This window comes from Streptomyces sp. Wb2n-11, assembly GCF_001049855.1.
In the GTDB taxonomy this organism is placed as follows: Bacteria; Actinomycetota; Actinomycetes; order Streptomycetales; family Streptomycetaceae; genus Streptomyces; species Streptomyces altiplanensis.
Window position 1 is genome coordinate 4,097,825 of record NZ_CVPB01000001.1, and the last position, 115,343, is coordinate 4,213,167.

Genomic DNA, 115,343 nt, shown 5'->3' on the forward strand with positions numbered 1-115,343 from the left:
CGGCCCCGGCGTCCAGGTCCGTCACCAGCGTCAGCGACGTGTAGCAGAGCCCCAGCTCCCTGGCGAGGACGGCCTCCGGGTGCCCGGTCATGCCGACCACCGACCAGCCCGCCGCCGCGTGCCACCGCGACTCCGCCCGCGTCGAGAACCGCGGCCCCTCTATGACGACCAGCGTCCCGCCGTCCACCGGCTCCCACTCGCGCCCGCGCGCCGCCGCGAGCGCCGCCGCGCGTCCCTCGGGGCAGTACGGGTCGGCGAACGTCACGTGAACGACCTTCGGCAGCTTCCCGTCCACCGGCGTCCGACCGTCGTAGAACGTCTGCGTGCGCGCCTTCGTACGGTCCACCAGCTGGTCCGGTACGAGCAGGGTCCCCGGCCCGTACTCGGCCCGCAGCCCGCCCACCGCGCACGGCCCGAGCACCTGGCGCGCACCGACGGACCGCAGCGCCCACAGGTTGGCGCGGTAGTTGATGAGGTGCGGCGGCAGGTGGTGACCCCGTCCGTGGCGGGGGAGGAAGGCCACCCGCCGCCCCGCTATCTCACCGAGGAAGAGCGAGTCGCTCGGCTTCCCGTAGGGCGTGTCCACCTCGATCTCGGTGACGTCCTCCAGGAAGGAGTAGAAGCCCGAGCCGCCAATCACGCCGATCTCTGCGTTCGCCATGGCGGTCACAGTAGCCGGGCGTGAAAACGCCGAGGGCCCCGCCGTCGGAAACGGCGGGGCCCTCGCGCGCACTGCGCAGAAACAGGCGGCCTAGGCGGCCGAGGTGCTGCTGGAAGAGCTGGACGAGCTGGACGAACCGGCGGAACCCGACGAGCCGCTGGAGCCCGGGGACGAGCTCGTCGACGACGCGGCCGGCTTCGAGTCGGAGCCCGAGGACGACGACGAGGATCCGGCCTTCGAGGGCGACGTGGCCGGCGTGCTGCTCGACGAGGAGCCGCGGCTGTCGTTCCGGTAGAACCCGGAGCCCTTGAAGACGATGCCGACCGCGGAGAACACCTTCTTGAGGCGTCCCTCACAGCTCGGGCACACGGTCAGTGCGTCATCGGTGAACTTCTGCACCGCCTCGAGGCCTTCGCCGCATTCGGTGCACTGGTACTGGTAGGTCGGCACTTGCTCCTCCTGGCACTCTCACTCAATGAGTGCTAACGACGTTCCATACTGACGTATTCCGAGAGATCAGTCCACTGTCACCGGCACTCGGTGACTCACGCCACGTGCGGCGACCCGTCCCGGAGCCTCCGGCGCGAGCCGCGAGCGCAGCGCCACCAGGATGGCGAGGGCGAGCGCGGTGCCCACCAGCGGCACCAGGAATCCGGCGCTCGCACCGTTCGCGTCCGCCAGCCGTCCCGCGACCGTGACACCCGCGGCCTGCCCCAGAGCCACCGCTCCGGTCAGCCAGGTGAACGCCTCGGTACGGACCGAAGCGGGCACCAGGGTCTCGACCATCGTGTAACCGGTGATCAGCGCGGGCGCGATGCACAGGCCGACCAGCAGCCCCAGGCCCGCGAGCAGCGGCACGGAGTGCACCGCCCACAGCCCGGACGCGGCCAGCGTCAGAGCGGCGTACCCGACCATGAGACGGCGCCGGGGCCCGGACTTCCAGGCGATGGCGCCGCACGCGATACCGGCGAGCATGTTGCCCGCTGCGAACGTTCCGTAGAGCAGCCCGTTCACGCCGGGGTTGCCGATCTCCTCCGAGAACGCCGTCAGGGAGACCTGCATTCCCCCGAAGACCGAGCCGATGCCGAGGAAGGCCACCGCGAGCACCCGCACGCCGGGCACGGAGAGCGCGGAGACGCGCGGCCCCTCGGACGCGGACAGGCGCCCGGCCCGCGGCTGCGTACGCCGCTGCAGCGCGAAGAACAGACCGCCGACCAGGGTCAGGACGGCCTCGGCGACCAGGCCGGCCGCCGGGTGCACACCGGTGCACAGCGCGGTCGCGAGCACCGGTCCCACGACGAAGGTGAACTCGTCGGTGACGGACTCGAAGGCCGCGGCGGTGGACATCAGCGGCGAGCCCTCCAGCTTGGCGGCCCAGCGGGCCCGCACCATCGGACCGATCTGCGGAACGGACGCGCCCGTGGGAACGGCCGCGACGAACAGCGCCCACAGGGGCGCGTCCGCGAGCGCGAGCACCGTCAGGGTGACGACGGAGGCGGTGTGCACGAGAACGCCCGGAACCAGAACGGCGCTCTGTCCGAAACGGTCGGCCAGCTTGCCGCTCTGCGGCGCGAACAGCGCCATGGAGACGCCGGTGACGGCGGCGACGGCGCCCGCGCTTCCGTACGACCCTGTGGTGTGCTGCACCAGCAGCACGATGCCGATCGTCAGCATCGCGAAGGGCTGCCGTGCCAGGAACCCGGGCAGCAGGTACGTCCATGCGCCGGGGGTGCGCAGCAGTTGCCCGTAGCCGGGGCGGGGGGTCGTGACCGTGTGGGGCACGGTCCTTGCCTTTCTGCCGCCTGGTGACGCTCCCCCGTGCACGCGGGGGTGGGTGCGTGCGGGAGCCGCCGAGAGCTGTCCTCTTGCGCAGGACCGGCGGTAGATACCAGGACACCCACTGCGAGGGGCCGGCCGCCGTACGGTCGCGCCAGCTCTGCGTCAGGCAGAGTTGGTCGATCAGTAGACCTTCATGTTACAGGGCATCGCTTCCGCCGCACCTGTGAATGCGTACGGATTACGTCACACGGCCTGCGATCAATGGGCGCTCACACCACCGGTTCCCAGCCATCCGGCCAGCTTGCCGCCCTGCCCGACGGCCCGCAGCCGCCGCTCGGCGGCGTCCCGTACCGGATCGGTCGCCACCACGAGCAGCTCGTCGCCGCGCCGCAGCACCGTCGTCGGCAGCGGTACGAAGCTGGTTCCCTCCCGTACGACCAGGGTGACCGCGGCCCCGTGCGGCAGCCGCAGCTCGGCCACCTCCACACCGTGCATCTTCGACTTCTCGGGGATCGCGACCGACAGCAGGTGTCCGCGCAGCCGCTCCAGCGGGGCGGACTCGACGCCCAGGTCGGCGGCTTCGGACGGGTCGTCGCCGAGCCGCAGCCACTTCGCCAGCCAGGGCAGCGTCGGCCCCTGGACGAGGGTGTAGACGACGACGAGGACGAAGACGATGTTGAAGATCCGGTGGCTGCCCTCGACACCCGACACCAGGGGGATGGTCGCCAGGATGATGGGCACGGCGCCGCGCAGCCCGGCCCAGGACATCAGGGCCTGCTCCTGCCACGGGATGCGGAACGGCGCCAGGCTGATCAGCACCTCCAGGGGCCGCGCCACCGTCGTGAGCACCAGCCCCACCATCACGGCGGGCCAGAAGTCGGCCAGCAGCTCGTGCGGCGTCACCAGCAGGCCGAGCAGGACGAACATGCCGATCTGCGCGATCCAGCCGAGCCCGTCCGCGAACCCGCGCGTCGCCGGCCAGTGCGGCAGCCTGGAGTTGCCCAGCACCATCGCCGCCAGGTAGACGGCGAGGAAGCCACTGCCGTGCGCGATGGCTCCGGCGGCGTACGCCGATACGGCGATCGCCATCACCGCGATCGGATAGAGACCGGACGCGGGCAGTGCCACATGCCGCAGTGCGAACGCCCCGAGCCAGCCCATCGCGAGCCCCAGACCCGCACCGATCGCCAGCTCCAGGGCGATCTCGCCGAGCAGTACGTACCAGTGGTCCACCGGACCGACCATCGAGAAGGCGACCACCAGGATCACGACCGGGGCGTCGTTGAAGCCCGACTCCGCTTCCAGCACACCGGTGATCCGGGAGGGCAGCGGCACCTTGCGCAGTACGGAGAAGACCGCGGCGGCGTCCGTCGACGAGACGACCGCGCCGATGATCAGCGACTGCCGCCAGTCGAGACCGACGAGATAGTGCGCACCGGCCGCCGTGACGCCCACGCTCACCGCGACGCCGACGGTCGAAAGGACGACCGCGGCGGGCAGGGCGGGCTTGATCTCTTTCCACTTCGTGCCCAGGCCGCCCTCGGCCAGAATCACCACGAGCGCGGCATAGCCGATCACCTGCGTCAGTTCGGCGTTGTCGAACTTGACGTCGAAGATGCCGTCCTGCCCTATGGCGACCCCGATCCCGAGGTACAGCAGCAGGCTGGGGAGCCCGCTCCGGGACGAGATGCGCACCGCCGCGACGGCGAAGAGCAGCACGAGTGAGCAGATGAGCAGGAGTTCGTTGAGCTGGTGGACAGTCAGTGGCCGTTCCTTCCGTCACACGCCTGCCGGATCGTTCCTTCGGCGACCGGTACTTCGTTACCTTACCTAATCTTTAACGTTTTCTTGACGCCTTCGATCGTCCGTACGATCACGGTTGGAGATACCGAGTCCGGAGCGCGGGAGCGCTGCGCCTATGGTTGCTCCAGCACTCCAGGACCACCCTGCCCCTCGAAGGACAGCGATGCCCGCCAACACCACCGCCTCTTCCCGCAAGAAGAAGGGGCGTCGCGCCCGTCTGCTCGTGATCGTGCTGGTGTTGGCCCTTGTTGCGGGTGTCGGCTACGGCACCTACTGGAGCATCAGCACGGTGCGCGCCTCCTTCCCCCAGACCACGGGGTCGATCGAGATCGACGGACTGACGGAGCCCGTCGACGTCAAGCGCGACAGCTACGGCATTCCGCAGATCTACGCGACCACCGACGAAGACCTCTTCCGCGCCCAGGGCTTCGTCCAGGCGCAGGACCGCTTCTACGAGATGGACGTCCGCCGTCACATGACGTCGGGCCGGCTGTCCGAGATGTTCGGCTCGGGCCAGGTCGAGACCGACGCGTTCCTGCGTACGCTCGGCTGGCGCGAGGTCGCGCAGAAGGAGTACGACACCAAGCTCACGCCGGAGACGAAGAAGTACCTCCAGGCGTACGCCGCCGGCGTCAACTCCTACCTCGAAGGCCGCGACGGCAAGGAGATCTCCGTCGAGTACGCCGCTCTGGGGCTCACCAACGACTACAAGCCCGAGAAGTGGACGCCCGTCGACTCGGTGGCCTGGCTCAAGGCCATGGCGTGGGACCTGCGCGGCAACATGCAGGAAGAGATCGACCGTTCGCTGATGACGAGCCGGCTGAGCGCGAAGCAGATCAAGGACCTGTACCCGCCGTATCCGTACGACCGGAACAAGCCGGTGGTCGAGGCGGGCGCGATCGACGGGACGACGAAGAAGTACGACCCGAAGGCGTCGCCCGACTCGGGCACGGGCACGGGCACCGGTACGGGCACGGGCACCGGTACGGGCGCGGCGGGTTCGGGCACAGGCGCCGGCACCGGCAGCGGGACCGGCACCGGCACCGGCGTGGGCACCGGCACCGCCGGCAGCTCCGCCGACGCCGCCCAGGGCTTCCAGGCCCAGCTCTCCAGCGTCTCCGACGCCCTCGACGAGATCCCGGCCCTGCTCGGGCCCAGCGGCAGCGGCATCGGCTCCAACTCCTGGGTGGTCTCCGGCGCGTACACGACGACCAAGAAGCCGCTGCTCGCCAACGACCCGCACCTCGCGCCCCAGCTGCCCTCGCTCTGGTACCAGATGGGCCTGCACTGCCGGAAGGTCTCCCCGACCTGCCAGTACGACACCGCGGGCTACACCTTCTCCGGCATGCCCGGCGTGATAATCGGTCACAACCAGAACATCGCCTGGGGCTTCACCAACCTCGGAGCCGACGTCACCGACCTCTACCTGGAGAAGGTCTCGGACGACGGCTACCTCTACGACGGCCGCACGAAGCCCTTCACGACCCGCGAGGAGACCATCAAGGTCGCCGGCGGCAAGCCGAAGAAGATCACCGTCCGCTCCACCAACAACGGCCCGCTGGTCTCCGACCGCAGCGACGAGCTCGGGAAGGTCGGCGAGAAGGCCCCGGTCACCAACGCCGCCCCGGACCGCGGCGAGGGCTACGGGATCTCCCTCAAGTGGACCGCGCTGATGCCCGGCAAGTCCATGGACGCCGTGTTCGAGCTGAACCGGGCCACGGACTTCAAGAGCTTCCGCGCCGCCGCCGCCCACTTCGAGGTCCCGTCCCAGAACCTCATCTACGCCGACACCCAGGGCAACATCGGCTACCAGGCCCCCGGCCGCATCCCGGTCCGGGGCGCCGGCCACGACGGCACCGTGCCCGCCGCCGGCTGGGACTCGCGCAACAACTGGAAGAGCTTCATCCCGCAGGCCGAGCTGCCGTACGAGTACAACCCGAAGCGCGGCTACATCGTCACCGCCAACCAGGCCGTGATCGACAAGGAGAAGTACCCGTACCTCATCACCGAGGACTGGGGCTACGGCGCGCGCAGCCAGCGGATCAACGACCTCATCGAATCGAAGATCGCCGACGGCGGCAAGATCTCGACCGAGGACATGCGCACCATGCAGACGGACAACAGCAGCGAGATCGCCAAGCTGCTCACGCCCTACCTGCTGAAGATCGACGTGTCGGACCCGGACGTCCGCGAGACGCAGAAGCTGCTCGAAGGCTGGGACTACACCCAGGAGCCGGACTCGGCGGGTGCCGCGTACTTCAACGCCGTGTGGCGCAACGTCCTCAAGCTCGCCTTCGGCAACAAGCTGCCCAAGGAACTGCGGGTCAAGGGGCAGTGCCTCAGCGTCCGTCCCGCCGACAGCACGGGCCCGGTCGACGACCTCGACGAGCGCGTGCGCGAGTGCGGGCAGCGCGCCAAGGACTCGGCGCAGCCGGACGGCGGCGACCGCTGGTACGAGGTCGTCCGCACGATGCTCAAGGACGAGAAGAACGAGTGGTGGCAGACGCCGAAGACCCGTCTGGACAAGGCGACCGACACCCGTGACGAGCTGCTCGGCCGCGCGCTGAAGGACGCCCGCTGGGAGCTGACGGCCATGCTCGGCAAGGACATCGACTCCTGGAGCTGGGGCCGCCTGCACCAGCTCACGCTGAAGAACCAGACCCTGGGCACCAGTGGCCCCGGCGCCCTCCAGTGGCTGCTCAACCGGGGCCCCTGGAACCTGGGCGGCGGCGAGGCGGCGGTCAACGCCACCGGCTGGAACGCGGCGGGCGGCTACGAGGTCATGTGGGTGCCGTCCATGCGGATGGTCGTGAACCTCGGCAACCTCGACCGGTCCCGCTGGATCAACCTCACCGGTGCGTCGGGCCACGCGTACAGCGCGCACTACACCGACCAGACCGACAAGTGGGCCAAGGGCGAGCTGCTCGACTGGCCGTTCGGCAAGGAGGCGGTCGAGAAGAGCACCACCGACACGCTGGTGCTCAGGCCGTAGAACGCCGGGCCGGGCCCCCGGCCCGAGGTCCCCGGCCGGGAACCTCAGGCCGTGAAGCGCCTGACAGCGGCTGGTGTCACCACGGCGCTCACGAGGTGGTCGTGCGGTTCCCTCGGGACCCGCGCGACCACCTCTTCGTCGTACAGGAGCACCACCAGGTGAGGGTGCGCGCCCGCCGCCTCCAGCCGGGCGAGCACCCGGTCGTACGATCCGCCGCCACGCCCGAGCCGCACCCCGCGTCCGTCCACCGCGAGCCCGGGCAGCAGCACCGCGTCGGCCTCCGCCACGGCCTGTACGCCGAGCCGCGCACCCCGCGGCTCCAGAAGCCCGAGCCGGGCGCGCGCGAGCCGCTCCGCACCCTCGTACAGGGCCCAGTCCAGGTCGTTGTCCGCGAGGAGTACGGGAAGCAGCACCCGTACGCCCCGCGCGCGCAGCGCGTCCAGCAGCGCCCGGGTGCCGGGCTCGCTCCCGACCGACACGTACGCGGCGACCGTCCCGGCGTCGGCGAGCTCCGGCAGCTCCAGTGCCCTGCGGGCCAGAGCCGCACCGGCTTTCTCCACGTCACCCCTGGTCAACCGGGATCTCATGTCGAGTCGTTCTCGTCGCAACCCGGCCTTGCCAGACTCGTCACACATCACAGGGGCTCCACAAATCGCTCGTATGAGAATTTATTGACCGGATCCTCATCTTCCGCCCATAGGTAACGGATATCGTTCTGACCATGACTCAGTCGCACCCCGGGATCACCAAGGCTGTCATCCCTGCCGCCGGCCTCGGCACGAGGTTCCTGCCGGCGACGAAGGCCACTCCGAAGGAGATGCTGCCCGTCGTCGACAAGCCCGCCATCCAGTACGTGGTCGAGGAGGCCGTGACCGCGGGGCTTTCCGACGTTCTCATGATCACCGGTCGCAACAAGCGCCCGCTGGAGGACCACTTCGACCGCAACTACGAGCTGGAGTCGGCCCTCGGACGCAAGGGCGACGCCGAACGCCTGGCGAGGGTGCAGGAGTCGAGCGACCTCGCCACCATGCACTACGTCCGCCAGGGCGACCCCAAGGGCCTCGGCCACGCCGTCCTGTGCGCCGCGCCGCACGTCGGCGACCAGCCCTTCGCCGTACTCCTCGGTGACGACCTGATCGACCCGCGCGACCCCCTGCTGGCCCGGATGATCGAGATCCAGGAACAGTACGGCGGCAGTGTCGTCGCCCTCATGGAGGTCGACCCCGCCCAGATCCACATGTACGGATCGGCGGCCGTCGAGCCGACCGTCGAGAGCGACGTCGTACGGGTCACCGGACTGGTCGAGAAGCCGGACCCGGCCGACGCGCCCAGCAACTACGCCGTCATCGGCCGCTATGTGCTGGACCCTGCCGTTTTCGGCATACTGCGCAAGACCGAGCCGGGCCGCGGCGGCGAGATCCAGCTCACCGACGCGCTCCAGCACCTGGCCGAGGACGAGAAGGCCGGCGGCCCGGTGCACGGCGTCGTCTTCAAGGGCCGCCGCTATGACACCGGCGACCGGGGTGACTATCTGCGTGCCATTGTCAGACTCGCATGCGAACGTGAGGACCTTGGCCCGGAGTTCCGGACCTGGCTTCGCAGTTACGTGACCGAGGAGATGTAGCACCTTGAGCAGCACGATCTGGTCTGTCGACGAACACCTCGAGGACATCCTCGCCACGGTCAAGCCGCTCGAACCCATCGAGCTGCAGCTCCCGGACGCGCAGGGCTGTGTCCTCGTCGAGGACGTCACGGTCCGGATCGCGCTGCCGCCCTTCGACAACAGCTCGATGGACGGGTACGCGGTCCGCACGAGCGATGTGGCGGGCGCCAGCGAGGAGTTCCCCGCCGCCCTCACCGTCATCGGTGACGTGGCGGCGGGCAGCGGCCGGACGCTCATGGTCGGTCCGGGCGAGGCCGCCCGCATCATGACCGGTGCCCCGCTGCCGCCCGGCGCCGAGGCCGTCGTCCCGGTCGAGTGGACCGACGGCGGCACGGGCGGCGGCCCGGCCGACACCATGCGCGCCGCGAGCGGTGCCCCCGAGGGCGCGTCCGGCGAGGTCCGCGTCCACCGCCCCGTCGAGGCGCGGGCGCACGTCCGCGCGCGCGGCAGCGACGTCCAGGCCGGCGACCTCGCCCTGGAGGCCGGTACGGTCCTGGGGCCGCCCCAGATCGGCCTGCTCGCCGCCATCGGCCGCGCCACCGTCAAGGTCAGGCCCCGCCCCCGCGTCGTCGTCCTGTCGACCGGCAGCGAACTGGTCCAGCCCGGCCTGGAGCTGGCCACGGGTCAGATCTACGACTCCAACAGCTTCGCGCTGACCGCCGCCGCCCGCGACGCCGGAGCCATCGCCTACCGCGTCGGCGCCGTCACCGACGACGCCGAGACGCTCCGCGCCACCATCGAAGACCAGCTGATCCGCGCCGACATGATCGTCACGACCGGTGGCGTCAGCGTCGGCGCGTACGACGTCGTCAAGGAGGCGCTGTCCTCCGTGGGCGATGAGGACGAGCCCGGCAGCGGCATCGACTTCCGCAAGCTCGCCATGCAGCCGGGCAAGCCCCAGGGCTTCGGCTCCATCGGCCCCGAGCACACGCCGCTGCTCGCCCTCCCGGGCAACCCGGTCTCGTCGTACGTCTCCTTCGAGCTCTTCGTGCGTCCGGCGATCCGCGCCCTGATGGGCCTGAAGGACGTGCACCGCCCGAAGACCCGCGCCGCCCTGAGCGTCGACAAGCCGCTCTCCTCGCCCGCCGGAAAGCGCCAGTTCCTGCGCGGTACGTACGACGAGGAGTCGGGCACCGTCACCCCTGTCGGTGGCGCCGGATCCCATCTGATCGCCGCACTCGCCCGCGCGAACGCCCTGATCACGGTCCCGGAGGACGCCACCGAGGTCGAGCCCGCCACCGAGGTCGACGTGGTCCTGCTCGGCTGACCCGGGGCCGGTGGGAGTACCGTGTCTGCCCTCACAGGCCCTGACCGGGAGCACCACACGTAATGAGTACGCACGAACGGCTCACGCACATCGACGAGGCGGGGGCGGCCCGCATGGTCGACGTCTCGGCCAAGGACGTCACCGCGCGCACCGCGCGCGCCACCGGACGCGTCCTTGTCGCGCCGCGCGTCGTCGAGCTGCTGCGCGGCGAGGGTGTTCCCAAGGGCGACGCCCTCGCCACCGCCCGCATCGCCGGAATCATGGGCGCCAAGCGCACGCCCGACCTGATCCCGCTCTGCCACCCGCTCGCGCTCTCCGGCGTGAAGCTCGACCTCACGGTCGCCGACGACGCCGTCGAGATCGCCGCCACGGTGCGCACGACGGACCGTACGGGCGTCGAAATGGAGGCGCTGACCGCCGTCACGGTCGCCGCGCTCACCGTGATCGACATGGTGAAGGCGGTCGACAAGGGCGCGGTCATCACCGACGTACGGGTCGAGGAGAAGACGGGCGGAAAGTCCGGCGACTGGAGCCGCTCATGAGCCCCGCCCCCCGCGCCGGAGAGGTGTACGGCCACGGCCACGGCCCGGTGGCCGAGCCCGTCCCGGTCCCCGCTCCGCAGCCGCCGCGCCGCGCCCTCGTCGTGACGGCCTCCAACCGCGCCTCCGCCGGCGTCTACGCCGACCGGGGCGGCCCGATCCTCGCCGAGGGCCTGCGCACCCTGGGCTTCGAGGTCGAAGGACCGCTGGTGGTCCCCGACGGCGATCCGGTGGAGCGGGCCCTGCGCGACGGGGTCACCGCCGCGTACGACGTCATCCTCACCACGGGCGGCACCGGCATCTCACCGACCGACCGCACCCCCGAAGCCACCCGCCGCGTCCTCGACTACGACATCCCCGGCATCCCCGAGGCGATCCGTGCCGAGGGCCTGGCGAAGATCCCGACCGCCGCGCTCTCCCGCGGTCTGGCGGGCGTCGCGGGCCGGACCCTGATCGTGAACCTGCCGGGTTCCACCGGTGGCGTACGGGACGGCCTCGCGGTCCTGGAGCGCCTCCTGCTCCACGCCGTGGACCAGATCAGGGGCGGCGACCACCCCGGATCCGGATCCCCCCGACCGGGGAGCCCGAGCTGAACGTCTCGTCCTGGCCCGTCGAGCTGACGGACGGCGATGTCACCCTCCGTCCGATAAGACTTCGCGACCAGCGGGTCTGGCGCGAGGTGAACCGGCGCAACCGCGAGTGGCTGCGCCCCTGGGAGGCGACGATCCCGCCGCCCGCGCCCGCGGGCCCGGCGGCCCAGCGGCCGACGTACCGTCAGATGGTCCGCCATCTGCGCTCCGAGGCCAACGCGGGCCGGATGCTGCCCTTCGTCATCGAGTACCGGGGGCAGCTGGTCGGCCAGTTGACGGTCGCCGGGATCACCTGGGGATCGATGTGCTCGGGGCACGTCGGTTACTGGGTGGACCGCGAGGTGGCGGGCCGCGGCGTGATGCCGACGGCCGTCGCCCTCACCGTCGACCACTGCTTCCGTACGGTCGGTCTGCACCGCGTCGAGGTCTGCATTCGCCCCGAGAACGGGCCCAGCCGCAGGGTCGTGGAGAAACTCGGATTCCGCGAGGAGGGTCTGCGGCCCCGATATCTCCACATCGACGGCGGGTGGCGCGACCACCTGGTCTACGCGCTCACGGCGGAAGAAGTGCCCGAAGGACTGCTCACCCGCTGGCACCGGGCACGATCGGGCCCATCCCGTAAATGAAATAAGTGTTCGAATTTGATCGGCTGTTGACTGTAAAAGCACCCATAAAGCGGTCTGTTGATCCGATCGGTCATAAAAAAAGCTCGAGTTATCAGCCAGATCGTGCGACACACCGGCTCAATTGGCGGATGGGTTTGCGCGAACCCCTCTACGGTGTGGGGTGTGAGCAGCAGCGGCCTCATCTACGCAGTCATCGTCGGGGCCTGGGCCGCCTACTTGGTGCCGATGTGGCTCCGCAGGCAGGACGAGCTCAACGAGGCCCGTCCGACCGAACGCTTCAGTACGGCCATCCGGCTGCTGTCCGGACGAGCGGCCATGGAGCGCCGGTACGCCAGGGAGCTGGAGGAACGCGCCGCAGGTGAGGCGGGACCCGACGTGGACCCGGACGCCGTCACGGACCGATTGAGTTCCGTCGACGTCCGGGCCTTCGCCGTGCCCCCGACGCAGACGGAGCACCCCGCCACGCGGGAGGGCGCCCCCGAGGGCGCGCGCGGGGGAGTGCGGGAACAGGTGCGGGAGGAAAGGCGCGCGCGCACCGCGAGTGCCGCCGCCGAACGCGCCCGGCGCTCGAAGGTCCTCGCGCGCCGCCGGCGCACCACCGTGGTCCTCTTCCTCGCCTTCACCCTGGGCGCGATCGTCGCGGCGGTCGGCGGGCTCCAGTTCCTCTGGGCACCGGCCGTCCCCGCCGTACTGCTGAGCACGTACATCGTGCATCTGCGGTCCACCGAGCGGCGGCGCTTCGCCTTCACCATGGACCGGCGCAGGGCGGAGGCGGCGGCGCAGCGCCTGCGCGAGCGCCGCCCGCACCCGGCCCGCCGGCCGGTCTCCGCGGAGCCGGACGAGGAGCCGGCCGTACGCCCGGAGCCCGAGCCGGTGCCCGCCGTGTCCCCGCAGGAGGCGGGGAGGCGCGCACTGGTGGAGCAGACGGACCACGCGGAGTGGGTGGACCAGCAGCGCGAGCGGGAGCGCGGCTCGGCCCGCGGCGAGAGCTGGGATCCGGTCCCGGTCCCGCTGCCGACGTACGTGACCGCCCCCGTCGCCCCGCGCGCCACGGGTGGCGTCGACTTCGGCGACCCGGGCACCTGGAGCTCGGCCCGCTCCAGCGCCGCCGAGCCGACGCCCGCGCCCGAATCCCCGGCCGCCGCCGACCCGGCCCCGCGCCGGCGCGCGAACCCGGCGCGCCGTGACCGGGGTCACGGCCGCACGCCGCTCTTCGACCAGTACGAGGACGGAGACAGGCCGCGCGCGGTCAACGAGTGACCTGCGCGGAAGCGGATTACCGAGCACCCCGATCGAGGTGCTAAAGTTTCACTCGTTGCAAGGGCCTGTGGCGCAGTCTGGTAGCGCACCTCGTTCGCATCGAGGGGGTCTGGGGTTCAAATCCCCACAGGTCCACCGCAACGAAGAGCCTCTATCGGGAAACCGGTAGGGGCTCTTCGCATGTTCCAGGACGAGGGCCTGGGGCGACGGTCCCGGGATCCACCGGCCCCGGCCGCTCAGCGGGGCGCCGGGGCCCGGAGCTCCGGCGCGCCGGCGTCCACGCGCGGGGCCCGCGCGGCGCGCAGCTCCAGCCGCGCGGTGTTCCGCTGTGACGGAAGGAACGCCGCCAGGAGCAGGCCGACGAGGACCGCGCCGGCGGCGATCGCGAACGAGATGCGGAAACCCTCCATGCTGGGCACCGCGACTCCGCCCGCCCGGACCGAGGTGTGGGCCAGGACCATGCCGATCACGGCGCTCGACACCGACGTGCCGATGGAACGCATCAGGGTGTTCAGGCCGTTGGCCGCGCCGGTCTCCGACGGGTCGACGGCGCCGACGATCAGGGCGGGCAGTGACGAGTAGGCGAGCCCTATGCCGGCGCCCAGCGTCACCGAGACGACGACGGTCTGCCAGGCGGCGCTCATCAGGCCGAGGCCCGCGCCGTAACCGACCGCGATGATCAGCAGGCCGAGCATCAGCGTGGCCTTGGGGCCGCGCCGGGCGGAGAGGCGGGCGTACACCGGGGCGACGAACATCATCGTCAGGCCGAGCGGCGCCACGCACAGCCCCGCCACCACCATCGACCGGCCGAGGCCGTAACCGGTCGACGTGGGGAGCTGGAGCAGCTGGGGGAGGACCAGGGAGACGGCGTAGAAGGCGACGCCGACCATGATGGAGGCGAGGTTGGTGAGCAGTACCTCGCGGCGCGCGCTGGTGCGCAGGTCCACCAGCGGGGCCTCGATCCGCAGCTCCATGACGCCCCACAGTCCGAGGACGACGGCCGCCGCGGCGAACAGGCCGAGCGTGGTGGGCGAAGTCCAGCCCCAGTCGCCGCCCTTGGTGACGGGGAGGAGGAGGCAGACCAGGCCCGCGGCCAGGCCGATCGCGCCGGGTACGTCGAACCGGCCGGTGGCCCGTACCGGAGTCTCCGGTACGACGAGAACGGTCAGCAGCATCGACAGCACGCCGAGCCCGGCCGCGCCGAGGAACAGCGCGTGCCAGCCGGCGTGCTGGGCGACCAGGGCCGCGGCCGGCAGGGCGAGCCCGCCGCCCACCCCGATCGACGAACTCATCAGCGCCATCGCCGAACCGAGCCGCTCGCGCGGCAACGCGTCGCGCATGATACCGATGCCGAGCGGTATCGCGCCCATGGCGAAGCCCTGGAGCGCCCGGCCGGCCACCATCGTCACGAGGTCGTCGGTGAACGCGCAGACCAGCGAGCCGACGACCATGACGGCGAGACTGGCCAGCAGCATCCTCCGCTTGCCGAAGAGATCGCCGAGCCGGCCCATGACGGGTGTGGCGACAGCGCCCGCCAGGAGGGTCGCGGTCATGACCCAAGTGGCGTTTCCCGGCGATGTGTCGAGCAGTACGGGCAGGTCCTTGATGACCGGGACGAGCAGGGTCTGCATCACGGCGACGGTGATTCCCGCGAAGGCCAGTACGGGGACGACGAGGGCGGGGCGGTCGGTCGTCGTCTGCGTCATGCGTGGGGCCTCCGGGCAGGGGCGAGGGGACGGGCGCCAAGTATGTGCCCATTGAACGTTTTTAGGCGCGGCGGTGTTCCGCCGTGTCCGTCACGGCGTCACGGCGTCAACAGGGTTACGGCGTCAGCGGCTTGGCGAAGCAGCGGCTGTCCGGGTAGTCGCGGAAGTGGCCGAACTTCTCGGTCGGGGCGTAACCGCTGGACGTGTAGAGGGCGATGGCCTCCGGCTGTGCGGTGCCGGTCTCCAGGACCATCCGCGTGCGGCCGGCCGTGCGGGCGTCGTCCTCCAGGGCGGCGAGGATGCGGCGGGCCAGGCCGAGGCCACGGCAGTCGGGGATCACGTACATGCGCTTGAGTTCGGCGTCGCCGTCCGCGTAGCCCTCGCCGTTCTCGTCCTGGGCGCGCCAGCCGCCGCTGGCGACGGGGCGGTCCCGGTCGTCGTACGCGAGGAGGTAGAGGCCGCGCGGCGGCTCGAACATGGTGGGGTCGAGGGGGGTCGTGTCGCCCTCGCCGTCGTAGCGCTCGATGTACTCCTGCTGTACCTCGGCTTCGAGCTTGACGGCGTCGGGGTGGTCGTAGGGGCGTGCCTGGATATTCATGCGGGATATCGTACTTCTATGCAGGTTCGGCGCCGGGAGATTTTCCATCTCTGTATTGTGCCGGGGTGCTCACTGTGACCTCTGTGAATGTAAACGGCCTGCGCGCCGCCGCCAAGAAGGGCTTCGTGCCGTGGCTGGCCGAGACCTCCGCCGATGTGATCTGCCTCCAGGAGGTACGGGCCGAACCGCAGCAGCTCCCGGGCGAGGTGCGCGAGCCCGAGGGCTGGCACGTCGTGCACGCCCCGGCCGCCGCGAAGGGGCGGGCGGGCGTCTCCCTCTACGCGCGGCGGGAGCCGGAGCGGGTACGGGTCGGATTCGGCAGCGCCGAGTTCGACGGGAGCGGGCGGTACGTCGAGGCGGACCTGCCCGGTGTCACGGTCGCCAGTCTGTACCTGCCCTCCGGTGAGGTCGGTACGGAGCGGCAGGACGAGAAGGTGCGGTTCATGGACGAGTTCCTGCCGTACCTGAAGGGGCTGAAGGAGCGCGCGGCGGCGGACGGGCGCGAGGTGCTGGTGTGCGGCGACTGGAACATCGCCCACCAGGAGGCCGACCTCAAGAACTGGAAGGCGAACCGGAAGTCCTCCGGGTTCCTGCCGGAGGAGCGGGCCTGGCTGACGCGGGTGTTCGACGAGGCGGCGTACGTCGACGTGGTGCGGGCGCTGCATCCGGACCAGGAGGGCCCGTACACGTGGTGGTCCTACCGCGGGAAGGCTTTCGACAACGACTCGGGATGGCGCATCGACTACGCGGTGGCGACGCCGGGGCTGGCCGCGCGGGCGGTCAAGGCGTACGTCGAGCGGGCGGCCAGTTACGACCTCCGCTGGTCGGACCACGCGCCGGTGACGGCGGTCTTCGGGCAGTGAGCCCCGGCCCGGCCGGTTCAGAGGTCCTTCTCGGCCCTGATCAGGCGGTCCAGGGCCATCGAGAGCTCCGCCTCGACCACGCTCTTGGCGAGCGGGCGCAGACGTTCCAGGGGCGCGGCGAGACCGTTCCCCGGCGCGTCGCCGTCCGGTGCGTCGTCGGTCAGGTGGGAGCGGACCACGGCCGTGAAGATCTCCGCCATCGCCGTCGCGTGCTCCCGCACCTCCTTGCCCGCCCGGAGCACGGCCGCCAGCGGTACGCCTTCGCGCACCAGGGCCGCCGACACGTCCAGCAGGCGGCGGCTGATGTGCACGATCTCCTCGCCGTCGACGGCGAGGTAGCCGAGGTCGAGCGCCGCGGCGAGGTTCTCCGGGGTGACCTCGCCCGCGAAGTGGTCGGCGAGGTCCTCGGGGGAGAGCCGGACCGGGGTCTCCTCGGTCCAGGTGGCGGGGGCGGCGTCCTCGCCGCGGCCGAAGAGCTCGCCGACGTCGCGGCCGCTCCCGAAGGCGGCGGTGAGGTCCGCGATGCCGTTCAGGGTGTGGCCGCGCGCCAGCAGAGCGGCGATGGTGCGCAGCCGGGCCAGGTGGCGGTCGTCGTACCAGGCGATACGGCCCTCGCGGCGCGGCGGCGGCAGCAGCTTGCGCTCGCGGTAGAAGCGCAGGGTGCGCACGGTGATGCCGGCCTCCCTGGCCAGCTCCTCCACGCGGTACTCACGGGCTCCTGCGGCTCTTTCCACGGGGGAAGCCTATGCCGCTACCGCCGGTACCCGCGGTCGGTGCGCGCTGATGCCACTTCCTCCGGTGCTTCCTCGGGCACTTCCTCCGCGACTTCCTCGTGTCCGATCCCTACCCATGAGTACGCGGCTGCTCTACTCTCCGAATCGTGCCAGTGATTGCTGGCAGATTCGTGGGACCGCGGGAGGCGTCGGCATGGCCGAGCACGAGCACGTACGAGTGGCGGTGATCGGATCCGGATTCGGCGGCCTGGGCGCCGCGGTCCGGCTGCGCCGCGAGGGGATCACCGACTTCGTCGTCCTGGAGCGCGCCGGCGCGGTGGGCGGCACCTGGCGGGACAACAGTTATCCGGGCTGCGCGTGCGACGTGCCCTCCCATCTGTACTCGTTCTCCTTCGCGCCCCACCCGGACTGGCCGCGCACGTTCTCGGGGCAGGAGCACATCAGGGCGTACCTGGAGCACGTCACCGACACCTTCGGGGTGCGGCCGCACATCCGGCTGGACCACGAAGTGAGGATGATGCGCTGGGACGGCGACGAGCTGCGCTGGGAGATCGGGACCACGCAGGGCACGATCACCGCGGACGTGGTGGTGTCCGCGACCGGGCCGCTGTCGGACCCGAAAATTCCGGACGTGCCGGGACTCGACGGCTTCCCCGGCAGGGTCTTCCACTCGGCACGGTGGGACCACGGTTACGACCTGCGCGGCAAGCGCGTGGCGATGGTCGGGACGGGCGCTTCCGCGATCCAGATCGTGCCGTCGATCCAGCCCGGCGTCGCGAAACTGACGCTCTTTCAGCGCACGCCGCCGTGGGTGATGCCGCGCATGGACCGGGCGGTCACCGGGCCCGAGCGGTGGCTGCACCGGCGGCTGCCGTTCACCGGGAAGGCGCGGCGCGGACTGCTCTTCGGGATACGGGAGTTGCAGGTCGCCGCGTTCACCAAGCACCCCAAGCGGCTCGGCGTCGTCGAGTCGCTCGCCAGGGCCAACATGGCCAAGGCCATCAAGGACCCGGCGCTGCGGGCCAAGCTGACACCGTCGTACCGGATCGGCTGCAAGCGCATCCTGCTGTCGAGTTCGTACTATCCGGCGCTCGCGAAGCGGAACGTGGACGTCGTCGCCTCGGGGCTGCGGGAGGTGCGCGGGTCCACGGTCGTGGCGGCCGACGGGACGGAGGCCGAGGTCGACGCGATCATCTTCGGCACGGGCTTCCGCGTCACCGACATGCCGATCGCCGAACGGGTGGTGGGCGCGGACGGCATCACGCTCGCCGAGGCGTGGAAGGACGGGATGGAGTCGCTGCGCGGCGCGACGGCGGCCGGGTTCCCCAACTGGATGACGATCATCGGGCCGAACACCGGGCTCGGGAACAGCTCGATGATCCTGATGATCGAGTCGCAGCTGAACTACATGGCCGACTACCTGCGGCAGTTGACGGACCTGGGTGGCAGGGTGGCGCTGGGCGCCCGGGCCTCGGCCGTGCACGCGTGGAACCGGAGGGTGCAGGACCGGATGAAGCGGACCGTGTGGAACACGGGCGGCTGCGACAGCTGGTACCTGGACGCGAACGGCCGCAACACCACCATCTGGCCGGGGACGCCGAGCGAGTTCCGGCGCGCGACGAGGGAAGTGAACATGGCGGAGTACGAGGTGATACGGGCGCGGACAGCGGCCGGATCAAGTGCCGGTGCCGGTGCCGGTGCCGCGGAGGCGGTCGCATGAGCCGGCTGATGCGGGCCGCCGGCGAGCCGCCGGTCCCCTCGCGCGAGCTGACCGCCGTCTCCGCCGACGGATCGCGGCTGCACGTGGAGGTGTACGGGCCCGAGGGTGCCCCCGCGCTCGTCCTGGCGCACGGCTGGACCTGCTCGACGCTCTTCTGGGCGGCGCAGATACGCGCACTCGCCGGCGCCGGTGAGTGCCGGGTCGTGGTCTACGACCAGCGGGGACACGGGCGTTCCCCCGCCGTCGGGCCGGGCGGCTACAGCACGGACGCCCTCGCCGACGACCTCGAAGCGGTGCTCGCCACCGCCCTCGCGCCGGGTGAGCGGGCCGTACTGGCCGGGCACTCCATGGGGGGCATGACGATGATGGCCGCCGCCGGACGGCCCGGGTTCCGCGAGCACGCGGCCGCCGTTCTGCTGTGCAGCACGGGCAGTTCGCGGCTGGTCGCCGAGTCGCTCGTCCTGCCGATGCGGGCCGGCCGGCTGCGGACGCGGATGACGCGCGCGGTGCTGGGGGCGCGTGCGCCGCTGGGGCCCGTCACGGCGCTGTCGAAGGCGATCCTCAAGTACGGGACGATGGGGCCCGGGACCTCGCCGGAGCGGGTGGCGGAGTGCGCCCGCATCGTGCACGCCTGTCCGCGGGCCGCGCGCGTGGCCTGGTCGCACGTGCTCGGCGAGCTCGATCTCGTGGCGGGGATACGGGAGCTGGACGTGCCCACCGCCGTCATCGCGGGGACCGCCGACCGGCTGACGCCGCCCGTGCACGCCCGCGAGATCGTGGCCGCGCTGCCGCATCCGCTGGGACTCACCGAGTTGGCCGGTGTCGGGCACATGACGCCGGTGGAGGCACCGGAGGCCGTCACGGCGAAACTCCGCGAGCTGGTGACCGCGTACGTCACCCCCACCGTCCGCGACGAGGAGAAGGAGCAGACCGTATGAGCGGCAGGCGGAACCTGGAGGGGCAGGTCGCGGTCGTCACGGGCGCGGCGCGGGGCGTCGGCGAGCTGCTGGCCCGCAAGCTGTCGGCGCGCGGCGCGAAGGTGGCGCTGGTCGGCCTGGAGCCGGACGAGCTGGAGCAGGTGGCGGGGCGGCTGCACTCCGACGCGGACTGGTGGCACGCCGATGTCACCGACCACGAGGCGATGGCGCGGGTCGCGCGGGAGGTCAAGGAGCGGTTCGGGAAGGTCGACATCGTCGTGGCCAACGCGGGGGTCGCTTCCGGGGGTCCGTTCGTGGACTCGGATCCGGTCGCCTGGCGGCGGGTCGTCGAGGTCAACCTGATCGGCGGGGCGGTGACGGGGCGGGCGTTCCTGCCGGTACTCCTGGAGAACCGGGGGTACTTCCTCCAGATCGCGTCGCTGGCCGCGATCGCACCGGCGCCGATGATGACGGCGTACTGCGCGTCGAAGTCGGGCGTCGAGGCGTTCGCGCACTCGTTGCGGGCCGAGGTCGGGTACCGGGGGGTGCGGGTCGGGGTCGGGTACCTGTCGTGGACCGACACGGACATGGTGCGGGGCGCGGACGAGGACGACGTGATGCGGGAGCTGCGGCAGCGGCTGCCGTGGCCCTCGAACCGGACGTACCCGCTCGGTCCGGCGGTCGACCGGATCGTCGCGGGCATCGAGCGGCGTTCGTCGCACGTGTACGCGCAGTGGTGGCTGCGGGGGATGCAGTCCGTGCGCGGGTACCTGCCGGCGCTCATCGGGGTGGTGGGGCAGCGGGAGATGAAGCGGTTCGGGCCTCGGCTGACAGGGGTGGGGAAGGGACTCGTGGGGGCGGGGGGAGAGGCGGACGAGAAGGCGCGTGCGGAGCGTACGGAACGAGCGCCGAGTACACAGCGTTAGTGATCAAAATGCGCCGAATGTCCGGTCGTGTCAGTCTGGTCGAGGCCCAAGGGGGCCGACATGCCCCACTTCCCCTCGCACCCCTCTAGGAGTGAACTTCATGGGCATCGCAGACCAGTTCAAGGACAAGGCGCAGGAACTCGCCGAGCAGGCCAAGCAGGCCAAGCAGGGTTCGCGCGGCACGAAGGGCGAGGCGTCGGAGCATGTCCGGCGGGCCCGGGAGGACCGGAGCCAGGTCATGGGCCGGGACCTGGACCGGGACATGGTCAGGGACCGGGACATGGACCGGGACCGGGACATGGACCGGGAGACGGACCGGGACATGGACCGGGAGATGCTCGATGAGCGGGACGAGGGCCAGGAGCGGCTCCGGTCCTGACGCGGGCGGCGGCTGACGCGGCGCACCCCGTCGCTCCGCCCCGCCGTACGAAGGGCGCACCCGGTCCCACCGGGTGCGCCCTCTCGCGTGGCGGGGCGGCGTGGCGGCGCGGTGGGTGCGGCCCGGCGGGCGGTGCCGGCCGACGGGGCCAGGGGGGGCAGACCGGCGGGGCGGGGCCAGGAGGGTGTCTCCTGGCCCCGCCCCGCCGCGGAGTCGCGCGCCCGTCACGGAGTCGCGCGCGGCGGGAGGGGAGGGCGGGTCCTGTCGGGGACGTTCGAGTACGTCGGAGGGGCCGACGCCGGCCGCGCCGCCAGCAGGTCCAGCGCCACCCGGACCGCGTCGTCCAGTTGGGCGTAGCGGCCCTCCGCCCAGTCGAGGGGGGTGCGCAGGGTTTCGATGTCCGGCTCCACGCCGTGGTTCTCCACCGACCACCCGTACGCGTCGAACCACGCCGCGTTCATCGGCACCGTGATCACCGTGCCGTCGCCCAGCGTGTGGCGGCCGGTCATGCCCACCACCCCGCCCCAGGTGCGCTGGCCCACCACCGGCCCCAGGCCCAGCAGTTTGAACGCCGCCGTGATCATGTCACCGTCCGAGGACGTCGCCTCGTCGGCCAGAGCGACCACCGGGCCCCGGGGCGCGTTGGAGGCGTACGAGACCGGCTCCGCGTCGCGCGTCAGGTCCCAGCCGACGATGGTGCGGGTGAGCTTCTCCACCACCAGTTCGCTGATGTTCCCGCCCGCGTTGCCCCGTACGTCGACGATCAGCGCGGGCAGGGACACCTCCCTGCGCAGGTCGCGGTTGAACTGGGCCCAGCCGGAGCCGCCCATGTCGGGGATGTGCAGGTAGCCGCACTTCCCGCCGCTCAACCTCCGCACCACCTCCCGGCGTTTGGCCACCCAGTCCTGGTAGCGGAGGGGGCGCTCGTCGACCAGGGGGACGATCGCGACCCTGCGGGCCGCCCCCTCCCCCTCCGCCGGCTGGAACGTCAGCTCGACCGTCGTCCCCCCGGCCGCCGCGAGGAGGGGGTACGGACCCGACACGGGATCCACCGGCCGGCCGTCCACGTGGGTGAGGACCGCGCCCTCCCGGATGCCCGTACCGGCCAGGGGCGAGCGCGCCTTGGAGTCGGACGACTCGCCGGGAAGGATCCGCCGGACCAGCCACTTGCCGTCCCGGCACACGAAGTTGGCGCCGAGCAGCCCCATCGCGCGCTGGTAGTGCGGCGGCCCCTCGTTGCGGCGCGCGGCGGCGACGTACGCGTGCGAGGTGCCCAGCTCGCCCAGGACCTCGCGGAGCAGGTCCGCGAACTCGTCGGGGGTGGCGACCCGTTCCAGCAGGGGGCGGTACTGGTCGAGGACCGCGTCCCAGTCGATGCCGCACATGCCCGGTTCCCAGAAGTACGCCCGGACGATGCGGCCCGCTTCCGCGTACGCCTGCCGCCACTGCGCCACCGGGTCGACCTGGTGCATGATGCGGCGCATGTCCAGGTAGACCGTCGAGTCGCTGTCGCCGGTCTCGGTGGCGGGGACGGCGCGCAGTTCGCCCTCGTCCATGACCACCAGGCGCGATCCGTCGCCGCTCACCGCGAACCAGTCGAGGTCGTTCACGAGCTCGGTCCTGCGCGCCTTGGTGAGGTTGAAGTGTTCGAGGGCGGGGCGGCCCGACATGTCGGCCGGGTTGGCGAACGTCTCGCCGAGCGCTCCGGAGATCGGCCAGCGCAGCCACACCAGGCCGCCGCCGGAGACCGCGTGCAGCCCGGAGTACTTGGACGCGGACACGGGGAAGGGCGTCACCCGGTTCGGCAGGCCCTCGACCTCCACCAGGACCGTCGTGCCGTCGGTGCTCCCGCTCCCCCCGCCGTCCGCCAGGTCCAGCCCGCCGGCCGCCGGACGGCCCTCCGCGGACATCGCGAAGGGGGACGGCGTCGCGGAGGAGAGCGGGGCCAGGTAGGGGCGGCAGCCCAGGGGGAAGGAGAGGTCTCCGGTGTGGACGTCGTACACCGGGTCGAAGCCGCGCCAGGAGAGGAAGGCGAGGTAGCGGCCGTCGCTCGTGAAGACCGGGTTCTCGTCCTCGAAGCGGCCGTCGGTGACGTCGACGATCTGCCGGGTCTCGATCTTCGCGATCTTGATCTGGCGCAGGGAGCGGCCGATACCGGGGTGCGACCAGGTCAGCCAGGCCCCGTCGGGGGAGAAGGCGAGGTCGCGGACCGGGCCGTTGAGGGAGCGGGTCAGTTCGGTGACCTCGCCGTCCGCGTCCTTCGGGGTCTCCGCGGTCCCCGCGTCCTCCGCGGTCTCCATGGTGTCGACCAGCAGGAGCCGGCCGTCGTGCGAGGCGATCGCGATGCGCTCGCCCTCCGGGTCCGACACCAGTTCGTGTACGCGTCCGAGCCTGCCGGACGCGAGGCGGCGCGGCGCGCGGTCGCCGCTGGCGCGCGGCAGGTACGCGATCTCGATCGCGTCCTCGCCCTCGGCGTCCGTGACGTACGCGACCTTGCCTCCGCCGCCGAGCATCTCGGGCAGGCGGGCCCGCACGCCCGGGGTGTCCGTGATGGTGCGGGCCGGGCCGTCGCGGTGGGTGAGCCAGTACAGGCTGCCGCGGACGACGACGGCGCTGGCGCGGCCGGTCGTGTCGACGGACAGGCCGTCGATGTTGCTGGCGGCCGGGACGTGGTGGGGGCGCCGGCCGGCGCGGGGGCCGCCGAGACGGACGTCCAGGCGGCGCGGTGTCGCGCCGGGGGACAGGTCGTCCACCAGCCACAGGTCGCCCGCGCACTGGTAGACGACGCGGGTGCCGTCGCTGGAGGCGTTCCGTGCGTAGAACGCGTCGTGGTCGGTGTGGCGGCGCAGGTCGGTGCCGTCGTACGCGCAGGAGTAGAGGTTGCCCACGCCCTCGTGGTCGGAGAGGAACGCGACGCGTCCGTTCACGAACATGGGGCAGTTGAGATGGCCGCCGATGTCGGGGAGCAGCCGCTCGCCGTGCAGCCACAGGCGGCCGGTCGCGCCGCCCCGGTAGCGCTTCCACGCGGCGGGCTCGTGCGGAGGCTTGCCGGTGAGCAGGAGCGTACGGCGCTCGCCGTCGATGTCCGCGACCGCGATGTCGGAGACCGGGCCCCAGGGCAGCTGGGCGCCTGGGCTGCCGTCGGTGGGGAGGGTGTAGGCCCACGAGTAGTGGGAGAAGGGCTGGCCGTGGGAGGCGACGGCCAGGATGTGCGGGGGGTTGTCGGGTGTCTCGGGTGTCCAGCCGCAGACGCGGGTGTCGAGCGAGCCCCAGTAGCTGAGCCTGCGGGCGGGCCGGCCGCCGTCCACGGGCAGGAGGTGGACCTCGGGGTCGAGGCTGCGCCAGGTCGTGAACGCGATGTGGCGGCCGTCGGGGGAGAAGCGGGGGTGGGAGACCTTGGTGCGGTCGACGGTGAGGCGCCAGGCCCGGTCCGGCTGCTTTCCGGGGGGCGCGACCGGGGCCAGCCAGAGGTCGTCCTCCGCCGCGAAGCAGAGGAGGTCGCCGTGCAGGTGCGGGAAGCGCAGGTACGGGTGGGTGCCGTCGGCGGGGGCGCCGTCGCCCCGGGGCTTCTCCTCGGGCGCCGGACGTCCGGATACGGGTTTCTCTTCGGACTCGTCGCGTTCGACGCCCTGCGGGGCGCGTCCCGGCACGTCCCCCTCCGCAGCCGCCGCGGCGGGCGAGGTGGCGGTCGGCGCGTCCCGCGCGGGAGCGGCCGGAGAGATGCCCGTGGTGCCCAGGGGCTCGGGGGCTGTGGTCTCTTGCGGGCCGACGGACCCGGGTTCGTCGCTCACCCCCCAATGCTTTCCGCCCGGAGGGGGCGCGGCAACTTGTGGCGCGGAACACCACCGAAACGGTTTCGTTTCGATGAGTGCGGGCGTACCTTTGAGGTGTACGAAACCGTTTCGTTCAGGAGAGGGGTGGGGGATGGCGCGCACACGGCTCACGGCCGAGCGTGAGGGTGAGCTGTACGGAGCCGTGCTCGACCTGCTCCGTGAAGTCGGCTACGACGCCCTGACCATGGATGCCGTCGCGTCCCGCACCCGGTCCAGCAAGGCCACCCTCTACCGACAGTGGGGGAGCAAGCCGGAGCTGGTCGCCAGGGCGTTGCGCCACTGCAAGCCGGTCAGTACCGCCGACGTCGACACCGGCACGCTGCGCGGGGACTTCCATGCCCTGGTGCGGCGCTCCGACGACTGCCAGCTGGAGAAGGACTCCGCGCTGATGCGGGGTCTCGCCCAGGCCGTGCACCAGAACCCCGACCTCCACCAGGCACTTCGGGAGCTGCTCTTCGCCCCCGAGCTCACCGGGCTCGACGGCTTGCTGCGGCGGGCCGTGGACCGGGGTGAGATCCCCGCCGGGACGCCCGCCCTGCGGTACGTCCCGCACATGCTCCTGGGCGCCTTCGTCGCCCGGGAGCTCATCGAGGACCGGTCGCCCGACCGGGCCTTCCTCGCCGACTACGTCGATGCCGTGGTGCTGCCCGCGCTGGGTGTCGCCTGACGGCCGCAGTACCCCGGCGGCGCCGCGGGGTCCCCACCCCGGCGTCCGCCCCCGGAGAAACGCTCCACCTGACGCGCACCGCTCTTGTCGTCGGGCTGGTTCCCCCTGCCCTGCTCGTCCCAACGACCTGACCGGGAGTACGCCCTCGTGGCCACATTCCTCTACACACTGGGCCGGTTCGCCTTCCGCCGCCGCCCCTTCGTCGCCCTCGCCTGGATCGCGCTGCTGGTGCTCGCCGGCGTCGGCGCCGTCTCCGCGTCCACTGCCACCTCCAGCTCCTTCTCCATACCGGGGACCGAGGCCCAGAAGGCATTCGACCTGCTCGACCAGCGCTTCCCCGGCGCCTCCGCGGACGGTGCCACCGCCCGCGTGGTGTTCAAGGCTCCCGAAGGGGAGCGGATGACCGACGCCGGACACCGGAGCGAGGTGGAGAAGGTCGTCCAGGGGCTCAAGTCCGGTGCCGGTGCCGAGCAGATCGCCTCGGTCGTCGACCCGTACGCGGGCAAGGCCGTGAGCCGTGACGGTACGACGGCGTACACCCAGGTCTCGTACAAGGTCAGCGGCATGGAACTGACCGAGGGGACCAGGGAGGCGCTGGTCGAGGCGGGCGACGAGGCGCGGGCGACCGGGCTGACCGTCGAGATCGGCGGCGACGCGCTCCAGGCCGTGCCCGAGACCGGCTCGGGCGAGATCATCGGCGTCGCGGTCGCCGCGATCGTCCTCGTCGTCACCTTCGGGTCGCTGGTGGCCGCCGGGCTGCCGCTGCTCACCGCGCTCATCGGCGTGGGCATCGGGGTCTCCACGATCGCCGCGCTCGCGAACGTCCTCGATCTCGGCTCGACGACGTCGACGCTCGCGATGATGATCGGGCTCGCGGTCGGCATCGACTACGCGCTGTTCATCGTCTCCCGCTACCGGGCCGAGCTGGCCGAGGGGCGTGAGCCGGAGGACGCGGCCGGGCGGGCCGTCGGAACCGCCGGGTCCGCCGTCGTGTTCGCCGGGCTGACCGTCGTGATCGCGCTCGTGGGACTCGCCGTCGTCAACATCCCGATGCTGACGAAGATGGGCTTCGCCGCGGCCGGCACGGTCGTGATCGCCGTTCTCGTCGCGCTCACGCTGGTCCCCGCACTGCTCGGGTTCGCGGGCAGGAAGGTCTTCGGGCGCAAGGCGCGCAAGCGCCAGGAGCGGGCCGCCGGGACGGACAAGCCCAACATGGGTACGCGCTGGGCCCGTTTCGTACTGCGGCGGCCGATCGCCGTCCTGATCACCGCCGTGGTCGGGCTCGGCGTGGTCGCCGTGCCCGCCGCCTCGCTGGAGATGGGGCTGCCCGACGACGGTTCGCAGCCGGTCAGCACCACTCAGCGCAAGGCGTACGACCTCCTCTCGGACGGGTTCGGCCCCGGCTTCAACGGGCCGCTGATGGTCGTGGTCGACGTCGAGGGGGCCGAGCGGCCCAAGGACGCGGTGGACCGGGTCACCGGCATCGTGAAGGACATGGACGGCGTCGCCGCCACCGTGCCCGGGCAGCTGAACAAGGCCGGCGACACGTCGGTCGTCACCGTCGTCCCGAAGGACCGGCCCAGCTCCGAGGCGACCGAGGAACTGGTGCACTCGATCCGCGACGCGGGCCCGGGCATCACGTCCGACACCGGCGCCGAGGTCCTGGTGACCGGCTCCACGGCCATGAACATCGACTTCTCGCAGAAGATGAACGACGCGCTGCTGCCGTACCTCGCGCTCGTCGTCGGCCTCGCGTTCCTGCTGCTGATGCTGGTGTTCCGCTCGGTCCTCGTCCCGCTCAAGGCGGCGCTCGGGTTCCTGCTGTCCGTGGTGGCGGCGCTCGGCGCGGTGGTCGCGGTCTTCCAGTGGGGCTGGCTGGCGGATGTGATGGGTGTCGAGCAGACCGGCCCCGTGATGTCGATGATGCCGATCTTCATGGTGGGTGTCGTCTTCGGTCTCGCCATGGACTACGAGGTCTTCCTCGTCACGCGCATGCGGGAGGCGTACGTCCACGGGGAGCGGCCGGGACAGGCGGTCATCACCGGCTTCCAGCACGGCGCGCGGGTCGTCACCGCCGCGGCCGTGATCATGATGGCCGTCTTCGCCGGGTTCATCGGGTCGAGCGAGTCGATGGTCAAGATGATCGGCTTCGGGCTGGCGATCGCCGTCTTCTTCGATGCCTTCGTCGTACGGATGGCCATCGTGCCCGCCGTGCTGGCGCTGCTCGGCGAGAAGGCGTGGTGGCTGCCGCGCTGGCTCGACAAGGCGCTGCCGAACGTGGACGTCGAGGGCGAGCAGCTGCGCAAGGAGCTGGGCGACGACACCCCCCGGGACGAGCGTGAGCTGGTGCGTGCCTAGGCGCTGAGAAGCTCCGGGGCCGCCTCTTGAGCGGAGGGCGCCCCGGTCGCGCACCGGCTCGTGGGGACGGGACCCGGTGCGGCGGTGAGGCCCCCGGTCGGAAGACCGGGGGCCTCACCGTTTCTCAGCGGGCGGCTTCGGGGGTCGCGGGAGCGGGCTCCTCGACAACGTGCGTACGTTCCAGGAAGCGGCGCAGCGGCGCCCTGTCGAACTGGATCACCGCCATGCCCTGCGGCGAACGCAGTTCCATCACGGCCTGCACCCGGCCGCACGGCCAGACCCGGACGTCGCCGTTCTCGGTTTCGGCCGGACGGTTCAGACCCGCCTCCAGGAGGGCGCGGTCGAAGACCCACTCGTTCGCGGCTCCGTCGGGCGAGACGTCCGGCGGGAAGACCAGGCGCACCGCGCGCGGGTTCTTCCCCGGGTCGTAGCGCAGGGCGACGGGGACGGCGTGACGCTGGGGACCGTCGGTGATGAGGCAGGCCCGTGCGTGGCCCTCGATTGCTGGGTGCATCGGGCTACTCCTCGAATTCGCGGCTTTTGTCCTTAATATCCCATATTCCGCGGTGCGGCCAGGCTCCACCTGTGACCCGTTTGCTCTTGCGACCTCTTCGCAGGAGGGCGCTGCCGTCGAACGGTCAACCACCCCGCATGAAGCGGAGCCTCCCCATGCGTGTCCCCGACGGATTCATCAGCACACCTGTTTCGGCTGTGGCGGGCGTCGCAGCCGTGGCCGCTGTCGCCGTCAGCCTGCGAGGAGCGCGCCGCGAACTCGGGGAGGAGCGGGCGGCCCCGCTCGCCGGTCTCGTCGCCGCGTTCGTCCTCGCCGGGTTCGTGTCGTTCTACGCCTCCGCCGGCCCGGACGGCCTGGAGAAGATCGCCGCAGACCAGGGCATCGACAAGAACGTCGAGGAGCACGCCGCCGCCGGTTCCCCGCTCGCCGACCACACCGTCGAGAGCATCGGCGACGGCCGTCTCTCCGGCGGCCTCGCGGGCGTCGTCGGTGTCGGCGCGACCGTCGCCGTCGGCAGCGGCGTCTTCTGGACGGTGCGGCGCCGGCGCGGACAGCGGCAGCCGGCGGTCGGGGCCACGGCGGCGCGTACAGGGAAAAGGAAACCGCCTGACATGGGAGCGGGCCACGCCCACAAGCTCTACCGGCACGGGCACACCGCCGTGCACGCCCTGCCGCCGCACTGCAAGCTCGTCGCCGTCCTCTGCTTCGTGCTCGTCGTCGTGTCCACGCCGCGCGAGGCGATGTGGGCGTTCGGCGGGTACGCCGTGCTGCTCGGCGCGGTCGCGTACGCCGCCCGCGTCCCGGCCGGCCACCTGCTCAAGCGGCTCCTCGTCGAAGTGCCCTTCGTCGCCTTCGCCGTCCTGCTGCCCTTCGTGGCCGAGGGGGAGCGGGTGGAGGTGCTCGGCATACCGCTGAGCGTCCCGGGCCTGTGGGGCGCCTGGAATGCCCTCGCCGAGGGGACGCTCGGCGTCGCCGCCTCCGTGCTGCTCGCCTCCCCCATGGAGCTGCGCTCCCTGGTGCTCGGACTGCAGCGGCTGAGGCTCCGCCGATGCTGGTCCAGATCGCGTCGTTCATGATCCGCTACGGCGATGTGATCACGGACGAGATGCGAAGGATGTCGGCCGCGCGGCGCTCGCGCGGGCTCGAGGCGCGGGGCGTGCGGCACTGGGGCGTCCTGGGCAAGACGGCGGGCGCGCTCTTCATCCGCTCGTACGAGAGGGGCGAACGCGTGCACCTGGCCAGGGTCGGCAGGGGGTACACGGGCACCATGCCGTGCGGGGGGCTGGACACCACGGTGCTGATGGTCACGCACGACCTGCCGTACGCCCTTGAGCTGTGCCCGCGCTCGGTGATCCTCAGCGGGGGCGTGATCGTGGCGGACGGGCGGACGCAGGAGCCGCTGTCGGACGACGCGGTGGTGCGGGCGCACCGGCTGGAGCTGCCGTTCGGGTTCGACCCGGGGTCGGTGCGGGTGGAGGCCTAGGGGACAGGCCCCGCACGGCGGCACCGAGACCCCCCGCCACCCCGCCCAGCAGGGCCGTTGCACCATGGGGGACATGAGCGCGAGCGCAGCAGTGGATGCACGGGGCACGGTGGCGGCCGGATTCGAACCGGTCAGGGACGCGTTCGTGCGCAACTTCGGGCAACGGGGCGAGCGAGGAGCCGCCGTCGCCGTCTACCGGGACGGCCGCAAGGTCGTCGACCTGTGGGCGGGGACGCGCGACGTGGACGGCACCGAACCGTGGGCCGTGGACACCGCCCAGGTCGTACGGTCCGCGACCAAGGGCGTGGCCGCCGCCGTGCCGCTGCTGCTGCACCAGCGCGGGCAGATCGACCTGGACGCGCCGGTCGGCACGTACTGGCCGGAGTTCAAGGCCAACGGCAAGGAACGGGTCCTCGTCCGGCATCTACTGTCCCACCGGGCGGGCATACCCGCGCTCGACCGCCCGCTGACGCCCGCCGAGGCGATCGACGGTGTCTCCGGGCCGCGCGCCGTCGCCGCCCAGGCGCCCGCCTGGGAGCCCGGAACCGATCACGGCTACCACGCGCAGACGTACAGCTGGCTGATCGGCGAGCTCGTGAAGCGGGTGACGGGGCGGACCGTCGGGCGGTGGATCGCCGAGGAGATCGCCCGCCCGCTGGGGCTCGACTTCTGGATCGGGCTGCCGGCGGACGAGGCGCACCGGGTGGGCCGGGTCGGGCCGGTCGAGGCGCCGCCCCTGGACGGCGGGGCGCTGCGGATGCGGCCCAAGCGGAGCGTGACCGAGGCGTACGCGGACCCCGCGTCGCTCACCCGGCGCGCGTTCGACGCGATCGACCCGGACGCGGACCTGAACGACCCGGCGTTCCGGGCCGCCGAACTCCCCGGCGCGGGCGGGATATCCACCGCGCGGGCGCTGGCGCGGTGCTATGCCGCGATGATCGGGCCGGTCGACGGGCACCGTCTGTTCGCCCCGGCGACGCTCACGCTCGCGCGCACCGAGGAATCGTCCGGCCCGGACCGGGTCCTGATCGTCAACACCCGCTTCGGACTGGGCTTCATGCTGCACGGCTCCGGCGCGCCGCTCCTCGCGCCCGGCTCGTTCGGCCACCCGGGGCGGGGCGGCTCGCTCGGTTTCGCCGATCCGGAGTCCGGGATCGCCTTCGGATACGTGACCAACGGCCACCAGAAGGGAGTTACCTCCGACCCGCGCGCGCAGGCCCTGGTCAGGGCGGTGCGGTCCGTCGTGTGACCGGCCGGGACCCCGGAGGCCGTCCGGTGGGGAGCAGCAGGCCGACGCCGGGCGCAGCAGGCCCGCCGTGACGACAGGTGTCGTCCGGCCCGCTCGCGCACGTCCACCGGCGCGCCGCCCGCCCGGCCTTCTCCGCGCCCGGTCCGCGCCGTACGGGCTCCACGCCGACCCGCGGCGAACCGCCCGTCGGGATGCCGGGCGCGCGGGGCTTCGGCGAACCGGGGTGGGCCCGGTTCTCGCCGGCGTGCTCACCGCCCGCGCCCCGACGGTGGTCGTACCGGCCGTGCGAGCCGGTCCCGCGGCCCTCCGTCAGCCCGCCCGCAGCACGGCCGCCACCAGCGGGCCCGCCGCGTCGCCGCCGTGGCCGCCCGATTCGACGGACGCCGCCGCCGCCACGTCGTCGCTGAAGCCGGCGAACCAGCTGTTGGACTTGCCCTGCCCGTCGACCTCCGCCGAACCGGTCTTGGCGCCCTTGTCGCCGCCGACCGAGGCCATCGCCTCCGTGCCCGTGCCCCAGGACGCCGTCGCCGTCTGCCGCATCATGCCGAGCAGCTGGCTGTGCACGGAGGGCGACAGGGAGCGGGTCGCGGTCGCCAGCTGCCGGCCGTCGAGCGACTGCGGCACGATGACCGGCTGCTTGAACGTGCCGGCCCTGGCGGTGGCGGTGACCGACGCCATGTTGAGGGCGTTCATCTCGATCGCGCCCTGGCCGATGTACTGCGCCGCCGCCTCGCCGCCGGTGACCTCGGGCACCGTGCCGTCGGCGGTGGTGATCCCGGTCTGCCAGTTGTCGAGGCCGAGGCCGAAGACCTCACGCGCGGTCCTGGGCAGCGCCGCGTCGTCCTTGGTGTCGTCGATCAGCTTGATGAAGGCGGTGTTGCAGGAGCGGGCGAAGCTGGTGGCGAAAGTGCCGTCGGGGATCTCGAAGTTGTCCAGGTTGTGGAAGCTCCGGCCCTGGTACAGCACGGTCCGCGGGCACTCCGCCCTGCGGTCCGCCCCGGTCAGGCCCTTCTCCAGCAGCATCGCCGCCGTCACGATCTTCATCGTGGAACCGGGCGCCTGCTTGCCGAGGGCCGCCGCGTTGTAGCCGTCGGCGCGGTTGTTGGCGATCGCCAGGATCTCGCCCGTGCTGGGCTTGACCGCCGCGACCGACGCCTCGCTGTGCTGCTTCACCGCCGTCTCGGCCGCCGCCTGCACGTCCGCGTCCAGCGTCGTGGGGAGCTCGCCGGGCTTGCCCTTGGCGAGGGTGAGCACGGTCCGGGCGGGTGCCTCGCCGCCCGGGCTCCCGACGGTCAGCTCGACGCCCGGCGTACCGCCCGCCTGCTCGCCGTACTTCGCGCGCAGCGCGTCCAGGACCGGACCGAGCGACGGGTACTTCTCCTTCGTCAGCTCGGTGCCGTTGCGGTCGACCGCCCGGACGGGCGGGGCCGAGGACTCGCCCGCCCTCAGCGTCTCGCCGTCCTTCAGGTCGGGGTGGAGGACGGACGGCTCCCAGTCGACCAGGGCCTTGCCCGAGGTCTGCCCGCGTACGACGGTCAGCTCCGACGCGTACGAGAAGCTCTTGCTCTTCCCCTTGTACGTCACCGTGGCGTCGGCGGTGAACGGCACCGTCGCCCCGGCCGCCGTGCCCGGCGTCAGCTTCACCTCGCTGATGTGCGCCTCGTCGCGGTAGGCGGACAGCGCGGGCCGCGCGGCGGCGGCGTTGTCGGTCAGCTCACCGGCCGCGCGGGCGTCGCCCTTCGCCCAGGCGGCGAGGAAGTCCTGCGTGGTCCGCTCGACCTCGTCCGCGCCCGGCGGCCCGGTCCTCTTCGGCGCCGAGGCGGACGTGAGGTCCGTACCGTCGCCGGTCCCGCCGCTCACCACGGAGTAGGCGCCGTAGCCCACGCCCCCGGCCGCGACCAGGAACACCCCGCCGACTATGGCGACCTTCGTTCCACTGCGCATGCTGTGCAGTCCCCCTCCCCAGGAGTCCCCGGCTGAACTGAACATGTTCAAGAAGTGCTGTACCGCACTGTACGGGACGCCAGTGACACCGGGGGTGACCGTTACCGGACCGGGACGAACGGCCGGACGGCCCGGGAACGCCTGTACCCAGACCTGGATTCGGGCCCGGCCCGGACCCGGCTCAGACCCAGGTGTCGAGCCACATCCGGTTGCGCCACTCCTCTGTCGGGATGGTCCGGCCGGTGTAGATGGGCCAGAAGTAGATGAAGTTCCAGATGATGAGGAGCACGAGCACGCCCGCGCCGACCGCCCCCACCGTGCGCCGCCGCTCGTCCGAACCCGGTGGCCCCAGCATCGCGCCGATCATCATCGCCACCGCCAGGCACAGGAACGGCACGAAGACGACGGCGTAGAAGAGGAAGATCGTGCGCTCCTGGTAGAAGAACCAGGGCACCCAGCCCGCCGCGACGCCGCACGCGATCGCCCCCGCGCGCCAGTCGCGCCGGAACGCCCACCGCCACAGCACGTACAGCACCGCGAAGCACGCCGCCCACCACAGCAGCGGGGTGCCGAGCGCCAGCACCTCCTGGGCGCAGTCGCCGGTCGCGGTCTCCGGGCAGCCCCGCTCGCCGGGCTTCGGCGACTCGTAGAAGTACGAGACGGGGCGGCCCAGGACGATCCAGCTCCAGGGGTTCGACTGGTAGGTGTGACCCGAGGTCAGGCCGATGTGGAAGTTGTAGACCTCGGTCTCGTAGTGCCACAGGCTGCGCAGCCAGTCGGGCAGCCAGGTCCAGTTGCCGCCCCTGCCGTCGCCCTGGGCCCAGTCCCGGTAGTAGCCGCCCTTGGTGACGATCCAGCCCGCCCAGGAGACGAGGTACGTCGCGAAGGTGACCACGACCGTCGCCGCGAAGGCGGGCACCACGTCCCGCCTCAGGACCGCCGCGTACGGACGGAACGCGCCCGCCGTCCGCCGCGCGCCCACGTCCCACACCACCGTCATCAGGCCGAACGCCGCCAGGATGTACAGGCCGTTCCACTTGGTGCCGAACGCCAGGCCCAGGCACACACCGGCCGCGATCCGCCACGGCCGCCACCCGAACCGCAGCCCCTCCGCGACACCGGCGTCCGGGCGCAGCACGTCCTCCTCGGCGTCGTACGGCAGCGCCGCCGCGAGCCGGCGCCGGGACCAGTCGCGGTCGATCAGCAGACAGCCGAACGCGGCCAGCACGAAGAACATCAGCACCTGGTCGAGCAGCGCCGTGCGGCTCATCACGAAGTGCAGGCCGTCGACCGCGAGCAGCGCGCCCGCCAGACACCCCAGGAACGTCGAGCGGAAGAGCCGGCGTCCGATCCGGCAGAGCATCAGGACCGACAGCGTGCCCAGTACGCACACCATGAAGCGCCAGCCGAAGGGCGTGAACCCGAAGAGCTGCTCGCCCATCCCGATGACCCACTTGCCGACCGGCGGATGCACCACGTAACCGGGATCGACCGGGACCGGGACCGCCGACGGATCGGCGAGGATCTTCTTGTCGACGTCCTTGGGCCACTGGCCCTCGTACCCCTGGTGGATGAGCGCCCAGGCGTCCTTGGCGTAGTACGTCTCGTCGAATATCACCGCCTTGGGGCTGCCCAGGTGCCAGAACCGCAGCAGCCCGGCGACGAGCGCGACCAGCAGCGGCCCGCCCCACGCGGCCCACCGCACCAGGTGCCCCGCGAGTACGGGCGGCACCCCGAGCACCCGCCAGACCTGGGCGCCGGGCCTGCTGTACGGCGGCACGAGCCGCATCCGCAGCCCGATGTGGCGGCCGGGCGCGGGCACGTAGCCGAATCGGCGCAGCCGCCGCTGCCACGGAGGCGGCTGTTCCCCGGGGGCCCGGCCCTGCTGGGCTTCTGACGCGGTACTGGTCACCGCGCCATCGTAGGGAACACATCTGTGCGCGTCGTCCGTGCGCCCTGGGAGGATGGTCCCTGTGACTGGAACGACTGGAACGACCGGAACGCTCGTCCTCGCGGGGACTCCCATCGGCGACGTGGCCGACGCGCCGCCCCGCCTCGCCGCCGAACTGGCGACGGCCGACGTCGTGGCCGCCGAGGACACCCGCCGGCTGCGCCGCCTGACGCAGGCGCTCGGCGTGCAGACGACGGGGCGTGTCGTGTCGTACTTCGAGGGCAACGAGTCCGCCCGTACGCCCGAACTCGTCGAGGCGCTGGAAGACGGCAAGCGGGTCCTGCTGGTCACCGACGCGGGCATGCCGTCGGTCTCCGACCCCGGCTACCGGCTGGTCGCCGCGGCCGTCGAGAAGGACATCAGGGTCACGGCCGTGCCGGGCCCGTCGGCCGTACTGACCGCCCTGGCCCTGTCCGGCCTGCCCGTCGACCGCTTCTGCTTCGAGGGCTTCCTGCCGCGCAAGGCGGGCGAGCGCCTCGGCAAGCTGCGGGAGGTGGCGGCGGAGAAGCGCACGATGGTGTTCTTCGAGGCGCCGCACCGCCTCGACGACACGCTCGCCGCGATGGCCGAGGTCTTCGGCGCCGAGCGCAGGGCCGCCGTGTGCCGCGAGCTGACCAAGACGTACGAGGAAGTGAAGCGCGGCCCGCTGAAGACGCTCGCCGCATGGGCGGCCGAAGGGGTGCGGGGAGAGATCACCGTCGTGGTGGAAGGCGCCCCCGACGCCGGACCGCAGGATCTGGACCCGGCGGAACTGGTGCGCAGGGTGCAGGTGCGCGAGGAGGCGGGGGAGCGGCGCAAGGAGGCGATCGCGGCGGTCGCCGCCGAGGCGGGCCTGCCCAAACGCGACGTGTTCGATGCCGTCGTCGCGGCAAAGAACGCGGCACGGACGGGCTCCGCGGAGGGCAAAGGACTATCGTGAAAAGTTAAAGCGCAAGCCGCGCACCGGGCCTTTTTCCATGGAAAGGCCAAGACCGCTCCATATCTCGACAGGCCCCGATGCGCTCCCGCCGAAACAGGCGTCCACTGGACCAGTGGAAAGGAGCTGGCATGAGCGAGATCGCAGACACCGCCGGCGCAGGAACCACCGTTCACGAGGCCTACGCCTTCGCCTGCATGAGGTGCGGCCACGGGTGGGAGCAGTCGTTCGAAATACATCACCACGTCGACGGCAAGGGCCACGCATTCGTGACCTACACGGCTGACGGCGAGCGAGTTCCTTCGCCGCTGTCCCGCCCCACCTGCCTGAACTGCGGCGGACACGTCGTGCGCATCATGAAGGCCGGTCAGGTCTCCTCGATCAGGGAAATGCTGCGGTCCGCCGTGGTGGACGCACCCGTGGGCGGACCGGTGGTGGGAATGCCGGGACCGGCACCGGCTCACGACGACGCCCCGGGCCCGGTGCGGGTGAAGCGCCACCGGCACCTGTCGGACCTGCTGCACGCCTTCCACCACCGGAAGTAGGAGGCCGCACCCGAAGGAGCAGGCCGCCGCACCGCGGGCACGGCGCGTGGTTTTCGTACGATCGTGACCATGAGCCCCAAGGACGCACTTCCGCCGCTGCCCGAGCCTCTCCGGGGAGAGGTCGCCGATTCGCACACCCACCTGGACATGCAGGACGGCACGGTCGAGGAGGCCCTGGAGAAGGCCGCCTCGGTCGGTGTCACGACCGTCGTCCAGGTGGGCTGCGACGTGAAGGGCTCGCGGTGGGCGGCCGAGACGGCGGCCGCCCACCGGAACGTCCACGCCGCCGTGGCCCTGCACCCCAACGAAGCCCCGCGCATCGTCCTGGGGGATCCCGACGGCTGGTCGCGGCAGGGCGCGCGGATCGCGGGCGGGGACGAGGCGCTCGACGACGCGCTCACCGAGATCGACCGGCTGGCCTCCCTGCCGTACGTACGGGGTGTCGGCGAGACCGGTCTCGACTACTTCCGCACGGGCCCCGAGGGCATGGCCGCCCAGGAACGGTCCTTCCGCGCCCACATCGAGATCGCCAAGCGGCGCGGCAAGGCGCTCGTCATCCACGACCGCGAGGCGCACGAGGACGTGCTGCGTGTCCTGGAGGAGGAGGGCGCCCCCGAACGGACCGTCTTCCACTGCTACTCCGGTGACGCCGCGATGGCCGAAGTCTGCGCCCGCAAGGGCTACTTCATGTCCTTCGCGGGGAACATGACCTTCAAGAACGCCCAGCCCCTGCGGGACGCGCTCGCCGTCGCGCCGCTGGAACTGGTGCTCGTCGAGACGGACGCGCCGTTCCTGACCCCCGCGCCCTACCGCGGACGGCCCAACGCCCCCTACCTGATTCCGGTCACCGTGCGCGCCATGGCGGCGGTCAAGGGGATCGAGGAGGACGTCCTGACCGCGGCGCTCGCCGCGAACACGGCCCGTGCGTTCGACTACTGACAGCGACCGCCACGACTCTCCGTAGCCGTATTGCCTTGGAGAGTGACCACGGCTCCGCTAGTGTCCCGGCCCGCAGCGTCATCGGGGCGGACCGGACTTCTGGAGCGTCGTGGGCAATTCGCAGGGCAGTCACCGGGCGGTGCGCGGCAGCGGCCGCCGCACGGCGGAGTACGGCGCGCCGCCGGCGCCGTCGTACGGGCTCCGGGAGGTACGGCTGCCCCGCCAGTTCCCGGGCGCGGCAGCCGCGCCCGCCCCACCGGTGGCGCCCGGCGTGCCCGGCGGCAGGGCGGATGCCCGGCGCGCGGCCAGGCGCCGCAAGGGCGCCGAGCGCCCGGAGGCACTGCGCCGCCTCGTGCCGCAGGCGCTGGTCGTCGCGTTCCTGGCCGGCGGCACCTCGGCGTTCGTCGCCCACGACAAGGCGGTGAAGCTGAGCGTCGACGGCGTACCCCGCACGATGCACACCTTCGCCGACGACGTCACCGAGCTGCTGGAGGACCAGGGTGTCGAGGTGGGGGCGCACGACCTCGTCGCACCCGCGCCCGGCGCGGCACTGACGAGCGGCGACGAGGTGGTGGTCCGGTACGGCCGCCCCGTGGCCCTGACCCTGGACGGGCAGCGGCGCCGGGTGTGGACCACCGCCCGCACGGTCGAGGGCGCCCTGCGCCAGCTCGGGGTGCGCGCGGAGGGCGCGTACCTCTCCGCCTCGCGCTCCCTGGAGATCGGACGGACCGGCCTCGCACTGGACGTACGCACCGAGCGGGCCGTGACGTTCATGGCGGACGGGCGCGAACGCACCGTCCGCACGAACGCCGCGACCGTGCGGGAGGCGGTCGAGGAGGCCGGCATCACCCTGCGCGGCCAGGACACCACCTCCGTGCCGCCCGGCAGCTTCCCGCGCGACGGGCAGACGGTCACCGTGATGCGGATCAGGGGCACCGAGGAAGTACGTGAGGAACTCGTCCCGTTCGCCGTCGAGAGGACGGCGGACCCGTCGCTCTTCAAGGGCACCGAAGCCGTCGTGCAGGCGGGGCAGTACGGCTCCAGGAAAATCACGTACTCCGTGCGGATCGTCAACGGGGTCAGGCAGAAGCCGAGAAGGATCGCCGAGGAGATCGCCCGGGAGCCGGTCACCCAGCGCGTGAAGGTCGGGACCAAGGAGCGGCCGGCCTCCGTGTCCGGGGCCGACGGGCTGGACTGGGACGCGCTCGCCCGCTGCGAGTCCGGAGGGCGGCCCGGCGCGGTGGACGCCACGGGCCACTACGGCGGCCTCTACCAGTTCGACACGCAGACCTGGCAGGCGCTGGGCGGGCGGGGGCGGCCGCAGGACGCGAGCGCGGGCGAGCAGACGTTCCGGGCGAAGAAGCTGTACGTGCAGCGGGGGGCGAGCCCCTGGCCGCACTGCGGGGGCAGGCTGCGGGGCTGAGGCGGGGGCGGTGCCGCCGTGGGGCGGTGCGGTCGCCGTTTTTCGCGGGGGCTCCGGGGGCGGTGCCGTGCCGGGGAGTCTCCTCGGGCGTCGAACGTTCGGGACGGCTGCCCGCGACGCGTGAAGTCGTGTTCGACGCCCTGCGGGGAGCGCCCCGGCACGTCCCCTCCCGGCACCCCGGTATGCGGAGCGGCGCAGGGACGGACCACGCGGGGCGAGGCGGGTGCCGGGGGCCTTTACGCTTGAGCGGTGAGCAGCACTGAGCCTTCTGAGACGCCTCCCGAGCCCCTGCACGACCTGCTGGGCCCCGCCGACATCCGGGAACTGGCGGCGGCGCTCGGCGTACGCCCGACCAAGCAGCGCGGCCAGAACTTCGTCATCGATGCGAACACCGTTCGCCGGATCGTGCGGACGGCCGGTGTGCGGGACGACGACGTGGTGGTCGAGGTCGGGCCCGGTCTCGGCTCACTCACCCTTGCGCTGCTGGAGGCCGCCGAGCGGGTGGTGGCCGTGGAGATCGACGACGTGCTCGCGTCCGCGCTGCCGGCGACGATCGCGGCGCGGATGCCGGAGCGGGCCGACCGGTTCGCCCTGGTGCACTCCGACGCGATGCAGGTGACGGAGCTGCCGGGGCCCGCTCCTACGGCGCTGGTCGCGAACCTCCCGTACAACGTCGCGGTTCCCGTGCTGCTCACCATGCTGGAGCGCTTCCCGAGCATCGAGCGGACGCTGGTCATGGTCCAGGCGGAGGTCGCGGACCGGCTCGCGGCCCGCCCCGGCAACAAGGTGTACGGCGTACCGTCGGTGAAGGCCTGCTGGTACGCCGACGTCAAGCGGGCCGGTTCGATCGGGCGGAACGTCTTCTGGCCCGCCCCGAACGTGGACTCCGGGCTGGTGTCGCTGGTGCGCAGGAGCGAGCCGATCAGGACCACGGCGTCGAAGGCGGAGGTCTTCGCCGTGGTCGACGCGGCCTTCGCGCAGCGCCGCAAGACGCTGCGGGCCGCGCTGGCGGGCTGGGCGGGATCGGCTCCGGCGGCGGAGGCGGCGCTGGTCGCGGCAGGGGTCTCGCCGCAGGCCCGGGGCGAGTCGCTGACGGTGGAGGAGTTCGCCCGTATCGCGGAGAACAAGGGAGCGGCGGCATGACGGTCACGGTCCGGGTCCCCGCGAAGGTCAACGTCCAGCTGGCGGTGGGCGGGGCGCGCCCCGACGGGTTCCACGACCTGGCGAACGTCTTCCTGGCCGTCGGGCTGTACGACGAGGTCACGGTCGCCCCGTCCGACTCGCTGCGCGTCACGTGCTCGGGGCCGGACGCGGACCAGGTCCCCCTGGACCGTACGAACCTGGCCGCGCGGGCGGCGATCGCGCTGGCCGCGCGCCATGGCGTCCAGCCCGACGTGCACATCCACATCGCCAAGGACATCCCCGTCGCGGGCGGCATGGCGGGAGGCAGCGCGGACGGCGCGGGCGCGCTGCTGGCGTGCGACGAACTGTGGGGCACGGAGACCTCCCTGCCCGAACTGCTCGCCATCTGCGCGGAGCTGGGGAGCGACGTGCCGTTCAGCCTGGTGGGCGGGGCGGCGCTGGGGACGGGCCGGGGCGAGAACCTGTCCCCCCTCGAAGTCGGCGGTACCTTCCACTGGGTGTTCGCGGTGGCGGACGGCGGGCTGTCGACCCCGGCGGTGTACGGCGAGTTCGACCGCCTGACGGCGGGCACCGAGGTCCCGCCCCCGGTGGCGTCCCCGGCGCTCCTGGACGCCCTGCGCACGGGCGACGCGACGGCTCTGGCGGGTGCGCTGGTGAACGACCTCCAGCCCGCAGCCCTGTCCCTGCGCCCCTCCCTCGCCGCCACCCTGGCCGCGGGCACGGAGGCCGGCGCCCTGGCGGCCCTGGTCTCGGGTTCGGGGCCGACGACGGCGTTCCTGACGAAGGACGAGGAGTCGGCGGAGGCGGTGGCCGCGGCCCTCACCGCCTCGGGCACCTGCCGCACGGCACGGGTGGCCCAGTCCCCGGCGCCGGGCGCGACGGTACTCGGCGCCTGAGCGGCCCGGAACCGGGCAGTCGTCGGCAAGGCCGCGGGGGCGACTACGCTTGAGCGTCTGTCCCCTTCCCGTCCCTGGAGTGCGCACTCGTGGCCGTCAACCTTGTCAATGTCGAGGCCGTCAGCAAGGTCTACGGCACCCGTGCCCTGCTCGACGGCGTGTCCCTCGGCGTCTCGGAGGGCGACCGGATCGGTGTCGTCGGCCGCAACGGCGACGGCAAGACGACCCTCATCCGCATGCTGGCCAAGCTGGAGGAGGCCGACGCCGGCCGCATCACGCACAGCGGCGGCCTGCGTCTGGGCGTGCTCACGCAGCACGATTCGCTCGACCCCGCCGCGACCGTCCGCCAGGAGATCATCGGCGACCTCGCCGACCACGAGTGGGCGGGCAGCGCCAAGATCCGCGACGTACTGAACGGTCTCTTCGGCGGGCTGAGCCTGCCGGGCTTCGAGCACGGCCTGGAGACGGTGATCGGCCCGCTCTCCGGTGGTGAGCGCCGGCGCATCGCCCTCGCCAAGCTGCTCATCGACGCGCAGGACCTGCTGGTCCTCGACGAGCCGACCAACCACCTCGACGTCGAGGGCATCGCCTGGCTCGCCAAGCACCTCCAGGGCCGCCGCTCCGCGCTCGTCTGCGTGACCCACGACCGCTGGTTCCTCGACCAGGTCTGCACCCGCATGTGGGACGTGCAGCGCGGTGCAGTCCACGAGTACGAGGGCGGTTACTCCGACTACGTCTTCGCGCGCGCCGAGCGCGAGCGCATCGCGGCGACCGAGGAGACCAAGCGCCAGAACCTGGTCCGCAAGGAGCTGGCGTGGCTGCGCCGCGGCGCCCCCGCCCGTACGTCGAAGCCGCGCTTCCGCGTCGAGGCGGCCAACGAGCTGATCGCCGACGTGCCGCCGCCGCGCGACACCTCCGAACTGATGAAGTTCGCCAACTCGCGGCTCGGCAAGACCGTCTTCGATCTCGAGGACGTCACCGTCCAGGCCGGGCCCAAGGTGCTGCTCAAGCACCTGACGTGGCAGCTCGGTCCCGGCGACCGCGTCGGTCTCGTCGGTGTGAACGGCGCGGGCAAGACGTCACTGCTGCGCGCCCTGGCCGACGCGGCCCGCACGCAGGGCGACGCCCAGCCCGCCGAGGGCAAGGTCGTCGTGGGCAGGACCGTGAAGCTCGCGTACCTCTCCCAGGAGGTCGGCGAGCTCGACCCGAACCTGCGGGTCCTGGAGGCAGTCCAGCGCGTACGCGACCGGGTGGACCTGGGCAGGGGCCGCGAGATGACCGCGGGTCAGCTGTGCGAGCAGTTCGGGTTCACCAAGGAGAAGCAGTGGACTCCGGTCGGCGACCTGTCCGGTGGTGAGCGGCGGCGGCTGCAGATCCTGCGGCTGCTGATGGACGAGCCGAACGTGCTGTTCCTCGACGAGCCGACCAACGACCTCGACATCGAGACGCTGACGCAGCTGGAGGACCTGCTCGACGGCTGGCCGGGGTCGATGATCGTCATCTCCCACGACCGGTTCTTCATCGAGCGGACCACGGACAAGGTGTACGCGCTGCTGGGCGACCGGACGCTGCGGAACCTGCCGCGCGGCCTCGACGAGTACCTGGAGCGCAGGCAGCAGATGATCGAGGCCGCGGGCCCGGCGCCCGCTGCCGCCGCAGCGCCCGTCAAGAAGAAGGCGTCCGGCGACGCCCGCGCGGCCCAGAAGGAAATGCAGAAGATCGAGCGGCAGCTCGGCAAGCTCTCCGAGAAGGAGACGAAGCTGCACGCCCAAATCGCGGACAACGCCACGGACTTCGAGAAGGTCGCCCTGTTCGACGCCGAGCTGCGTGAACTCGTCACCGCGCGCGACGAGCTGGAGATGCGGTGGATGGAACTGGCGGAGGACGCGTAGCAGATACGTAAAGCTGGATAACGAGCACGTCACGGGCCGGTCCTCCCTTGGGAACAGGGGCGGGCCGGACCCTCGTCAGGAGGGGGCCGGGTGATAGAAAGAAGCCCCGCTCGACTGACGTAGATCTGCGGGGCTCAAGTCCGATTCGCTCCGTTCCGGAGGGATTACGCCGCCGGAATTGCGGGGGAGGCCGAACGGGCGGCGGTCTCGTGTGAAGAGGTAAGCGCTGATGTCTCAGCCGCCCAACCAGCCGCCGCAGGGCGGCTTCGGAGCTCCCCAGGACCCCCGGCAGCAGCCGCCCCAGCCGCCGCAGATGCCCCCGGCCCCGCCCCAGCAGCCGCCGGCGCAGCCCGGGTACGGCTACCCGCAGGCCCCGCCGCAGCCGCAGCCGCAGCCGGGGTACGGCTACCCCGGCCAGCAGCCCGGCCAGGCGGGACCGTACGGACAGCAGCCGCAGCCCGGCCAGCCCGGCCAGCAGCCCGGCCAGGCGGGACCGTATGAACAGCAGCCGCAGCCCGGCCCCTACGGCCAGCCGCAGCCGGGCCCCTACAGCCAGCCGCAGCCGGGACCGTACGGTCAGCAGCCGCAGCCCGGACCGTACGGTCAGCAGCCGCAGCCCGGCCCCTACGGCCAGCCGCCGCAGCCCGGTCCCTACGGCGGTTACCCCGGCGCACCCGCCCCGGGCAGCGGCGGCAGCGGCGGCCCCTTCAAGGGCAAGCCCGCGGTCGTCATCGGCGCGGCCCTCGCCGCGGTCCTCGTTATCGGCGGCGGCGTCTACCTCGCCACCAGCGGTGACGGCGGTGGCGGCAAGAAGAAGCCCGTCGCGGACGGGAGCAAGGACGCCGGGACGGGCGGTCTGCCCTCCGGGGACGACGGCGGCTCCGCCGGCGGGCGCGACGCCGACGACGACCTCAACGGCGGGCGCCAGTCGGGCGAGGCCAAGATCATGTGGCTGCAGAAGAATGACGTGGACCTGCCGCGCAACGGCTCGGACGTGTTCGGCCCGTGGTTCACCGACAACGGCCTCGTCGTCAAGGCCATGTACAAGAAGGTCGCGGCCTACAACACCAGCGACGGCAAGGAGAAGTGGAGCCTTCCGCTCTCCACGCAGCTCTGCGCGGCGCCCAGCAGGGCCTCCGACGACGGCAAGATCGTCTTCGGCGTCAAGAGCGACACCACCGAGCGGGCCAAGTGCAGCAAGCTCCAGATGGTCGACCTCGGGACCGGCAAGGCGGGCTGGACGGCCGAGGTGAGGAAGGAGGGGACGTTCGACCTGCTCTCCGACATCACGATCGCGATCAGCGGCAACACCGTCACCGCCGGCCGCACCGGCCACTCCACCGCCTTCAGCATGAAGGACGGCAAGGAGCTCTGGGGCAAGCTGCCCGGCGAGTGCCAGCCGTACGCCTTCACCAGCAGCGCCAGGCTGATCGCCGCCGCGGCCTGCTCCACCGGTGAGGCCGCCAAGAACCACCAGCGCATCCAGGAGCACGACTCCGCCACCGGCAAGGTGAAGTGGTCGTACCCGCTGGCCCAGGGCTGGGAGGTCGACCGGGTCTACTCCGTCTCCCCGCTCGTCGTGTCCGCGACGCACCGCGAGAAGAAGAGCTGGAGCGTCATCTCCCTGACGGACAGCGGCAAGCTGCGCTCGGAGATCGACGGCGGCAAGGACAAGTTCCAGCCGCAGTGCGGCGGCACCTTCGTGATCTTCGGCAGGAACCTCGAAGGCTGCACCGGCGTCGCCGCCGACGAGGACACCTTCTACATGGTGACCGCGGACAAGACGAGCGGCCTCAACCGCACCAACGAGGTCGTCGCGTTCAGCCTCGACACCGGCAAGCCCAAGTGGCGTTCCTCCCCGGGCCCCGACCGCACGATGACGCCGCTGCGGATGGAGGGCGATGACGTCCTGGTCCACATCGACGGCTCGTACGACAGGGGCGGCGCGGTCGCGACCATCCCGGCGTCCGGCGGCAAGCCGAAGGTGCTGCTCCAGAACCCGGCGTCGACGGCCTCGATCGAGAACAACTTCTTCACCCCGAGGATCGCCTACGAAGGCGGTCAGCTCTACCTCGTGAACTCCCGCGTCAGCGCCAGCAACGACAAGGAGGAGAAGGAGGCGAAGACCATGATGGTCTTCGGCAAGTGACGGCACGTGACTGAGTTCCGGGTCCACGTTCCCGACGTCTTCCGCCCCCCTTCTCCAGAGGTACGTACGCCATGACGCAACCCCCGCCCCCGCCTCCGCCCAACGAGCCCCCGCAGGGCGGTTTCGGCGCCCCGACCCCGCCGCCCGCGGGCGGTTTCGGCGCTCCGGCGCCCCAGCAGCCGCCTGCGCAGCCCGGGTACGGCTACCCGCAGACACCGCCGGGACCGCCCGCCCAGCCCCAGCCCGGGTACGGCCACCCGGCCCAGCCCGGCCAGCAGCCCGGGTACGGCTACCCGGCCCAGCCCGGCCAGCAGCCCGGTTACGGCTACCCGGGCCAGCCGGGGCAGCCCAATCCGTACGGCCAGCAGCCGCCCTATGGTCAGCAGCAGCCGCCGTACGCCTATCCCCAGGGCGCGCCCCCGCAGGGCACGGGCGGCGGCAGGAAGATCAGCAACACGACGACGATCGTCGTCGCGGCGGTCGCCGCGGTGGCGCTGATCGTCGCCGGCGGCGTCTGGTACGCGTCCGGCAGCGCCGGGGGCGGCAAGGACGACCCGGCCCGGAACTCCTCCGCGGGCTCGTCCGGCGGAGGCGGTGACGACGGCAAGCCCGCGCCCGACGGCGCAGGCAAGGAGCAGAAGCCGGCCGACACCGACGCCCGGCTCCTCTTCCAGCTGCCCGGCCCGAAGGTGAAGGAGTCGGTCGCCGGCGTCAACGGCTCCTGGATCACCGGCGAGGCGTACGTCAAGAGCGGCCTCAACGAGGTCGTGGGCCACGACCTCGACAAGGGCACGGAACTGTGGACGATCCCGCTCCCCGGCGAGGTCTGCGCGGCGTCGCCCCACGTCACCGAGGACAACAGGACCGCGATCCTCTTCGCGGGGCCGATGCCGGCGGGCAAGACGTACTCGCCCTGCACCGAGGTCGGGGTGATCGACCTCGCCGAGGGCAGGCTGGTGTGGCAGAAGTCGGTCAAGGCGGGTGACCAGAAGATCACCTTCAGCGAGGTCACGGTCGGCGGTGACGCGGTCGGCGCCGGCGGTACCGGCGGCGGCGCCGCCTTCGACGTCGCCACCGGCAAGCTCCGCTGGCAGCCGGACGACAACGCCGAACAGTGCCGCGACGTCGGGTACGCGGGGGGCGAGGCGCTCGCCACGGTGCGCAGCTGCGGTTCGGTCAGCGCTCCCCAGCTCTCCGTCCAGTACCTGAACCCGAAGGACGGCACGCCGCTCGCCACGTACAAGATGCCGAGCGGCGTGGACCGGGCGAGCATCGTCTCCACCAAGCCGCTGGTCGCTGCCGCCGACGTCGGTGACACGGCGGGCGACGGCAGTGGCGTCACCGACTTCTTCTCGATCGACGAGAAGACCGGCAAGCTGCGCGCCAGGATCGCGGTCGACGCCCAGAAGTACGCGCCGAGGTGCCGGGACACCGAGGGCTGCACCAAGGTCGCCGTCGGCAACGACAGGATCTACGTGCCGACCGAGGAGCACGAGGGCAGTGGTGTGGGCGTCCGTACGAACGAGATCGTCTCCTTCGACCTCGCGACCGGCAAGCCCACCACCGACCGGGCCGACGCGGGCGAGCGCTACACGCTGCACCCGATCCGCATGGACGGCGGCAACATCATCGCGTACAAGTCGCCGCCCTACGACAGGGGCGGCCAGGTCGTGAGCATCGACGGCGGGTCCATGAAGGAGACACTGCTGCTGGAACTCCCGGTCGGCGACGCGGTCCGCGATGTGGTGACCAGCTTCGGCGTGGACTCCGCGCACTACCGCTACGCCGACGGCCGGCTGTTCATGGGGGCGCGCCTCATGAGCCAGCAGCGCGACGGCTTCAAGCGCTACCTGGCGGCCGGCTTCGGCACCGGCTGACGCGCCCGACGCGCCTGACGCACAGGTCGCAACGGCCCCGGCAGTGGTTCGCCGCCACAGCCGGGGCCGTTCCATGGCACACACCGATCGGCAAGTAGTCCTGAATCGCGTGGAATTCGACAATCCGAGGGGCTTCTTACCGGTAAGGGGCGCGCGACGTCGAACAAGCGTGTAGCTTGCCGGGTCAGGAGGGCCGGGGGGCCAGCTCCAGGGCAGGAGTATGGGGGGTTGTCCATGAGTGTGCGGCTCATGGTGGTCGACGACCACCGACTGCTCGCCGAGGCGCTCGCCTCGGCACTCAAACTGCGCGGACACCGGGTGCTCGCGGCGACCGCCCCCACGTCCGGGGCGGCGGAACTGGTCGTCAGCAGAACGCCCGAGGTGTGCCTGTTCGGTACGGCGGCCCCCGCCGGACCGGGGGTCTTCGACCCGATCGTCCGTATCAAGCGCGAGCGGCCGCAGGTGGCCGTCCTCGTCCTCGGCCCGGTGCCCAGCCCGCGCGGCATCGCCGCGGCCTTCGCCGCCGGGGCATCCGGTTACGTACGCCATGACGAGCGCATCGAAGGCGTCGAGCGCGCCATGGTGAAGGCCCGTGCGGGGGAGGCGGCGGTGGCGCCGCTGCTGTTGCAGGGCGCCTTCGCGGAGCTGCTCAACCCGGCGGCGCAGCCCGACGACGAGGGCCGGCGGCTGCTCCGGATGCTGACGCCGCGCGAGGTCGAGGTCCTGGTGCGGGTGGCGGACGGCGAGGGCACCCGGCTGATCGCGGCCGGCATGGGCATCGCGCCGAGCACCGCCCGTACGCACGTCCAGCGGGTCCTGATGAAGCTCGGCGTCGGCTCGCGGCTGGAGGCGGCGGCCCTGGCGGTACGGACGGGGCTGCTGGACCGGGCGACGGCGGGCGGCGCGCAGGCGGGGCGGGACTCCCCCGTGTGAAGTCCGGCCCCGCCCGGGTGGGTCGCGCGGACTACTCGGCGGGCCCGGTGGGCTGTGCGGGGCCGGCCGGCGGCGGGACGATCGGGCGCAGCTTGAGCCAGACGAGGAAGAAGAGGCCGAGCGCCAGCATGGCCAGCCCCGTCCACAGGTTGATGTTGACGTCCTGGGCCTTCTTCAGGTCCGCGTCGGACGCGGTGATCCCGGCGATCGTGACGATCACGCCGTAGACGGTGAACAGGCCGCCGATGATGCGCCGGATGTCGAAGAGGCGTGCCGCGGTCGCGGACTTGCTCTCCAAATCGGAGACTTCGCGATGCAGTTCAGACATTTTCCTGGCCTCCGGTCAGAAGGAGTAGGGGACATAGCAGAGGGCGGCGATGACGATCGCGCCCCAGCCGAGGAGGGCGGGCCTGCGGTACCAGGCGTCGTCGCCCTCGGCGGGCGGCTCCTCGAGACCCGGCGAGCGCGTTCCGTACACCAGGCCCGCCAGCTCGGCCTCCGGCTTCGGCGCGGTGAAGAGGGTGACGACGACCATGACCACCGCGCCGGCGACGAAGCCGACGATCGCGGAGACGAAGTTGGCGCCCTGGTCGGACGGGATGTCGACGATCCCCTGCTTGTAGATCCAGAAGTAGTTGACCATCGCGGCCGCGGTGCCCGCGACCAGGCCCCAGACGCCGGACTTCATCGAGGCGCGCTTCCAGAACATGCCGATGATGAAGACCACGAACATCGGGACGTTGAAGAAGGAGAAGAGCGTCTGGAGGTAGCTCATGATGTTGGAGAAGCTGGCGGCGATGAAGGCCGTGCCGATGGAGGCCAGCACTCCGATCGCCGTGATCAGCCGGCCGAAGCGCAGGTAGTACGCGTCGTCGCGGCCGGGCTTCACGTACTTCGCCCAGATGTCGCTGGTGAAGACGGTGTTGAACGACGACACGTTCGCCGCCATGCCGGCCATGAACGCGGCCAGCAGACCGGTCACCGCGATGCCCAGCACACCGTTGGGCAGCAGCTCCTGCATGAGGAGCGGGATCGCGTCGTTGTACGTCAGGTCCGAGCCGGCGGTGCCGATCCTCGGTACGAGCACGGCGGCGACCAGGCCCGGGATCATCACCAGGAACACGATGAAGATCTTGGGGAAGGCGGCGATCAGCGGCGTGCGCTTGGCGGCGGAGAGGTTCTTCGCGGACAGGGCGCGCTGGACCTCGGCGAAGTTGGTGGTCCAGTAGCCGAAGGAGAGCACGAAGCCGAGGCCGAGGACGATCGTCAGCCAGTTGGCGCCCAGCGGGTTGGCGTCGCCTATGCCCGTACCGCCCCAGGCGGTGAGGAAGTCGCCGCCGTGGTTCTTCTCCAGTGAGCCGGTCAGGCCGTCCCAGCCGCCGACCCGCTTCAGGCCGAGGACGGTGAGCGGGATGAGCGCCGCGAGGATCACGAAGAACTGGAGCACCTCGTTGTAGATCGCCGAGGAGAGGCCGCCGACCGTGATGTACGCGAGCACGAAGAAGCCGGCCACGACGATCGACACCCACTGCGGCCAGCCGAGCAGCGCCTCGACGACGATCGACAGGGCGTAGAGGTTCACGCCCGCGATGAGGATGGCGGCGAAGGCGAAGAGGACCGAGCTCAGCAGGTGCGCGGACCTGTCGAAGCGCTGGAGCAGGAACTCGGGGACCGAGCGGACCTTGGAGCCGTAGTAGAACGGCATCATCACCAGGCCGAGGAAGACCATGGCGGGGATGGCGCCGATCCAGTACCAGTGGACGACCGCCACGCCGTACTGCGCGCCGGTGGCGGCCATGCCGAGGATCTCGGTCGCGCCGAGATTCGCGGCGACGAACGCCAGACCGGTGACCCAGGCCGGCAGCGACCGGCCCGAGAGGAAGAAGTCGAGGCTGGTCTTCACGCTGGCCCGGGCGGCGAACCCGATGCCGAGGACCACGGCGAAGTAGATCGCCAGGATCGTGTAGTCGAGCCCGTTGGTGGGGAGCCGAAGCCCTTCGGCCAGGTAGTGCATGGAGACCTGCTTCGTCTTCGTCGAGCGAACGGATCGGAACGGAACCTACGCCTCCAGATAGCGAAACTGAATACTTTTGATGGTGTTCTTTGTTGGATCGTGATGGAAAAGCGGGTGGGGGTCGGGGCGGGACTGTTGACTGTGCTGTTCGCTCATGGTTTGTTGTGTTCGGTTATGTTCGGTGGGTGTGATGAGGAGTCTGCGTGTGAAGAAGACATCGACCCGGTTGGCCGACGGCCGGGAGCTGCTCTACTACGACTCCCGTGACGACGCCGTGCGCGACGCCGTCGACCGGCGGCCCCTCGACCCGATCGCGACCACCTCGCAGGTCCGCCACGACCCGCTGCTCGGTGACTCCGTCGCCGTCGCCTCGCACCGCCAGGGCCGCACCTACCACCCGCCCGCCGACGAATGCCCGCTCTGCCCGTCGCGCGACGGCCGGCACAGCGAGATCCCGGCCGCCGAGTACGACGTGGCCGTCTTCGAGAACCGCTTCCCCTCCCTGGCCGGTGACGCGGGACGCTGCGAGGTGGTCTGCTTCACCTCCGACCACGACGCGTCCTTCGCCGCCCTCACCGAGGAACAGGCCGGCCTCGTCCTGGAGGCCTGGACCGACCGGACGGCGGAACTGGCCGAACTGCCGCAGGTGCGGCAGGTGTTCTGCTTCGAGAACCGGGGCGCGGAGATCGGCGTCACCCTCGGCCACCCGCACGGCCAGATCTACGCCTACCCCTTCGTCACCCCGCGCACGGCCCTGATGCTGCGCTCGACGGCCGCGCACCTGGCACGGACCGGCCGCAACCTCTTCGACGACATCGTGGCGCGCGAGCGCGCCGAGGGGACCCGGGTGGTGCTGGAGGGCGAGCACTGGGTGGCCTTCGTGCCGTACGCCGCGCACTGGCCGTACGAGGTGCACCTCTACCCGAAGCGGCGCGTGCCCGACCTGCGGGCGCTCGACGACGGCGCGCGCACAGAGTTCCCACAGATCTATCTGGAACTGTTGCGCAGGTTCGACCGGATCTTCGGCCCCGGGGAGCCGCCGACGCCGTACATCTCCGCCTGGCACCAGGCGCCGTTCGGCGTCCTGGACGGCGTGGACGGCGCGGAGGGGCTCGACCGACACGAGTTCGGGCTCCACCTCGAGCTTTTCACCATCCGACGTACTTCGGGCAAGCTGAAGTTTCTCGCGGGTTCCGAGTCCGGCATGAATGTGTTCATCAACGATGTGCCGCCGGAGGCCGCGGCAGCGCGACTGCGAGAGGTAGCGAGCGAGTGAAGCAGAAGTACCTGGTCACAGGCGGTGCGGGATACGTGGGCAGCGTGGTCGCGGCCCATCTCCTGGAAGCCGGTCACGAGGTGACCGTCCTCGACGACCTCTCCACCGGCTTCCGGGAGGGCGTCCCGGACGGCGCCGCCTTCGTCGAGGGCCGCATCCAGGACGCCGAGCGCTGGCTGGACCCGTCCTACGACGGCGTCCTGCACTTCGCCGCGTTCTCACAGGTCGGCGAGTCCGTCGTCGACCCCGAGAAGTACTGGGCCAACAACGTCGGCGGGACGCTGGCGCTGCTCGCCGCGATGCGCGGAGCGGGCGTGCGCAAGCTCGTCTTCTCCTCGACGGCGGCGACGTACGGGGAGCCGGTCTCCACGCCCATCACGGAGGCGGCGGCGACCGCGCCGACCAATCCGTACGGCGCCTCCAAGCTCGCCGTCGACCACATGATCAGCGGCGAGTGCGCCGCCCACGGGCTGGCCGCGGTCTCGCTGCGCTACTTCAACGTCGCGGGCGCCTACGGGGCGTACGGGGAGCGGCACGACCCGGAGTCCCACCTCATCCCGCTCGTCCTCCAGGTCGCCCAGGGCCGGCGCGAGGCGATCTCGGTCTACGGCGACGACTACCCGACCCCCGACGGCACCTGCGTCCGCGACTACATCCACGTCGCCGACCTCGCCGAGGCGCACCTGCTGGCGCTGGGCGCGGCCGAGTCCGGATCCCACCTGATCTGCAACCTCGGCAACGGCAACGGCTTCTCGGTCCGCGAGGTCGTGGAGACCGTGCGCAAGGTCACGGGACACCCCGTCCCCGAGGTCATGGCGCCCCGCCGGGCCGGCGACCCGGCGGTGCTCGTCGCGTCCGCCGAAGCGGCGCGCGAGAAGCTCGGCTGGAACCCGTCCCGCGCGGACCTCGCGGGCATCATCGCGGACGCGTGGGCGTTCGCCCGCCGGGAGGGGCAGGACGTATGACCGCCACCACGGCCACCGGCACGGACGCCACCGCGGCCGCCACGGCCGCGGCCGCCGTCACCGAGGCCTTCGCCGAGCTGTACGGCGCCGGGCCCGACGGGGTCTGGGCGGCCCCCGGCCGCGTCAACCTCATCGGCGAGTACACCGACTTCAACGACGGCTTCGTGATGCCGCTCGCCCTGCCGCACACGGCGGTCGCCGCGGTCGCCCGCCGCGACGACGGCGTACTGCGGCTGCACTCGGCGGACGTCGACGGCGGCGTCGTCCAGCTCCGCCTCGACGAGCTGGCCCCGCTGTCGGACGGCGGCTGGGCGGCGTACCCGGCGGGCGTGGTGTGGGCGCTGCGCGAGGCCGGGCACCAGGTGCCCGGCGCCGACCTGCACCTGACGTCGACCGTCCCCACCGGCGCGGGCCTGTCCTCGTCGGCGGCGCTGGAAGTCGTCACCGCGCTCGCCCTCGACGACCTGTACGAACTGGGGCTCAGCCGTCCGGAACTGGCGCGGATCGCGCAGCGCGCGGAGAACGACTTCGTCGGTGTGCCCTGCGGGATCATGGACCAGACGGCGTCGGCGTGCGCGGTCGAGGGCCACGTGCTGCACCTCGACTGCCGCTCGCTGTCGATCCGGCAGGTCCCCTTCGACCTCGCCGCGCACGGCCTGTCGCTGCTGGTCGTCGACACCCGCGTCAAGCACGCCCTCGGCGACGGCGCGTACGCCGCCAGGCGGGCGGGGTGCGAGGAGGGCGCGCGGGTGCTCGGGGTGAGCCACCTGCGGGACGTGCCGTACGCCGGCCTGGACGAGGCGCTGGAGCGGCTGGAGGACGAGACGGTACGGCGCTACGTCCGGCACATCGTGTCGGACGACCACCGGGTCGTGCGGATCGCGGAGCTGCTGGCGGACGGTGACGTGCGGGCGGTCGGGCCGCTGCTGACGGAGGGTCATGCCTCGCTCCGCGAGGACCTGCGGGTGTCGTGCGACGAGCTGGACCTGGTCGTGGAGTCGGCGGTGGCGGCGGGAGCGCTGGGGGCGCGGATGACGGGGGGCGGATTCGGCGGCTCGGCGATAGTCCTGGTGGAGTCGTCGGCGGCGGACGTGGTCACGGAGTCCGTCGAGGCGGCCTTCGCGGCGAACGGGCTCGCCTCGCCCCGGGTCTTCCCGGCGGTCCCGTCCCGGGGAGCGCACCGCCTCGCCTGAGCCGGCCGCGGCGTCTCCTGGCGGCTTCCGCCCCCTTCCGTCTCCCCGCTGAACGGAGAAACACCCCGGCCACCCCGGCCGGCCAGTTCCGCGAATCGCCTCCGGCTTCCCGCCCCCCGCCGTACGCTGAAGCGGAGCGCCGGTGGGGGCCGGCGCCCGATCAGGGGGCGAGACAGTCGGGTACGCCGTCCGGGGTGGGCAGTGCCAGGGGTGCGGCGGCGGCCGTGCGTCCGGACCGCCCGTTTCCCCGGGCGTCGTACCCGCAGGTGGTCCGCCTCCCCGGGGGCCAGGGGGGCACTCCGGTCCAACACGGCATGGGGGTGTCTGTGGCTCGTATCCGGGTACTGGTGGTGGACGATCACCGCATCTTCGCCGAGTCGCTCGCCGCGGCCCTCGCCGCCGAACCCGACGTGGAGGTCTCCGCGGCCGGCAGCGGCCCGGCCGCGCTGCGCTGCCTGGAGCGGGCGGCGGCGGAGGGCCGCGGGTTCGACGTCATGCTCGTCGACGCCGACCTCGGCGCCACCGCCGCGGCGACGGCCCGCGCCGTGCGCGTGCCGGAGCCGGGCGAGGACGCGCCGGTGGACGGCATCTCCCTGGTGGCGGGCGTCCGTACCGGCCGGCCGGCCGTTCGTACGGTCGTACTCGCCGAGAAGGACGACCCGCGCCGCGCCGCCCTCGCCCTCCAGGCCGGGGCCTCGGGCTGGGTCGCCAAGGACTGCTCGCTGCAACGCCTGCTGGCCGTCATCCGCGGCGTACTGCGCGACGAGACGCACCTGCCGCCCGCGCTCCTGACGGGCGTACTGCGGGAGCTGACCGCCGCCCGCAAGCACCGCACCGAGAGCGAGCGGCTCGTCGGGTCACTGACGCCGCGCGAGTGCGAGGTGCTGCGGTGCATGGTGGCCGGGCTGGGCCGCAAGGCGGTGGCGGAACGTCTCTTCCTCTCCCCGCACACCGTGCGTACGCACATGCAGAACGTACTGGGGAAGTTGGGGGTGCACTCGACGCTCGCCGCGGTCGCGCTGGCGCGCCGGGCGGGGGTCGGGCCGGTGGACCTAACCGGGGATGTTGTCGAACGGGGCGGTCAACTGGCGTAGCAGACCGGCCAGTTCGCCGCGCTGTGCGCGCGAGAGCTCACCGAGGATGGCCCGCTCCTGCGCGAGCAGGCCGGCGAGTGCCTGGTCGGCCCGGTCGCGTCCCTCCGCGGTGAGCCGCACCAGCACCCCGCGGCGGTCGCTCGGATCGGGCAGCCGCTCGACGAGGCCCTTCTTGGCGAGCCGGTCGATGCGGTTGGTCATGGTGCCGGAGGTGACCAGGGTCTGGGTCAGCAGCTGGCCCGGCGAGAGCTGGTACGGGTCGCCGGCGCGCCGCAGCGACGTCAGCACGTCGAACTCCCACGGCTCCAGCTGGTGCTCGGAGAAGGCTATGCGGCGGGCGCGGTCGAGGTGGCGGGCCAGCCTGGAGACACGGCTGAGGACCTCGAGTGGTTCCACGTCGAGGTCGGGGCGCTCGCGGCGCCATGCAGCGACCAGTCGGTCGACCTCGTCCTCCATGACGATCAGTGTAGTTGGTCTGTCGACATGAAGTCTCTTGGAAGAAAGAATCTTGGCATCGAGATAAACGGTCCGCGAGGCTGCCGCCATGACCGTACGACCGACCTGGGACCCGGACCAGTACCTCCGGCACGCCGACCACCGCACCCGGCCCTTCCTCGACCTGCTCGCCCGCATCGGCCCCGGCCCCGGCCCCGGCCCCGGCGCCGGCCCCGCCCGCATCGCCGACCTCGGCTGCGGCGCGGGCAACGTCACCGCGCTGCTGGCGGAGCGCCGGCCCGCCGCCCATGTCACGGGCTACGACAACTCCCCGCAGATGCTGGAGCGGGCCCGGCGGTACGCGGGACCGCGCCTCGACTTCGTCCACGCCGACGCCGCCACCTGGGCGCCCGGGGCCGGAACGTACGACCTGATCGTCTCGAACGCCCTCCTCCAGTGGGTTCCGGACCACGTCGGCCGCTTCCCGGTCTGGCTGGACGCCCTCACGCCCGGCGGCACCTTCGCCTTCCAGGTCCCCGGCAACTTCGCCGCCCCCAGCCACGCGATCCTGGCGGCGCTGCGCGACTCCCCGCGCTGGCGCTCCCGCCTGCGCGGGGCGGGCGGGAGCGCGGCGGCCGTGCTCGAACCCGACGCCTATCTCACCCGCCTCGTCGCGCTGGGCTGCGAGGCCGACGTGTGGGAGACGACGTACCTTCAGATCCTCCAGGGCGAGGACCTGGTCCTGGACTGGGCGAAGGGCACGGCCCTGCGTCCGGTCCTCACCGCTCTCGCCGACGACCCCGGGGCGAGCGGGCAATTCGTCGCGGAGTACGCCCGGGCTCTGCGCGCCGCCTACCCGACGGGCCCGCACGGCACGGTCTTTCCGTTCCGGCGCATCTTTGCCGTCGCCCGGAAGAAGGTCACCGCGCAATGTTGAAATGCGTATTTTCCTGCAGTTTGCAACCAATTGGGTCACGTGCAAACCTGGTGATACCGCCTCAATAAGGAGATGGTCCCATGATTATGGACCGCACTTCCCACGTCGAGACGGCCGCTCTGACCGCCGAGGTCGAGGGGTTGCTGGACTCAGCCGAGCCCGAGGGGTTCTTCCGCGACACGCGTGAGTGCAGCGCCGTGCTGCTGATTGCCGGGACTATGAAGAGTTCACCGCCGACTCCCCGTCCGAAGAAGGAATCCCGTTAATGGCGGATGCGTTGGCCGAGCAGACGGGAGCGGGAGCAGTCCCGCTGAGCGCTGTGATCGCCGATGCCGCGAACGGGGTCGCCCTCGCCCTCAGGGGCGAGGGCGACCCCTATGCGCTCTCCCGCCTCCTGCGGCAGGGCGACGCGCTGGCGTCGGCCGCGATCCGAGTGCTGGGCGCCGACGCGCTCGCACCGTACGCGCTGGACCACCGGGCGACGCCGGGTGGCGCGGACGACGAGGCGGTGGTACGGGAGGCTTTGGCGGCGTACCCGCCGGGACCCGACGCGTCGGAGGTCTCGGTGTGGAGCTACCGGGGACTGGTCGAGGCGTCGCACGCGTTCCTGCCCGGTGGCGCGGACCACTGGCCGCAGGCGCCGCGGGCCGGATCGGCCTGGGTGGCCGACGACCCCTGGCCCAGGTTCTCCCACCGGACGTCACAGCTGGCCGCGCTCGCACTTCCGGGAATCGCGACGGACCTGGCCGGTCGGCTGGCGCCGCGCACCGACGACCTGGCCCGTGGTTTCGTCCGGGCAGTACGCCGCAGGGACTGGCTCCAAGCCGCCGGCCTCGGGCGCTGGCTGGCCCGGCTGGGGCAGGTGCCGCCGACTCTCGGCCTCGACAACGGGCTGGTGTTCGTACGGCACATGAGCGACGGAGACGCCCGGGTGGCGCTCCATCTGGCGGCAGCGCGGCAGTTCTACGGACGGGGCGGATGACCGGCGCCACGGCCGCCCCGGCGCTGCTGCTCGACCGCATGGCCGGTGACAGCCTGGGATGGCTGGACCGGGCGCGCGCGCACTTCCGGCTGCCCCCGGACGTCACGACCGACGCCGACCCCGATCTGTCCCTCAAACCCCTCGGAGAACTGGCCGAACTGACGCACCTGATCAGGACGTCACATCCGCGCGCCGACCTGCGCTCGGTGGCGGACGGACTGTTCGCCTTCGCCTGGAACGAGACCCGCGACGGGAAACTGTTCGCCGAGCTGGTCCGCGGCGAGCCGCATGCGACGTACCCGGTGGAGATCTACGGGGTCTTCGCACAGGCCGGGCTGCGCGACACCGCCATGGACGAGCTGCTGACGACGACAACAGGGCTGCGCAACTGGCGGCTCGCCCGCGGGGACCACACCCGGACGCTCTCCGTCCTCAACGCCGAGCAGCGCATCGGCCTGCGCCGGCACGCCGATTTCCAGGCGGTGCTGGAACTGACCGGCCTCGGCCTGACGCCGGAACCGTGGACCCTGGACCGCAAGGCGGCGTACGGCCTGACCCATGACGTCTTCCACCTCACCGACTGGGGCCGCGCCCGCGGGCGGATGTCCCGGCCGCTCGCCGGCTATCTGCGACTGTGGCTCCCCGCCTGGCTGGAGAGCTGGCTGGACGAGGAAATGTGGGACCTGGCGGGTGAGTTGCTGGCCGTGACGGCCTGCCTGCCCGCCGCTCCGTACGATCCGGTGGCCTGGCAGCGGCTGGCCGGAGCGCAGGCGCCGGACGGCAGCGTGCCCATGATGGGCGCCGCGCCGCCCGAGGGCGACCGCGCCGGGGCGTTCGCGGCCTGCTACCACGCCACCCTGGTGACCGCCTTCGCCGCCACCCTCGCCCGTATCGCCCTGGACGAGAGCGCGGCCGCACCGGACGAGACCGTGACGACGACCGCCGGGCGGCAGACCCACGAAGACGAGGTGGCTCCATGACCGTCACATCCGCAGCCGCTTCCCCCGCGCTGCTGCACGGCATCGGCGACCGGGCTCTGGCCTGGCTCGACGGCCACCGTGAGCACTTCCGGCTGACCCCTGAGGACCGGGCCACCAGCAGAGGTGTCATCGAACGGCTCAAGCCCATCGGCGAGTTGTCGGTCAACCTGCGGGTGCTCTTCAGGGAGGGCGTGGCGGGCTCGCACCAGCACATCCGCGCCGGGCACCTGCTGGACTTCGCCTGGCGGGAACTGCTCGACGGCGGCAATGTGCTGACCGCCTTCCAGCACGAAGAACCGTTCTCCTCCGTACCCCTGGAGATCTATTCGACCTTCCACGAGCTGGGTTTCCGCCACCCGGGACTGGAGTCGGCCATGGAGGCCGGCCGCCGCACCCTCACCTGGTCGGCGTTGGAGATGGTGCCCAACCGGCGGCTCGGCGTGATCAATTCCGAACGCCAGACGGGCCTGGTGCCGAGGGAGGACTTCGACCGGGCCGTGAGCCGCACCTGGCTGGGCCGGCTGCCCGAACCGTGGACCGTGCAGTACCACATCGCGTACGACATCACCCACACCGTCTTCCACCTCACCAACTGGGGCGAGAAGCCGGACGGCATCCCCCCGGACATCGCCTCCTATCTCGCGCTGTACCTGCCCGCCTGGATCGAGGACTGGGCGGACCTCGAACACTGGGACCTGCTCGGCGAACTCCTCGTCGTCGACACGTGCCTGCCGCGGCCCGTACTGGACGCGGAGATCTGGGAGCGGTACGCCGCCGCGCAGTGCGACAGCGGGGCGATGCCCCTTCACCACGCCATGCCGGACGGCGACGAGGCGGAGGTCTTCGACATCGTCCACCACCCCACCATGGTCGCCGCGTTCGCCTCCGCGATGGCCGTCTCCCGTGCGATGTCCGCCGCGTGATGAGCACGCTCGCACCCGCCGCCAGGACGCCCGTCACCCCGCTCGCGGTCCGCCTCGCGGACACGCTCACCACGATCCGCGCCCCGGACGTCGTGCTCGCCGTCACCCGCCACGGTCGGCGGACCACCGTCACCGGCGGCGCCGCGCCCGCTCCGGCCGTGCCGCGTCACGCGCTGCGCTACGAACTCGGTTCGATCACCAAGACCTTCACGGTGCTGCTCCTCGCCCACCTCGCCCGCTCCGGCGTCCTGAACCTCGACGACCCGCTCGCCGCCCACCTGCCCCAACTGCCCCTGCGCCACCCCGACTCGCGCCGCATCACCCTGCGCCACCTGGCCACCCACACCGCGGGACTGCCCCGCATCCCGGGCGACCTGATGCCCCGTGCCCTGCTGCGTCCGAACGTCGACGGCTACGCCACGTACGACACCGAACGCCTCCTGCGCACCTTCGCCCGCACCCGGCCCCGCCACCGCCCCGGCACCCGCTGGCACTACTCCAACTTCGGGGTGGCCCTGCTCGGCCCCGCCATGGCCCGTGCCACCGGCACCGACTGCCCCGCCCTGCTCACCCGCCACGTGGCGCACCCCCTCGGCCTGACCGGCACCACCCTCGGTCCCGGCGACCCCGCCACCACCGCGACCGGCCACCGCGCGGACGGCACCACCCCGGTCCCCGGCGTCGACATGGGCCCCTTCCGCGCCGCCGGCGCCGCCCGCTCCACCCCCGCAGACCTGCTCACCTACCTCGAAGCCCACCTCGACCCCGGGCGAGCGCCCCTGCCCCTGCCCCTGGGCGACGTCCAGATCCCGCAGCTGCGCCGCGGCCTCCACCACCGCCACACCCACACACTGACCTGGTACCACCACCCGGCCCCCGGCGGGCCGCTGCTCTTCCACAGCGGAGAGACCTTCGGCCAGCAGGCGTTCCTCGGCTTCCACCCGGCCTCCGCGACCGGCGTCGCCGGCCTCGTCACCCGCCCGGGCCGCAGCTCCCGCCTGGTGAACACCGCCTACGAGCTGCTGTACGCCCTCGCCGCCGACTCCGCGCCCTGAACGCACGCCCAGCCCGTCACAGCCCCGCCTCCCGCCCGCCCGCGGTTTCGGGGTCGGAGCTGGTGGAGTGCGTCCGGCGTGATGTCGATGTCGATCGTGTACGGGACGCCGGTCCTGACCCGGCCGGCCGTACCGTCTGACGCGAACGCCTCCCGAGGCGGGGACGACGTGAGCGGGCCGCCCCCGCAAGGGCGGCCCGCCCACACGGTTTCGGGGTCAGTTCTTGCGGTGGCCTATCAGGCGGGGCTTCGCCTCCAGGTTCTCCAGGCCGTGCCAGCACAGGTTCACCAGGTGCGCCGCGACCTCCGCCTTCTTCGGCTTGCGGACGTCCAGCCACCACTGGCCCGTCAGCGCCACCATGCCGACCAGGGCCTGGGCGTACAGCGGGGCCAGCTTGGGGTCGAAGCCGCGGGCCTTGAACTCCAGGCCCAGGATGTCCTCCACCTGGGTGGCGATGTCGCTGATCAGGGAGGCGAACGAGCCCGTCGACTGGGCCACCGGCGAGTCCCGGACCAGGATGCGGAAACCGTCCGTGTACGTCTCGATGTAGTCGAGCAGGGCGAACGCGGCCTGTTCGAGGAGTTCGCGCGGGTGGCCGGCGGTGAGGGCGCCGGTGACCATGTCGAGCAGGCGGCTCATCTCCCGGTCGACCACCACGGCGTACAGGCCCTCCTTGCCGCCGAAGTGCTCGTACACCACCGGCTTGGAGACGCCCGCCTTCGCGGCGATCTCCTCCACCGACGTGCCCTCGAACCCCTTCTCGGCGAAGAGGGTGCGACCGATGTCCAGCAGCTGTTCGCGGCGCTCCTTGCCGGTCATGCGGACGCGGCGGGCACGCCGGCTCGGAGTGGGCCTGCTCTTCTCGCTGTTCGTACTGCTGCCGTCGATCGCCACGTCACCCATCATGCCGCTTCGGAGGGCCCGGTCCTGCGGCGGGAGTCGATACGGTCCGCGCTCGGCCACCGGACGTCGTACGCCCAGCCGGCCTGCTCGAACCAGCGGATCAGGCGGGCGCTCGAGTCCACCTGCCCCTTCATCACACCGTGCCGTGCCGAGGTCGGATCGGCGTGGTGCAGGTTGTGCCAGGACTCGCCGCAGGACAGCACGGCCAGCCACCAGACGTTGCCGGACCTGTCACGCGACTTGAAGGGGCGCTTGCCCACCGCGTGGCAGATGGAGTTGATCGACCAGGTGACGTGGTGCAGGAGGGCGACCCGGACCAGCGAACCCCAGAAGAACGCCGTGAACGCGCCCCACCACGACATCGTGACCAGACCTCCCACCAATGGGGGGATGGCCAGGGACAGGATCGTCCAGTAGACGAAGTCGCGGGAGACGCGGCGGATCACCGGGTCCTTGACGAGGTCCGGTGCGTACTTCTCCTGTGAGGTCTGCTCCTCGTCGAACATCCACCCGATGTGCGCCCACCAGAGGCCCTTCATCAGGGCCGGGAGCGTCTCGCCGAACCGCCAGGGGGAGTGGGGGTCCCCTTCGGCGTCCGAGAACTTGTGGTGCTTGCGGTGGTCGGCCACCCACCGGACCAGGGGTCCTTCCACCGCCATGGAGCCCATGACCGCCAGGGCGATGCGCAGCGGGCGCTTCGCCTTGAAGGAGCCGTGGGTGAAGTAGCGGTGGAAACCGATGGTGACGCCGTGGCAGCCCAGGTAGTACATGAAGACCAGCAGGCCCAGGTCGAGCCAGCTCACACCCCATCCCCACGCGAGCGGCACGGCCGCCAGAAGGGCGAGGAAGGGGACGGTGATGAAGAGGAGAAGTGCGAGCTGCTCGATGGAGCGCTTGGACTCCCCGCCGCGAGTGGCGGAGGGGGCCGAGGTTCCGGTCGTCGCCCCGCTGTCGTCTTCGAGCACGTCGGAACGTGTGGTCATGGGATCCCCTGTGGGGTGAGGGAAGTGACTGATGCGTTGGCTACGGATGCGTAACCTACGGCATCGTAAGTATGGCAGTGCGTCGCCTCGCGGCAAGAGGCCGAGGAGTACAGGTTCAGCCGTGCCGCATATCCTGGGCCTCGTCGGACAGCGTGGTCCACAAAACCTCCAGACGTGCTGAAACACTGCAAGGAGCCGCACCTGTGAGCAGTGCCGACCAGAACTCCAACACCAGCGCGGAGCTGCGTGCCGACATTCGCCGTCTAGGCGACCTGCTGGGCGAGACGCTCGTACGGCAGGAAGGGCCCGAACTTCTTGAGTTGGTCGAGCAGGTGCGCGCCCTGACGCGCACCGATGGCGAAGCCGCCGCCGAGCTGCTCGGCGACACCGACCTGGAAACCGCCGCCCGGCTGGTGCGCGCCTTCTCCACCTACTTCCATCTTGCCAACGTCACCGAGCAGGTGCACCGCGGCCGCGAAATGCGCGCCAAGCGCGCCGAAGAGGGCGGACTGCTCGCCCGTACGGCGGACCGGCTGAAGGACGCCGACCCCGAGCACCTGCGCCACACCGTCAAGAACCTCAACGTCAGGCCCGTCTTCACGGCGCACCCGACCGAGGCGGCGCGCCGGTCCGTACTGAACAAGCTGCGCCGCATCGCCGAGCTCCTCGAAACCCCCGTCATCGCCTCCGACCGGCGCCGCCACGACCTCCGTCTGGCCGAGTCGATCGACCTCATCTGGCAGACGGACGAGCTCCGCGTCGTACGCCCCGAGCCCGCCGACGAGGCGCGCAACGCCATCTACTACCTCGACGAACTGCACGCCGGCGCGGTGGGTGACGTCCTGGAGGACCTCGCCGCCGAGCTGGAGCGCGTCGGCGTCGAGCTGCCCCCCGGCACCCGGCCGCTGACCTTCGGCACCTGGATCGGCGGTGACCGCGACGGCAACCCGAACGTGACGCCCGCCGTGACGTGGGACGTGCTGATCCTCCAGCACGAGCACGGCATCACCGACGCGCTGGCGCTCGTCGACGAGCTGCGCGGCCAGCTGTCCAACTCCATCCGCTACACCGGTGTCACCGAGGAGCTGCTGGTCTCCCTCCAGGCCGACCTGGAGCGGCTGCCCATCAGCCCCCGCTACAAGCGCCTGAACGCCGAGGAGCCCTACCGGCTCAAGGCCACCTGCATCCGGCAGAAGCTCCTCAACACGCGCGAGCGCCTCGCCAAGGGCACCCCGCACCGGCCCGGCATCGACTACCTCGGCACCGGTGAGCTGATCGCCGACCTCGCGCTGATCCAGACGTCGCTGCGCGAGCACCGCGGCGGGCTCTTCGCCGACGGCCGCATGGACCGCACGATCCGCACCCTCGCCGCGTTCGGGCTCCAGCTCGCCACGATGGACGTGCGCGAGCACGCCGACGCGCACCACCACGCCCTCGGGCAGCTCTTCGACCGGCTCGGCGAGGAGTCCTGGCGGTACGCCGACATGCCGCGCGACTACCGGCAGAAGCTCCTCGCGAAGGAGCTCAGGTCCAGGCGCCCGCTGGCCCCGACGCCCGCGCCGCTGGACGCCGCCGGGGAGAAGACCCTCGGCGTGTTCACCACGGTCAGGGAAGCCCTGGAACGCTTCGGGCCCGAGGTCATCGAGTCGTACATCATCTCGATGTGCCAGGGCGCCGACGACGTCTTCGCCGCCGCGGTACTGGCACGCGAGGCGGGTCTGATCGACCTGCACTCGGGCTGGGCGAAGATCGGCATCGTGCCGCTCCTGGAGACCACGGACGAGCTGCGTGCGGCCGACGTGATCCTCGACGAGATGCTCGCCGATCCCTCGTACCGGCGGCTCGTGTCGCTCCGCGGTGACGTGCAGGAAGTCATGCTCGGGTACTCCGACTCGTCGAAGTTCGGCGGCATCACGACCTCGCAGTGGGAGATCCACCGGGCGCAGCGCCGCCTGCGCGACGTCGCCCACCGGTACGGCGTGCGCCTGCGCCTCTTCCACGGCCGCGGCGGCACCGTCGGCCGCGGCGGCGGCCCCTCGCACGACGCGATCCTCGCGCAGCCGTGGGGAACGCTGGAGGGCGAGATCAAGGTGACCGAGCAGGGCGAGGTCATCTCCGACAAGTACCTGGTGCCGTCCCTGGCCCGGGAGAACCTGGAGCTGACGGTCGCCGCCACGCTCCAGGCGTCCGCGCTGCACACCGCGCCCCGCCAGTCGGACGAGGCGCTCGCCCGCTGGGACGCGGCGATGGACACGGTGTCCGAGGCCGCCCACACGGCGTACCGCAAGCTCGTCGAGGACCCGGACCTGCCGGCGTACTTCTTCGCCGCGACCCCCGTCGACCAGCTCGCCGACCTGCACCTGGGCTCGCGCCCCTCGCGCCGCCCGGACAGCGGAGCGGGCCTCGACGGCCTGCGCGCGATCCCGTGGGTCTTCGGCTGGACGCAGTCACGGCAGATCGTGCCCGGCTGGTACGGCGTCGGGTCCGGCCTGAAGGCGCTGCGCGAGGCGGGCCTGGACACGGTCCTGGAGGAGATGCAGGAGAACTGGCACTTCTTCCGGAACTTCCTCTCCAACGTGGAGATGACCCTCGCCAAGACCGACCTGCGCATCGCGCAGCACTACGTCGACACGCTCGTCCCGGACGACCTGAAGCACGTCTTCGAGACGATCCGCGCCGAGCACGAGCTCACGGTGGCGGAGGTCCTGCGGATCACGGGCGGGGAGCGGCTGCTCGACTCGAACCCGGTGCTCCAGCAGACGTTCTCGATCCGGGACGCCTATCTGGACCCGATCTCCTACCTCCAGGTCTCGCTGCTGGCCCGCCAGCGCGCGGCGGCCGAGCGGGGCGAGGAGCCCGACCCGCTGCTGTCGCGGGCGCTGCTGCTCACGGTCAACGGCGTCGCGGCGGGTCTGCGCAACACGGGCTGACCCGGCGGGACGCACAGGAACGGCGGCGGTCCGGGAGGACCGCCGCCGTTCGCGTACCGGCCGGTGCCGGTGTCAGTGCTGCCGGGCCTTGCGGCGGCGCATCACCAGGTAGCCGCCGGCGGCCACCAGGGCCGCTGCGGCGGCGGCGAGAGCGCCGACGGGCGCGCCCGAACCGGTCTCGGCGAGGTCACCGGAAACATCGTCCTGGCCGGACGGGGCCGGGGACGCCGGGGCGGGCGCCGCCGGAGAGGCGCTGCCGGCCGGCTGCTCACCGCCGCCGGCCGGGGCGGGCCCGGCGGACGGCTCCTCGGCGGGCGTGCCGCCCGGCTTGTCGGTGGACTCCTCGCCGGGCTTGCCGGTGGGCTTGCCGGGCGTGCCGCCCGGCTCCTCGCCCGGCTCCTCGCCAGGCTCCTCGGCGGGCTTGCCGGGCTCTTCCACCGGCTCGCCTTCTTCGGGCTTGCCTTCGCCCGGCTTGTCCTCGACCGCGCAGTCGGTCTTGAAGACCTTGTGCTTGGCCTTGCCGTTCTCGCCCTCGAAGTTCCAGAACAGCTTGTACTGGCCGTCCGTCAGGACCATGTCCTCGGTGCGCTCGTGGCCGGAGCCGTCGAGCGTCAGCGAACCGGACTTGACGGTCTCTCCCTTCGGGAGGGTGTTGCCGGCCCATGCCTCGATGTGCCAGACGACCTTCTGGGCCGCGTCGAAGCCGAAGGCGTCGAGGTAGAAGGAGCAGACCTTGGGCTCGTTCTTGCGAAGCTCCTCACCGGTCGTGGTGTCGTGGATCTTCACCGTGCCGTTGTCGCCCTTGGGTGTGGCGTGGGCGGAAGGTGCCAGGAGCAGGGAGGCGGTCACAGCCGTCACCAGAGCGGCGGAAGGAACGGGGATGCGCATAGGGGCAGTCCAACGTGAGAGAAGTGGGTGCCGTGGGGGGCGGCTCAGCCTCCTGTGGACTCCGCGTCACGTCAAGGACGATCTTGACCCATTCGCCCTGTGTGCCGTGACTTGACCTCAAAGATCTCGGATAACGATCAGGATTACGTCGTTCCGGAACGGGGCCGAGCGGTTCGGCGACAGCCCCGGGTACGGATCAGAGCGCGAGGAACGACGCGAGCAGCAGTGCCCCGCCGGCCGCCCCCGCTCCCCACGCGACGCGGGTCAGCCGCAGGCCGCCGCCGATGACCAGGCCGGCGAGCAGCAGGGCGCCGCCCAGCGGGGTCCAGGCGTGGAGGATGCCGGGGGCTTCGGCGCGTACCGCTTCGGACGTGCCGGGCTTCAGGACGACCGGGAGGGCCGCGCCCTTCTGCACCGCGACCGACCTGTCGATGGTCACGCGGGAGTGGCGGGGCGCGGGGCCCTCGGGGCGTACGGCCCCGTACAGGTCCCGGCGCCGCAGTCGGCGACGGTCAGCGTGCCGTGCTCGCGCCCCTTGGCCAGCATGACGTGCTGGGCCGTCTCCCAGGAGGAACGGACGCCGGCGACGAGCAGCAACAGGGCGATGCCGGCCATCGCCGCCCGTCGGACGTACGGAAGGGCTTGGATCCGCTTCGAGGCCATGGAGCGCGATCCTTGGCCATGCGGACACGCTCGGTCAACCTCTGCCCACTGATCCTCGGAGGCCGTCCTCAGGAGTTGTACGTACTCTGCGCACGCTCCAGGCCCTCGGTGACCAGGCACTCCACCGCGTCCGCCGCCCGGTCCACGAAGTACCCCAGCTCCTTGCGCTCCGTCGACGAGAAGTCCTTCAGCACGAAGTCGGCCACCTGCATGCGCCCCGGCGGCCGGCCGATGCCGAAGCGCACCCGGTGATAGTCCGGCCCCATCGACCTGGTCATCGACTTGAGGCCGTTGTGGCCGTTGTCGCCGCCGCCCAGCTTCACCCGCAGCGTGCCGTAGTCGATGTCCAGCTCGTCGTGGATCGCGACGATGTTCGCCGTCGGCACCTTGTAGAAGTCGCGCAGCGCCGTGACCGGGCCGCCGGACAGGTTCATGTACGACAGCGGCTTGGCCAGCACCACCCGGCGGTTGGCGGGACCCGGCGCACCCATACGGCCCTCGACGACCTGGGCCCGGGCCTTGTGCGCCTTGAACTTCGCCCGCATGCGCTCGGCGAGCAGGTCGACGACCATGAAGCCGACGTTGTGCCGGTTGGCCGCGTAGTCGGGACCCGGATTGCCCAGACCCACGATCAGCCAGGGATCGGCTGCGTCCGTCATCTGCATGTCTCCTTCATACGCCTTCACACGCCCTCATACGCCAGCCGCCGTCCCGCGCGCAGAGGCGCGGGACGGCGGCTGGACGGCGAACAGCGAGGCTCAGGCCTCGGCGCCCTCGGCACCCTCGGCGGGCGCCTCCTCGGCCTGCGGGGACAGGACCTGGATGACGATCGCGTCCGGGTCGGTCGCCAGGGTGGTGCCCTCGGGCAGCGGAACGTCCTTGGCGTGGATCGTGGCACCGGCCTCGAGGCCCGCGATGGAGACCGTGACGGACTCGGGGATGTGCGTGGCCTCGGTCTCGACCGACAGCGTGTTCAGCACGTTCTCGAGCAGGTTGCCGCCCGGGGCCAGCTCGCCCTCGGTGTGGACGGCGACCTCGACCGTGACCTTCTCGCCCAGCTTGACCGCGAGCAGGTCGACGTGGGTGATGGTGCGCTTGATGGCGTCACGCTGGACGGCCTTGGGGATGACCAGCTCGGACTTGCCGTCGACGTCGAGGCGCAGCAGCGCGTTGCTGGTCTTGAGCGCCATCATCAGCTCGTGGCCCGGCAGGGTGACGTGGACCGGGTCGGCGCCGTGGCCGTAGATGACGCCGGGAACCTTGTTGGCACGGCGGGTCTGACGGGCAGCACCCTTGCCGAACTCGGTACGTACTTCAGCGGCGAGCTTGATCTCGGCCATGGCTGCACTCCTCGCGGATGACGAAAAACGGAAGGGTCACCCGGCCACGAAACGGCCTGCTACGAAGAGCGCGTCGATAACGGATCCGCCGTACCACATGAGTACGGCCTCCCTCGCCGAGCAACTCGGGGAGTCTACCCGGCGGGGAGGCCGCACCAGAAATCGATCTTCGGATCAGCCTCGCGGCCGGACGGTCACGCCTGCTCCTCGAAGAGGCTCGTGACCGAACCGTCCTCGAAGACCTCGCGCACCGCGCGCGCGATCGTCGGCGCGATCGAGAGCACCGTGATCTTGTCGAGCTCCAGTTCGCCCGGCGTCGGCAGCGTGTCCGTGAAAACGAACTCGCTCACCTTGGAGTTCTTCAGGCGGTCGGCCGCGGGACCCGACAGGATGCCGTGCGTGGCCGTCACGATGACGTCCTCCGCGCCGTTCTCGAAGAGCGCGTCCGCGGCGGCGCAGATCGTGCCACCCGTGTCGATCATGTCGTCGACCAGGACGCAGATGCGGCCCTCGACGTCACCCACGACCTCATGGACCGTCACCTGGTTGGCGACGTCCTTGTCGCGGCGCTTGTGGACGATCGCCAGCGGCGCGTCCAGACGGTCGCACCAGCGGTCGGCGACCCGCACCCGGCCTGCGTCGGGCGACACGATCGTCAGCTTCGAACGGTCGACCTTCGCGCCCACGTAGTCCGCGAGGACCGGCAGCGCGAACAGGTGGTCGACCGGGCCGTCGAAGAAGCCCTGGATCTGGTCGGTGTGCAGATCGACCGTGACGATGCGGTCCGCACCCGCCGTCTTCATCAGGTCGGCGATCAGACGGGCCGAGATCGGCTCGCGGCCACGGTGCTTCTTGTCCTGACGGGCGTAGCCGTAGGACGGCACGACCACGGTGATGCTCCGCGCGGAAGCCCGCTTCAGCGCGTCCAGCATGATCAGCTGTTCCATGATCCACTTGTTGATCGGAGCTGTGTGGCTCTGGATCAGGAAGCAGTCGGCGCCACGCGCCGACTCCTGGTAGCGGACGTAGATCTCACCATTGGCGAAGTCGAAAGCCTTCGTCGGCACGAGGCCGACACCCAACTGGTGCGCGACCTCCTCGGCCAGCTCGGGGTGGGCGCGGCCGGAGAAGAGCATCAGCTTCTTCTCGCCGGTCGTCTTGATCCCGGTCACAGCACTGTCTCCTCGGACGTGAATCATTGCTGCTGCGCCCACACGCCTTTGAATCGCATGCGAGCCAGCCGAATTGTGTGCACCTATCACGGTACGCCGTGAAAGACGCACCTGTTTCCGGTCAGCTTTCGCCGTCGGCCGTCACGGCCGCCGACTGGGCCGCCTGCGCGGCGGCGCTTCCCGGACGCTTGCGAGCCACCCAACCCTCGATATTCCGCTGCTGGCCGCGGGCGACAGCGAGGGAGCCGGGCGGCACATCCTTGGTGATGACGGAGCCCGCCGCGGTGTACGCGCCGTCCCCGACCGTGACAGGAGCCACAAACATGTTGTCCGAGCCCGTCCGGCAGTGCGAACCGATCGTGGTGTGGTGCTTGGCCTCGCCGTCGTAGTTCACGAAGACGCTCGCGGCGCCGATGTTCGTGTACTCGCCGATGGTCGCGTCGCCGACGTACGACAGGTGCGGCACCTTCGTGCCCTCGCCGATGACGGCGTTCTTCATCTCCACGTACGCACCGGCCTTGGACTTCGCGCCGAGCCGGGTGCCGGGCCGCAGATAGGCGTACGGGCCCACGCTCGCCCCCTCGCCGACCTCCGCGCGTTCCGCCACCGTGTTGTCCACCCGGGCGCCCGCGCCGACGACCGTGTCCGTCAGGCGGGAGTTCGGACCCACTTCGCAGCCCTCGCCGAGGTGGGACGCGCCGAGCAGCTGCGTACCCGGATGCACGATCGCGTCCTGGCCGAATGTCACCGTCACGTCGATGAACGTCGACGCGGGATCGACGACCGTCACACCGCCGAGCATCGCGCGCTCCAGCAGCCGGGCGTTCAGCAGGCCGCGCGCCTGGGCCAGCTGCACACGGTTGTTGATGCCCAGGATCTCCCGGTGGTCGGCGGCGACCGCCGCGCCCACCCGGTGGCCGGCCTCGCGCAGGATCCCGAGGACGTCGGTCAGGTACTCCTCGCCCTGGCTGTTGTCGGTGCGGACCTTGCCCAACGCGTCCGCGAGCAGCCGGCCGTCGAAGGCGAACACCCCGGAGTTGATCTCGCTGATCGCCCGCTGCGCCTCGGTGGCGTCCTTGTGCTCGACGATCGCGGTGACGGCGCCGCTGGCGTCGTCCCGGACGATCCGCCCGTACCCCGTGGAGTCGGTGACCTCGGCGGTCAGCACGGTGCAGGCGTTGCCGTCGGCGGCGTGCGTGCGCGCGAGGCCGGCCAGCGTGCCGCCGGTCAGCAGCGGGGTGTCGCCGCAGACGACGACCACGGTCCCGTCGACCCCGCCGCCGAGCCGCTCCAGGCCCATGCGCACCGCGTGCCCGGTGCCCTTCTGCTCCTCCTGAACGGCGGTCACGACCTCGGCGTCGATCTCGCCGAGGTGTGCCGCGACCTGCTCGCGGGCGTGGCCGACGACGACGACGAGGTTCTCGGGGCCCAGCTCCCGGCAGGCGGCGACGACATGGCCGACGAGCGAGCGCCCGCTGATCTCGTGCAGGACCTTCGGGGTGGCCGACTTCATGCGGGTGCCTTCACCCGCTGCGAGGACGACGACGGCGGCAGGGCGGGAGGCGCTCACGGTGATGCCCTTCGGCTTCGGGTGGTGGACACCCGCAGGATACCGGGGGGCCTTGGAGCTGAAACGCGCGCGGGTCCTGACCAGTGTGGTCAGGACCCGAACCGAAGTGCTCCCCTGCCAGGACTCGAACCCGGACATAAGGCACCAAAAGCCTCAGTGCTGCCAATTACACCACAGGGGAATATGGCCATACGGACCGGACATTCAGTCAGGTCGCTGAATCGGCACCCAACACTATGCCGTACCGGCGCCCTCTGTGCGACGGCGGAGGCCGGTGCTCTTCGCGGCGGTCCGCTCGCTGGGCCTTTCGAAGTCGGCGTACGCGCCGAGCACTTCTGTCGTGCGGGCGGTTCTGTTCGGTATGCGGACCCACGGGTCGAAAGCCCGGTCGATTCAGCGGTTCGTGTGGGCACCACACGTTTCGCGCGTGTGCGGCCGTCTCCCGCGCTCGTCAGGTCTCCGGATATTGGGTGGCGGCCGCCCGTAGGGTGGATGGCATGACCGTAACGGGGGCAGATCAGGACGCCCCGGGTATGACCGCCCGGCGCTACTGGTGGTGGGACAGACGGCGCAGTGCCGTCCTGGACGTGGGGCTGGCGCTGGTTTCGGCGCTCGAATGTGCGTTGGAGGGCGTGAGGTTCGCGGGGAGTGCGGGACTGCCGGTTCCGCTGGGAGTGGGGTTCGGGCTGGTCGCGGGGTCCGTGCTGCTGGTGCGGCGGCGGTGGCCGATCGCGGTGGTGCTGGTGGCGATCGCCGTGACGCCGGCCGAGATGGCATTCCTGATGGGCATCGTGTCGCTGTACACGCTGGCGGCGTCGGAGGTGCCGCGCCGGATCATCACGGTGCTGGCGGGGATGTCGCTGGCCGGGACGCTGATCGTGACGTTCGTACGGACCCAGCAGGACGTGGCGAACGCGGCGGACGGGGATTTCGATCCCGGGCCCTGGTACGTGCCGCTGGCCTCGTTGTTCCTGTCGCTGGGGCTGACCGGGCCGCCGGTGCTGTACGGGCTCTATATAGGGGCCCGGCGGCGTCTGATGGAGAGCCTGCGGGAGCGCGCGGATTCGCTGGAGCGGGAGCTGTCGCTGCTGGCCGACCGGGCGGAGGAGCGGGCGGAGTGGGCGCGTACCGAGGAGCGGACCCGGATCGCGCGTGAGATGCACGACGTGGTCGCGCACCGGGTGAGCCTGATGGTGGTGCACGCGGCGGCGCTCCAGGCGGTGGCGCTGAAGGACCCGGCGAAGGCGGTCAAGAACGCGGCGCTGGTCGGTGACATGGGGCGGCAGGCGCTGACCGAGTTGCGGGAGATGCTCGGGGTGCTGCGTTCGGGGGAGCAGACGAGGCCGGTGGCGTCGGAGGTTCCGCTGGCCTCGGTCGCGGCGGCCGCCGCCGCGGTCGCCGCCGCGGAGGCGGAGGACGGACCGTGCCTGGCCGATCTGGAGGCGCTGGTGGGACAGTCGCGGCAGGCCGGGATGGTGGTGGAGTTCTCGTCGGAGGGCGAGCCGGTCGGGTGCGGGGCGCTGGTGGAGCAGACGGCGTACCGCGTGGTGCAGGAGGCCCTGACGAACGTGCACAAGCATGCGGCGGGGGCGAAGACGTGGGTACGGCTCGCGTACCGCCGGTCGGAGATCGCCATGCAGGTGGAGAACGGCCCGTCGGACGGCGGTACGGCCGACGCGGGGCTGCCGAGCGGCGGCAACGGGCTGGTGGGGATGCGGGAGCGGGTGACGGCGCTGGGGGCGTGTTCGTGTCGGGGCCGACCGACGCGGGGGGCTTCCGGGTGTCGGCGGTGCTGCCGGCCGGCCCGCGCGGGGCGTAACAGGCCGCGGGTCTCGCCCGGCCGCGGTGCCGGGAGGGCTGTGCCCGGACCGGTACCGCGCGGGCTTCCCTCGACGCACCCTGTAGCACCGCGTCGCCTGCCACGATGCCAGAAGGAGACGCCCCGTCACGGCACCGGCCCCAACGCCCCCGCACACCGCGGGACGCCGGACCCCGGGGCGCCGTACCGCTCCCGGGGTCCGCCCCTACGCCGGAGCCAGCCGGCTCGGCTGGGTGCCGGTCACCAGGGTGCCCAGGGCCTGGTCGAGGTCGGGGCCCAGGTACCAGTCGCCGGTGTGGTCGAGGCTGTAGACGCGGCCCTGCGCGTCGATCGCGAGCACTGCCTGGCCGGTGTCCCCGTCGTTGCTGAGCTCCGTGCCGAGCGGGCAGACCTCCGTGCCGAGCGCGCGGCCGAGGTCGGCGAGGGTGCGGGCGTGATGGAGGCCGCTCAGCGGGTCGAAACGTACCGGTGTCGGCGCGATCTGCCGGCCGGATCCCGGCGCGGTGACGTGCAGGCCGCCGAACTCGGCCCAGGCTTCGACGGCGGCGGGGAAGACGCTGTGCCGGTGGCCCGCCGGTGAGGTGTGGGCGCGCAGGGTGTCGGCCCAGTGCTCCGCCTGCCGCATGTCCCAGCGTCCCGGCTGCCAGCCTGCTGCGCGCAGGGCGGCGTCCACGGCCACCGGGAAGCGGGTGGTGCCGGTGTTGGGGCGGGCGGCGGCGGGGTGGGGAGTGGGGCCCGGCATCGGCTGCGGGTCAGCCCTTCTCGGTAGGGGACGCGGTGGGGTCTACGGGGCGTACGCCGAAATGGGCGAGCATCGGCGTACAGGAGCGGCACGGCGGGGCGTAGCTGCCGTGCAGCGGGTCGCCGTCCTCGCGGATGCGGCGTGCGGTGAGCTTGGCGTGTTTGAGCGAGCGGCGGGCTTCGCCCGTGGTGAGGGGTTTGCGGGAGGCGCGCTTGGAGCGTGAGCCTTCCACGGCGGTGATGTGCCGGGAGAGCAGGATCGCCTCCGGGCAACGGCCGGTGAAGCGTTCCCGCTGGCCGCTGGTGAGGGTGTCGAGGAAGTCCTGGACGAGCGGGTGCAGCGGGGGTGGCCGGTCGCCCCGGCCGGCGGTGCACGTGAGGGTGTCGGCGCCGCGCACGGAGAGTGCGGCGGCGACCGTCGGCAGGATGCCGTCGCGGCGGTGGTTGAGGACGGGCGCGCGGGCGGGCTCGTTGCTGCTCCAGCTCAGGCGCGGGTCCCCGGCCGTCGTGGTCGCCGGAGGTGCGGTGGTCGTGGTCGTGGTCGTGGTCGTGCCTGTCGGTGTCGTCGTAGCGGCTGTCTGTGCCGTGTGCATGGTGGTGCTCCCCTCCGTGCCCGCGGCGGTAGCCGCTGGTGTGCACGCCCCCGCGTTGCTGGGACAGCCTGCCAAATGTGTCCGGTGGTGTGGAAGCTGGGTCGGTGAATCGTGTACGTGTGTCGCCGGGTGGTGACCTGGGTGTGACGGTTCGTTACGCAAGGCGAGGGGCGGGGTCCCCTGTCGTCCCACCGCATAGGCTGTGGCGAACCAGCCAGCAGCAGCAGGGGGCAACCGCCATGACGACAGGTCGGCTCGGGCAGCAAGCCGCGCCACCGAACGCGGCCTACGCCGGGCAGGTCGTGCGTTTCCCGGACCCGGTCCGGGCCTCTCGTCACCCGCAAGGTGTACGGGTTGACGAGGACGGCTTCCCGGTTTTCTCGCCGTACGCGCGTGCCGTCGCGGAGATCGCCGAGCCCCCGGAGGGCTTCGGCGTCGACGAACTGCGGCTCACGGACTACGTGTCCGCCAACGCGGCGCTGGCCGCCGACGGGCACGCGCTGTGGGACACCATTCCGGCGGTCGCCACCCCGCACGGCTGGACCTGGCACCACGTGGCGGGCACTCGGCGCATGGAGCTCGTACCGGTCGAGGTGAAGGCGCTGTTGCGGCATCACGGCGGACTCACGACGGCCGCCGTCGACCACGGCAAGCGCGGCACGCGTCCGCTGCAGGAGACGCGGCCGGCCCACTTCGGGCTGCCGAAGGGTTCCGTGTCGGTCAGTGAGCAGCAGATCCTGGGTGTCGAGGAGGACCTCGGCTACCGGCTCCCGGGTGCCTACCGGTCCTTCCTGAAGGCGGCGGGCGGCTGCGCGCCGGTGGGTACGGCGCTCGACGCCGAGCTGGGGCTGCTGGTCGACCAGCCGTTCTTCACGGTGCGGGACGAGGCCGCGGTGAACGACCTGGTGTACGTCAACAAGTGTCTGCGCGACCACATGACCAAGGACTACCTGGGTGTCGCCTTCGTCCAGGGCGGTCTGCTGGCCGTGAAGGTCAGGGGCGAGGGCGTGGGATCGGTGTGGTTCGTCGCGTACGACGACGCGCGTGACCGCGACGGGCTGACGGTGCACGAGCGCGTGGAGCGGCTCCTGCTGCCCTGCGGTGAAGACTTCGACGCTTTTCTGCAGCGGCTGGCGGGCAGTCCGCCGGAGCTGGAGACCGTGGCGAACCTGATGGTGGACGGCGGCTTCGCGCGCGCTGTCCCGGTGGAGGGGTGACGGCCCGATGGTGACCTTCGCGCAGGCGCAGGAGCGCGCGGAAGAGTGGGTCAACGGGGACGTGCCGGCGCCGTCGCACCGTGAGGTGAGGGTGCGGGAATTCGAACTCGGTTTCGTGGTGTGGGCGGAGGACCGTGAGAGCGGTCCCACGTCGGACGGCGGGCGGCAGCGCCTGGTCATCGCCCGGGACAGCGGTGAGGCCACGCTGTGGCCCGGGCTGCCGGTGGGAGAGGTGATCCGCCGGTACGAGGAGGAGTACGGGGCGCCGGAGGCGTCACCGGCGGACGCGGGGCCGGTTCCGGCGCAGCGGGTGGACCTGGAGCAGACGTCGTTCCTGCTGACGCCGCCGGAGTGGCTCCAGGAAGCGGCGGACGGTCTGGGTGCCCCGGACCGTCCCGCACCGGGTTCGTCCGCCGGTTCACCGGCGGGTTCGTCCGTGGCGGGCGGGGCGGGCTCTCCGGGCGCGGCTCTGCCTCCGGAGGCCGGTGCGGGTTCCGCCGGTGCGGAGGGCGACGGGCCGGCGGCGGACGCGGGTTCGGCTGGGGCGGGTGGCGGCTGGGCCGACGCGGTCGGCGCGGGTGCGGGGGCGTCTTCGGCGGGTGCGGGCCGGTCCGGTGCGGACGGGGACGCTTCGCAGGCCGGGCGGGGGACCGGGGGGGTCTCCTGGCCCAGTGCCGGTGCGGAGCGGGCGGACTACGAGCCCACCGCTTCCGACGGAGTGCCCGCGGCGCCCGCGGTACCCGCCGGGGCGACCCCCTGGTCCGGGACCGACACCACTCCGGCCATCGGTTCTGACGACGCGTCAGTTCCGTTGCCCGCCACGGTTTTCGCGCCGCCGCTCTCCGGTTCCGACGAGGACGACTTCCCGCCGCCCGGTGTGGCGCCGGAGGCCAGGACGGCGCTGATGTCGGGCGGCAGCCAGTTGCCCTCGACCACGGTGGCTCCCGCCGTCCCCGGTGAGGTTCCGCAGCCGCCGGGGGCGCCCGCGCGCCCCGCCGGACTCGCGCCCGGCGCCGAGGAGATCGCCGACGCCGCGACCAGCAAGGCTCCCGTGCAGCCGCCGGGTGGGCGGCCCGGCGCGGTTTTGCCGCCTGCGCCGCCTGCGCCCCCGGCTCCGCCGTCGGGCCCCGGCGGGCCCGGTGCCCCGGCGGGCGGGTACGTACCGACGCAGCTCGTTTCGGCGCTCGGCCCCGACGGTCCGCAGCCGCCCGGTCTTCCCGGTCCGCCGGCTCCGCCCGGCCCGCCTGCGCCGCCGTCCGGTGGCGGTGTTCACCATGCGGCGACGGTGCTCGCCCATCCGAGCCAGGGCGGCGGCATGCCCGGTCCTCCCGGTCCGCCGGCTCCGCCCGGCCCGCCTGCGCCGCCGTCCGGTGGCGGTGTTCACCATGCGGCGACGGTGCTCGCCCATCCGAGCCAGGGCGGCGGCATGCCCGGCGCCCCGCAGCCCCCCGGTCCGCCCGGCGGCGATGTGCACCACGCGGAGACCATGCTGGCCGGCCCCGGTCCCGGCCGGCCGGGACCGCCGGGCGCGCCGCAGCCTCCCGGCCCTCCCGGTCCCCCGGGACCGCCCGGCCCGCCCGGGATGCCGCCGGGCGCCGCGCCGCAGCGGCCCGTGCCGATGCCGCAGCCCGCGCAGCCGCAGCCCCCGGCCTACGGCTATCCGCAGCCCCGGCCGGCCGGACTGCCGACGGTCGGCCCCGGCTACCAGGCCGTACTGCGCTACCGCGCCCAGGACGGCAGCGAGCAGCAGCTCATCCGCCGCTCCGCGCCCGGTACCCCGCACCCGGAGTGGCAGATCCTGCACGAGCTGCGCGCCATGAACGTGCCGCCGCAGCAGGTGCTGGAGCTGCACACGGAGCTGGAGTCGTGCGAGCTGCCCGGCGGTTACTGCGCCCGCATGATCCGCGAGACCTGGCCCCAGGTGCGGATCACGAGCGTGGCGCCGTACGGGAAGGACCACGCCGGCCGTCAACAGGGCATGCGGCACCTCCTCACCCACCAGGGCGAGTTGCACCAGGTCGCGGACGGCCCGGCGCGTCCCGCGCCGGTGCGGGCGCCGCTGCCGCCGCCGGGTCAGCTGATGCAGGCGCCGCCGATTCCGCCCGAAGGCGTCGCACACGAGCTGATGGGTGCCTTCGGGCCGCAGGGCGTCTTCCGCTTCGACCGGGCGGCGGTGTCGCGCCAGGGCGTGCCGGACATCGTGGCGCACACGCTCGTGGTGGCGGGCCTGCCGGTCGATTTCGGGCCGTTCTTCTGGGCGCAGGCGGTGCCGGGCCAGCCGGTGCCCACGCTCGCGGAGCTCGCCGCGCAGCGCGGGGTGCAGCCGGCCGCGGACGCGGGCTCGTACCTCGTCATGGGCAGCGACTTCGGCCGGGCCCTCTGCGTCCAGTACGGCACGGCGAACATCGTGGCCGTACCGGTGGAGGCGGGCCCGGGCGGTCACCCCGCGCCGCCCCAGTTCGTGAACACCGGGCTGCCGGAGTTCGCGCGCTCACTGGCGCTGCTCGGCCACATGTGGCGGCTGCGTTTCGGACTCACGCCCGAGCAGGCGGGCCGTTGGACGGTCGACTTCCAGGCGCAGCTGGCGGCGCTGGACCCGGTGGCGCTGGCGTCGCCGGAGAGCTGGTGGTCGGTGCTGCTGGAGCAGATGTGGGACGGCCTGCTCTGACGGCTTTCCGGCGGAGTTGCTGAGGGCGTCCCGGCCGTTCCCCGTACGACGGACGCCCTCGCCCGGGACGGACGGCGGCCGGAAATCTCCTCGACGCGCTGCGCGCGGATACTCCGATTCCGGCTTCTGGTGCCGGCGGGCGCATCCTTGAGCGGAACGGCCGGGCGGAGTGTCGTGTTTTGCGCTGTCAACCCCATCCGTCAGGATTGCGCCGGATCGCGTTGTGTGTCGGAGAGAGGCATCAAGGATGAGCGCATCGGTTTCACCGTCACCTCACGGCTTCGTCGCCGTACGGGGCCGCGGCTACCGTCCGGAACAGGTGGAGCGGTACGCGGCCGGACTCTCCCAGGACCGCGACGCCGCGTGGGAGCGCGCCGCGTGCCTCACCGTCCTCACCAAGGAGATGGAGGCCGAGGCGGCGCGGATGCGCGAGCAGGCGGACGGGCTCGCCCCCCAGACGTACGAGGCCCTCGGCAGGCGCGCCCAGCACCTCCTCGCGGTGGTCGAGGAGGAGGCCGCGGAACTGTCGGCCGCGGCCCACGACCGGGCCCAGGAGATGCACGACGCGGTCGCGGTGGAGGTCGCCGCCGTCCGCGAAGCGGCCCGTACGTACGCGGATACGGTGCTGGCGGACGCCGAGGCCCGCGCCCAGGAAATCCTCGTCGGTGCCCAGCGCGCCGCCGAGGAGGTCAGGGCCGATGCCCGCCGGGACGTGAAGGAGTGGCGGAGCGAGGCCGTCGCGGCGCTGAGGGAGATGCGGCAGCGCACGGCCGGCCTGCTCGCCGACCAGGAGAAGAAGCACGCGGAGCGCTGGGAGAAGGCCGAGCGCGAACACACCGGACGCGAGGCGGAGCTGGCCGCCCGCGAGGCCGAACGGACGGCCCGCGCCGAGAGCGGCCTCGCGGACGCGAAGCGGGTCTTCGCCGAGGCGCAGGAGGCCGCCCGCCACGGCCAGGAGGACGCGGAGGCACGCGCCGTCGAACTGCTCGTCGAGGCGCGGGTGCGGGAGGAGCGCGTCGTACGCGAGACGGAGCGCGTCCTGCGCGAGCACGACGACGCCCGCGAGGAGGTGCAGGCCCACATGGCCCACGTACGCACCAGCCTGGCCGCCCTGACCGGTCACGCCGCGGCGGAGGGCTGAGAGCGGCGGGCCGCCGTCCCGCGTCTCAGGCGCCCGGGCGGCGGCCCGCCGGCAGTGCGCAGGCCGGTGTGGAGCCCGGCATCCGCTCGCGGTTGTTCGCGACGAGCCGGTACACGCCGTGGGCGAGCCACCGCAGGGGCGGCAGCGTGAGCAGCGCCCCCAGCACGGCCCACCCCCGGCCGGCGTTCAGCAGCAGCTTGGCGACGCCCTGCGCGCCGCCGTGCACCGCCCCGGCGGGCGTGACCCACAGGACTTCGTACGCGGCCCGCTGCCGGGTGACGCCGAGCGAGTCCAGATCCGCGAACTGCCACGGGGTGATCTCGCAGCGGGGCCGCAGGAGGCGCTCGGCGAAGCTCACCGAGGCGGTGCAGAAGGCGCAGTCGCCGTCGTAGACGAGTACAGGTTCGGTCCGCATGGCTCCATGGTGCCGTGCCCGGCGGATTACTGGAGGGCTGCCTCCGGGGCCGCGGCGGGTCCGGAGGCAGCGGGCCATGGCCATGGCCATGTTCTCGGCTTCTCGGCGCAGGCGCGGCCCCCTGTGCGGCGTACGCCTGTGAACGGGAAGGGCCCGCGTCCGGTGGGGACGCGGGCCCTTCGGCCGTCCGGCGGGGCCGGCTCCGCCCTACGCGGCGGAGCCGCCCCTGCGGCGGCGTGCGGCGAACACCGCGCCGGCGCCGGCCAGCAGGGCCGCGCCGCCCACGAGGGCGACCTGCGGGACGGCGGAGGACGAACCGGTGTTGGCGAGGCTGCCGTTCACCGGCTGGTCGGAGACACCGCCCTGCGGTGTCGGGGCCACGGCGGTGGGCGTGGCGGTGGGCGTGGCGGCGGGGGTGGCCGACGGCGTGGGCGTGGCGTCCGGGGTGTTGCCGGGGGTGCCGGCCGCGGCCGCGGCCGCGATCTCGAACTCGTACGTGGCGAGGTCCGGAGTCCCGCCGCAGGACTCGTCGTCGTTGTAGTAGTCACCGGCGGCGAAGGCGACGCCCTGGCCCGCCGGGGCCTTCGCGTCGACCTTGAGGCGCAGCTTGATGTCGCTGTGGGCGCCGGCCTCCAGCGGGCTGACGGGGTCGATGTAGTAGGTGTCGTCGACGGTCTTCCAGGTCGTGGAGGACGCGGAGGACCACTGCAGCTTCAGCAGGTCGTCGATGTCCTTGAGGCCGCTCCTGTCGGTCGCGTGGACGCTGGCGTACGGGTACACCTCGTCCATGGTCTTCTCGGTGCCGTTGGTCAGACGGAGCCGGAAGTTGACCCATTCGCCCGCGACGACCTCGGAGGGCAGGCCGGTCACCACGGTGGTGAGCTCGGGCTCCGGGACGCACGTGTCGTCCTCGTTCCCCTCCTCTTCCCTGGCCTCGGCGAGGGCCTCGTCGGCGGCCCTCTTGTCTTCGAGGGCCTTCTCCACGGCCTTCTTCAGCAGGTCGTACGCCCGGACGGCGGCGACCCGCTCGTCGTCCCGCGCGTCGAGGGCGGTCCCGGCCTCGGCGTCGGCGGCGGTCTTCGCCTCGCCGGCGGCCTTGGCCGCGGCCTCGGCGTCGGTGACGGCCTTCTCCGCGGCTTCCCTCTCCTCCGGGGTGGCGGCGTCCGTGAGCGCGGCCTCGGCGTCGGCGAGCGCCTTGTCGGCGGCGGCCTTGGCGGTTCCGGCTTCCTCGGCGGCCTTCACGGCGGCGGTGGCCGCCACGGCGAGGGGGGTGGTGTCGGCGAGCGCCGCCTCCAGGACCTCCCTGCCCTCCTTCTCGGCCAGTACGGCGTCGTCGTACGCCTTCTGCGCCTCGGCGGCGGCTTTTTCGAGCTGGGCGAGGGTGAGCCTGCCCGGCTGCTCCTGCGTGGCCGGCTTGGTGTCGGCGAACGCGGGGGTGACGGAGAGCAGCGCGACGGGCGTCGTCACGGCGGCGACAGCGGCAGTGGCGAGAATGCGGCGGAATCTCACAGGCGACCTTCTCCGGGTCCGAACGTACAGAAACAGAAACAGAAGTGGGAGCAGTCGCCGTAGGAGGTCTTCACACCGCGCGACTCCGTCGAAGAGTAGGACGGCCAAAAGAGCGGTGGGAAGCCGGATTCGGCCGACGCGGTGGGTGGCGCCGACGCGGGAGAAGACCAAAAAGGATATTCGCGGATGGTTGTCCACGAGTTCTGTGATTTCTCTGTGGGGCATGTCACGGAACCGGCGCGTGTGCGGGAAAGGTCTGCCCCCGCGGTTCCCGAACTCCGCCTCGTCCGGACGCACTTCGGCGCCCGGACGAGGGAACCGCCGGCCGGGTCCGGGGCTGTCAGCCGGCCGGTGTCTCCTCGGTCTCGGTGATGACGGGGAAGTGGCGCGGCGCCACGAAGACGAGTGCGAGCAGGGCCAGGCCCGCCGCGATCGCCGCTCCCACGTAGACGTGGCCGACGGCCGTGTCCACCGCCCGCCGGAGGTAGTCGGCGGCCTCCGCCGTGAGTGAGTCCGGGTCGCCCAGCGCGTGCGAGACGGAGTCGAGGTCGCCGGGGAGGCCGTCCCGTATCCCCTCGGGGGCGGCGGCGAGCCGGGACGCGAGCGTGGCGTTGGCGATCGCGCCGAAGAGGGCCGCGCCGACGGACTGGCCGACCTGGCGGCAGAAGAGTACGGACGCGGTCGTCGTACCGCGCTCCGCGTACCCGACCGTCGACTGGACGCCGACGATCAGCGGGAGCTGGAAGAGGCCCAGCGCCGCGCCGAGCAGCAGCATGATCAGGGCCGGCTGCCAGGCCGCGCCCGGGAAGGGGAGGAACGGGAAGGCGAGCAGGACCAGCGCCGCGCAGGTGATGCCGGTGATCGCGGTGAGGCGGAAGCCGATGCGGTTGTACGCGTGCTGGCTCAGGGCGGCGGAGAGCGGCCAGCTCAGGGTCATGACCGACAGGACGAAGCCCGCGGCGATCGGGCCGAGGCCGAGGACCGACTGGGCGTAGGTGGGGAGGAAGACCGTCGGGGCGACCATCAGGAGGCCCAGCGAGCCGAGGGCGAGATTGACGGCGGCGATGGTGCGCCTGCGCCACACCCAGCCGGGGATGATCGGCTCGGCGGCGCGGCGTTCGATGACGACGGTGGCGGCGGCGAGGAGCGCGCTCGCGCCGAAGAGGGCGAGGGACGGCGCGGAGAGCCAGGGCCAGGCGACGCCGCCCTGGACGAGGGCGAGGAGCAGCAGGCCGCCGCAGGCGAACACGGCCAGCGCGCCGGCCCAGTCGATCCGGGGGCGGGTGGCCGGCTTGCTCTTCGTACGGGCGGGTTCGTGCAGGTGGCGGACGACGAGCCAGAGGGCGACCGCGCCGACCGGCAGGTTGATGAGGAAGATCCAGCGCCAGTCGGCGTACGCGGCGAGCAGTCCGCCGAGCCCCGGGCCCGCGACGGCCGACACCGCCCACACGGTGGACAGTTTCGCCTGGATCTTCGGGCGTTCCTTGAGGGGGTAGAGGTCGGCGGCGATCGTCTGGACCGTGCCCTGGATGGCGCCACCGCCGAGGCCCTGGACGATGCGGAAGGCGATCAGGCTGCCCATGTTCCAGGCTGCGGCGCAGAGCAGGGAGCCGAGGAGGAAGAGGGCTATGCCCGTGATCAGGACCGGCTTGCGGCCGAAGGTGTCGGAGAGCTTTCCGTACACGGGGAGGGTGACGGTGACGGCGAGGAGGTAACCGGAGAAGAGCCAGGAGAAGACGGCGAAGCCGCCGAGGTCGCCGACGATCTGGGGGACGGCGGTGGAGACGATCGTGCCGTCGAGGGCGGCGAGGGCCATGCCGAGCATGAGCGCGGCGACGACGGGGCCGCGGCGGGGGTCCGGGGCGGCTCCCGGCGGTCGGCCGGCGGTGCCGGTGCTGTCTGTGCTTCCCGTGCCGTCCGTACCGCCTGTGCCGTCCGTACCGCCTGTGCTGCCCGTGCTGCCCGCACTGCTTCCGGCGCCGCTCACCGAGATCCCTTCACCGTGCACGTATCTGGTCCTCGACACCTTCTCACCCGCAGGTCACGCAGGGGGAGGGGCGGAGGGCCCGGAGGCGGGGTCCACCTGCGGGGGGAGAGCCCCTAGGGGGTTCTCCTTACTTCTGGCCAGAGGACGTTCGTCCCGGTGGAGGACGAGGAGGACGCGCCCGTTCTTTAGCTTGGTCCTACAGCCCAACCGGCCGCGGCCGAAGGGAAACCACACCTCGGGGGTGGGGTTTTCCCCAGGTGAATACGGAGCTGGACACCACTGTGCGGAGGGCTGGGGGCCGCCAGACTCGAAGTGCTTGATCACCGACGGCTCGCACGTCTCGCACACCTCGTACGGCATATGGCTCACGACTTACGCGACATAGGAGACTTACCGTGACAACGGCTATGACCATTCCCAGGCACGGAGGCGCCGGCGGGCATGCGGCCGTCGCCGCGAGGTCGCGGCAGGTCGTCAAGGCGTACGGGGCGGGGGAGACCCGGGTCGTCGCGCTCGACCACGTCGATGTGGACATCAACCGGGGACAGTTCACCGCGATCATGGGCCCGTCCGGCTCCGGCAAGTCCACGCTGATGCACTGCCTCGCGGGCCTGGACACCGTGACCTCGGGCGAGATCTACCTCGACGAAACCGAGATCACCAAACTCAAGGACAAGAAGCTCACGCAGCTGCGCCGGGACCGGATCGGCTTCATCTTCCAGGCGTTCAACCTGCTGCCGACGCTCAACGCCCTGGAGAACATCACGCTGCCGATGGACATCGCGGGCCGCAGACCGGACGCCGCCTGGCTGAACCAGGTGGTGGAGACGGTCGGCCTCGCGGACCGCCTCAAGCACCGGCCGACGCAGCTCTCGGGCGGCCAGCAGCAACGGGTGGCGGTGGCGCGGGCCCTGGCCGCGCGCCCCGAGATCATCTTCGGTGACGAGCCGACCGGGAACCTCGACTCCCGGGCGGGTGCCGAGGTGCTGGCCTTCCTGCGGAAGTCCGTCGACGAGCTGGGCCAGACCATCGTGATGGTCACCCACGACCCGGTCGCCGCCTCCTACGCGGACCGGGTGCTGTATCTCGCGGACGGCCGGATCGTCGACGAGATGTTCTCGCCGACCGCCGACCAGGTCCTCGACCGGATGAAGGACTTCGACGCACGCGGGCGGACGTCATGACCGTGGTCAAGACCTCCCTGCGCAACTTCGTCGCGCACAAGGGGCGGATGGCGCTCTCCGCCGTCGCGGTCCTGCTCTCGGTGGCGTTCGTGTGCGGCACGCTCGTCTTCACCGACACCATGAACACGACCTTCGACAAGGTCTTCGCCTCCACCGCGGCCGACGTCACCGTCAGCCCCGAGTCGGCCGGAAGCGACGGCCAGGGGCCCCGGACCGGCAGACCCGAGGTGCTCCCCGCGTCCGTGGTCCAGCGGGTGGCGAAGGCGGACGGCGTGGAGTCCGCCGAGGGCGCCGTCTCCAGCACGTCGGTGACCGTCGTCGACGGCGACAACAAGAGGATGGGCTCCGACGGCGGCGCCCCGACGGTCGCCGGCAACTGGACACGCAGTGACCTCAAGTCGATGGAGATCACCTCCGGACACGCCCCGCGCGGGCCCACCGAGGTGATGGTCGACGCCGACACCGCCGACAAGCACGGCCTGGCCCTCGGCGACGAGCTGCGCACCATAGCCGTCACCGGCGACATCAGCGCCAGGATCTCCGGCATAGTCTCCTTCAAGGTGACCAACCCGGGCGCGACCGTCGTCTACTTCGACACCGCGACCTCGCAGCAGAAGCTGCTGGGCAAGCCGGACACCTACACACACGTCGCCGTCACCGCCGAAGAGGGCGTCAGCGACGAGCAGTTGAAGCAGTACGTCGCGGGGGCGCTCGGCGGGACCGGCGGCGCGTACGAGCTCCAGACCGCGAAGGAGGCCGCGGACTCGGGCCGCGAGGAGATCGGCTCCTTCCTCGACGTGATGAAGTACGCGATGCTCGGCTTCGCCGGAATCGCCTTCCTCGTCGGCATCTTCCTCATCGTCAACACCTTCTCGATGCTCGTCGCCCAGCGCACCCGCGAGATCGGCCTGATGCGGGCCATCGGCTCCAGCCGCAAGCAGATCAACAGGTCCGTGCTGGTGGAGGCGCTGCTGCTCGGCATCGTCGGTTCGGTCCTCGGCGTCGGAGCCGGTGTCGGCCTCGCCGTCGGCCTGATGCAGCTCATGGGCGCCGTCGGCATGGAGCTGTCCACCGAGGATCTGACCGTGGCCTGGACGACCCCGGTCGTCGGGCTCGCGCTCGGCATCCTCGTCACCGTCGTCGCCGCCTACGTCCCGGCCCGGCGGGCCGGGAAGGTCTCCCCGATGGCCGCGCTGCGCGACGCCGGGACCCCCGCGGACGGCAGGGCCGGCCGGGTACGGGCCGGGCTCGGCCTGGTCCTCACCGGTACGGGTGGCGCGCTGCTCTACCTGACGACACAGGCGGACAGGGCGAGCGAAGGCTCGCTGTTCCTCGGCGGCGGTGTCGTCCTCACCCTCATCGGATTCATCGTCGTCGGCCCGCTCCTGGCGGGCGGCGTGGTGCGGGTGCTCAGCGCCGTGGTGCTGCGGATGTTCGGCCCCGTGGGCCGGATGGCCGAACGCAACGCGCTGCGCAACCCGCGGCGCACGGGAGCGACGGGCGCGGCCCTGATGATCGGCCTCGCGCTGGTCGCCTGCCTCTCCGTCGTCGGATCCTCGATGGTCGCCTCGGCCACGGAGGAGCTCGACAAGTCGGTCGGCGCGGACTTCATCGTCCAGAGCGGCCCCAGCGGTCCGATCGTGCCCAGGGCCGAGAAGGCGCTGCGCGCGGCTCCCGACATCGAGCACGTCACCAGCTACAAGGCGATCGAGGCGAAGCTCACCTCCCCCGACGGCACGTCGGAGACCAAGGACCTGACCGCCGCCGACCCGACATACGCCCAGGACCTGCGGCGCGAGACCGTCGCCGGTGAGCTGGGCGCGGCGTACGGCAAGAACGCCATGTCGGTCGGCTCCGACTACGCCGAGCAGCACGGCATAGAGGTCGGCGACCGGATGACCGTCGCGTTCAAGGGCGGGAAGACCGCGAAGCTCGAGGTCGCGGCGATCACCTCGGACGAGTCGAACGTCGACAGGGGTGTGATGTACACCAACATCACGACGGCCGCGCAGTACCTGCCGGCCGACCGGATGCCGCCGAACATGATCATGTTCGCGAAGGCGGTGGACGGCAAGGAGGAGGCCGCGTACGCGGGGCTCAAGGCCGCGCTGTCCGATTACCCGCAGTACAAGGTGCAGAACCAGACCGACTTCAAGCAGGAGCTGAAGGACGAGGTCGGCCAGTTGCTCAACATCGTCTACGGCCTGCTGGCCCTCGCGATCATCGTCGCGGTGCTCGGTGTGGTGAACACCCTCGCCCTGTCGGTCGTCGAGCGGACCAGGGAGATCGGCCTGATGCGGGCCATCGGCCTCTCCCGCAGTCAGCTGCGCCGCATGATCCGCCTGGAGTCGGTGGTCATCGCCCTCTTCGGCGCCCTGCTCGGCCTCGGGCTCGGTATGGGCTGGGGCACCTCGGCCCAGAAGCTGCTGGCGCTGGAGGGGCTCGGCGTCCTGGAGATCCCGTGGACCACGATCGTCACGGTCTTCGTCGCGTCGGCCTTCGTGGGGCTGCTCGCCGCCCTGGTCCCGGCCTTCCGGGCGGGCCGGATGAACGTACTGAACGCGATCGCCACGGAGTAGGGCACGGAGCGGGAGCGGTGGGGGCGGTGCGGTGACGGGCCCGGTCCCGGGGTGTTCCTGTGAACACCCCGGGACCGGGCCGCGGTCGTGGTCAGACCGCCATGACCTGCACGTCGTACTGCGGGATCCACTTGTCGCGGGTCACGACGGTCGGACCCTCCGTCTGGGCCTGCGCGATGACCACCCGGTCGAAGGGGTCCCGGTGGTGAGGGGGTAGCCGGCCTGCTCTCACACCGTGCCCGGCGGTGACGGGGAGGCTCGTCAGCTGGCAGTCCCGGACACGTTCCGCCAGATCCTCCGGGCCTGGAAGCTTCCCGATCGACTGTTCGATGGCGATCTCCCAGGGCGTTGCGGCACTGATGAACACAGCGGGCTCGGTGTCGACGAGGTCTTTGACCTCGTCGGAGAGGTCCGGAGAGTCCTCCAGCCACCACAGTGCGACACGGGTGTCGAGCAAGAGACGCCTCAGCGCATCCCGAAGGCTTCCACGATGTCGTCGGGCAGCTCGTCGAAGTCGTCCGGGATGTGGATCCGGCCTCGGAGCGGTCCCCGGCCGGTACGCCGGACCTCGGGGCGCAGCGGTACGACCTTGGCAATGGGCTCGCCCGCCCTGCTGATCACGACTTCCTCGCCGGTCTCGACCTGGTGCAGTATCCGGGAGAAATGCGTCTTCGCCTCGTGGATGTCGTACTGCCGGGCTGGTCCCATCGCCGCCTCGCCCGGGGCCCGGGGCTTACCGGACCAGATACCTGGTCCGGTACCCGGCGTAGTCTGCGTTCCGCCGTCCGAGCCGCAGCGTTCCCTCGCGCGGGCGACGTACCGGCGTCGTAGGCTGGAGCCCCCGGCCCGTGAGACGTGTCGGGCCCTCCGCGTTGTCCACCTCGTCACTTCGTTACCCGGACGGAAACCCTTCATGAGCCTGCACGGTCTGCTGGATGCCGTAGTACGAGACCCGGCGCTCGCCGAAGCGGTGAAGGCCGCCACCGACGGCAACCGCATGCACATCGATCTGGTCGGCCCGCCCGCCGCGCGCCCCTTCGCGGTGGCCGCGCTGGCCCGCGAGACCGGGCGTACCGTGCTCGCCGTGACCGCGACCGGCCGCGAGGCCGAGGACCTGGCCGCCGCGCTGCGCACGCTCCTGCCGGAGGAGGGGATCGTCGACTACCCGTCGTGGGAGACGCTGCCGCACGAGCGCCTGTCGCCGCGCAGCGACACGATGGGTCGCCGTCTCGCCGTCCTGCGCCGCCTCGCGCACCCGCACGCCGACGATCCGTCCGCCGGCCCGGTGAGCGTGATCGTGGCCCCCGTGCGGTCGGTGCTCCAGCCGCAGGTCAAGGGGCTGGGCGACCTGGAGCCGGTGGCCCTGCGGACCGGGCAGAGCGCGGATCTGGGCGACGTCACGGCGGCGCTGGCGGCAGCGGCGTACTCGCGGGTCGAACTGGTCGAGAAGCGCGGCGAGTTCGCGGTGCGCGGCGGCATCCTCGACGTCTTCCCGCCGACCGAGGAGCACCCGCTGCGCGTGGAGTTCTGGGGCGACGACGTCGAAGAGATCCGCTACTTCAAGGTCGCCGACCAGCGCTCCCTGGAGGTGGCCGAACACGGCCTGTGGGCCCCGCCCTGCCGCGAGCTGCTGCTGACCGACAGCGTGCGCGAGCGGGCGGCGGCCCTCGCCGAGGAACACCCTGAGCTGGGCGAACTGCTCGGCAAGCTCGCCGAGGGCATCGCCGTGGAGGGCATGGAGTCCCTCGCCCCGGTCCTCGTGGACGACATGGAGCTGCTGCTCGACGTCCTGCCCAAGGGGTCGATGGCGCTGGTCTGCGACCCGGAGCGGGTGCGGACCAGGGCGGCGGACCTGGTGGCGACGTCGCAGGAGTTCCTCCAGGCGTCCTGGGCGGCCACGGCGGGCGGCGGCGAGGCCCCGATCGACGTGGGCGCGGCCTCGCTGCGCGGCATCGCGGACGTACGGGAACGCGCCCGTGAGCTGGACATGCTGTGGTGGTCCGTGGCGCCGTTCGCCGCCGACGAGGAGCTGTCCGACGACACGCTCAAGCTGGGCATGCACGCCCCGGAGGCGTACCGGGGCGACACGGCGAGAGCGCTCGCCGACACCAAGGGCTGGCTGGCCGACGGCTGGCGCACCGTCTACATCACGGAGGGCCACGGCCCCGCGGCCCGCACCGTGGAGGTCCTCGGCGGCGAGGGCATCCCGGCCCGGTTGGAGGCGGACCTCGCCGAGATCGCCCCGTCCGTCGTCCACGTCGCCTGCGGCTCGATCGACAACGGCTTCGTCGACCCCGGCCTCAAGCTGGCCGTACTGACCGAGACCGACCTCACCGGGCAGCGCACCGCCAGCAAGGAACTGGGCCGCATGCCGGCCCGTCGCCGCAAGACCATCGACCCGCTGACGCTCCAGGCCGGCGACTTCATCGTCCACGAGCAGCACGGCGTGGGCCGCTACATCGAGATGGTCCAGCGCACGGTCCAGGGCGCGACCCGCGAGTACCTGCTCGTCGAGTACGCCCCCGCCAAGCGCGGCCAGCCCGGCGACCGCCTCTACATCCCCACCGACCAGCTGGAGCAGGTCACCAAGTACGTCGGCGGCGAGGCCCCCACCCTCCACCGGCTCGGCGGCGCGGACTGGACGAAGACCAAGGCGCGCGCGAAGAAGGCGGTCAAGGAGATCGCCGCCGACCTCATCAAGCTGTACTCGGCGCGCATGGCGGCCCCCGGCCACACCTTCGGCCCGGACACCCCGTGGCAGCGCGAGCTGGAGGACGCCTTCCCGTACGTCGAGACGCCCGACCAGCTGTCCACCATCGCCGAGGTGAAGGAGGACATGGAGAAGTCGGTCCCGATGGACCGTCTGATCTGCGGCGACGTCGGCTACGGCAAGACCGAGATCGCCGTCCGCGCGGCCTTCAAGGCCGTCCAGGACGGCAAGCAGGTCGCGGTCCTCGTGCCCACGACGCTGCTGGTGCAGCAGCACTTCGGCACGTTCTCCGAGCGGTACGCGCAGTTCCCGGTCGTCGTGAAGGCGCTGAGCCGCTTCCAGACGGACACCGAGGCGAAGGCGACGCTGGAGGGCCTCAAGGAGGGCTCGGTCGACATCGTCATCGGCACGCACCGGCTCTTCTCCTCCGAGACGAAGTTCAAGGACCTGGGCCTGGTCATCGTCGACGAGGAGCAGCGCTTCGGCGTCGAGCACAAGGAGCAGCTGAAGAAGCTCCGCGCCAACGTCGACGTCCTGACGATGTCCGCGACCCCCATCCCCCGTACGCTCGAAATGGCGGTCACCGGCATCCGCGAGATGTCGACGATCACGACACCGCCGGAGGAGCGCCACCCGGTCCTGACCTTCGTCGGCCCGTACGAGGAGAAGCAGATCGGCGCCGCGATCCGTCGCGAACTCCTGCGCGAGGGCCAGGTCTTCTACATCCACAACCGCGTCGAGTCGATCGACCGGGCGGCCGCGAAGCTCCGCGAGATCGTCCCGGAGGCGCGGATCGCGACGGCGCACGGCCAGATGGGCGAGAGCAGGCTGGAGCAGGTGGTCGTCGACTTCTGGGAGAAGAAGTTCGACGTTCTCGTCTCGACGACGATCGTCGAGTCCGGCATCGACATCTCCAACGCCAACACCCTGATCGTCGAGCGCGGCGACAACTTCGGCCTCTCCCAGCTCCACCAGCTGCGCGGCCGCGTGGGCCGTGGCCGCGACCGCGGGTACGCCTACTTCCTCTACCCGCCCGAGAAGCCGCTGACCGAGACCGCGCACGAGCGCCTGGCGACGATCGCCCAGCACACCGAGATGGGCGCGGGCATGTACGTGGCCATGAAGGACCTGGAGATCCGCGGCGCGGGCAACCTCCTGGGCGGCGAGCAGTCCGGCCACATCGCGGGCGTCGGCTTCGACCTCTACATCCGCATGGTCGGCGAGGCCGTGGCGGACTACCGCGCGGCGGTGGACGGCCGGACCGAGGAGGAGCCCCCGCTGGAGGTCAAGATCGAACTCCCGGTGGACGCCCACGTTCCGCACGACTACGCCCCCGGCGAGCAGCTGCGCCTCCAGGCGTACCGGGCGATCGCCTCCGCGAATTCCGAGGACGACATCAGGGCCGTGCGCGAAGAGCTCACCGACCGGTACGGCAAGCTCCCCGAGCCGGTGGAGAACCTGCTGCTGGTCGCGGGCCTGCGCATGCTGGCCCGGGCCTGCGGCGTCGCGGACATCACCCTGGCCGGCCCCAACATCCGCTTCGGCCCGGTGGAACTGCGCGAATCCCAGGAGCTGCGCCTCAAGCGCCTCTACCCCCGCACGGTCCTGAAGCCGACCACCCGCCAGATCCTGGTCCCCCGCCCCACCACGGGCCAGATCGGCGGCAAGCCGGTGGTGGGCCGCGAACTGCTCGCCTGGACGGGGGAGTTCCTGACGACGATCCTGGGGTCGTAACAGGACCGGTGCCCGGCCGTACGCCAGAGCCTGCCCGGACGGCCGGGCAGGGCCGGCGTACGGCCGGCGGTCCGTCAGAGTGTGTCGAGGTCGAGGGCCTCGGCCATCACGCGGAATCCGGCGTCGTTCGGGTGCAGGCCGTCGCCCGAGTCGTAGGCCGGGAGCATGCGGTCCCGGTCGGCGGGGTCGGCCAGGGCGCGGTCCAGGTCGACCACCGCGTCGTACTCGCCGGACGTACGGATCCAGTGGTTGACCGCGTCGCGCTTGGCCTCGTTGACCTCGCTGTAGTACGCCGAACCCTTGACGGGCGTCAGGGTCGCGCCGACCGCCTTGATGCCCTTGGCGTGCGCCTGGCGGATCAGCGTGCGGTGGCCCTCGACGAGCCGCTCGGCCGACACCTCGGGGGTGGGGCCGCCCGGGAACCCCTGCCAGCTGCTGCCGCTGCCGCCGATGTCGTTGATGCCTTCCAGCACGATGACCGTGCCCACGCCCGGCTCGCCGAGCACGTCCTTCCCGAAGCGGGCCACGGCCTTCTCGCCGGCCCAGGCCGTGTCGTTGGTGATCTGGTTGCCGCCGATGCCGTGGTTGACGACGCTGCGCGGCTGTCCGGCGGCCGCGAAGCGCTCCGCCAGCTCGTCGGGGTAGCGGTTGTTCGTGTCCGAGGTGGATCCGACGCCGTCGGTGATGGAGTCGCCGAAGGCCACCACCCCGTCCCGGCGCGGGGCCCCGCCCCCGGAGATCTCCACGCCGGACAGGTAGTACCAGGAGTCGCTGGTCTCCTTGAACGCCGCAGCGCCGCGGTCGAAACGGTGGTCCCCGTCGGCCCGGTAGCTCGTGGCGGAGGCGATCGCGTGGAAGGTGGCAGGCCCGGTCGGCGCGGCGAGATACAGCGTGACGGTCACCGACTCCAGCGCCTCGACCCGGAACGGCACCCCGTCGCTGAGCGCTTTGCCGCCCGCCGGGATCGTCACCGACCGGTCCTTGCCGAAGGACAGCCGCCGGACCGAGCCGGCCTCGACCGAAGCCCCCTCGTCCGTACGGGCCACCGTCGCGCCGGTGATGCGCAGCGGGGCGGAGCCGTAGCGGTTGGACAGTTCGACACGGGCCTTCGTGCCGCCCGTACTGACCCTGACCACTTGCCGGACCGTGTGGTCGGCGAAGCCCTCCTCGGACCAGTTCGGCCCGAACGGCGTGATCGGCGCCTGCGGCGAAGCGGCCCAGCCGCCCTGCCACGCCGTCCGGCCGCGCTGCTCGGCCGCGACGGCGTCGGCGGACCCGGCCGGTCCGCCGGCGCCGACGACCGGCAGCGCCGCCAGTACGGCCGCGGAGAACAGTGCGACACCCGTACGCCGTAAAGAAGTTGTGGAACCCATCTGTCCCGCCCCCTGTCGTGGATCACGTGCGTGCGACACGGTCAATCACGGATCGGCTCGGGCTATTCCCAGGGCCGGGACAGGTGCTCTCCCCGCTAGCGGACGTCGACGAAGTCCTGGCGTCCGTAGTCCGCGTAGTGCGTCTTCACCGTGTCGGTGTAACGCATCTGCCAGGTGCCGTCCTGTTGCGCGGTGAACTTCTTGCTGAAGGTGCCGTTGCCCAGGGTCCTGGCGGTGCCCAGCTGCTTCCACGCGGCGCCGCCGGTGGAAGCCTTGAAGTAGATGCGGACCGTCTGGCCTGCGTACGTCTTCCAGGAGGTTCCGGACCGCTGCATCAGGCCGCCCTTGGCCGTGATCGTCGTCCCCTTGCGGACGCCCTCGGGCGTGACGTCGTCATTCCACAGTTCGGTCGCCTTGCGGCCGAGCTTGAACGACGCGCTGTTCAGGTCCGCGGCCGAGTGGCGCAGGCGCCAGTAGCTGCCGTCCGTGCCCTTCTTGGACGGGGACTGCGTGAAGGTGGTGCCGTACCGCGCGGTGAAGGAGTCGACGGTCGACCAGCTGCTGCCGTTCGTGGAGTGCTGGATGGAGATCTTCGCCGACGTGCCGGCGGGGTACGACCCCTCCTTGCCCCGGCTTTCCGGTGAAGGTGACCTTCCGGTACTCGTCCACGCTGGGGATCGGCAAGGTCCAGCTTCTGGGTTCATGGCATTCTGAGAGTATTCATCCCGACCCGTCAGGACGGAATGCCGTGATACGCAGGTTCAGGACAGCCCTCCCCGTCGCGGCGCTCGCCGCCGCCCTCGCCGTCACCGGCTGCACCCCCGGTGCGGAAGGCGACGGCGGGCAGGACCGTGCGACCGGTGACAGCGGTACGAACCCGCTGCGCAACCCCGACGGGACGAAGCCGGGTCTGGCCCCGGTCGCCTCCGAGGCGGACAGGTCCTCGGCCCGGCAGCTGATCGGCAAGGTCTCCACCAAGGGACGCGGGCCGAAGACGGGTTACGACCGCGACGAGTTCGGCTACGCCTGGATGGACACGGCGGACGGCGTGCCGCTGGCGCGCAACGGCTGCGACACCCGCAACGACCTCCTGGCCAGGGACGGGGAAGACCTCGAGTACCGCTCCGGCTCCGACTGCGTGGTCGTGGCGATGACGCTGGACGACCCGTACACCGGCACCACCGTCGAATGGCGGAAGCAGAAGGCCACCGCCGTGCAGATCGACCATGTCGTCCCGCTGTCCTACGGCTGGCAGATGGGCGCGTCGCGGTGGTCCGAGGACAAGCGGGAGCAGCTCGCCAACGACCCGCTCAACCTCATGCCGGTCGACGGGCCGACCAACGGCTCCAAGAGCGACTCCGGTCCGGCGTCCTGGCTGCCGCCGAACAAGCAGATCCGCTGCTCGTACGCGGTGCGGTTCGCGCAGGTGGCTCTGAAGTACGAGATGCCGGTGACGGCGGCGGACAGGAACGCGATGCTTGCACAGTGCGGGGCTTAGGAGGGCGTCGCGGAGCGTAGAGGGACGTCACGGGGCGCGGGGAACGCAGGGGCGTGGAAAAGCCGTTGGGCGGGGGAGGGGGCGATCCAGCCCGCCCGCGTGGGACCGGCCATCACTGCGCTCACCGAACGACCGCATCTCCAGGGCCCCGTGTGGCGGATGCCCGACAGCCGGCCCGAGTTCGTCCTGCACGACCCGGTGGGCTGGGCCACCATGGGGCGCATAGTCGCCGAGCTGCCCGAGTAGGTCCTCGTGGACACCGACGCCGACGGCGCCGTAGTGGCGCACGGGCGTTCGGCGTGCCGTTCGCGCTGAACGCCGAGGGGCGCGGGGAGCCGCCCGCGCGCGGCGGGGACCAGGTGCTGCTGTGGGCGTTCTCGGACAGGCGGCACGGCCGTGTGCCGGACACGGTGAGTGCCATCGGGATCACGGTCGCCAACCCGCACAAGGGGCGCGGGATTTCGGGGAAGATGCTCACCGCCCTGCGCGAGAACGCCCGTACGCACGGATTCGGTGAGGTCGTCGCGCCCGTGCGGCCCAATACCAAGCACCTGGAACCGCTCGCGCCGATGGACGAGTACGCGCTCCGCACCCGGCGGGCGGACGGTCTGCCGCACGACCCCTGGCTGCGCGTCCACGTCCGGGCGGGCGGAACCGTCCAGGCCGTGGCGCCGGCCTCCATGACGGTGTCCGGCTCACTCGCGCAGTGGCGGGAGTGGACCGGACTGGCCTTCGACGCGGACGGGCCTGTGGAGGTTCCGGGGGCGCTGGCTCCGGTCCACTGCGAGACGAGGGGCGGGGACGCCGTGTACGTCGAGCCAATGCGTGGGTGCGCCACCGTCTGTGAACGGGCCGGTGACACAGGACCGGGGAGGCCGTCCCCCTCCGACGGCCTCCCCGGTCCTGCGGTCCTGCGGTTCTGCGGCTGATCAGAGCTTCAGGTCCCACTGCGAGTCGTCGTGGGAGATGCCGGGGGAGACCTCGACGACCAGGTTCTCGGCGTCGGCGGGGGCGTCGAAGGCGTACTGCAGGGTGGCCTTCTTGCCCGGCATGATCGATCCGGTGAAGATCTCGCCGACCTTGTCGTCGATGATCTCCTCGGCCTTCACGCCCTCCTCGCCGGCGCGGGCCTCGGCGGTGATGAACGTGGCGTCGAACTTCTCCTTGCCGGCGTTGTCGATGACGACCGTGACCAGGTAGGCCTTGTTGCCCTTGGTGTGGCCGAGCGCGTACTCGCCGGGGGTGTACGCCTTGGGGTCGGACACGGTGACGGTCAGCTCGTCGTCGTAGACGGCCGAGTCGCCGGCCTCCAGCGTCTCTTCGCTGCTCTTGTCCTCACTCTTGTCCGCGCCCTTGTTCCCGTTCCTGCCGTTCCTGCCGTCGCCCTTCGCGGAGCCGTCGCCCGGCTTCTCGGCCGCCGACGAGTCGCTGATCGTCTTGTCGATGTCGTTCACCGCGTCGTCCACGGCCTTGAACAGGATCACCGCGCCGACCACCGACATGATCAGGGAGATCAGGCCCAGGACGGTGCCCGCCAGGGCGACGCCCTTGTTGGTGGCCTCGCCGCGCTTGGCGCGGCCCCGGCCGGCCAGGCCCATGATCAGGGCGATGACGCCGAGGATGCCGGCGAGCCAGAAGAGGAACGGGATCAGACCCGACAGCGCGCCGATGATGCCGAGGATCAGGGCGGCGGTGCCCAGTCCGTTGCGGGCCTGCGCGGCGGGGACCGGAGCCTGCGGGAACTGGGGCTGCTGCGTGTACTGAGACATGGATGTCCTCCGGACAAGGTGTGTTCGGGACTGTCTGCCGCCCCGTGCTGCGATGGAGTAATCACAGCAGAGCTTGTGAACCGAGTCAACAAGATTGCTTGGAATGTTTCTGTTCACGACGTGAAGCGGCCCCTCTTGTATGCGCAGGTATGCTCGCTGTCACAAGCAGGCGCAGGTGTACGAGGGGAGCCGGCCGGTGTCGGACAACGCAACAGAGGTGACCGCCGCCGGAATCGCCCGGCTCGCCGGCGTCGGACGCGCCGCCGTGAGCAACTGGCGCCGCCGTCACCCCGACTTCCCCAAGCCCGTCGGCGGCACCGAGACGAGCCCTTCCTTCGCCCTCACCGAGGTCGAGCAGTGGCTGCGCGACCAGGGGAAGATCGCCGAAGTACCCCTGCGCGAGCGCGTCTGGCAGCAGCTCTCCGGGCACCCGGCAGGCGCCGTCCAGGCCCTGGTCCACACGGGCTGCGCGCTCCTGCTCGTACGCGACAGGCCCACCGCCTGGCTCCAGCTCGCCGCCGTCTCCGACGAGAAACTCGCGTTCCTGCTGCCGCCCGCCCTGGAGGAGGTCCTCGCTCCCCGCTTCGGTCCGGACCGCGCCGTTCGCACGCCCGGCACGCCCGAACTGGCCTCCTCCGTCCCCCTGTTGCGCGCGGCCGCCGAGCTCGCCGCCGAGCTCGGCGCCCGCCAGACGTACGAGTTCCTGCTCGGCCGCCACCTCGAGGCCAACCCGCGCCAGCACACGCTCACCCCGCCGGGCCCCGCCGCCCTGATGGCCGCCCTCGCGGGCAGCCCCCGCACCGTTCTCGACCCGGCCTGCGGCACCGGCACCCTGCTGTGCGCCGTCGTGCGGACCACCGCCGGAACCCAGGAGGGGCCGGCCGTCCACGGCCAGGAGGCCGACCCCGACCTGGCCGCCCTCGCCGCGTTGCGCCTCGCCCTGCGGACCGGGACCGGCCCGGCAGAAGTGCGGGTGGCCGCCGCCGACTCACTGCGCGCCGACGCCTTCCCGCACCTCGCCGCCGACGCCGTGATCTGCCACCCGCCGTTCAACGAACGCAACTGGGGCCACGACGAGCTGGCGTACGACCCCCGCTGGGAGTACGGCTTCCCGGCCCGTACGGAGTCCGAACTCGCCTGGGTCCAGCACGCCCTCGCCCGGCTGCGCGAGGGCGGCACCGCCGTCCTGCTGATGCCGCCCGCGGCCGCCTCCCGCCGCTCCGGCCGCCGCATCCGCGCCGACCTGCTGCGGCGCGGCGCCCTGCGCGCCGTCGTCGCGCTGCCCGCGGGCGCCGCGCCCCCGTACGGCATCCCCCTCCACCTGTGGGTCCTGCGCAAACCCGCGCCCGGGGGCCGGCCCTCGCACGAAATGCTCCTGGTCGACACCGCGGACCTCTCCGCCGCCGGCCGCGACAGGCTCGACTGGCAGGCCCTGCACACCGCCGTCCTCGACACCTGGCAGGCCTTCGACCGCCACGGCACCGTCGAGGAACGTCCGGGCGTCAGCCGCGCGGTGTCCGTCATCGAGCTGCTCGACGACGACGTGGACTTCGCCCCCGCCCGCCACCTGCCGCCCCCGGCCGCGGGCGGCGGCGCCGCCGAACTCGCCGGCGTACGCGAGCGGCTGGCCGACACGCTGCGGACGACCGCCGAACTGACGCCTCCCGCCGTCGAGTCCGCCGAGCCCCCCCGCTGGCCCACCACCACCGTCGGCGAACTCGCCAGGGCGGGAGCGCTCGTGCTGCGCGCGGGCGGCGCGGGAGCCGGTTCCGGGGAACCCGTCCTCACCGAGCACGACGTCCTCGCCGCAGCGGCGCCCTCGGGCACGCTCCCCGAAGGCCCGGCGGAAACCCCCGTGCTGGTCGAGGAGGGCGACGTGGTCGTGCCCGTGCTCGGCGGAGGCTCGGTCGTACGCGTCGTCGACGGGGCCACCGCGGGCGCCGCCCTCGGCCGCGGCCTCCAGCTGCTGCGCCCGGATCCGGCGGCCGTCGACCCCTGGTTCCTCGCCGGATTCCTGCGCGGTACCGCGAACAACCGGCAGGCCAGCAGCTACGCCTCCACCTCGACCCGGCTCGACGTGCGCCGCCTCCAGCTGCCCCGGCTGCCGCTCGCCGACCAGCGGCGGTACGGCGAACGCTTCCGCGCGCTCGCGGAGTTCGAGGCCGCGCTGCGGCGGGCGGGCCGGCTCGGCGAACAGCTGGTGCAGGGGATGTACGACGGCCTGACGGACGGGACCGTACGACCGGAGTGAGCTGTGCCACACCGGATCCGTACAACCCGTGGGCCGTTGTCGGTGTCGGTGTATACGCTCGAAGCGCGCGTCCCCACGCGTGTCCGGCTCACGTCTCTCACCAGGTCTTCAGGAGCACCCATGCACGGCTCCGGCAGCACGCCGCCAGTCCGCAGTGAAGGCGTCGTCATCACCCTGCGCGTGCTGTTCACGGCCTGCGCCGTCATCAGCTGCGGAATGCTGTCGTGCGTGCCGCTGTTCCGCGTCGCGATCCTGCGCGGGCGCCCGGTCGACTGGGTGGCCGCCTGGCTGAGCCTGCCGGCGGCGATCGCGGCCTTCGCCGTCGTCGGCGAGATGCCCGAGAGGCACGTCTCCACCGACATCGCCATGTCCTGCGTCCTGCTCCTCGGAGCGGCGAGCGCCGTGTACTTCCTGGTCTTCGACATCAGGCACCAGGCGCGGCTCGCCGCCACGGGCCCAGGGGCCGCCCTTCCGCGTGTCCCGTACGGGCCGTACACCCCGCATGTCCCGCATGTCCCGCAGCACTCCGGGGCCGCACGGACCCCGCAGCCCCCGTATGTCCCACAGGCCGCCCCGCCGCAGTACGGCTACCCCAACCCGTACGCGAGCACCCCGGTGGTCAACCCGGCGCCCGCGCCCGTCCCGGCATCCGCACCGGTCCCGGCGCCGTCCCCTGCCCCGGTCCCCCAGCCCCAGCAGACTCCCCACCGCATGGACCAGGTCCGCGCCGAGCTCGACGAGCTCAGCGACCTCCTGCGCAACAAGGACCAGCGGGGTGACCAGCCCCGGTGAACGGACGGATCATCGCCGGGCGTTACGAGCTGTCCACCGTCATCGGACAGGGCGGCATGGGCCAGGTCTGGACGGCGTACGACCAGCGCCTCGACCGCCGCGTCGCCGTGAAGCTGCTGCGTCCCGACCGGATGGCCGCCGCCGCCACCGCCGCCGACGAGATGCGCCGCCGCTTCGTGCGCGAGTGCCGCGTCACCGCCCAGGTCGACCACCCGGGCCTGGTCACCGTCCACGACGCGGGCAGCGAGGACGACGACCTCTACCTCGTCATGCAGTACGTCGAGGGCGCCGACCTCTCCGACCACCTCGCCGAGCACGACCCCTACCCGTGGCCGTGGGCCGTCTCCGTCGCCGCCCAGCTCTGTGCCGTGCTGTCCGCCGTGCACGCCGTGCCGATCGTGCACCGCGACCTCAAGCCGCGCAACGTCATGGTCAAGCCCGAGGGCACGGTCACCGTCCTCGACCTCGGCGTCGCCTCCGTCCTCGACACCGACACCACCCGCCTCACCCACACCGGCTCGCCCATCGGCAGCCCCGCCTACATGGCGCCCGAGCAGGCGATGGGCGGCGCGGTCGGCCCGTACACCGACCTCTACGCCCTCGGTGTCCTCCTGCACGAACTCCTCAGCGGCAACGTCCCCTTCGCCGGATCGACCGTCCTGGGCGTCCTCCACCGCCACCTCTACGAGCCGCCGCTCCCCGTCCGCCAGCTCCGCCAGGACGTCCCCGAGCCGCTCGAAGCGCTGGTCCTGCGGCTGCTCGCCAAGGACCCCCAGCACCGCCCGTCCTCCGCCCAGGAGGTCTACGAGGCCCTGGCCCCGCTGCTGCCGGCCCACGGCGGCATCCCGACGGGCCCCCTCGACCCGACCCGCCCGTTCCTGCGCCCGCACGCCCCCTGGCCCGACCGCGCCACCACCCCGCCCGCCGCCCAGCCCACCCCCGCGCAGGCGCAGCCGGACGTCGCGGGAGCCGTCGACGAGGTCAAGCAGCTGCTCGGCGAGGGGCGGATCACCCAGGCCGTCGACATCCTCGGCGGGATCCTCCCGGCGGCCGCCGCCCAGCACGGCGAGCGTTCCCCGGTCGTACGCATCCTGCGCAAGCAGTACGCCGCGACGCTGCTGGACGACGGGCAGTACCGCCGTGCCCTGCCCGAACTCCGCCGCCTCGCCGACGACCGTGCCGCCGAGGCGGGCCTGGCCGACCCGCAGGCGCTCCAGTTCCGGTACGAGGCGGCGCAGTGCCTGGAGCAGCTGGGCGAACCGGCCGCGGCGCTCGCCGAGTACCGCGCCCTGCTCCCGTACTACGAGAACCAGTACGGGGGCGGACCGGCGGCGGCCGACGCCACCGCCCGCGCCTTCGACATCCGCCACCGCACGGCCAACCTGCTGCTCGCGATGGGCGACCACGCCGCCGCGCACGGCCAGTTGCAGAGCCTGCTGTACGACGCCGAGCGCGTGTACGGCCCGTACCACCCGCTGCCGGCCGAGGTGCGCCGCGCCCTCGACCGGCACCGGCGGATGCGGGACGTCTGAGAACCGGGAACGCCCGCGGGGTCAGCGCGCCCGCAGGAAGGCGGAGGTGGCGACCCGGCCCACCATCGTGAGCCGGCTGTCACCGCCCGCCAGGTGCTTGTCCAGCGCCTCCTTGACCCCGGGCCAGCGCTTGTCGCCGTAGTCGTCGAGCACGACGACACCACCGGGCGCGGCGATCAGCTCCACCCACTCCAGGTCGGCGCGGACGCCTTCGAAGGAGTGGTCGCCGTCGACGACGATCACGCCGTACTTCCGGTCGGAGACCTCCGCCCGCACCCGCGGGTCCTCCGAGAAGCCCTGCCGGATGCGCGCCCCGGTGCCGGGACGGCCGCCGCCGAGCGCCAGGTTGGCCCGTACGACGTCCTCGCGGACCGGGGTTCCCGTCGGCTCCTCGTAGTCGGAGGTGCCCGGCTGGAGCTGCGAGCCCGCCAGCGGATCGACGATCGTCAGCGTCGCCTCGATGCCCGTCCGGTGCAGCATCCGCATCAGCGCGGCCGCGAACAGCCCGTGCAGCGTGCCGATCTCCAGTACGTCGAGCCCGCCGGGTGCGCCGTGCTCCTCGCCCTGCGGCCGCGCGAGCAGCGGGACGGTGGCGAGCTTGCCGCACACATTGGACGTACCGCCCGCCATCCGGCCGACGCCCAGCGCCTCCAGGGCCACCACGTTGCGGTAGGCGACGGTGACGTTGCGGCGGGCGCGCTCACCCGCGTCCGTCACGGCGCGGACCTCACGCACGAGCGTGTCGATCTGCTCGGGCGTCGGCATCCGGTGCTGGCCGCGCCCGGTGCGGTCGAGCAGCATGCTGACGCCGTGCTGCTTGCGCCGGAGTTCGGTGATCTCGCCGCGGAGCCCGGCGGTGTGACGTGAGATGCGCTGGTCGACGAGCGCGGCGACGGGGCCGAGGGCCCACTTCGTCAGCCGGTTGCTCAGCAGAGATGGCATGGGTTCGCCTCTGGCTTCGGTCCTGGGAGTGGGGGGCGGACGGCCGACCGTACGCCGGGGTTCATGCCGCGTGGGCCACGATCCGGTGGTCCCCGGATGAAGTCTTCGTGTGGCTCCTGCGCCGGGCCCGTACGCGCGGAAGCACACCCACCGCGACGAGGACCAGCAGCGACAGCCCGCCCGCGAACCCACCGGCGCGCAACCCGGGGGGACTGAACTCGCAGCTCACGGCGGCCGACGTGGAGCGGCCGTCCAGGGGCACGGCGACCAGGCCCAGATACGAACCGGCGGGCCGGGCCTTCGCGCCGTCCGTGCCGCAGCTCCAGCCGGCGATGCGCGGCACGGCGAAGACGGCCGTTCCGGCGGCGCCGGGCGGCAGGTCGGCGCGTACGCCGCTGCCGGTGACGCGCACCGAGGTCGCGCCGCCCGACCGGAGGCCGTCCACGGCGGCGGCCAGCCGGCCGCGGTCCAGGCAGCCCACGCTCTCGCGCGGCAGCCCGCCGGCCCGGTCGCCCTTCAGCGTGATCGTGACGCGGCCGTCGTCCGGGACGGCGCCGAGCGGCTGCATCGCGGCGCGCCGCGCGGGCAGGCCGCCGCGCAGGTCGCTCTCGGTGCCGTCGCGGCCGAGCCGGGCCGTACCGAAGAAGTCGGGGGCCCAGAGGAAGACCTCGCCGCGGGCCGGGCAGACGGCGGTCAGCGTCCCGTCGCGCAGCGCGGTGGGCGGGAGCGTGTAGACGCGGGCGCCGAGGAGCTTCTCCTGGTTGCGGAAGGGGGAGGCGCCGAAGCGCGGCTCGGGGCCGGGCGGGCGCACGGTGACCAGCTGCGGCACCGTGGCGCGGGTCACCGTCACCCCGCGGTCGTCGGGCCGCGACCAGGACTGGTGCGGGTCGCGCGGCATGCGCACGCGCGCGCCGACGGAGAAGACCGCGTCGGTCACCGGATTGTCGACGCTCTGGACGGAGCGGCCGTTGGACGTCCAGCCGGCGCCGAGCGCGGCGAGCGTGCGGGTGAGGACGTCGGGCGTGTGGCTGCTGTAGTACGCCGCGCCCTGGCCGCCCACGGTCAACGGGTCGTTGCCGGTGGTCTGTTCGCGTCCGGGTTCGGTCCGGTGGGCGGGCCACCCGTCGGCGTCCGCCACCGCGTCCGCCTGGGCCCGCTGCCGGTCGCCCCACGGCGCGTAGTCGTCGAGGTGCGCCAGCCGCTGCCGGTCGGCGTACGCGGTGGTCACGGCGGCCTGCGCCACCTGCGCGCCGGCCAGCAGCAGCGCGGCGGCCACCGCGAGCCCCCTGCCGCGGGCGGGGACCGGCACCGGACCCCGGGCCCCGGCCGCCGGACGGGCCCGGTGTTCCGCGCGCCGCGCCAGCACCACCGCGCCCACCGTCGCCGCCACCCCGGCCACCGCGAGCGGATACGTCCAGGAGGTGATCCGCGGGCTGGTCACCGCGCCCAGGGCCACGACCGCGACCAGGCCGGCCCCACCGAGCAGTGCGCGCCGCCCCGGCCAGCCGTACGAGAGCGACACCCAGGCCGCCATCACCAGGACCCCGGCCAGTACGAACGTCTGCCGGTACGGGCTGCCGTTCGGCGTCGCGAAGACGTGCCACACCAGGTGCGTCGGCCCCCACTGCAACGACACCGCCACCACGGCCGCGAGCAGCGTCCACGCCCGCCGCTCGCGCCCCGGCGCCGCCCGGTTCAGGAGCAGCGTGGCGGCGAGCAGCAGCGCGCCGGTGCCGAGGAAGACGGCGGGAGTGAAGAAGCTGTACGTCGCCGGAAGCGCGCGGGCGAACACGTCGGCCCAGCCGGCGGGCTCGAACTCCCGTGTCCAGCCCGGGTACGCGTGGGACGACCCGAGGAAGACGACGGCCAGCACGGGCGCCGCCAGACCTATGCCGAGAAGGGTGGTGAGGGCGGCGCGCAGCAGTACGCGCAGCCGCTCCCGCACGGGCGCGCCGTCGTCGGCGGTGAGCAGCCGCAGCAGCAGGACGAGCCCGGCCCCGAGCGTCGCCATGTACGCCGTGTAGAAGTTCGCGGTCCACGCCACGGCCACGACCACCGGCCCCAGGACGCGCCTGCGGCCCGTACGCGCCCACTCGCCCACCAGGCACAGCAGCGGGAACGCGATCAGGCCGTCCATCCACATCGGGTTGTAGACGGCCTCGGTGACTGCCCACCCGCACAGCGCGTACGACGAACCGAGCACCCCCGCGGCCCACCACCGGTCCCCGCCCCCGCGCAGGGCGAGCAGCAGCACGGTCATCGCGGCCGCCGCCGCGGCCATCTTCAGCACGGTGACGAGGTAGACGGCGAGGTCGATCTCGTCGCGCGGGAAGAGCCCGACGAGTGGCGCGAAGGGGCTGCCGAGGTACGTGCCGATGTCGGGCAGGAAGCTCGTGCCGTACCCGGACTGCCAGTTGACCAGCACCCCGCCGTCCGCGCGTCCGTGCAGCAGGTCCCACAGGCGGGTGTGGTACGGCACGAACTGGTTGCCCAGGTCATTGACGCTGCGCGTGTGCGGCCCGAAGGGGAAGGAGCGGGCGAGCGCGTCACCGGCGCACACCGCCGCCACCGTGATCAGCGCGGACAGCGCCGCCGCACGGCCTCTGGCCGGTTCCGTAATCGACATGTTGATCCTTCTACTGCGCCCGATATCGAATAGGCCAGCGTGTGACGGAAAAAGAGATCTCCATGACATCGGGGCCGCTCAAAATCCCGCTGAAAACGGCGAGTTCACCCGTTCGTCGCCGACACGTCACGCGGAGAGTTGGACTCCGCCACATGCGGGGGCTGTTCTTCGCTGAACGCCTGTCTTCGCCTGCTGCGACTGTGCGAAACCACCGGGAGAGCCGTGCTCATCTCAATTGTCGTTCCGTGCTTCAACGAAGAGGAGATCATCCGCCGCTTCCACGAGCGCGTGACGGAAGAACTCGGCAGCCTCGGCCACCCCGTCGAGCTGGTCTATGTCGACGACGGGAGCAAGGACGGCACGCTCCCCGTCCTCCAGGAGATCGCGGAATCCGATCCGCGCACGCGCTATGTCTCCTTCAGCCGGAACTTCGGCAAGGAGGCGGCGATGCTGGCCGGCCTGCGCAACGCCTCGGGCGAGGCCGTCGTCATCATGGACGCCGACCTCCAGCACCCGCCCGAGCTCGTCCGCCGCATGGTGGCGCTGCACGAGCAGGGCTTCGACCAGGTCGTCGCCCGCCGCACCAGGAAGGGCGACCGGGTCACGCGTACGCTTACCGCTCGTGCGTACTACCGGATCATCAACCGCCTGGTCGACGTCGAGCTCGTCGACGGCGTCGGCGACTTCCGCATGCTGTCGCGCCGCAGTGTCGACGCCGTACTCGGACTCACCGAGTACAACCGCTTCTCCAAGGGCCTTTTCGCCTGGGTCGGATTCAGCACCGTCACCTTCGAGTACGAGAATGCCGTACGTGAGGAGGGCCGCTCGAAATGGACCTTCTCGAAACTGCTCAACTACGGACTCGACGGCCTGCTCTCCTTCAACGACAAGCCGCTGCGGGCCGCGCTCTATCTCGGCCTGCTGCTGCTCACCGTCGCCATGGCGTATTCGGCGTGGATCGTCGGTGTCACCCTCGTGAACGGAGTGGAAACCCCTGGTTATGTGACGCTGCTCGTCGCCGTCACCGCGCTCGCCGGGGTCCAGATGCTGATGATCGGCGTCGTCGGCGAATACGTCGGACGCATCTATTACGAGGTGAAACGGCGCCCGCACTTCCTGGTGAAGGCGACGAACGTGGAGACAGCGGCCGCCCACCCGCGGAACCGGGAGCTCGTACGCCGATGATCCGCCGCCAGCTGGTCAGGTTCGCCCTGGTGGGTGTGGTGAACACCGGGACGTACTACGCCTGCTACCTGCTGTTCCTGCTCCGGCTGCCGTATGTCGCCGCGCACGTCCTGGCCTTCGCCGTCAGCATGACCGGCTCCTTCTTCCTCAACTGCCGCTTCACCTACAACACGCGCCCCACCTGGCGGAAGTTCCTGCTCTTCCCGCTCACCAACGCCGCCAACTTCGTGATCACGACCAGCGGCGTCTATCTCCTCGTGGACGTCCTGCGTCTCCACAGCACGTACGCCCCGCTGATCGCCGCGTCCGCCGCGATCCCCATCACCTTCGTCGTCTCCCGGACGATCATGCTCGGCGGCCCCTCCCGGAATTCCCGGGACGGCGCATCCACGAACACGAACGAATCGTTGGGCGAATCAGTGGCCCGGACCACTCCGACTGCCTAACATCGATCACCGCAAGGTCGTTCGTCGCACTTTCACCGCGATGCCGCACGATCACCGCCGGGAGGCCCCCTTTGCACCGCCGCCGTCGCACCGCGCTCTCCCTTTCCACCGCCCTTCTGGTCGCGGCGCCGTTCCTCGCCGCCTGCGGCAACGAGGCGCATCCAGGGGCCGCGGCCGTCGTGGGCGGCGGTCGTATCGAGGTCTCCGCCCTCCAGTCGCAGGTCAAGGACGTACGCCAGGCCCAGCAGACCTCGCCGCAGTCCGCCCAGCTCGTCGGCGCGACCGGGCAGCTCGGACGCGCCAAGCTCTACGACCTCATCGTGGACCGGATCGTGCAGCGGGCCGCGGACGACGCCGGCGCGCGCGTGAGCCGCAAGGAGATCCAGACCGCGCGGGGGGAGGCGGCCGAGCAGGCCGGCGGCGAGGAGCAGCTCGCCGCGATGTACCTCCAGCAGCGCGGCGTCGCCCCCGACCAGATCGACGACGCGATCCGCAGGGACGTCCTGGTCGGCAAGCTCGCCGAGAAGATCGGCGCGACCAACACCCCCGAGGGCCAGCAGAAGGTGAACGAGGCGTTCGTCACCGCGTCGGAGAAGCTCGACATCGACGTCAACCCGCGTTACGGCACGTGGGACGACCAGAAGATGGAGCTCGGCGACTACAAGGCCCCGTGGATCACCCAGGTCACCAAGGAGGCGACCGCCCCCGAGGCGCAGCAGGCGGGTGCCTAGCCCCCGCCCGTCCGGCAGACCCGGGGCCGGGGCCGGCCCCGGGCTGTCGTACCGCCGGGGTACGTTCGAGGGGTGACCAGCGAAGCACCCGCCCCCGCCCCCGCGCCCGCCGCCCCCGGCCGTATCGTCCTCCTCACCGCCAGCCACCGGGTCGCTCCAGGACTCCTCTCCTGGCCCGCCTGGCAGACGCTGCGCGACGCCGACCTGGTGGTGTGCGCCGACGCGGACCACCCGCAGCTGCCGTACCTGCGCGAGGCGGGCGTCACCGTGGAGCACGCCGCCCCGACCGCCCAGGAGCTGATCGACGCGTGCGAGGGCGACCGCACGGTGGTCGTCGTCCCGTCCGGCGAGGGCGACCAGGCCCTGACCGACGGCCTGGCGAGGCTGGCCGGGTCGGGCCGGGTCCAGATGCCCGACCTGGAGCTGCTGCCCGGCTCGTACGACCTGCCGGGCGCCCGCCTCCTCGACCTGGTCCAGGTCATGGACCGCATCCGCCTCGCATGCCCGTGGTCCTCGCGCCAGACCCACGAGGGCCTCGCGAAGTACGGCATCGAGGAGGCGTACGAGCTCGTCGAGGCGATCGAGGACGGCGACCGCGACGAACTCCGCGAGGAGCTCGGCGACGTACTCCTCCAGGTCGTCTTCCACGCACGCATCGCCCAGGAAGACCAGGACGAACCCTTCTCGATCGACGACGTCGCTGGCACGATCGTCGACAAGCTCATCCACCGCCACCCGCACGTCTTCGGCGACGAGACCGCCGAGACCCCCGAGGACGTCAAGGCGCACTGGCTGCGGACGAAGGCGGCCGAGAAGCAGCGCGACTCGGTCACGGACGGCGTCCCCCTCGGCCAGCCCGGCCTGGCCCTCGTCGCGAAGCTCTCCTCGCGCGTACGCGGCGCCCACCTCGACGTGCCGCTCCCGGCGGGCGAGGGCATCGGCTACGAACTGCTGGCCATGGCGGTACGGGCGGAGGAGTCCGGCGTCGACCCCGAAGCGGCGCTGCGGGCGGCGGCCCGCACGTACCGCGACGCGATCCGGGCGGCGGAGGGCCACAAGGACTAGCCCGCCCCGGCCTGCCCTCCCCGGACGCGGTCGAGCCTGTTCGCCCGCGTCCGGCGGCCGGGGGCGAAGGGATACGGTCGACGGCGTGCCGCACCACCAGAACACCCCCGAACCCCCGTCCGAGGGCCCCGTGCCCGAACTCTTCACCTGGGAGTTCGCCACCGACCCCTACCCGGCGTACGCCTGGCTGCGCGAGCACTCGCCCGTCCACCGGACGACGCTGCCCAGCGGGGTCGAGGCCTGGCTGGTGACGCGCTACGCCGACGCGCGCCAGGCACTCGCGGACCAGCGGCTCTCCAAGGACCCGGCCCACCACAGCGGCTCCGCGCACGCCAAGGGCAGGACCGGCATTCCGGGCGAGCGCAAGGCCGACCTGATGACGCACCTGCTGAACATCGACCCGCCGGACCACACGCGGCTGCGGCGCCTGGTGTCGAAGGCGTTCACACCGCGCACGGTGGCCGAATTCGCCCCGCGTGTACAGGAACTGACGGACCGGCTGATCGACGCCTTCCTGGAGGAGGGGGAGGCCGACCTCATCCACGACTTCGCGTTCCCGCTCCCCATCTACGCGATCTGCGACCTGCTCGGCGTACCGCGTGAGGACCAGGACGACTTCCGCGACTGGGCCGGCATGATGATCCGCCACGGCGGCGGGCCGCGCGGCGGCGTCGCCCGGTCGGTGAAGAAGATGCGCAACTACCTCGCCGAGCTCATCCACCGCAAGCGGGAGGAGCCCGGCGACGACCTCATCTCGGGCCTGATCCGCGCCAGCGACCACGGCGAGCACCTCACCGAGAACGAGGCCGCAGCGATGGCCTTCATCCTGCTCTTCGCGGGCTTCGAGACGACGGTCAATCTCATCGGCAACGGCGTGTACGCGCTCCTGCGCAACCCGGAGCAGCGCGAGCGCCTCCAGCGCGCCCTCGACGAGGGGGACACGGAACTGCTCGCCACGGGCGTCGAGGAACTTCTGCGGTACGACGGCCCGGTGGAGCTGGCGACCTGGCGGTACGCCACCGAGGCGCTGACCCTGGGCGGCCAGGACATCGCGGTGGGCGACCCCGTGCTCGTCGTGCTCGCCGCGGCCGACCGGGACCCCGAGCGCTTCGACGACCCGGACACGCTCGACCTCTCGCGCCGCGACAACCAGCACCTCGGGTACGGGCACGGCATCCACTACTGCCTCGGCGCGCCGCTGGCCCGGCTGGAGGGGCAGACGGCGATCGCGACGCTGCTGCGCCGCCTTCCCGATCTGCGACTTGCGGCAGAACCCGATGATCTGCGGTGGCGCGGAGGGCTCATTATGCGCGGATTGCGTACTTTGCCCGTGCGCTTCGGGTCAGAACGGAAGTGACGGTACGTCAAGAGCGAGACCTTCATGTGATCTCCGCTGTATCGACTTGTGACAGACGTTCGAGTGCGGCTACGTTCACCGTCAACCTCAGCCGCCACTCGAAAGGCCACCGCATGCGCTCCGGGAACGGTAGACACCGCCGACCCCGCCAGGCTCCAGCTCTCGTCGTCGCGGCAGGAGTCGCCGGATCGGCCATCGCCATCCCGCTGCTCGGCGCGACCGGTGCGAACGCTGCCGAAGCCACGACCTGGGACCGGGTGGCCGACTGTGAGAGCGGCGGCATGTGGAGTGCCGACCTCGGCAACGGCTACTACGGCGGACTCCAGTTCTCGCCGGAACTCTGGCAGCGCTTCGGCGGTACGGCGTACGCGCCGCGCGCCGACCTCGCCAGCCGCTCCCAGCAGATCCAGGTGGCCGAGAAGGTACTGGCCGCACAGGGGCCGCGGGCGTGGCCGAGCTGCGCGCTCATCTCGGGCCTGACGAAGGGTGAGGACGCCGAGCCGAGCGGCGGCGCGACCGCCGAGCCGGATGCCGCACCGAAGGCCGACTCCGAGTCCGGCTCCAGGACCGGTTCCGAGGCCGGCTCGAAGGCCGACGCGCCGGCCGGGACGCCGGAGAGTTCCACGGCTCCGGAGGCTTCCTCGGACGGAAAGGCGGCCGGGGCCGAGAAGTCCGCCGGGTCGACGGCGGCTCCGTCGGCCGACGCCGCCGACGCCGCCGACGCCGCCGACGCCGCGGAGGCCACCGCCGACGCCGAGACGTCCGGCGCGCCCGCCCGTGAAACCGCTGGGGCCACTCCTGGGAGGAGCGCCTCCCCGGGCAAGCATCGCGGCGAAAAGGCCCGGGAGGACACGGACGCCGTAACGGGCGACTCGGGCATCGAGCGCGAATCGGGCCGTCACGCCTCGCGAGGTGACGGACCGACACGCGACGCGGTCGGCACGGCCGGTGAGCGGGAAGCGGAAGAAGCGGGACCGGACAGGGGCGCGGACGCAGGTGCGGACAAGGGTTACACCGTCCGCACCGGCGACAGCCTCTGGGCCATCGCGGACGCGCACGACGTGCGCGGCGGCTGGCCGGCGCTCTACGCCGCGAACGAGAAGACCGTCGGGTCCGATCCGGACCTCATCGTCCCTGGCCAAAGCCTCGATCTGAACTGAAAACGGGGACAGTTCGGGCCGCTATGTCCGTATTGGAGACAGTGAGACATGGATCTCTTTGCCTCATATCACGCGGCTGGCCCGAACGGTCCGTCAGTCTCGCCCCTGACCTGCGCAGATGGGGATCAGGTGGGGGTGGGAACGGGCGATATTTCCGTGATGCTCCTCTTTGAACATCGAGGGCTCATGTGTTTACGGTCGAACCGCTCGCCATCGCGGGCCCCGTCGACCGTCACGCCGAATCCTGCCGTCGGTCGGGGAACCGACGCGTAAAGCGCCGTAGGCAGGAGCGGGGGACCCAGGTAGGCGCCGGGCCCGGACGTCGGAAGACGGACGGAACCGGCTTGGGGTTAAGGCGCGCGACGCAGGTCGCGCGGCCGGGCACTCATTGGCCCGAACCCGACAGCTCACCTCGTAGGCGTCGGTGAGGAGATGTCGCATGCTGTTTTCCGGCAAGGCCAAGCACCGTCGTCCGTCGAAGGCCGCTCGTATCGCCACGTTCGCCGGCATCACCGGCGCCGCTGTCGCCGTCCCGCTGATGGGCGCGACGTCGGCCTCCGCCGCCTCCGTCGAGACCTGGGACGCTGTCGCCCAGTGCGAGTCCGGCGGCAACTGGTCCATCAACACGGGCAACGGTTACTACGGCGGCCTGCAGTTCTCCGCGTCCAGCTGGGCCGCCGCCGGCGGTACGCAGTACGCCCCCACCGCGGACAAGGCCTCCAAGGCCCAGCAGATAGCCACCGCCGAGAAGCTCCTCGACATGCAGGGCCCGGGTGCCTGGGCCTGCGCCGGCGCCGGCGGTCTGACCAACGACGGCGTCGACCCGGGTGTCGACACCTCCGGCTCCTCGCAGCAGCAGGCGCAGCCGCAGAAGGCCGCGCCCCAGCCGCAGCGGACGCAGGAGCAGGCCGCCCCGCGCGCCGCCGAGCAGCCCGCCTCGCGCAGCGAGGTCCGCTCCGCGCCGAAGGCCGAGACCGCGAAGCCCGCCGCCCCGAAGGTCATCGAGAAGGGCGACGGCGAGTACAAGGTCAAGTCCGGCGACACCCTCGGCAAGATCGCCGAAGCGAAGAAGGTCAAGGGCGGCTGGGAGAAGCTCTTCGAGCTGAACAAGGACATCGTCGACGACGCCGATGTCATCTACGCGGGCCAGCAGCTGCACCTCAGCTGACCCGCTTCCCCCGAAGCACCCCGGTCCGGCGCGCTTCCCCCGTGCGCGCCGGGCCGGGGTTTCCCCTTACTGATGAGTAGAGCGGAACGCTGTTCCGCACATCCAAGAGTTACGTCCGCTGTTGCGGGTATTCGGGCCTCTTCTTGTCCCAGGGGGCGGGCGAACGGCCGATCGACGCCCCCGGTCCGGTTAGGCTCTTGTCGCAAGGCCAAAGTGACCCTGCACCCCATAGCGTCACATCCCAGAAGGAGATGCTCGTGCCGTCCATCGACGTCGTCGTAGCCCGGGAAATCCTGGACTCCCGAGGCAATCCCACGGTCGAGGTCGAGGTCGGCCTCGACGACGGCAGCACCGGTCGTGCTGCCGTTCCGTCCGGTGCCTCCACCGGAGCGTTCGAGGCCATTGAGCTTCGCGACGGTGACCCGAACCGCTACCAGGGCAAGGGTGTCGAGAAGGCCGTCCTCGCCGTCATCGAGCAGATCGGCCCGGAGCTCGTCGGCTACGACGCCACCGAGCAGCGTCTGATCGACCAGGCCATGTTCGACCTGGACGCCACCGAGAACAAGGGCTCCCTCGGCGCCAACGCCATCCTCGGCGTCTCCCTCGCCGTCGCGCACGCCGCCTCCGAGGCGTCCGACCTGCCGCTCTTCCGCTACCTCGGCGGCCCGAACGCGCACCTGCTGCCCGTTCCGATGATGAACATCCTCAACGGTGGGTCGCACGCCGACTCCAACGTCGACATCCAGGAGTTCATGATCGCGCCGATCGGCGCCGAGTCGTTCTCCGAGGCCCTGCGCTGGGGCACGGAGGTCTACCACACCCTCAAGTCCGTCCTGAAGTCCAAGGGCCTGTCCACCGGCCTCGGCGACGAGGGCGGCTTCGCGCCGAACCTGGACTCCAACCGCGCCGCGCTCGACCTCATCCTCGAGGCCGTCAAGCAGGCCGGTTACGTCCCCGGTGAGCAGATCGCGCTCGCGCTCGACGTCGCCGCGTCCGAGTTCTACAAGGACGGCAGTTACGAGTTCGAGGGCAAGTCCCGCTCGGCCGCCGAGATGACGGAGTACTACGAGGAGCTCGTGGCGGCGTACCCGCTCGTCTCCATCGAGGACCCGCTCTTCGAGGACGACTGGGCCGGCTGGAAGGTCCTCACCGACAAGCTGGGCACCAAGGTCCAGATCGTCGGCGACGACCTCTTCGTCACCAACCCGGAGCGCCTGGCGCGCGGCATCGAGGAAGGCGCCGCCAACTCGCTGCTCGTGAAGGTCAACCAGATCGGTTCGCTGACCGAGACCCTGGACGCCGTCGAGCTGGCGCAGCGCAACGGCTTCAAGTGCATGATGTCGCACCGCTCGGGCGAGACCGAGGACGTCACCATCGCCGACCTCGCCGTCGCCACCAACTGCGGCCAGATCAAGACCGGCGCCCCGGCCCGCTCCGAGCGCGTCGCCAAGTACAACCAGCTGCTGCGCATCGAGGAGATCCTCGACGACGCGGCGGTGTACGCCGGCCGTTCCGCCTTCCCGCGGTTTCGCTCCGCGAACTGATTAGGCACAGCAGGGCGTAACAGCTCAGCCCGTCGTACGTACGTCCCCGGCCGCGGTCCCGTACCGTGTCCGGGGACGTACGTGCGTAACGGCAGGGGAGGCGGGAGACATGGCCGGGAAGGACCGGGACCGGTTCTCCACCGCGACCAGGCTGCGGGTGCTCGGCGAGCAGACCGCCGCCCGTGTCTACCGCTCGCAGACCCGCCGGCAGGCCCGCCGCTCCCGGCTCACCGGCCGGGCCGCGCTCCTCGTCCTGGTCCTGTGCTCACTGGTCGTGGCCCTCGCCTATCCGATGCGTCAGTACGTGTCGCAGCGCGGCGAGATCGCCGACCAGCAGCGCAAGATGCGGGAGGCCGGCCGACGCGTCGAGGAGCTCCGCGACGAGAAGGCCCGGCTCAAGGACGACGCGTACATCGAGCGCCTCGCCCGCGAGCACCTCCACCTCGTACGGCCGGGGGAGACGGGCTTCACCGTCATCGACCCCGGCGCGCGCGACAAGCGCCGCGACGACCGGGAAGGCACCGGCCGCCCCTGGTACACCAACCTCTGGGACGGCGTCGACCAGGCCGACCGCCCGGCCAAGTGACCAGCGGTCAGCAGCGCAGTAACCAGTCATCAGCAGTCACGACACACACGAAGGCACGAACGCACGCATGGACGCCGCACCCCCCACCACCCCGCGCACCGAGCCCACCGAGGCGGACATCGCCGCGTTCAAGCTGCAGTTGGGCCGCCCGCCGCGCGGACTGCGCGCCATCGCGCACCGCTGCCCGTGCGGACAGCCGGACGTGGTCGAGACGGCCCCGCGCCTGGAGGACGGCACGCCGTTCCCGACGCTGTACTACCTGACCTGCCCGCGCGCGGCCGGGGCGATCGGCACCCTGGAGGGCTCCGGCCTGATGAAGGAGATGCAGGACCGCCTCGCCGAGGACCCCGAGCTGGCCGCCGCCTACCGCGCCGCCCACGAGGACTACATCCGGCGCCGTGACGCGATCGAGGTGCTCCAGGGCTTCCCGAGCGCCGGTGGCATGCCGGACCGCGTGAAGTGCCTGCACGTGCTGGTCGGCCACGCGCTGGCGGCCGGTCCCGGGGTCAACCCCTTCGGTGACGAGGCGCTCGCACTGCTGCCCGAGTGGTGGGCCAAGGGCCCGTGCGTGACGCCGTGCGCCGAGGGCGCCACCGGTCAGGAGGACGGCAAGTGACCCGGGTGGCCGCCATCGACTGCGGTACGAACTCCGTCCGCCTGCTCGTCGCCGACGCCGACCCCGTGACGGGGGAGCTGACCGACATCGACCGCCGGATGCGGATCGTGCGGCTCGGCCAGGACGTCGACCGCACCGGACGCCTCGCCCCGGAGGCACTGGAACGCACCTTCGCCGCCTGCCGCGAGTACGCCGAGGCCATCGCGGCGCACGGCGCCGAGAAGGTCAGGTTCGTCGCCACCTCGGCCTCCCGCGACGCCGAGAACCGCGAGGACTTCGTACGCGGCGTCCACGACATCCTGCGCGTGGAGCCCGAGGTGATCACCGGTGACCAGGAGGCCGAGTTCTCCTTCACCGGCGCGACCAAGGAGTTGACGGGCCGCGAGGACCTGACCGGGCCCTACCTCGTCGTGGACATCGGCGGCGGCTCCACGGAGTTCGTCGTCGGCGACGACCGGGTACGGGCGGCCCGCTCCGTCGACATCGGCTGCGTACGGATGACCGAGCGCCACCTCGTGCAGGGCGGCGCCGTCACCGACCCGCCCGTCCCCGGCCAGGTCGCCGCCATACGGGCCGACATCCGCGCCGCGCTCGACCTCGCCGAGGAGACGGTGCCGCTGCGCCAGGCGCACACCCTCGTCGGGCTCGCGGGTTCGGTGACGACCGTGGCCGGGATCGCGCTGGGCCTCGGAACGTACGACTCGGCGGCGATCCACCACTCCCGGATCCCGTACGAGCGGGTCGCGGAGATCACCGCCCGGCTGCTCTCCTCGACGCACGACGAGCGGGCCGCGATCCCCGTCATGCACCCGGGCCGGGTGGACGTCATCGCGGCCGGCGCGCTCGTACTGCTGGAGATCATGGAACGGACCGGGGCCCGGGAGGTCGTGGTCAGCGAGCACGACATCCTCGACGGGATCGGCTGGTCCATCGCCTGAGCGGGCGCCCGGGCCCCCGCGGGGTCGGGGGCCCGTCCCGGGGAGGGCCCCGGGAGGGGCTCGCAGGCCCGTCCCGGGGCCCCCGCGGGCCTCGCGGAAGCTTCCCGCCGACGAACTTCGTGAAGTTCTTCACAAGGAATTGGGGGCTGTCGGCCCCCGATCGGGCGTCCGGGACCCCCTCCGCCGCCCAACTCGGGTGCGCCACTCGCATTTCGGACGGTTCCGGGCGCGTTGCGCGGGTGTGAACCGGACCGCTGGTACAGCTCCCGAAAAGGCCTGAACGGCAAGCTCACGAGGGGTTTTCAACGTCCCGTCGTACACCGCGGTTCCTCTGCCCCGCCATGACCTGTGTCACGTGGGCGGCGGAGTGTAGCAGAGGGGGCCGGGATGCTTGTGAAGGGGCTCACGAGCCACCCCCCTCCGAGGGGTGGATACTCGATGGCATGAGCACCACGGAGCGTCCCAGGATCCTCGTAGTAGGCGGTGGGTACGTAGGCCTGTACGCAGCTCGACGCATCCTCAAGAAGATGCGTTACGCGGAAGCGACCGTCACGGTCGTCGACCCGCGCTCGTACATGACGTACCAGCCCTTCCTCCCCGAAGCCGCCGCCGGCAGCATCTCGCCGAGGCACGTCGTCGTACCCCTGCGACGCGTCCTGCCCAAGGCCGAGGTGCTCACCGGTCGGGTCACCACCATCGACCAGGACCGCAAGGTCGCCACGGTCGCGCCGCTCGTCGGCGAGGCCTACGAGCTGCCCTTCGACTACCTGGTCGTCGCGCTCGGCGCGGTTTCCCGCACCTTCCCGATCCCCGGCCTGGCCGAGCAGGGCATCGGCATGAAGGGCGTGGAGGAGGCCATCGGCCTCCGCAACCACGTCCTGGAGCAGCTGGACAAGGCCGACTCCACGACCGACGAGGACGTCCGCCGCAAGGCGCTGACCTTCGTCTTCGTGGGTGGCGGCTTCGCCGGCGCCGAGACCATCGGCGAGGTGGAGGACATGGCCCGCGACGCGGCCAAGTACTACACCAACGTCAAGCGCGAAGACATGCGCTTCCTGCTGGTCGACGTGGCCGACAAGATCCTCCCCGAGGTCGGGCCCGAGCTCGGCAAGTGGGGCAAGGAGCACCTCGAGGGCCGCGGCATCGAGGTCTACCTCAAGACCGGCATGGACTCCTGCGTGGACGGCCACGTGGTGCTGAACAACGGCCTGGAGGTCGACTCCAGCACCATCGTGTGGACCGCCGGCGTGAAGCCGAACCCGGCGCTGGCCCGCTACGGCCTGCCGCTCGGCCCGCGCGGTCACGTGGACACGTCCGAGAAGCTCCAGGTGCAGGGCACCGACTACATCTGGGCCGCCGGCGACAACGCCCAGGTCCCGGACATCGCCGCCCGCAAGGCCGGCGTCGAGAACGCCTGGTGCCCGCCGAA

General features: G+C 71.9%; 93 protein-coding genes, 2 tRNA genes, 4 pseudogenes and 1 riboswitch (2 of these 100 running past the window's edge). Of the genes and pseudogenes, 63 read left to right on the forward strand and 36 right to left on the reverse strand.

Features of this window, described 5'->3' with window-relative positions:
- The 4 genes from BN1555_RS18700 to BN1555_RS18715 form a co-directional block, all read right to left on the reverse strand.
- Positions 1 to 661: the 5' portion of an S-methyl-5'-thioadenosine phosphorylase gene (locus tag BN1555_RS18700; RefSeq protein WP_093800450.1), read on the reverse strand. It extends 173 nt beyond the left edge of the window; the window shows 661 of its 834 coding nt (coding positions 1–661); the start codon lies at positions 659 to 661; the stop codon falls past the left edge of the window.
- Between the two features lie 90 nt (positions 662 to 751).
- Positions 752 to 1,111, reverse strand: coding sequence for an FmdB family zinc ribbon protein (locus tag BN1555_RS18705; protein ID WP_093800451.1), 360 nt, complete (start codon positions 1,109 to 1,111; stop codon positions 752 to 754).
- 66 nt (positions 1,112 to 1,177) lie between these two features.
- On the reverse strand, positions 1,178 to 2,443 hold the full coding sequence (locus BN1555_RS18710; RefSeq protein ID WP_093800452.1) for an MFS transporter: 1,266 nt from the start codon (positions 2,441 to 2,443) through the stop codon (positions 1,178 to 1,180).
- A 255-nt stretch (positions 2,444 to 2,698) separates the two neighbouring features.
- Positions 2,699 to 4,159 carry a potassium/proton antiporter gene (locus BN1555_RS18715; protein ID WP_255306085.1) on the reverse strand — a complete coding sequence of 487 codons (1,461 nt, stop codon included), beginning with the start codon at positions 4,157 to 4,159 and terminating at the stop codon, positions 2,699 to 2,701.
- 247 nt (positions 4,160 to 4,406) lie between these two features.
- Here BN1555_RS18715 and BN1555_RS18720 point away from each other — a divergent pair, with 247 nt between their 5' ends.
- Positions 4,407 to 7,235 (forward strand): penicillin acylase family protein, encoded by a 2,829-nt coding sequence (locus tag BN1555_RS18720; protein WP_093800454.1) that lies wholly within the window; start codon positions 4,407 to 4,409, stop codon positions 7,233 to 7,235.
- Between the two features lie 44 nt (positions 7,236 to 7,279).
- Here BN1555_RS18720 and BN1555_RS18725 read toward each other — a convergent pair whose 3' ends face one another.
- The gene (locus BN1555_RS18725) at positions 7,280 to 7,870 is read right to left on the reverse strand and encodes a 5-formyltetrahydrofolate cyclo-ligase (protein ID WP_093800455.1); all 591 of its coding nucleotides are present in this window, start codon (positions 7,868 to 7,870) and stop codon (positions 7,280 to 7,282) included.
- Positions 7,871 to 7,956: 86 nt separating this feature from the next.
- Between BN1555_RS18725 and galU the strand changes: the two genes are divergently transcribed.
- From galU to BN1555_RS18760, 7 genes are all read left to right on the forward strand, one after another.
- Positions 7,957 to 8,859 carry a UTP--glucose-1-phosphate uridylyltransferase GalU gene (gene galU / locus BN1555_RS18730; RefSeq protein ID WP_093800456.1) on the forward strand — a complete coding sequence of 301 codons (903 nt, stop codon included), beginning with the start codon at positions 7,957 to 7,959 and terminating at the stop codon, positions 8,857 to 8,859.
- 4 nt (positions 8,860 to 8,863) lie between these two features.
- Entirely contained in the window at positions 8,864 to 10,165 is a 1,302-nt protein-coding gene (glp, locus tag BN1555_RS18735) for a molybdotransferase-like divisome protein Glp (protein WP_093800457.1), read from the forward strand.
- Between the two features lie 62 nt (positions 10,166 to 10,227).
- Positions 10,228 to 10,707, forward strand: a complete 480-nt coding sequence (moaC, locus tag BN1555_RS18740; RefSeq protein ID WP_093800458.1) for a cyclic pyranopterin monophosphate synthase MoaC — start codon at positions 10,228 to 10,230, stop codon at positions 10,705 to 10,707.
- Entirely contained in the window at positions 10,704 to 11,297 is a 594-nt protein-coding gene (locus BN1555_RS18745) for a MogA/MoaB family molybdenum cofactor biosynthesis protein (protein ID WP_093800459.1), read from the forward strand. Before moaC ends, BN1555_RS18745 begins: the two co-directional genes overlap by 4 nt.
- Positions 11,294 to 11,920 carry a GNAT family N-acetyltransferase gene (locus BN1555_RS18750; protein WP_093800460.1) on the forward strand — a complete coding sequence of 209 codons (627 nt, stop codon included), beginning with the start codon at positions 11,294 to 11,296 and terminating at the stop codon, positions 11,918 to 11,920. The genes BN1555_RS18745 and BN1555_RS18750 overlap by 4 nt, the downstream gene beginning before the upstream one ends.
- A 162-nt stretch (positions 11,921 to 12,082) precedes the next feature.
- Positions 12,083 to 13,180 carry a divisome protein SepX/GlpR gene (glpR, locus tag BN1555_RS18755; RefSeq protein WP_093800461.1) on the forward strand — a complete coding sequence of 366 codons (1,098 nt, stop codon included), beginning with the start codon at positions 12,083 to 12,085 and terminating at the stop codon, positions 13,178 to 13,180.
- A gap of 61 nt (positions 13,181 to 13,241) precedes the next feature.
- Positions 13,242 to 13,315 (forward strand) — tRNA-Ala (locus tag BN1555_RS18760).
- Between the two features lie 101 nt (positions 13,316 to 13,416).
- Here BN1555_RS18760 and BN1555_RS18765 read toward each other — a convergent pair.
- Positions 13,417 to 14,886 (reverse strand): MFS transporter, encoded by a 1,470-nt coding sequence (locus BN1555_RS18765; protein WP_093800462.1) that lies wholly within the window; start codon positions 14,884 to 14,886, stop codon positions 13,417 to 13,419.
- Between the two features lie 115 nt (positions 14,887 to 15,001).
- Positions 15,002 to 15,484: a GNAT family N-acetyltransferase gene (locus BN1555_RS18770; RefSeq protein WP_093800463.1), complete on the reverse strand. Its 483-nt coding sequence runs from the start codon at positions 15,482 to 15,484 to the stop codon at positions 15,002 to 15,004.
- Between the two features lie 65 nt (positions 15,485 to 15,549).
- On the opposite strand from BN1555_RS18770, the gene BN1555_RS18775 reads away from it, so the two are divergent.
- The gene (locus tag BN1555_RS18775) at positions 15,550 to 16,347 is read left to right on the forward strand and encodes an exodeoxyribonuclease III (protein ID WP_093800464.1); all 798 of its coding nucleotides are present in this window, start codon (positions 15,550 to 15,552) and stop codon (positions 16,345 to 16,347) included.
- A gap of 17 nt (positions 16,348 to 16,364) precedes the next feature.
- Here BN1555_RS18775 and BN1555_RS18780 read toward each other — a convergent pair whose 3' ends face one another.
- Positions 16,365 to 17,081, reverse strand: coding sequence for a MerR family transcriptional regulator (locus BN1555_RS18780; RefSeq protein ID WP_093800465.1), 717 nt, complete (start codon positions 17,079 to 17,081; stop codon positions 16,365 to 16,367).
- 193 nt (positions 17,082 to 17,274) lie between these two features.
- Between BN1555_RS18780 and BN1555_RS18785 the strand changes: the two genes are divergently transcribed.
- The 4 genes from BN1555_RS18785 (at position 17,275) to BN1555_RS39065 (ending at position 21,023) form a co-directional block, all read left to right on the forward strand.
- The gene (locus tag BN1555_RS18785) at positions 17,275 to 18,801 is read left to right on the forward strand and encodes a flavin-containing monooxygenase (protein WP_093800466.1); all 1,527 of its coding nucleotides are present in this window, start codon (positions 17,275 to 17,277) and stop codon (positions 18,799 to 18,801) included.
- Positions 18,798 to 19,739 carry an alpha/beta fold hydrolase gene (locus BN1555_RS18790; protein WP_093800467.1) on the forward strand — a complete coding sequence of 314 codons (942 nt, stop codon included), beginning with the start codon at positions 18,798 to 18,800 and terminating at the stop codon, positions 19,737 to 19,739. Before BN1555_RS18785 ends, BN1555_RS18790 begins: the two co-directional genes overlap by 4 nt.
- Complete coding sequence (locus BN1555_RS18795; protein ID WP_093800468.1) at positions 19,736 to 20,644, forward strand: SDR family oxidoreductase; 909 nt, start codon at positions 19,736 to 19,738, stop codon at positions 20,642 to 20,644. Before BN1555_RS18790 ends, BN1555_RS18795 begins: the two co-directional genes overlap by 4 nt.
- A 100-nt stretch (positions 20,645 to 20,744) precedes the next feature.
- A complete protein-coding gene (locus BN1555_RS39065; RefSeq protein ID WP_176710077.1) occupies positions 20,745 to 21,023 on the forward strand; it encodes a hypothetical protein in 279 nt (92 codons plus the stop codon).
- Positions 21,024 to 21,247: 224 nt separating this feature from the next.
- On the opposite strand, the gene BN1555_RS18805 is transcribed toward BN1555_RS39065, so the two are convergent.
- Positions 21,248 to 24,547, reverse strand: coding sequence for a S41 family peptidase (locus tag BN1555_RS18805; protein WP_093803487.1), 3,300 nt, complete (start codon positions 24,545 to 24,547; stop codon positions 21,248 to 21,250).
- Positions 24,548 to 24,947: 400 nt separating this feature from the next.
- Here BN1555_RS18805 and BN1555_RS18810 point away from each other — a divergent pair, with 400 nt between their 5' ends.
- Both BN1555_RS18810 and BN1555_RS18815 read left to right on the forward strand, forming a co-directional pair.
- Positions 24,948 to 25,523: a TetR/AcrR family transcriptional regulator gene (locus BN1555_RS18810; protein WP_093800469.1), complete on the forward strand. Its 576-nt coding sequence runs from the start codon at positions 24,948 to 24,950 to the stop codon at positions 25,521 to 25,523.
- A gap of 147 nt (positions 25,524 to 25,670) precedes the next feature.
- Complete coding sequence (locus BN1555_RS18815) at positions 25,671 to 27,881, forward strand: MMPL family transporter (RefSeq protein WP_093800470.1); 2,211 nt, start codon at positions 25,671 to 25,673, stop codon at positions 27,879 to 27,881.
- 124 nt (positions 27,882 to 28,005) lie between these two features.
- On the opposite strand, the gene BN1555_RS18820 is transcribed toward BN1555_RS18815, so the two are convergent.
- Positions 28,006 to 28,395: an SsgA family sporulation/cell division regulator gene (locus tag BN1555_RS18820; protein ID WP_093800471.1), complete on the reverse strand. Its 390-nt coding sequence runs from the start codon at positions 28,393 to 28,395 to the stop codon at positions 28,006 to 28,008.
- 155 nt (positions 28,396 to 28,550) lie between these two features.
- Here BN1555_RS18820 and BN1555_RS18825 point away from each other — a divergent pair.
- The 3 genes and pseudogenes from BN1555_RS18825 to BN1555_RS18835 form a co-directional block, all read left to right on the forward strand.
- A pseudogene (locus BN1555_RS18825) lies at positions 28,551 to 28,946 on the forward strand (PDGLE domain-containing protein); the annotation flags it as partial.
- Between the two features lie 521 nt (positions 28,947 to 29,467).
- Complete coding sequence (locus BN1555_RS40445; RefSeq protein WP_255306437.1) at positions 29,468 to 29,878, forward strand: CbiQ family ECF transporter T component; 411 nt, start codon at positions 29,468 to 29,470, stop codon at positions 29,876 to 29,878.
- A 91-nt stretch (positions 29,879 to 29,969) separates the two neighbouring features.
- Positions 29,970 to 31,127: a serine hydrolase domain-containing protein gene (locus BN1555_RS18835; protein ID WP_093800472.1), complete on the forward strand. Its 1,158-nt coding sequence runs from the start codon at positions 29,970 to 29,972 to the stop codon at positions 31,125 to 31,127.
- A 309-nt stretch (positions 31,128 to 31,436) separates the two neighbouring features.
- On the opposite strand, the gene BN1555_RS18840 is transcribed toward BN1555_RS18835, so the two are convergent.
- Both BN1555_RS18840 and BN1555_RS18845 read right to left on the reverse strand, forming a co-directional pair.
- Positions 31,437 to 33,071: a penicillin-binding transpeptidase domain-containing protein gene (locus BN1555_RS18840; protein WP_093800473.1), complete on the reverse strand. Its 1,635-nt coding sequence runs from the start codon at positions 33,069 to 33,071 to the stop codon at positions 31,437 to 31,439.
- 181 nt (positions 33,072 to 33,252) lie between these two features.
- Positions 33,253 to 34,983 (reverse strand): dolichyl-phosphate-mannose--protein mannosyltransferase, encoded by a 1,731-nt coding sequence (locus tag BN1555_RS18845; RefSeq protein WP_093800474.1) that lies wholly within the window; start codon positions 34,981 to 34,983, stop codon positions 33,253 to 33,255.
- Between the two features lie 61 nt (positions 34,984 to 35,044).
- On the opposite strand from BN1555_RS18845, the gene rsmI reads away from it, so the two are divergent.
- The 10 genes from rsmI to BN1555_RS18895 all read left to right on the forward strand — a co-directional run bounded on the left by rsmI (position 35,045) and on the right by BN1555_RS18895 (position 47,735).
- Positions 35,045 to 35,941, forward strand: coding sequence for a 16S rRNA (cytidine(1402)-2'-O)-methyltransferase (gene rsmI / locus BN1555_RS18850; RefSeq protein ID WP_255306087.1), 897 nt, complete (start codon positions 35,045 to 35,047; stop codon positions 35,939 to 35,941).
- A 128-nt stretch (positions 35,942 to 36,069) separates the two neighbouring features.
- Positions 36,070 to 36,483 carry a hypothetical protein gene (locus BN1555_RS18855; RefSeq protein WP_093800476.1) on the forward strand — a complete coding sequence of 138 codons (414 nt, stop codon included), beginning with the start codon at positions 36,070 to 36,072 and terminating at the stop codon, positions 36,481 to 36,483.
- Between the two features lie 69 nt (positions 36,484 to 36,552).
- A complete protein-coding gene (locus BN1555_RS18860) occupies positions 36,553 to 37,422 on the forward strand; it encodes a TatD family hydrolase (protein ID WP_093800477.1) in 870 nt (289 codons plus the stop codon).
- 214 nt (positions 37,423 to 37,636) lie between these two features.
- Entirely contained in the window at positions 37,637 to 38,845 is a 1,209-nt protein-coding gene (locus BN1555_RS18865; RefSeq protein ID WP_304364558.1) for a resuscitation-promoting factor, read from the forward strand.
- A gap of 249 nt (positions 38,846 to 39,094) precedes the next feature.
- On the forward strand, positions 39,095 to 39,988 hold the full coding sequence (gene rsmA / locus BN1555_RS18870; RefSeq protein ID WP_255306088.1) for a 16S rRNA (adenine(1518)-N(6)/adenine(1519)-N(6))-dimethyltransferase RsmA: 894 nt from the start codon (positions 39,095 to 39,097) through the stop codon (positions 39,986 to 39,988).
- Entirely contained in the window at positions 39,985 to 40,884 is a 900-nt protein-coding gene (locus tag BN1555_RS18875; RefSeq protein WP_093800479.1) for a 4-(cytidine 5'-diphospho)-2-C-methyl-D-erythritol kinase, read from the forward strand. Before rsmA ends, BN1555_RS18875 begins: the two co-directional genes overlap by 4 nt.
- A gap of 89 nt (positions 40,885 to 40,973) precedes the next feature.
- Positions 40,974 to 42,776, forward strand: a complete 1,803-nt coding sequence (locus tag BN1555_RS18880) for an ABC-F family ATP-binding cassette domain-containing protein (RefSeq protein WP_093800480.1) — start codon at positions 40,974 to 40,976, stop codon at positions 42,774 to 42,776.
- Between the two features lie 229 nt (positions 42,777 to 43,005).
- Positions 43,006 to 44,925, forward strand: coding sequence for an outer membrane protein assembly factor BamB family protein (locus BN1555_RS18885; protein WP_093800481.1), 1,920 nt, complete (start codon positions 43,006 to 43,008; stop codon positions 44,923 to 44,925).
- A 71-nt stretch (positions 44,926 to 44,996) separates the two neighbouring features.
- Complete coding sequence (locus BN1555_RS18890; protein WP_093800482.1) at positions 44,997 to 46,802, forward strand: outer membrane protein assembly factor BamB family protein; 1,806 nt, start codon at positions 44,997 to 44,999, stop codon at positions 46,800 to 46,802.
- 234 nt (positions 46,803 to 47,036) lie between these two features.
- On the forward strand, positions 47,037 to 47,735 hold the full coding sequence (locus BN1555_RS18895) for a response regulator transcription factor (RefSeq protein ID WP_093800483.1): 699 nt from the start codon (positions 47,037 to 47,039) through the stop codon (positions 47,733 to 47,735).
- Between the two features lie 31 nt (positions 47,736 to 47,766).
- Here BN1555_RS18895 and BN1555_RS18900 read toward each other — a convergent pair whose 3' ends face one another.
- Positions 47,767 to 48,063: a hypothetical protein gene (locus tag BN1555_RS18900; protein WP_093800484.1), complete on the reverse strand. Its 297-nt coding sequence runs from the start codon at positions 48,061 to 48,063 to the stop codon at positions 47,767 to 47,769.
- 15 nt (positions 48,064 to 48,078) lie between these two features.
- Positions 48,079 to 49,749: a sodium:solute symporter family protein gene (locus BN1555_RS18905; protein ID WP_093800485.1), complete on the reverse strand. Its 1,671-nt coding sequence runs from the start codon at positions 49,747 to 49,749 to the stop codon at positions 48,079 to 48,081.
- A 205-nt stretch (positions 49,750 to 49,954) separates the two neighbouring features.
- Here BN1555_RS18905 and galT point away from each other — a divergent pair, with 205 nt between their 5' ends.
- The 4 genes from galT (at position 49,955) to BN1555_RS18925 (ending at position 54,277) form a co-directional block, all read left to right on the forward strand.
- On the forward strand, positions 49,955 to 51,025 hold the full coding sequence (gene galT, locus BN1555_RS18910) for a galactose-1-phosphate uridylyltransferase (RefSeq protein ID WP_093800486.1): 1,071 nt from the start codon (positions 49,955 to 49,957) through the stop codon (positions 51,023 to 51,025).
- Complete coding sequence (galE, locus tag BN1555_RS18915) at positions 51,022 to 51,990, forward strand: UDP-glucose 4-epimerase GalE (RefSeq protein ID WP_093800487.1); 969 nt, start codon at positions 51,022 to 51,024, stop codon at positions 51,988 to 51,990. The genes galT and galE overlap by 4 nt, the downstream gene beginning before the upstream one ends.
- Positions 51,987 to 53,183, forward strand: a complete 1,197-nt coding sequence (gene galK, locus BN1555_RS18920; protein ID WP_093800488.1) for a galactokinase — start codon at positions 51,987 to 51,989, stop codon at positions 53,181 to 53,183. Before galE ends, galK begins: the two co-directional genes overlap by 4 nt.
- A gap of 326 nt (positions 53,184 to 53,509) precedes the next feature.
- The gene (locus tag BN1555_RS18925; RefSeq protein ID WP_093800489.1) at positions 53,510 to 54,277 is read left to right on the forward strand and encodes a LuxR C-terminal-related transcriptional regulator; all 768 of its coding nucleotides are present in this window, start codon (positions 53,510 to 53,512) and stop codon (positions 54,275 to 54,277) included.
- Here the strand turns inward: BN1555_RS18925 and tamR are convergent.
- Entirely contained in the window at positions 54,236 to 54,733 is a 498-nt protein-coding gene (gene tamR / locus BN1555_RS18930) for a MarR family transcriptional regulator TamR (RefSeq protein WP_093800490.1), read from the reverse strand. The genes BN1555_RS18925 and tamR overlap by 42 nt on opposite strands.
- An 88-nt stretch (positions 54,734 to 54,821) precedes the next feature.
- On the opposite strand from tamR, the gene BN1555_RS18935 reads away from it, so the two are divergent.
- From BN1555_RS18935 to BN1555_RS18960, 6 genes are all read left to right on the forward strand, one after another.
- Positions 54,822 to 55,649 (forward strand): trans-aconitate 2-methyltransferase, encoded by an 828-nt coding sequence (locus tag BN1555_RS18935; protein ID WP_093800491.1) that lies wholly within the window; start codon positions 54,822 to 54,824, stop codon positions 55,647 to 55,649.
- An 86-nt stretch (positions 55,650 to 55,735) separates the two neighbouring features.
- The gene (locus tag BN1555_RS18940) at positions 55,736 to 55,915 is read left to right on the forward strand and encodes a hypothetical protein (protein WP_255306089.1); all 180 of its coding nucleotides are present in this window, start codon (positions 55,736 to 55,738) and stop codon (positions 55,913 to 55,915) included.
- Entirely contained in the window at positions 55,915 to 56,631 is a 717-nt protein-coding gene (locus BN1555_RS18945) for a hypothetical protein (protein ID WP_255306090.1), read from the forward strand. Before BN1555_RS18940 ends, BN1555_RS18945 begins: the two co-directional genes overlap by 1 nt.
- On the forward strand, positions 56,628 to 57,611 hold the full coding sequence (locus tag BN1555_RS18950) for a DUF6895 family protein (protein WP_093800493.1): 984 nt from the start codon (positions 56,628 to 56,630) through the stop codon (positions 57,609 to 57,611). Before BN1555_RS18945 ends, BN1555_RS18950 begins: the two co-directional genes overlap by 4 nt.
- On the forward strand, positions 57,608 to 58,534 hold the full coding sequence (locus BN1555_RS18955) for a DUF6895 family protein (protein WP_093800494.1): 927 nt from the start codon (positions 57,608 to 57,610) through the stop codon (positions 58,532 to 58,534). The genes BN1555_RS18950 and BN1555_RS18955 overlap by 4 nt, the downstream gene beginning before the upstream one ends.
- Positions 58,534 to 59,589, forward strand: coding sequence for a serine hydrolase domain-containing protein (locus BN1555_RS18960; protein WP_093800495.1), 1,056 nt, complete (start codon positions 58,534 to 58,536; stop codon positions 59,587 to 59,589). The genes BN1555_RS18955 and BN1555_RS18960 overlap by 1 nt, the downstream gene beginning before the upstream one ends.
- A 216-nt stretch (positions 59,590 to 59,805) precedes the next feature.
- Here BN1555_RS18960 and BN1555_RS18965 read toward each other — a convergent pair whose 3' ends face one another.
- Positions 59,806 to 60,495, reverse strand: coding sequence for a TetR/AcrR family transcriptional regulator (locus tag BN1555_RS18965; RefSeq protein ID WP_093800496.1), 690 nt, complete (start codon positions 60,493 to 60,495; stop codon positions 59,806 to 59,808).
- Positions 60,492 to 61,475 (reverse strand): acyl-CoA desaturase, encoded by a 984-nt coding sequence (locus BN1555_RS18970; RefSeq protein ID WP_093800497.1) that lies wholly within the window; start codon positions 61,473 to 61,475, stop codon positions 60,492 to 60,494. Before BN1555_RS18970 ends, BN1555_RS18965 begins: the two co-directional genes overlap by 4 nt.
- A 203-nt stretch (positions 61,476 to 61,678) precedes the next feature.
- Here BN1555_RS18970 and ppc point away from each other — a divergent pair, with 203 nt between their 5' ends.
- A complete protein-coding gene (gene ppc / locus BN1555_RS18975) occupies positions 61,679 to 64,405 on the forward strand; it encodes a phosphoenolpyruvate carboxylase (RefSeq protein ID WP_093800498.1) in 2,727 nt (908 codons plus the stop codon).
- A gap of 72 nt (positions 64,406 to 64,477) precedes the next feature.
- Here the strand turns inward: ppc and BN1555_RS18980 are convergent, their stop codons facing one another.
- The 7 genes and pseudogenes from BN1555_RS18980 to BN1555_RS19010 all read right to left on the reverse strand — a co-directional run bounded on the left by BN1555_RS18980 (position 64,478) and on the right by BN1555_RS19010 (position 70,219).
- Positions 64,478 to 65,293, reverse strand: coding sequence for an LPXTG cell wall anchor domain-containing protein (locus BN1555_RS18980; RefSeq protein ID WP_093800499.1), 816 nt, complete (start codon positions 65,291 to 65,293; stop codon positions 64,478 to 64,480).
- 196 nt (positions 65,294 to 65,489) lie between these two features.
- Positions 65,490 to 65,956 (reverse strand): annotated as a pseudogene (locus BN1555_RS18985) (hypothetical protein).
- Between the two features lie 68 nt (positions 65,957 to 66,024).
- On the reverse strand, positions 66,025 to 66,615 hold the full coding sequence (gene pth / locus BN1555_RS18990) for an aminoacyl-tRNA hydrolase (protein WP_093803493.1): 591 nt from the start codon (positions 66,613 to 66,615) through the stop codon (positions 66,025 to 66,027).
- Positions 66,616 to 66,714: 99 nt separating this feature from the next.
- Positions 66,715 to 67,296, reverse strand: coding sequence for a 50S ribosomal protein L25/general stress protein Ctc (locus BN1555_RS18995; RefSeq protein ID WP_093800500.1), 582 nt, complete (start codon positions 67,294 to 67,296; stop codon positions 66,715 to 66,717).
- Positions 67,297 to 67,490: 194 nt separating this feature from the next.
- Entirely contained in the window at positions 67,491 to 68,468 is a 978-nt protein-coding gene (locus tag BN1555_RS19000) for a ribose-phosphate diphosphokinase (RefSeq protein ID WP_093800501.1), read from the reverse strand.
- A 121-nt stretch (positions 68,469 to 68,589) separates the two neighbouring features.
- Positions 68,590 to 70,038, reverse strand: a complete 1,449-nt coding sequence (gene glmU / locus BN1555_RS19005) for a bifunctional UDP-N-acetylglucosamine diphosphorylase/glucosamine-1-phosphate N-acetyltransferase GlmU (RefSeq protein WP_093803495.1) — start codon at positions 70,036 to 70,038, stop codon at positions 68,590 to 68,592.
- A gap of 109 nt (positions 70,039 to 70,147) precedes the next feature.
- Positions 70,148 to 70,219 (reverse strand) — tRNA-Gln (locus tag BN1555_RS19010).
- Positions 70,220 to 70,535: 316 nt separating this feature from the next.
- Between BN1555_RS19010 and BN1555_RS19015 the strand changes: the two are divergent.
- Positions 70,536 to 71,857, forward strand: a pseudogene (locus tag BN1555_RS19015) (sensor histidine kinase).
- A gap of 205 nt (positions 71,858 to 72,062) precedes the next feature.
- On the opposite strand, the gene BN1555_RS19020 reads toward BN1555_RS19015, so the two are convergent.
- Together BN1555_RS19020 and BN1555_RS19025 are read right to left on the reverse strand one after the other, a co-directional pair.
- Positions 72,063 to 72,599, reverse strand: coding sequence for an SUKH-3 domain-containing protein (locus BN1555_RS19020; RefSeq protein ID WP_093800502.1), 537 nt, complete (start codon positions 72,597 to 72,599; stop codon positions 72,063 to 72,065).
- A 10-nt stretch (positions 72,600 to 72,609) separates the two neighbouring features.
- On the reverse strand, positions 72,610 to 73,191 hold the full coding sequence (locus tag BN1555_RS19025; RefSeq protein WP_093800503.1) for a YwqJ-related putative deaminase: 582 nt from the start codon (positions 73,189 to 73,191) through the stop codon (positions 72,610 to 72,612).
- A 239-nt stretch (positions 73,192 to 73,430) separates the two neighbouring features.
- Between BN1555_RS19025 and BN1555_RS19030 the strand changes: the two genes are divergently transcribed.
- The 3 genes from BN1555_RS19030 to BN1555_RS19040 all read left to right on the forward strand — a co-directional run bounded on the left by BN1555_RS19030 (position 73,431) and on the right by BN1555_RS19040 (position 78,217).
- On the forward strand, positions 73,431 to 74,408 hold the full coding sequence (locus BN1555_RS19030; RefSeq protein WP_093800504.1) for an HNH endonuclease: 978 nt from the start codon (positions 73,431 to 73,433) through the stop codon (positions 74,406 to 74,408).
- Between the two features lie 7 nt (positions 74,409 to 74,415).
- Entirely contained in the window at positions 74,416 to 77,076 is a 2,661-nt protein-coding gene (locus tag BN1555_RS19035) for an SUKH-4 family immunity protein (protein ID WP_093800505.1), read from the forward strand.
- A 247-nt stretch (positions 77,077 to 77,323) separates the two neighbouring features.
- Entirely contained in the window at positions 77,324 to 78,217 is an 894-nt protein-coding gene (locus tag BN1555_RS19040; RefSeq protein WP_093800506.1) for a cellulose-binding protein, read from the forward strand.
- Positions 78,218 to 78,242: 25 nt separating this feature from the next.
- Here the strand turns inward: BN1555_RS19040 and BN1555_RS19045 are convergent, their stop codons facing one another.
- The 3 genes from BN1555_RS19045 to BN1555_RS19055 all read right to left on the reverse strand — a co-directional run bounded on the left by BN1555_RS19045 (position 78,243) and on the right by BN1555_RS19055 (position 82,149).
- The gene (locus tag BN1555_RS19045; protein ID WP_093800507.1) at positions 78,243 to 78,632 is read right to left on the reverse strand and encodes a thiol-disulfide oxidoreductase DCC family protein; all 390 of its coding nucleotides are present in this window, start codon (positions 78,630 to 78,632) and stop codon (positions 78,243 to 78,245) included.
- Positions 78,633 to 78,839: 207 nt separating this feature from the next.
- Complete coding sequence (locus BN1555_RS19050; RefSeq protein ID WP_093800508.1) at positions 78,840 to 80,141, reverse strand: LPXTG cell wall anchor domain-containing protein; 1,302 nt, start codon at positions 80,139 to 80,141, stop codon at positions 78,840 to 78,842.
- Positions 80,142 to 80,481: 340 nt separating this feature from the next.
- Positions 80,482 to 82,149 (reverse strand): MDR family MFS transporter, encoded by a 1,668-nt coding sequence (locus BN1555_RS19055; protein ID WP_255306091.1) that lies wholly within the window; start codon positions 82,147 to 82,149, stop codon positions 80,482 to 80,484.
- A 374-nt stretch (positions 82,150 to 82,523) separates the two neighbouring features.
- On the opposite strand from BN1555_RS19055, the gene BN1555_RS19060 reads away from it, so the two are divergent.
- Both BN1555_RS19060 and BN1555_RS19065 read left to right on the forward strand, forming a co-directional pair.
- Positions 82,524 to 83,312 carry an ABC transporter ATP-binding protein gene (locus BN1555_RS19060; protein ID WP_093800509.1) on the forward strand — a complete coding sequence of 263 codons (789 nt, stop codon included), beginning with the start codon at positions 82,524 to 82,526 and terminating at the stop codon, positions 83,310 to 83,312.
- Positions 83,309 to 85,891, forward strand: coding sequence for an ABC transporter permease (locus BN1555_RS19065; RefSeq protein WP_093800510.1), 2,583 nt, complete (start codon positions 83,309 to 83,311; stop codon positions 85,889 to 85,891). Before BN1555_RS19060 ends, BN1555_RS19065 begins: the two co-directional genes overlap by 4 nt.
- 91 nt (positions 85,892 to 85,982) lie before the next feature.
- On the opposite strand, the gene BN1555_RS19070 is transcribed toward BN1555_RS19065, so the two are convergent.
- Both BN1555_RS19070 and BN1555_RS19075 read right to left on the reverse strand, forming a co-directional pair.
- Positions 85,983 to 86,348, reverse strand: coding sequence for a type II toxin-antitoxin system VapC family toxin (locus tag BN1555_RS19070; protein WP_255306092.1), 366 nt, complete (start codon positions 86,346 to 86,348; stop codon positions 85,983 to 85,985).
- 8 nt (positions 86,349 to 86,356) lie between these two features.
- The gene (locus tag BN1555_RS19075) at positions 86,357 to 86,599 is read right to left on the reverse strand and encodes a type II toxin-antitoxin system Phd/YefM family antitoxin (protein WP_093800512.1); all 243 of its coding nucleotides are present in this window, start codon (positions 86,597 to 86,599) and stop codon (positions 86,357 to 86,359) included.
- A 205-nt stretch (positions 86,600 to 86,804) separates the two neighbouring features.
- On the opposite strand from BN1555_RS19075, the gene mfd reads away from it, so the two are divergent.
- On the forward strand, positions 86,805 to 90,335 hold the full coding sequence (gene mfd / locus BN1555_RS19080) for a transcription-repair coupling factor (RefSeq protein WP_093800513.1): 3,531 nt from the start codon (positions 86,805 to 86,807) through the stop codon (positions 90,333 to 90,335).
- Positions 90,336 to 90,409: 74 nt separating this feature from the next.
- On the opposite strand, the gene BN1555_RS19085 is transcribed toward mfd, so the two are convergent.
- The gene (locus BN1555_RS19085; protein WP_093800514.1) at positions 90,410 to 91,708 is read right to left on the reverse strand and encodes an SGNH/GDSL hydrolase family protein; all 1,299 of its coding nucleotides are present in this window, start codon (positions 91,706 to 91,708) and stop codon (positions 90,410 to 90,412) included.
- Positions 91,709 to 91,803: 95 nt separating this feature from the next.
- On the reverse strand, positions 91,804 to 92,412 hold the full coding sequence (locus tag BN1555_RS38525; RefSeq protein ID WP_141662867.1) for a hypothetical protein: 609 nt from the start codon (positions 92,410 to 92,412) through the stop codon (positions 91,804 to 91,806).
- 44 nt (positions 92,413 to 92,456) lie between these two features.
- On the opposite strand from BN1555_RS38525, the gene BN1555_RS19095 reads away from it, so the two are divergent.
- Positions 92,457 to 93,206: an HNH endonuclease family protein gene (locus tag BN1555_RS19095; RefSeq protein WP_176710079.1), complete on the forward strand. Its 750-nt coding sequence runs from the start codon at positions 92,457 to 92,459 to the stop codon at positions 93,204 to 93,206.
- A gap of 99 nt (positions 93,207 to 93,305) precedes the next feature.
- A pseudogene (locus tag BN1555_RS19100) lies at positions 93,306 to 94,053 on the forward strand (N-acetyltransferase).
- Between the two features lie 82 nt (positions 94,054 to 94,135).
- On the opposite strand, the gene BN1555_RS19105 reads toward BN1555_RS19100, so the two are convergent.
- Positions 94,136 to 94,975, reverse strand: coding sequence for a DUF4190 domain-containing protein (locus tag BN1555_RS19105; protein WP_093800516.1), 840 nt, complete (start codon positions 94,973 to 94,975; stop codon positions 94,136 to 94,138).
- 196 nt (positions 94,976 to 95,171) lie between these two features.
- Between BN1555_RS19105 and BN1555_RS19110 the strand changes: the two genes are divergently transcribed.
- From BN1555_RS19110 to BN1555_RS19120, 3 genes are all read left to right on the forward strand, one after another.
- Complete coding sequence (locus tag BN1555_RS19110; RefSeq protein ID WP_176710080.1) at positions 95,172 to 97,226, forward strand: N-6 DNA methylase; 2,055 nt, start codon at positions 95,172 to 95,174, stop codon at positions 97,224 to 97,226.
- A gap of 120 nt (positions 97,227 to 97,346) precedes the next feature.
- Positions 97,347 to 98,018, forward strand: a complete 672-nt coding sequence (locus BN1555_RS19115) for a hypothetical protein (protein WP_093800518.1) — start codon at positions 97,347 to 97,349, stop codon at positions 98,016 to 98,018.
- Complete coding sequence (locus BN1555_RS19120) at positions 98,015 to 99,550, forward strand: serine/threonine-protein kinase (protein WP_093800519.1); 1,536 nt, start codon at positions 98,015 to 98,017, stop codon at positions 99,548 to 99,550. The genes BN1555_RS19115 and BN1555_RS19120 overlap by 4 nt, the downstream gene beginning before the upstream one ends.
- A 21-nt stretch (positions 99,551 to 99,571) precedes the next feature.
- Here BN1555_RS19120 and BN1555_RS19125 read toward each other — a convergent pair whose 3' ends face one another.
- The gene (locus tag BN1555_RS19125) at positions 99,572 to 100,492 is read right to left on the reverse strand and encodes a class I SAM-dependent methyltransferase (protein ID WP_093800520.1); all 921 of its coding nucleotides are present in this window, start codon (positions 100,490 to 100,492) and stop codon (positions 99,572 to 99,574) included.
- Positions 100,493 to 100,553: 61 nt separating this feature from the next.
- Positions 100,554 to 103,118: a YfhO family protein gene (locus BN1555_RS19130; protein WP_093800521.1), complete on the reverse strand. Its 2,565-nt coding sequence runs from the start codon at positions 103,116 to 103,118 to the stop codon at positions 100,554 to 100,556.
- Positions 103,119 to 103,340: 222 nt separating this feature from the next.
- On the opposite strand from BN1555_RS19130, the gene BN1555_RS19135 reads away from it, so the two are divergent.
- From BN1555_RS19135 to BN1555_RS19190, 12 genes are all read left to right on the forward strand, one after another.
- Positions 103,341 to 104,303 carry a glycosyltransferase family 2 protein gene (locus BN1555_RS19135; RefSeq protein ID WP_093800522.1) on the forward strand — a complete coding sequence of 321 codons (963 nt, stop codon included), beginning with the start codon at positions 103,341 to 103,343 and terminating at the stop codon, positions 104,301 to 104,303.
- On the forward strand, positions 104,300 to 104,749 hold the full coding sequence (locus BN1555_RS19140) for a GtrA family protein (protein ID WP_093800523.1): 450 nt from the start codon (positions 104,300 to 104,302) through the stop codon (positions 104,747 to 104,749). The genes BN1555_RS19135 and BN1555_RS19140 overlap by 4 nt, the downstream gene beginning before the upstream one ends.
- A gap of 71 nt (positions 104,750 to 104,820) precedes the next feature.
- Positions 104,821 to 105,480, forward strand: coding sequence for a SurA N-terminal domain-containing protein (locus BN1555_RS19145; RefSeq protein WP_093800524.1), 660 nt, complete (start codon positions 104,821 to 104,823; stop codon positions 105,478 to 105,480).
- 72 nt (positions 105,481 to 105,552) lie between these two features.
- Entirely contained in the window at positions 105,553 to 106,545 is a 993-nt protein-coding gene (locus tag BN1555_RS19150; protein WP_093800525.1) for a nucleoside triphosphate pyrophosphohydrolase, read from the forward strand.
- Positions 106,546 to 106,630: 85 nt separating this feature from the next.
- The gene (locus tag BN1555_RS19155; protein ID WP_093800526.1) at positions 106,631 to 107,902 is read left to right on the forward strand and encodes a cytochrome P450 family protein; all 1,272 of its coding nucleotides are present in this window, start codon (positions 106,631 to 106,633) and stop codon (positions 107,900 to 107,902) included.
- Positions 107,903 to 108,015: 113 nt separating this feature from the next.
- Positions 108,016 to 109,062, forward strand: coding sequence for a LysM peptidoglycan-binding domain-containing protein (locus tag BN1555_RS19160; protein WP_093800527.1), 1,047 nt, complete (start codon positions 108,016 to 108,018; stop codon positions 109,060 to 109,062).
- Between the two features lie 265 nt (positions 109,063 to 109,327).
- Positions 109,328 to 109,498, forward strand: a riboswitch (cyclic di-AMP (ydaO/yuaA leader).
- A 3-nt stretch (positions 109,499 to 109,501) separates the two neighbouring features.
- Positions 109,502 to 110,230, forward strand: a complete 729-nt coding sequence (locus tag BN1555_RS19165; protein WP_093800528.1) for a LysM peptidoglycan-binding domain-containing protein — start codon at positions 109,502 to 109,504, stop codon at positions 110,228 to 110,230.
- 257 nt (positions 110,231 to 110,487) lie between these two features.
- Positions 110,488 to 111,774 (forward strand): phosphopyruvate hydratase, encoded by a 1,287-nt coding sequence (gene eno / locus BN1555_RS19170; RefSeq protein WP_093803498.1) that lies wholly within the window; start codon positions 110,488 to 110,490, stop codon positions 111,772 to 111,774.
- 109 nt (positions 111,775 to 111,883) lie between these two features.
- Positions 111,884 to 112,360: an FtsB family cell division protein gene (locus BN1555_RS19175; RefSeq protein WP_093800529.1), complete on the forward strand. Its 477-nt coding sequence runs from the start codon at positions 111,884 to 111,886 to the stop codon at positions 112,358 to 112,360.
- A gap of 67 nt (positions 112,361 to 112,427) precedes the next feature.
- On the forward strand, positions 112,428 to 112,976 hold the full coding sequence (locus BN1555_RS19180) for a DUF501 domain-containing protein (RefSeq protein ID WP_093800530.1): 549 nt from the start codon (positions 112,428 to 112,430) through the stop codon (positions 112,974 to 112,976).
- Positions 112,973 to 113,914, forward strand: coding sequence for a Ppx/GppA phosphatase family protein (locus tag BN1555_RS19185; protein WP_093800531.1), 942 nt, complete (start codon positions 112,973 to 112,975; stop codon positions 113,912 to 113,914). Before BN1555_RS19180 ends, BN1555_RS19185 begins: the two co-directional genes overlap by 4 nt.
- 443 nt (positions 113,915 to 114,357) lie before the next feature.
- Positions 114,358 to 115,343, forward strand: the 5' portion of a protein-coding gene (locus tag BN1555_RS19190) for an NAD(P)/FAD-dependent oxidoreductase (protein ID WP_093800532.1). It continues 409 nt past the right edge of the window; 986 of the gene's 1,395 nt are visible here — the first part of the coding sequence; its start codon is at positions 114,358 to 114,360; the stop codon falls past the right edge of the window.

Bases quoted from the DNA above. Each gene is read 5' to 3' on its own strand.
- BN1555_RS18720 (WP_093800454.1), top strand. From the start codon at position 4,407: ATGCCCGCCAACACCACCGCCTCTTCCCGCAAGAAGAAGGGGCGTCGC.
- BN1555_RS18725 (WP_093800455.1), bottom strand. From the start codon at position 7,870: ATGTGTGACGAGTCTGGCAAGGCCGGGTTGCGACGAGAACGACTCGAC.
- galU (WP_093800456.1), top strand. From the start codon at position 7,957: ATGACTCAGTCGCACCCCGGGATCACCAAGGCTGTCATCCCTGCCGCC.
- moaC (WP_093800458.1), top strand. From the start codon at position 10,228: ATGAGTACGCACGAACGGCTCACGCACATCGACGAGGCGGGGGCGGCC.
- BN1555_RS18745 (WP_093800459.1), top strand. From the start codon at position 10,704: ATGAGCCCCGCCCCCCGCGCCGGAGAGGTGTACGGCCACGGCCACGGC.
- BN1555_RS18765 (WP_093800462.1), bottom strand. From the start codon at position 14,886: ATGACGCAGACGACGACCGACCGCCCCGCCCTCGTCGTCCCCGTACTG.
- BN1555_RS18770 (WP_093800463.1), bottom strand. From the start codon at position 15,484: ATGAATATCCAGGCACGCCCCTACGACCACCCCGACGCCGTCAAGCTC.
- BN1555_RS18785 (WP_093800466.1), top strand. From the start codon at position 17,275: ATGGCCGAGCACGAGCACGTACGAGTGGCGGTGATCGGATCCGGATTC.
- BN1555_RS18790 (WP_093800467.1), top strand. From the start codon at position 18,798: ATGAGCCGGCTGATGCGGGCCGCCGGCGAGCCGCCGGTCCCCTCGCGC.
- BN1555_RS18795 (WP_093800468.1), top strand. From the start codon at position 19,736: ATGAGCGGCAGGCGGAACCTGGAGGGGCAGGTCGCGGTCGTCACGGGC.
- BN1555_RS39065 (WP_176710077.1), top strand. From the start codon at position 20,745: ATGGGCATCGCAGACCAGTTCAAGGACAAGGCGCAGGAACTCGCCGAG.
- BN1555_RS18810 (WP_093800469.1), top strand. From the start codon at position 24,948: ATGGCGCGCACACGGCTCACGGCCGAGCGTGAGGGTGAGCTGTACGGA.
- BN1555_RS18820 (WP_093800471.1), bottom strand. From the start codon at position 28,395: ATGCACCCAGCAATCGAGGGCCACGCACGGGCCTGCCTCATCACCGAC.
- BN1555_RS40445 (WP_255306437.1), top strand. From the start codon at position 29,468: ATGATCCGCTACGGCGATGTGATCACGGACGAGATGCGAAGGATGTCG.
- BN1555_RS18840 (WP_093800473.1), bottom strand. From the start codon at position 33,071: ATGCGCAGTGGAACGAAGGTCGCCATAGTCGGCGGGGTGTTCCTGGTC.
- BN1555_RS18855 (WP_093800476.1), top strand. From the start codon at position 36,070: ATGAGCGAGATCGCAGACACCGCCGGCGCAGGAACCACCGTTCACGAG.
- BN1555_RS18860 (WP_093800477.1), top strand. From the start codon at position 36,553: ATGAGCCCCAAGGACGCACTTCCGCCGCTGCCCGAGCCTCTCCGGGGA.
- BN1555_RS18875 (WP_093800479.1), top strand. From the start codon at position 39,985: ATGACGGTCACGGTCCGGGTCCCCGCGAAGGTCAACGTCCAGCTGGCG.
- BN1555_RS18885 (WP_093800481.1), top strand. From the start codon at position 43,006: ATGTCTCAGCCGCCCAACCAGCCGCCGCAGGGCGGCTTCGGAGCTCCC.
- BN1555_RS18890 (WP_093800482.1), top strand. From the start codon at position 44,997: ATGACGCAACCCCCGCCCCCGCCTCCGCCCAACGAGCCCCCGCAGGGC.
- BN1555_RS18895 (WP_093800483.1), top strand. From the start codon at position 47,037: ATGAGTGTGCGGCTCATGGTGGTCGACGACCACCGACTGCTCGCCGAG.
- BN1555_RS18900 (WP_093800484.1), bottom strand. From the start codon at position 48,063: ATGTCTGAACTGCATCGCGAAGTCTCCGATTTGGAGAGCAAGTCCGCG.
- BN1555_RS18905 (WP_093800485.1), bottom strand. From the start codon at position 49,749: ATGCACTACCTGGCCGAAGGGCTTCGGCTCCCCACCAACGGGCTCGAC.
- galK (WP_093800488.1), top strand. From the start codon at position 51,987: ATGACCGCCACCACGGCCACCGGCACGGACGCCACCGCGGCCGCCACG.
- tamR (WP_093800490.1), bottom strand. From the start codon at position 54,733: ATGGAGGACGAGGTCGACCGACTGGTCGCTGCATGGCGCCGCGAGCGC.
- BN1555_RS18935 (WP_093800491.1), top strand. From the start codon at position 54,822: ATGACCGTACGACCGACCTGGGACCCGGACCAGTACCTCCGGCACGCC.
- BN1555_RS18940 (WP_255306089.1), top strand. From the start codon at position 55,736: ATGGACCGCACTTCCCACGTCGAGACGGCCGCTCTGACCGCCGAGGTC.
- BN1555_RS18945 (WP_255306090.1), top strand. From the start codon at position 55,915: ATGGCGGATGCGTTGGCCGAGCAGACGGGAGCGGGAGCAGTCCCGCTG.
- BN1555_RS18950 (WP_093800493.1), top strand. From the start codon at position 56,628: ATGACCGGCGCCACGGCCGCCCCGGCGCTGCTGCTCGACCGCATGGCC.
- BN1555_RS18955 (WP_093800494.1), top strand. From the start codon at position 57,608: ATGACCGTCACATCCGCAGCCGCTTCCCCCGCGCTGCTGCACGGCATC.
- BN1555_RS18960 (WP_093800495.1), top strand. From the start codon at position 58,534: ATGAGCACGCTCGCACCCGCCGCCAGGACGCCCGTCACCCCGCTCGCG.
- BN1555_RS18965 (WP_093800496.1), bottom strand. From the start codon at position 60,495: ATGATGGGTGACGTGGCGATCGACGGCAGCAGTACGAACAGCGAGAAG.
- BN1555_RS18970 (WP_093800497.1), bottom strand. From the start codon at position 61,475: ATGACCACACGTTCCGACGTGCTCGAAGACGACAGCGGGGCGACGACC.
- BN1555_RS18980 (WP_093800499.1), bottom strand. From the start codon at position 65,293: ATGCGCATCCCCGTTCCTTCCGCCGCTCTGGTGACGGCTGTGACCGCC.
- pth (WP_093803493.1), bottom strand. From the start codon at position 66,615: ATGACGGACGCAGCCGATCCCTGGCTGATCGTGGGTCTGGGCAATCCG.
- BN1555_RS18995 (WP_093800500.1), bottom strand. From the start codon at position 67,296: ATGGCCGAGATCAAGCTCGCCGCTGAAGTACGTACCGAGTTCGGCAAG.
- BN1555_RS19020 (WP_093800502.1), bottom strand. From the start codon at position 72,599: ATGCCGGGCCCCACTCCCCACCCCGCCGCCGCCCGCCCCAACACCGGC.
- BN1555_RS19025 (WP_093800503.1), bottom strand. From the start codon at position 73,191: ATGCACACGGCACAGACAGCCGCTACGACGACACCGACAGGCACGACC.
- BN1555_RS19030 (WP_093800504.1), top strand. From the start codon at position 73,431: ATGACGACAGGTCGGCTCGGGCAGCAAGCCGCGCCACCGAACGCGGCC.
- BN1555_RS19035 (WP_093800505.1), top strand. From the start codon at position 74,416: ATGGTGACCTTCGCGCAGGCGCAGGAGCGCGCGGAAGAGTGGGTCAAC.
- BN1555_RS19040 (WP_093800506.1), top strand. From the start codon at position 77,324: ATGAGCGCATCGGTTTCACCGTCACCTCACGGCTTCGTCGCCGTACGG.
- BN1555_RS19045 (WP_093800507.1), bottom strand. From the start codon at position 78,632: ATGCGGACCGAACCTGTACTCGTCTACGACGGCGACTGCGCCTTCTGC.
- BN1555_RS19065 (WP_093800510.1), top strand. From the start codon at position 83,309: ATGACCGTGGTCAAGACCTCCCTGCGCAACTTCGTCGCGCACAAGGGG.
- BN1555_RS19075 (WP_093800512.1), bottom strand. From the start codon at position 86,599: ATGGGACCAGCCCGGCAGTACGACATCCACGAGGCGAAGACGCATTTC.
- mfd (WP_093800513.1), top strand. From the start codon at position 86,805: ATGAGCCTGCACGGTCTGCTGGATGCCGTAGTACGAGACCCGGCGCTC.
- BN1555_RS19085 (WP_093800514.1), bottom strand. From the start codon at position 91,708: ATGGGTTCCACAACTTCTTTACGGCGTACGGGTGTCGCACTGTTCTCC.
- BN1555_RS38525 (WP_141662867.1), bottom strand. From the start codon at position 92,412: ATGAACCCAGAAGCTGGACCTTGCCGATCCCCAGCGTGGACGAGTACC.
- BN1555_RS19105 (WP_093800516.1), bottom strand. From the start codon at position 94,975: ATGTCTCAGTACACGCAGCAGCCCCAGTTCCCGCAGGCTCCGGTCCCC.
- BN1555_RS19115 (WP_093800518.1), top strand. From the start codon at position 97,347: ATGCACGGCTCCGGCAGCACGCCGCCAGTCCGCAGTGAAGGCGTCGTC.
- BN1555_RS19125 (WP_093800520.1), bottom strand. From the start codon at position 100,492: ATGCCATCTCTGCTGAGCAACCGGCTGACGAAGTGGGCCCTCGGCCCC.
- BN1555_RS19130 (WP_093800521.1), bottom strand. From the start codon at position 103,118: ATGTCGATTACGGAACCGGCCAGAGGCCGTGCGGCGGCGCTGTCCGCG.
- BN1555_RS19140 (WP_093800523.1), top strand. From the start codon at position 104,300: ATGATCCGCCGCCAGCTGGTCAGGTTCGCCCTGGTGGGTGTGGTGAAC.
- BN1555_RS19160 (WP_093800527.1), top strand. From the start codon at position 108,016: ATGCGCTCCGGGAACGGTAGACACCGCCGACCCCGCCAGGCTCCAGCT.
- BN1555_RS19165 (WP_093800528.1), top strand. From the start codon at position 109,502: ATGCTGTTTTCCGGCAAGGCCAAGCACCGTCGTCCGTCGAAGGCCGCT.
- BN1555_RS19175 (WP_093800529.1), top strand. From the start codon at position 111,884: ATGGCCGGGAAGGACCGGGACCGGTTCTCCACCGCGACCAGGCTGCGG.
- BN1555_RS19180 (WP_093800530.1), top strand. From the start codon at position 112,428: ATGGACGCCGCACCCCCCACCACCCCGCGCACCGAGCCCACCGAGGCG.